95 protein-coding genes, 1 pseudogene and 1 riboswitch (2 of these 97 cut by a window edge) are annotated in these 115,343 nt (G+C 70.3%); of the genes and pseudogenes, 65 read left to right on the forward strand and 31 right to left on the reverse strand.

All coding sequences use genetic code 11. The features are described from left to right. The 4 genes from AQJ67_RS15880 to AQJ67_RS15895 form a co-directional block, all read right to left on the reverse strand. Positions 1–437, reverse strand: the beginning of a protein-coding gene (locus tag AQJ67_RS15880; protein WP_062719416.1) for an amino acid ABC transporter permease. Its footprint begins 496 nt before the window's first position; the window shows 437 of its 933 coding nt (coding positions 1–437); the start codon lies at positions 435–437; its stop codon lies off the left edge, out of view. Beyond that, complete coding sequence (locus AQJ67_RS15885; protein ID WP_062719417.1) at positions 434–1,108, reverse strand: amino acid ABC transporter permease; 675 nt, start codon at positions 1,106–1,108, stop codon at positions 434–436. The genes AQJ67_RS15880 and AQJ67_RS15885 overlap by 4 nt, the downstream gene beginning before the upstream one ends. A 96-nt stretch (positions 1,109–1,204) precedes the next feature. Next, on the reverse strand, positions 1,205–2,044 hold the full coding sequence (locus AQJ67_RS15890; protein WP_208614978.1) for a glutamate ABC transporter substrate-binding protein: 840 nt from the start codon (positions 2,042–2,044) through the stop codon (positions 1,205–1,207). 108 nt (positions 2,045–2,152) lie between these two features. Next, entirely contained in the window at positions 2,153–2,929 is a 777-nt protein-coding gene (locus AQJ67_RS15895) for an amino acid ABC transporter ATP-binding protein (protein WP_062719419.1), read from the reverse strand. 287 nt (positions 2,930–3,216) lie between these two features. Between AQJ67_RS15895 and AQJ67_RS15900 the strand changes: the two genes are divergently transcribed. Then, on the forward strand, positions 3,217–3,903 hold the full coding sequence (locus AQJ67_RS15900) for a response regulator transcription factor (RefSeq protein ID WP_062720038.1): 687 nt from the start codon (positions 3,217–3,219) through the stop codon (positions 3,901–3,903). 9 nt (positions 3,904–3,912) lie between these two features. Next, positions 3,913–5,304, forward strand: a complete 1,392-nt coding sequence (locus AQJ67_RS15905) for a sensor histidine kinase (protein ID WP_062719420.1) — start codon at positions 3,913–3,915, stop codon at positions 5,302–5,304. A 243-nt stretch (positions 5,305–5,547) separates the two neighbouring features. On the opposite strand, the gene AQJ67_RS15910 is transcribed toward AQJ67_RS15905, so the two are convergent. Further along, complete coding sequence (locus AQJ67_RS15910; RefSeq protein ID WP_062719421.1) at positions 5,548–6,543, reverse strand: TAXI family TRAP transporter solute-binding subunit; 996 nt, start codon at positions 6,541–6,543, stop codon at positions 5,548–5,550. A gap of 101 nt (positions 6,544–6,644) precedes the next feature. Here AQJ67_RS15910 and AQJ67_RS15915 point away from each other — a divergent pair, with 101 nt between their 5' ends. From AQJ67_RS15915 to AQJ67_RS15930, 4 genes are all read left to right on the forward strand, one after another. Beyond that, positions 6,645–7,049 carry a pyrophosphohydrolase domain-containing protein gene (locus AQJ67_RS15915; RefSeq protein WP_062719422.1) on the forward strand — a complete coding sequence of 135 codons (405 nt, stop codon included), beginning with the start codon at positions 6,645–6,647 and terminating at the stop codon, positions 7,047–7,049. A gap of 69 nt (positions 7,050–7,118) precedes the next feature. Continuing rightward, entirely contained in the window at positions 7,119–8,633 is a 1,515-nt protein-coding gene (miaB, locus tag AQJ67_RS15920) for a tRNA (N6-isopentenyl adenosine(37)-C2)-methylthiotransferase MiaB (protein ID WP_062719423.1), read from the forward strand. A 36-nt stretch (positions 8,634–8,669) separates the two neighbouring features. Continuing rightward, the gene (locus AQJ67_RS15925) at positions 8,670–8,933 is read left to right on the forward strand and encodes a hypothetical protein (RefSeq protein WP_062719424.1); all 264 of its coding nucleotides are present in this window, start codon (positions 8,670–8,672) and stop codon (positions 8,931–8,933) included. A 78-nt stretch (positions 8,934–9,011) separates the two neighbouring features. Further along, a complete protein-coding gene (locus AQJ67_RS15930) occupies positions 9,012–9,752 on the forward strand; it encodes a class III extradiol dioxygenase subunit B-like domain-containing protein (protein WP_062719425.1) in 741 nt (246 codons plus the stop codon). Positions 9,753–9,845: 93 nt separating this feature from the next. Here AQJ67_RS15930 and AQJ67_RS15935 read toward each other — a convergent pair whose 3' ends face one another. Together AQJ67_RS15935 and AQJ67_RS15940 are read right to left on the reverse strand one after the other, a co-directional pair. Beyond that, positions 9,846–10,115 (reverse strand): antitoxin, encoded by a 270-nt coding sequence (locus AQJ67_RS15935; protein WP_062719426.1) that lies wholly within the window; start codon positions 10,113–10,115, stop codon positions 9,846–9,848. A gap of 24 nt (positions 10,116–10,139) precedes the next feature. Further along, the gene (locus AQJ67_RS15940) at positions 10,140–10,409 is read right to left on the reverse strand and encodes a hypothetical protein (RefSeq protein WP_062719427.1); all 270 of its coding nucleotides are present in this window, start codon (positions 10,407–10,409) and stop codon (positions 10,140–10,142) included. A 182-nt stretch (positions 10,410–10,591) separates the two neighbouring features. On the opposite strand from AQJ67_RS15940, the gene miaA reads away from it, so the two are divergent. The 6 genes from miaA to hflX all read left to right on the forward strand — a co-directional run bounded on the left by miaA (position 10,592) and on the right by hflX (position 19,110). Continuing rightward, a complete protein-coding gene (gene miaA, locus AQJ67_RS15945) occupies positions 10,592–11,530 on the forward strand; it encodes a tRNA (adenosine(37)-N6)-dimethylallyltransferase MiaA (RefSeq protein ID WP_062719428.1) in 939 nt (312 codons plus the stop codon). Positions 11,531–11,638: 108 nt separating this feature from the next. Beyond that, positions 11,639–12,151 carry a hypothetical protein gene (locus tag AQJ67_RS15950; protein ID WP_062719429.1) on the forward strand — a complete coding sequence of 171 codons (513 nt, stop codon included), beginning with the start codon at positions 11,639–11,641 and terminating at the stop codon, positions 12,149–12,151. 46 nt (positions 12,152–12,197) lie between these two features. Then, positions 12,198–13,067: a diaminopimelate epimerase gene (gene dapF / locus AQJ67_RS15955; protein ID WP_062719430.1), complete on the forward strand. Its 870-nt coding sequence runs from the start codon at positions 12,198–12,200 to the stop codon at positions 13,065–13,067. A 297-nt stretch (positions 13,068–13,364) separates the two neighbouring features. After that, positions 13,365–15,554 (forward strand): RelA/SpoT family protein, encoded by a 2,190-nt coding sequence (locus AQJ67_RS15960; protein ID WP_062719431.1) that lies wholly within the window; start codon positions 13,365–13,367, stop codon positions 15,552–15,554. Between the two features lie 158 nt (positions 15,555–15,712). Then, positions 15,713–17,422: a M1 family metallopeptidase gene (locus tag AQJ67_RS15965; RefSeq protein WP_079055984.1), complete on the forward strand. Its 1,710-nt coding sequence runs from the start codon at positions 15,713–15,715 to the stop codon at positions 17,420–17,422. Positions 17,423–17,613: 191 nt separating this feature from the next. After that, positions 17,614–19,110 (forward strand): GTPase HflX, encoded by a 1,497-nt coding sequence (gene hflX / locus AQJ67_RS15970; protein WP_062719432.1) that lies wholly within the window; start codon positions 17,614–17,616, stop codon positions 19,108–19,110. Between the two features lie 93 nt (positions 19,111–19,203). Here the strand turns inward: hflX and AQJ67_RS15975 are convergent, their stop codons facing one another. Together AQJ67_RS15975 and AQJ67_RS15980 are read right to left on the reverse strand one after the other, a co-directional pair. Beyond that, positions 19,204–20,415 carry a trypsin-like serine peptidase gene (locus AQJ67_RS15975; protein WP_062719433.1) on the reverse strand — a complete coding sequence of 404 codons (1,212 nt, stop codon included), beginning with the start codon at positions 20,413–20,415 and terminating at the stop codon, positions 19,204–19,206. Positions 20,416–20,706: 291 nt separating this feature from the next. Continuing rightward, a complete protein-coding gene (locus AQJ67_RS15980; protein ID WP_062719434.1) occupies positions 20,707–21,927 on the reverse strand; it encodes a trypsin-like serine peptidase in 1,221 nt (406 codons plus the stop codon). A gap of 353 nt (positions 21,928–22,280) precedes the next feature. On the opposite strand from AQJ67_RS15980, the gene AQJ67_RS15985 reads away from it, so the two are divergent. The 4 genes from AQJ67_RS15985 (at position 22,281) to AQJ67_RS16000 (ending at position 29,843) form a co-directional block, all read left to right on the forward strand. Next, positions 22,281–24,011, forward strand: coding sequence for a diaminobutyrate--2-oxoglutarate transaminase family protein (locus AQJ67_RS15985; RefSeq protein ID WP_062719435.1), 1,731 nt, complete (start codon positions 22,281–22,283; stop codon positions 24,009–24,011). A gap of 469 nt (positions 24,012–24,480) precedes the next feature. Continuing rightward, positions 24,481–26,481, forward strand: a complete 2,001-nt coding sequence (locus AQJ67_RS15990) for an IucA/IucC family protein (protein ID WP_425264161.1) — start codon at positions 24,481–24,483, stop codon at positions 26,479–26,481. 177 nt (positions 26,482–26,658) lie between these two features. Continuing rightward, a complete protein-coding gene (locus AQJ67_RS15995) occupies positions 26,659–27,579 on the forward strand; it encodes a GNAT family N-acetyltransferase (RefSeq protein ID WP_062719437.1) in 921 nt (306 codons plus the stop codon). A 284-nt stretch (positions 27,580–27,863) separates the two neighbouring features. Next, positions 27,864–29,843, forward strand: a complete 1,980-nt coding sequence (locus AQJ67_RS16000; protein WP_062719438.1) for an ATP-dependent DNA helicase — start codon at positions 27,864–27,866, stop codon at positions 29,841–29,843. A gap of 188 nt (positions 29,844–30,031) precedes the next feature. Here the strand turns inward: AQJ67_RS16000 and lexA are convergent, their stop codons facing one another. Further along, complete coding sequence (lexA, locus tag AQJ67_RS16005) at positions 30,032–30,811, reverse strand: transcriptional repressor LexA (RefSeq protein ID WP_062719439.1); 780 nt, start codon at positions 30,809–30,811, stop codon at positions 30,032–30,034. A 564-nt stretch (positions 30,812–31,375) separates the two neighbouring features. Between lexA and nrdR the strand changes: the two genes are divergently transcribed. Together nrdR and AQJ67_RS16015 are read left to right on the forward strand one after the other, a co-directional pair. After that, on the forward strand, positions 31,376–31,945 hold the full coding sequence (nrdR, locus tag AQJ67_RS16010; protein ID WP_062719440.1) for a transcriptional regulator NrdR: 570 nt from the start codon (positions 31,376–31,378) through the stop codon (positions 31,943–31,945). Between the two features lie 164 nt (positions 31,946–32,109). Further along, on the forward strand, positions 32,110–35,004 hold the full coding sequence (locus AQJ67_RS16015; protein WP_062719441.1) for a vitamin B12-dependent ribonucleotide reductase: 2,895 nt from the start codon (positions 32,110–32,112) through the stop codon (positions 35,002–35,004). 128 nt (positions 35,005–35,132) lie between these two features. Here the strand turns inward: AQJ67_RS16015 and AQJ67_RS16020 are convergent, their stop codons facing one another. Then, on the reverse strand, positions 35,133–35,666 hold the full coding sequence (locus tag AQJ67_RS16020; RefSeq protein WP_062719442.1) for a TerD family protein: 534 nt from the start codon (positions 35,664–35,666) through the stop codon (positions 35,133–35,135). 153 nt (positions 35,667–35,819) lie between these two features. Between AQJ67_RS16020 and AQJ67_RS16025 the strand changes: the two genes are divergently transcribed. The 3 genes from AQJ67_RS16025 (at position 35,820) to AQJ67_RS16035 (ending at position 38,122) form a co-directional block, all read left to right on the forward strand. Beyond that, positions 35,820–36,425 (forward strand): YdbC family protein, encoded by a 606-nt coding sequence (locus tag AQJ67_RS16025; RefSeq protein WP_062719443.1) that lies wholly within the window; start codon positions 35,820–35,822, stop codon positions 36,423–36,425. 119 nt (positions 36,426–36,544) lie between these two features. Beyond that, entirely contained in the window at positions 36,545–37,204 is a 660-nt protein-coding gene (locus AQJ67_RS16030; RefSeq protein ID WP_062719444.1) for a histidine phosphatase family protein, read from the forward strand. Positions 37,205–37,216: 12 nt separating this feature from the next. Then, positions 37,217–38,122 (forward strand): ADP-ribosylglycohydrolase family protein, encoded by a 906-nt coding sequence (locus AQJ67_RS16035; protein ID WP_062719445.1) that lies wholly within the window; start codon positions 37,217–37,219, stop codon positions 38,120–38,122. Positions 38,123–38,472: 350 nt separating this feature from the next. On the opposite strand, the gene AQJ67_RS16040 is transcribed toward AQJ67_RS16035, so the two are convergent. Next, a complete protein-coding gene (locus AQJ67_RS16040) occupies positions 38,473–40,020 on the reverse strand; it encodes an MFS transporter (protein ID WP_062719446.1) in 1,548 nt (515 codons plus the stop codon). Between the two features lie 187 nt (positions 40,021–40,207). On the opposite strand from AQJ67_RS16040, the gene AQJ67_RS16045 reads away from it, so the two are divergent. The 3 genes from AQJ67_RS16045 (at position 40,208) to AQJ67_RS16055 (ending at position 42,325) form a co-directional block, all read left to right on the forward strand. Next, positions 40,208–40,831 (forward strand): TetR/AcrR family transcriptional regulator, encoded by a 624-nt coding sequence (locus tag AQJ67_RS16045; protein ID WP_062719447.1) that lies wholly within the window; start codon positions 40,208–40,210, stop codon positions 40,829–40,831. A gap of 82 nt (positions 40,832–40,913) precedes the next feature. Further along, entirely contained in the window at positions 40,914–41,615 is a 702-nt protein-coding gene (locus AQJ67_RS16050) for a ribonuclease HII (RefSeq protein WP_062719448.1), read from the forward strand. Between the two features lie 68 nt (positions 41,616–41,683). After that, on the forward strand, positions 41,684–42,325 hold the full coding sequence (locus AQJ67_RS16055) for a hypothetical protein (protein ID WP_079055985.1): 642 nt from the start codon (positions 41,684–41,686) through the stop codon (positions 42,323–42,325). Positions 42,326–42,882: 557 nt separating this feature from the next. Here AQJ67_RS16055 and AQJ67_RS16060 read toward each other — a convergent pair. Beyond that, entirely contained in the window at positions 42,883–43,518 is a 636-nt protein-coding gene (locus AQJ67_RS16060) for a hypothetical protein (protein ID WP_062719450.1), read from the reverse strand. A 335-nt stretch (positions 43,519–43,853) separates the two neighbouring features. Here AQJ67_RS16060 and AQJ67_RS16065 point away from each other — a divergent pair, with 335 nt between their 5' ends. After that, positions 43,854–46,013 carry a RecQ family ATP-dependent DNA helicase gene (locus tag AQJ67_RS16065; RefSeq protein WP_062719451.1) on the forward strand — a complete coding sequence of 720 codons (2,160 nt, stop codon included), beginning with the start codon at positions 43,854–43,856 and terminating at the stop codon, positions 46,011–46,013. Positions 46,014–46,227: 214 nt separating this feature from the next. Here AQJ67_RS16065 and AQJ67_RS16070 read toward each other — a convergent pair whose 3' ends face one another. Next, positions 46,228–46,437, reverse strand: a complete 210-nt coding sequence (locus AQJ67_RS16070; RefSeq protein WP_062719452.1) for a hypothetical protein — start codon at positions 46,435–46,437, stop codon at positions 46,228–46,230. 90 nt (positions 46,438–46,527) lie between these two features. Here AQJ67_RS16070 and AQJ67_RS16075 point away from each other — a divergent pair, with 90 nt between their 5' ends. From AQJ67_RS16075 to AQJ67_RS16105, 7 genes are all read left to right on the forward strand, one after another. Continuing rightward, positions 46,528–48,324 carry a DUF4192 family protein gene (locus AQJ67_RS16075; RefSeq protein ID WP_062719453.1) on the forward strand — a complete coding sequence of 599 codons (1,797 nt, stop codon included), beginning with the start codon at positions 46,528–46,530 and terminating at the stop codon, positions 48,322–48,324. 670 nt (positions 48,325–48,994) lie between these two features. Beyond that, positions 48,995–50,911: a glycogen debranching N-terminal domain-containing protein gene (locus tag AQJ67_RS16080; RefSeq protein ID WP_062720042.1), complete on the forward strand. Its 1,917-nt coding sequence runs from the start codon at positions 48,995–48,997 to the stop codon at positions 50,909–50,911. Between the two features lie 130 nt (positions 50,912–51,041). Next, positions 51,042–51,800 carry an NUDIX hydrolase gene (locus AQJ67_RS16085; RefSeq protein ID WP_062719454.1) on the forward strand — a complete coding sequence of 253 codons (759 nt, stop codon included), beginning with the start codon at positions 51,042–51,044 and terminating at the stop codon, positions 51,798–51,800. A gap of 199 nt (positions 51,801–51,999) precedes the next feature. Continuing rightward, complete coding sequence (locus tag AQJ67_RS16090; protein WP_062719455.1) at positions 52,000–54,027, forward strand: ABC transporter ATP-binding protein; 2,028 nt, start codon at positions 52,000–52,002, stop codon at positions 54,025–54,027. 163 nt (positions 54,028–54,190) lie between these two features. Continuing rightward, positions 54,191–55,078: a FadR/GntR family transcriptional regulator gene (locus AQJ67_RS16095; RefSeq protein WP_079056014.1), complete on the forward strand. Its 888-nt coding sequence runs from the start codon at positions 54,191–54,193 to the stop codon at positions 55,076–55,078. A 427-nt stretch (positions 55,079–55,505) separates the two neighbouring features. Continuing rightward, entirely contained in the window at positions 55,506–57,041 is a 1,536-nt protein-coding gene (locus AQJ67_RS16100; RefSeq protein ID WP_062720044.1) for an RNA polymerase sigma factor, read from the forward strand. Between the two features lie 133 nt (positions 57,042–57,174). Next, entirely contained in the window at positions 57,175–58,032 is an 858-nt protein-coding gene (locus AQJ67_RS16105) for a serine protease (RefSeq protein ID WP_062719457.1), read from the forward strand. Between the two features lie 112 nt (positions 58,033–58,144). On the opposite strand, the gene AQJ67_RS16110 is transcribed toward AQJ67_RS16105, so the two are convergent. Beyond that, entirely contained in the window at positions 58,145–58,375 is a 231-nt protein-coding gene (locus AQJ67_RS16110; protein ID WP_062719458.1) for a DUF7455 domain-containing protein, read from the reverse strand. Between the two features lie 445 nt (positions 58,376–58,820). Between AQJ67_RS16110 and AQJ67_RS16115 the strand changes: the two genes are divergently transcribed. From AQJ67_RS16115 to AQJ67_RS16125, 3 genes are all read left to right on the forward strand, one after another. Further along, on the forward strand, positions 58,821–60,941 hold the full coding sequence (locus AQJ67_RS16115) for a DNA gyrase/topoisomerase IV subunit B (protein ID WP_062719459.1): 2,121 nt from the start codon (positions 58,821–58,823) through the stop codon (positions 60,939–60,941). A gap of 225 nt (positions 60,942–61,166) precedes the next feature. Continuing rightward, positions 61,167–61,589: a DUF485 domain-containing protein gene (locus AQJ67_RS16120; RefSeq protein WP_062719460.1), complete on the forward strand. Its 423-nt coding sequence runs from the start codon at positions 61,167–61,169 to the stop codon at positions 61,587–61,589. Next, positions 61,586–63,178, forward strand: coding sequence for a solute symporter family protein (locus AQJ67_RS16125; protein WP_062719461.1), 1,593 nt, complete (start codon positions 61,586–61,588; stop codon positions 63,176–63,178). The genes AQJ67_RS16120 and AQJ67_RS16125 overlap by 4 nt, the downstream gene beginning before the upstream one ends. 149 nt (positions 63,179–63,327) lie before the next feature. Here AQJ67_RS16125 and AQJ67_RS16130 read toward each other — a convergent pair whose 3' ends face one another. From AQJ67_RS16130 to AQJ67_RS16145, 4 genes are all read right to left on the reverse strand, one after another. Continuing rightward, positions 63,328–64,008 carry a response regulator gene (locus AQJ67_RS16130; protein WP_062719462.1) on the reverse strand — a complete coding sequence of 227 codons (681 nt, stop codon included), beginning with the start codon at positions 64,006–64,008 and terminating at the stop codon, positions 63,328–63,330. Beyond that, the gene (locus AQJ67_RS16135) at positions 64,005–65,681 is read right to left on the reverse strand and encodes a sensor histidine kinase (RefSeq protein WP_079055986.1); all 1,677 of its coding nucleotides are present in this window, start codon (positions 65,679–65,681) and stop codon (positions 64,005–64,007) included. Before AQJ67_RS16135 ends, AQJ67_RS16130 begins: the two co-directional genes overlap by 4 nt. Before the next feature lie 214 nt (positions 65,682–65,895). Continuing rightward, positions 65,896–66,837 (reverse strand): sucrase ferredoxin, encoded by a 942-nt coding sequence (locus AQJ67_RS16140; RefSeq protein ID WP_062719464.1) that lies wholly within the window; start codon positions 66,835–66,837, stop codon positions 65,896–65,898. Between the two features lie 165 nt (positions 66,838–67,002). Next, the gene (locus AQJ67_RS16145; RefSeq protein ID WP_062719465.1) at positions 67,003–68,259 is read right to left on the reverse strand and encodes a citrate synthase; all 1,257 of its coding nucleotides are present in this window, start codon (positions 68,257–68,259) and stop codon (positions 67,003–67,005) included. A gap of 142 nt (positions 68,260–68,401) precedes the next feature. Here AQJ67_RS16145 and AQJ67_RS16150 point away from each other — a divergent pair. After that, positions 68,402–69,578 (forward strand): annotated as a pseudogene (locus tag AQJ67_RS16150) (citrate synthase/methylcitrate synthase). Between the two features lie 184 nt (positions 69,579–69,762). Here AQJ67_RS16150 and AQJ67_RS16155 read toward each other — a convergent pair. Then, complete coding sequence (locus tag AQJ67_RS16155) at positions 69,763–69,999, reverse strand: hypothetical protein (protein WP_107119957.1); 237 nt, start codon at positions 69,997–69,999, stop codon at positions 69,763–69,765. Between the two features lie 96 nt (positions 70,000–70,095). Continuing rightward, positions 70,096–70,647, reverse strand: coding sequence for a DUF6082 family protein (locus AQJ67_RS16160; protein ID WP_062719466.1), 552 nt, complete (start codon positions 70,645–70,647; stop codon positions 70,096–70,098). Positions 70,648–70,969: 322 nt separating this feature from the next. On the opposite strand from AQJ67_RS16160, the gene AQJ67_RS16165 reads away from it, so the two are divergent. After that, positions 70,970–72,085: a CobW family GTP-binding protein gene (locus AQJ67_RS16165; RefSeq protein ID WP_062719467.1), complete on the forward strand. Its 1,116-nt coding sequence runs from the start codon at positions 70,970–70,972 to the stop codon at positions 72,083–72,085. Positions 72,086–72,106: 21 nt separating this feature from the next. Here AQJ67_RS16165 and AQJ67_RS16170 read toward each other — a convergent pair whose 3' ends face one another. After that, positions 72,107–74,563, reverse strand: a complete 2,457-nt coding sequence (locus tag AQJ67_RS16170; RefSeq protein WP_062719468.1) for a DNA gyrase/topoisomerase IV subunit A — start codon at positions 74,561–74,563, stop codon at positions 72,107–72,109. Positions 74,564–75,123: 560 nt separating this feature from the next. On the opposite strand from AQJ67_RS16170, the gene AQJ67_RS16175 reads away from it, so the two are divergent. The 4 genes from AQJ67_RS16175 to AQJ67_RS16190 all read left to right on the forward strand — a co-directional run bounded on the left by AQJ67_RS16175 (position 75,124) and on the right by AQJ67_RS16190 (position 79,947). Next, positions 75,124–76,479: a M16 family metallopeptidase gene (locus AQJ67_RS16175; protein WP_062719469.1), complete on the forward strand. Its 1,356-nt coding sequence runs from the start codon at positions 75,124–75,126 to the stop codon at positions 76,477–76,479. After that, the gene (locus tag AQJ67_RS16180) at positions 76,476–77,864 is read left to right on the forward strand and encodes a M16 family metallopeptidase (RefSeq protein WP_062719470.1); all 1,389 of its coding nucleotides are present in this window, start codon (positions 76,476–76,478) and stop codon (positions 77,862–77,864) included. Before AQJ67_RS16175 ends, AQJ67_RS16180 begins: the two co-directional genes overlap by 4 nt. 214 nt (positions 77,865–78,078) lie before the next feature. Further along, positions 78,079–78,240, forward strand: a riboswitch (cyclic di-AMP (ydaO/yuaA leader). Positions 78,241–78,253: 13 nt separating this feature from the next. Next, positions 78,254–79,039 (forward strand): M23 family metallopeptidase, encoded by a 786-nt coding sequence (locus AQJ67_RS16185; RefSeq protein ID WP_062719471.1) that lies wholly within the window; start codon positions 78,254–78,256, stop codon positions 79,037–79,039. 212 nt (positions 79,040–79,251) lie between these two features. Beyond that, positions 79,252–79,947, forward strand: coding sequence for a GntR family transcriptional regulator (locus AQJ67_RS16190; RefSeq protein ID WP_062719472.1), 696 nt, complete (start codon positions 79,252–79,254; stop codon positions 79,945–79,947). Between the two features lie 190 nt (positions 79,948–80,137). On the opposite strand, the gene AQJ67_RS16195 is transcribed toward AQJ67_RS16190, so the two are convergent. After that, on the reverse strand, positions 80,138–80,419 hold the full coding sequence (locus AQJ67_RS16195) for an HPr family phosphocarrier protein (protein WP_016432192.1): 282 nt from the start codon (positions 80,417–80,419) through the stop codon (positions 80,138–80,140). Positions 80,420–80,597: 178 nt separating this feature from the next. Here AQJ67_RS16195 and AQJ67_RS16200 point away from each other — a divergent pair, with 178 nt between their 5' ends. From AQJ67_RS16200 to AQJ67_RS16215, 4 genes are read left to right on the forward strand one after another with little or no spacing between them, the layout of a single operon-like run. Further along, a complete protein-coding gene (locus AQJ67_RS16200) occupies positions 80,598–83,444 on the forward strand; it encodes a bifunctional acetate--CoA ligase family protein/GNAT family N-acetyltransferase (protein WP_062719473.1) in 2,847 nt (948 codons plus the stop codon). Positions 83,445–83,496: 52 nt separating this feature from the next. Next, positions 83,497–84,084: a DUF5998 family protein gene (locus AQJ67_RS16205; RefSeq protein ID WP_062719474.1), complete on the forward strand. Its 588-nt coding sequence runs from the start codon at positions 83,497–83,499 to the stop codon at positions 84,082–84,084. Beyond that, complete coding sequence (locus tag AQJ67_RS16210) at positions 84,084–85,277, forward strand: alkaline phosphatase family protein (protein WP_062719475.1); 1,194 nt, start codon at positions 84,084–84,086, stop codon at positions 85,275–85,277. Before AQJ67_RS16205 ends, AQJ67_RS16210 begins: the two co-directional genes overlap by 1 nt. Positions 85,278–85,322: 45 nt before the next feature. Further along, positions 85,323–85,970: a thymidine kinase gene (locus AQJ67_RS16215; protein WP_062719476.1), complete on the forward strand. Its 648-nt coding sequence runs from the start codon at positions 85,323–85,325 to the stop codon at positions 85,968–85,970. 4 nt (positions 85,971–85,974) lie between these two features. Here the strand turns inward: AQJ67_RS16215 and AQJ67_RS16220 are convergent, their stop codons facing one another. Then, complete coding sequence (locus AQJ67_RS16220; RefSeq protein WP_062719477.1) at positions 85,975–86,778, reverse strand: VOC family protein; 804 nt, start codon at positions 86,776–86,778, stop codon at positions 85,975–85,977. Positions 86,779–87,075: 297 nt separating this feature from the next. Here AQJ67_RS16220 and AQJ67_RS16225 point away from each other — a divergent pair, with 297 nt between their 5' ends. Next, complete coding sequence (locus AQJ67_RS16225) at positions 87,076–87,927, forward strand: sulfurtransferase (protein WP_208614979.1); 852 nt, start codon at positions 87,076–87,078, stop codon at positions 87,925–87,927. 95 nt (positions 87,928–88,022) lie between these two features. Here the strand turns inward: AQJ67_RS16225 and sepH are convergent, their stop codons facing one another. The 3 genes from sepH to AQJ67_RS16240 all read right to left on the reverse strand — a co-directional run bounded on the left by sepH (position 88,023) and on the right by AQJ67_RS16240 (position 92,040). Continuing rightward, entirely contained in the window at positions 88,023–89,060 is a 1,038-nt protein-coding gene (gene sepH, locus AQJ67_RS16230; protein ID WP_062719479.1) for a septation protein SepH, read from the reverse strand. Between the two features lie 462 nt (positions 89,061–89,522). Continuing rightward, a complete protein-coding gene (locus AQJ67_RS16235; protein WP_062719480.1) occupies positions 89,523–90,842 on the reverse strand; it encodes a D-arabinono-1,4-lactone oxidase in 1,320 nt (439 codons plus the stop codon). Continuing rightward, complete coding sequence (locus tag AQJ67_RS16240) at positions 90,802–92,040, reverse strand: MFS transporter (protein WP_062719481.1); 1,239 nt, start codon at positions 92,038–92,040, stop codon at positions 90,802–90,804. Before AQJ67_RS16240 ends, AQJ67_RS16235 begins: the two co-directional genes overlap by 41 nt. A 214-nt stretch (positions 92,041–92,254) precedes the next feature. On the opposite strand from AQJ67_RS16240, the gene AQJ67_RS16245 reads away from it, so the two are divergent. Continuing rightward, positions 92,255–93,382, forward strand: coding sequence for a ferrochelatase (locus AQJ67_RS16245; protein WP_062719482.1), 1,128 nt, complete (start codon positions 92,255–92,257; stop codon positions 93,380–93,382). A gap of 8 nt (positions 93,383–93,390) precedes the next feature. Beyond that, complete coding sequence (locus AQJ67_RS16250) at positions 93,391–94,224, forward strand: inositol monophosphatase family protein (protein ID WP_208614980.1); 834 nt, start codon at positions 93,391–93,393, stop codon at positions 94,222–94,224. An 81-nt stretch (positions 94,225–94,305) separates the two neighbouring features. Here AQJ67_RS16250 and AQJ67_RS48245 read toward each other — a convergent pair whose 3' ends face one another. Then, positions 94,306–94,479, reverse strand: coding sequence for a hypothetical protein (locus AQJ67_RS48245; protein ID WP_167366206.1), 174 nt, complete (start codon positions 94,477–94,479; stop codon positions 94,306–94,308). Between the two features lie 417 nt (positions 94,480–94,896). Between AQJ67_RS48245 and AQJ67_RS16255 the strand changes: the two genes are divergently transcribed. The 4 genes from AQJ67_RS16255 (at position 94,897) to AQJ67_RS16270 (ending at position 98,437) form a co-directional block, all read left to right on the forward strand. Then, a complete protein-coding gene (locus AQJ67_RS16255) occupies positions 94,897–95,550 on the forward strand; it encodes a response regulator transcription factor (protein ID WP_007385219.1) in 654 nt (217 codons plus the stop codon). A gap of 6 nt (positions 95,551–95,556) precedes the next feature. Next, entirely contained in the window at positions 95,557–96,789 is a 1,233-nt protein-coding gene (locus tag AQJ67_RS16260) for a sensor histidine kinase (protein WP_062719483.1), read from the forward strand. A gap of 405 nt (positions 96,790–97,194) precedes the next feature. Continuing rightward, positions 97,195–97,491, forward strand: a complete 297-nt coding sequence (locus AQJ67_RS16265) for a DUF4193 domain-containing protein (protein ID WP_005481602.1) — start codon at positions 97,195–97,197, stop codon at positions 97,489–97,491. Positions 97,492–97,504: 13 nt separating this feature from the next. Next, positions 97,505–98,437 carry a hypothetical protein gene (locus tag AQJ67_RS16270; protein WP_079055987.1) on the forward strand — a complete coding sequence of 311 codons (933 nt, stop codon included), beginning with the start codon at positions 97,505–97,507 and terminating at the stop codon, positions 98,435–98,437. 17 nt (positions 98,438–98,454) lie between these two features. On the opposite strand, the gene AQJ67_RS16275 is transcribed toward AQJ67_RS16270, so the two are convergent. Next, on the reverse strand, positions 98,455–98,916 hold the full coding sequence (locus tag AQJ67_RS16275) for a DUF3093 domain-containing protein (protein WP_062719485.1): 462 nt from the start codon (positions 98,914–98,916) through the stop codon (positions 98,455–98,457). Positions 98,917–99,027: 111 nt separating this feature from the next. On the opposite strand from AQJ67_RS16275, the gene AQJ67_RS16280 reads away from it, so the two are divergent. The 8 genes from AQJ67_RS16280 (at position 99,028) to AQJ67_RS16315 (ending at position 106,845) form a co-directional block, all read left to right on the forward strand. Continuing rightward, entirely contained in the window at positions 99,028–99,609 is a 582-nt protein-coding gene (locus tag AQJ67_RS16280; RefSeq protein WP_062719486.1) for a PaaI family thioesterase, read from the forward strand. Beyond that, on the forward strand, positions 99,606–100,157 hold the full coding sequence (gene dut / locus AQJ67_RS16285) for a dUTP diphosphatase (protein WP_062719487.1): 552 nt from the start codon (positions 99,606–99,608) through the stop codon (positions 100,155–100,157). Before AQJ67_RS16280 ends, dut begins: the two co-directional genes overlap by 4 nt. Position 100,158: 1 nt before the next feature. Continuing rightward, a complete protein-coding gene (locus AQJ67_RS16290; RefSeq protein WP_062719488.1) occupies positions 100,159–100,920 on the forward strand; it encodes a DUF3710 domain-containing protein in 762 nt (253 codons plus the stop codon). Between the two features lie 160 nt (positions 100,921–101,080). Next, complete coding sequence (locus tag AQJ67_RS16295; RefSeq protein ID WP_062719489.1) at positions 101,081–102,253, forward strand: alginate lyase family protein; 1,173 nt, start codon at positions 101,081–101,083, stop codon at positions 102,251–102,253. A 151-nt stretch (positions 102,254–102,404) separates the two neighbouring features. Continuing rightward, positions 102,405–104,981 (forward strand): sensor histidine kinase, encoded by a 2,577-nt coding sequence (locus AQJ67_RS16300; protein WP_062719490.1) that lies wholly within the window; start codon positions 102,405–102,407, stop codon positions 104,979–104,981. Then, positions 104,975–105,691: a response regulator gene (locus tag AQJ67_RS16305; protein WP_062719491.1), complete on the forward strand. Its 717-nt coding sequence runs from the start codon at positions 104,975–104,977 to the stop codon at positions 105,689–105,691. The genes AQJ67_RS16300 and AQJ67_RS16305 overlap by 7 nt, the downstream gene beginning before the upstream one ends. 20 nt (positions 105,692–105,711) lie before the next feature. After that, a complete protein-coding gene (locus AQJ67_RS16310) occupies positions 105,712–106,110 on the forward strand; it encodes an OB-fold nucleic acid binding domain-containing protein (protein ID WP_062720048.1) in 399 nt (132 codons plus the stop codon). 3 nt (positions 106,111–106,113) lie between these two features. After that, positions 106,114–106,845 (forward strand): DUF3159 domain-containing protein, encoded by a 732-nt coding sequence (locus AQJ67_RS16315; protein WP_062719492.1) that lies wholly within the window; start codon positions 106,114–106,116, stop codon positions 106,843–106,845. A gap of 151 nt (positions 106,846–106,996) precedes the next feature. On the opposite strand, the gene AQJ67_RS16320 is transcribed toward AQJ67_RS16315, so the two are convergent. Next, positions 106,997–107,674 carry a potassium channel family protein gene (locus AQJ67_RS16320; protein WP_062719493.1) on the reverse strand — a complete coding sequence of 226 codons (678 nt, stop codon included), beginning with the start codon at positions 107,672–107,674 and terminating at the stop codon, positions 106,997–106,999. After that, complete coding sequence (locus AQJ67_RS16325) at positions 107,674–108,345, reverse strand: potassium channel family protein (RefSeq protein ID WP_062719494.1); 672 nt, start codon at positions 108,343–108,345, stop codon at positions 107,674–107,676. Before AQJ67_RS16325 ends, AQJ67_RS16320 begins: the two co-directional genes overlap by 1 nt. Before the next feature lie 543 nt (positions 108,346–108,888). Between AQJ67_RS16325 and AQJ67_RS16330 the strand changes: the two genes are divergently transcribed. The 5 genes from AQJ67_RS16330 to AQJ67_RS16350 all read left to right on the forward strand — a co-directional run. Continuing rightward, complete coding sequence (locus AQJ67_RS16330) at positions 108,889–110,937, forward strand: APC family permease (protein ID WP_062719495.1); 2,049 nt, start codon at positions 108,889–108,891, stop codon at positions 110,935–110,937. A 132-nt stretch (positions 110,938–111,069) separates the two neighbouring features. Further along, complete coding sequence (locus AQJ67_RS16335; protein WP_062719496.1) at positions 111,070–112,398, forward strand: class I SAM-dependent RNA methyltransferase; 1,329 nt, start codon at positions 111,070–111,072, stop codon at positions 112,396–112,398. A gap of 295 nt (positions 112,399–112,693) precedes the next feature. Continuing rightward, positions 112,694–112,924 carry a hypothetical protein gene (locus AQJ67_RS16340; RefSeq protein WP_062719497.1) on the forward strand — a complete coding sequence of 77 codons (231 nt, stop codon included), beginning with the start codon at positions 112,694–112,696 and terminating at the stop codon, positions 112,922–112,924. A 352-nt stretch (positions 112,925–113,276) separates the two neighbouring features. Continuing rightward, positions 113,277–115,184 carry a glycoside hydrolase family 9 protein gene (locus AQJ67_RS16345; RefSeq protein WP_244190469.1) on the forward strand — a complete coding sequence of 636 codons (1,908 nt, stop codon included), beginning with the start codon at positions 113,277–113,279 and terminating at the stop codon, positions 115,182–115,184. 93 nt (positions 115,185–115,277) lie between these two features. Beyond that, positions 115,278–115,343: the 5' portion of a DUF5009 domain-containing protein gene (locus AQJ67_RS16350; protein ID WP_279616889.1), read on the forward strand. It continues 1,404 nt past the right edge of the window; the window shows 66 of its 1,470 coding nt (coding positions 1–66); it begins with the start codon at positions 115,278–115,280; its stop codon lies beyond the right edge, outside the window.

Raw genomic sequence — 115,343 nt, forward strand, 5'->3', positions numbered from 1 at the left:
AGACCGGTGACGACCGCGTACAGGGGGCGCTGCTCACTGGTGACGTTCGTCCAGCGGTCGTAGAACTCATTGGCGAACAGCATCAGCAGTAGAACCGGGATGGCTCGGAAGAACTCGACCACCCAGGCGGCGGGAAGCCGCACCCACCGGTGGTCGGAGAGGCGCGCGATGCCGAAGAACGCGCCGAGTGGAAGGGCGATCACCATGGCCAGTGCCGCTGCCTTCAGCGTGTCGGCGAGGCCGGGCAGCAGATAGGTGGTCCAGGCCTCCGACTGGGTGAACGGTTTCCACAGGGCCCACTCCAGCTGGCCCTTCTCGTCCATCGTGTCCCAGATGAACCACACGAGCAGCGCGAGCAGGACGACGAAGACCACCGAGATGATCAGATTGCGCCGCTTGGCGCGGGGGCCCGGAGCGTCGTAGAGAACGGAGCTCATCGCTTCACCGCCAGTCGCTTGCTCAGCCAACCGAGGAAGAGGCCGGTGGGCAGGGTCAGTACCACGAAACCGAAGGCGAAGACCGCGCCGATGAGGACCGTCTGAGCCTCGTTCTCGATCATTTCCTTCATCAGGTAGGCGGCCTCGGCCACGCCGATCGCGGCCGCCACGGTGGTGTTCTTCGTCAGGGCGATCAAGACGTTGGCCAACGGTCCGATGACCGAGCGGAAGGCCTGCGGCAGGATGATCAGCCGGAGGGTCTGGCTGAAGGTCAGTCCGATGGCACGGGCCGCTTCGGCCTGGCCGAGCGGCACGGTGTTGATGCCGGAACGAATCGCCTCACAGACGAAGGCCGCTGTGTAGGCGACCAGACCGAGGATCGCAAGGCGGAAGCCCTGGACCTTGAAGTCGGAGGCGCCCATCGTCACGCCGAAGATGTCGGCGAGGCCGAGCGAGGTGAAGATGATGATGACCGTCAGGGGGATGTTCCGGACGATGTTCACATAGGCCGTGCCGAACCCACGCATGAGCGGGACCGGGCTGACCCGCATCGCGGCCAGGAGGGTGCCCCAGACCAGGGAGCCGATGCCGGAGAGGAGGGTGAGTTTCACCGTCATCCAGAAGGCGCCCAACAGGGTCGGGTTGTCATAGTCAGAAAGAAAGTCGAACACGATCTCCCGCGCTTCCGGGTGGGTGGCGTACGTGGATAGCGCGGCGCGCCGCCGCCCTGATCGCGGTGGACGGCGGCGCGCCGGTGGACCCTTGCGCTACTTGACGATGACGCCGATCTTCGGCGCGGGCTCGTTCTTGTAGTTGGCCGGACCGAAGTTGTCGGTGACCGCCTTGTCCCAGGCCTTTTCCTTGACCATCTTCTCGAGGGCGGCGTTGATCTTGTTGACGGTCTCGGTGTCGCCCTTCTTCACACCGATGCCGTAGTTCTCGTTGCTCAGCTTGAGGCCGGCGAGCTTGAACTTGCCCTTGTACTGCTCCTGCGCGGCGTAGCCGGCGAGGATCGAGTCGTCCGTGGTCAGAGCGTCCACAGCACCGCTCTGGAGACCGGCGAGGCACTCCGAGTAGGTGCCGTTCTCCTTCAGGTTGGCCTTCGGGGCGAAGTCGTTCTTGACGTTCTGCGCCGAGGTGGAGCCCTGCACGGAGCAGAGGTTCTTGCCGTTGAGGTCGGTGGCCTCGGTGATGTCCGAGTCGGTCTTGACCAGCAGGTCCTGGTGTGCCAGCAGGTACGGCCCGGCGAAGTCGACCTTCTGCTTACGCTCGTCGGTGATCGAGTACGTCGCCGCGATGAACTTCACGTCGCCGCGGGCGAGCGCGTTCTCACGGTCGGCACTCTTGGTCTCGACCCACTCGATCTGGTTGGGCTCGTAGCCGAGCTCCTTGGCCACGTACGTAGCCACGTCCACGTCGAAGCCGGAGTAGCCGCCCGGCTCCTTGAGGCCGAGACCCGGCTGGTCGTACTTAATGCCGATCTTGATCTTGTCCCCGCCACCGGAGCCCGAGTTGCTGTCGCTGTCGCCGTCACCACCACAAGCAGTGGCGGTGATGGAGAGGACGATTGCAGCGGCGGCCGCGGCGGAGGCCTTGCGGAGCTTCATGGTGAACATCCTTTGTGTGAAGAAGAGATGCGTGCCGTCAGGAACGGCGGTGACGCAGGTCGTCGGGTGCGTGAAGCAGTCCGTCAGTGGTGCGTGGGGTGCACCTCGTCAGTGGTGCAGGATCTTGGACAGGAAGTCCTTGGCGCGGTCGCTGCGCGGGTTGCTGAAGAACTGGTCCGGCACAGCTTCTTCGACGATCTTGCCGTCCGCCATGAACACCACCCGATTGGCGGCCGAACGGGCGAAGCCCATCTCGTGGGTGACGACGATCATGGTCATGCCGTCGCGGGCGAGCTGCTGCATGACCTCCAGGACCTCGTTGATCATCTCCGGGTCGAGCGCCGACGTGGGCTCGTCGAAGAGCATGACCTTGGGGTCCATGGCCAGCGCACGGGCGATGGCCACACGCTGCTGCTGGCCGCCGGAGAGCTGGGCGGGGTACTTCTCCGCCTGGCTGCCCACGCCCACCCGGTCGAGCAGGGTGCGGGCCTTCTCCTCGGCCTTCTTCTTGTCGGTCTTGCGGACCTTGATCTGGCCCAGCATCACGTTCTCGAGCACGGTCTTGTGCGCGAAAAGGTTGAAGGACTGGAAGACCATTCCGACGTCGGCACGCAGCTTGGCCAGCGCCTTGCCCTCGGCGGGCAGGGGCTTGTCGTCGATCGTGATCGTGCCGGAGTCGATCGTCTCCAGGCGGTTGATGGTGCGGCACAGGGTGGACTTCCCGGACCCGGAGGGTCCGATGACCACGACGACCTCGCCGCGGGCGATCGTCAGATCGATGTCCTGGAGCACGTGCAACGCGCCGAAGTGCTTGTTCACGTTCTTCAGGACGACCAGCTCGCCGGTCGCGGCCACGTCTTCCTTGGCCACCGATACTTCGGTCATCGCTCTCAGGCTCCGTCCTCCTCGGTTTCGGAGGACAGTAATAACCGTATCCGACCTGCGTCATCAGTTCTGAGGGGAATCTGAGCATCACGATCCGATAGCAATCGGACACGTGTCGTAGCACTTGAGGTCGAGCACGTACCGGCTGGATAACGGAAGCCGTGAGCAACCGGAACCCACTTGACGGCGTCGTCGTCCATCAGCGTGACTTCCATGGTGCACGCGCGCGTGTGCACGCACTGTGTACCTATCTGAATCGTACGGCCGATGAACCGAAGGAGGCCGGGATGAGACTGCTCCTCGTCGAGGACGACAACCATGTCGCCGCCGCGCTGTCCGCGGTTCTGGCACGGCACGGTTTCGACGTCACGCACGCGCGTAGCGGCGAGGAGGCCCTCCAGGCGCTCGTCCCCGAGGGCAACGGCTTCGGTGTCGTCCTCCTCGACCTCGGCCTGCCCGACCAGGACGGTTACGAGGTCTGCGGCAAGATCCGCAAGCGCACCAGCACCCCGGTGATCATGGTCACCGCGCGCTCCGACGTCCGCTCCCGCATCCACGGCCTCAACCTCGGGGCCGACGACTACGTGGTGAAGCCGTACGACACCGGAGAGCTGCTCGCCCGGATCCACGCCGTCAGCCGGCGCACCGTTCCGGAGGACGCCGGGGCCGGCGGTGACGGAGTGCTGCGCCTGGGCGCCGTCCACATCGAACTGCCGACCCGCCAGGTCAGCGTGGACGGTTCGGTTGTCCAACTGACCCGTAAGGAGTTCGATCTCCTCGCGCTGCTCGCCCAGCGCCCCGGGGTGGTCTTCCGCAGGGAACAGATCATCAGTGAGGTGTGGCGTACGAGCTGGGAGGGGACGGGACGAACCCTTGAGGTGCATGTGGCGTCCCTGCGCGCCAAGCTGCGCATGCCGGCGCTGATCGAGACCGTGCGCGGCGTCGGCTACCGACTCGTCGCCCCGGCCTCGTAGCGGGCAAGGGTGCGCACTCGTCTCCTCCCGCTGCTGATCGTCCTGATGGCGGCGGTGCTGCTCGCCCTCGGCGTACCGCTCGCCGTCAGCCTGGCGTCGGCACACCAGCAGAAGGTGGTCGTCGACCGTATCGACGACACCGCGTACTTCGCGGCCATCGCGCGGCCCGCCGCCGACACCGCGACCGGCTCCCGCGACGACCTGCGCATCCTGAGCCGGGAACTCGAGAGCTACTACGAGGTCTACGGCATCCGGGCCGGTGTCTTCCTGCCCGACGACACGCCCCTGGCCACCGGCCCGACGACCTGGATCCTGCCCGATACCGGCGAAGAGCGCGACGCCTTCGAGGAGTCGCTGCTGAGCCGGCGCAGCCACGACCCCAAGCAGGTATGGCCCTGGCAGCGCAACCGCCTCGTCATCGCCTCGCCCGTCATCCGGGACGGTGACGTCGTCGCGGTCGTGGTCACCGACTCGCCCACCGGGCAGATGCGTTCGCGGATCCTGCACGGCTGGCTGATCATCGGCGCGGGGCTGACGGCCGCGATGCTGTTGGCCGTCGGGGCCGCCCTCAGGCTGACCGGCTGGGTGCTCAGACCGGTGCGCGTGCTGGACGTCACCACGCACGAAATCGCGAGCGGCCGCATTAAGTCACGCGTCGCGGTGGCCAGCGGGCCACCGGAACTCAGACGGCTGGCCCGGTCGTTCAACGAGATGGCGGACAACGTCGAGGACGTGCTGGAGCAGCAGCGCGCCTTCGTCGCCGACGCCTCGCACCAGCTGCGCAACCCGCTCGCGGCGCTTCTCCTGCGTATCGAACTGCTCGCCTTCGAACTCCCCGAGGGCAATGCCGAGATCGCCTCGGTGCAGGCCGAGGGCAAGCGCCTGGCGCAGGTCCTAGACGATCTGCTCGACCTCGCCCTGGCCGAGCACACCGAAGCCGACCTCCGGCTGACCGACGTCGGCGCGCTGACCGCCGAGCGCGTCGCGGCCTGGGCGCCGACGGCCGAGGCCAAGGGCGTACGGCTGGTGGGCACCTGCCCGCCCACCACAGCCTGGGTCGACCCGGTGGCGCTGTCCAGCGCGCTCGACGCCGTGATCGACAACGCGGTCAAGTTCACGCCGCAGGACGAGCGCGTCGAGGTGACCGTCGCGTCCAACGGCAGGACCTCCACGATCGAGGTGGCCGACAACGGCCCAGGCCTCACCGGCGAGGAGCTCGCCCGCATCGGCGACCGCTTCTGGCGCAGCGGCCGGCACCAGAACATCAAGGGCTCGGGCCTGGGCCTGTCGATCTCCCGGGCCCTGCTCGCCCCGGGCGGCGGCTCGATCGCGTACGGCCGTCACGAGCCGCACGGGTTGCGGGTGACGGTGACGGTGCCGAGGTCGGGGCCGAGGCCGTAGCGGGTGCGGCTGCGCGTGCGGGGGTGTGGCTGCGGCTGCGGCTGCGGCTGCGGGTGAGTGCGCGTGCGCGAGCGAGGTCGGCGGGTTCCTGTGGTCGCCTACGGCTGGTCCGGCGCGGCCTGCGCTACGCCTCGTCCGAGGCGGCGGGCTGAGCTACATGTGCTCCAAGGCAGCGGGCTGAGCTACGGCTGCTCCAAGGCGGCCTTCGCTACGACTGATACGACTGATCCAAGGTAGCCGTCGCTAGGGCTTCACCGAGCGGTAGTAACGCTTGGCGCCCTCATGCAGCGTCAGCGGGTCAGTGTAGATCGCCGTACGCAGGTCGACGAGTTGCGCGGAGTGGACGTGGGCGCCGATGCCGTCGCGGCTCTTGATCACTGTCCGGGTCAGCCATTCGGTGAGCCGGGGGTCCATGTCCTTGCGGGTGATCAGCAGGTTGGACACGGCGATCGTGGGCACCGTGGCACCGTCCTGGATGCTGGGGTAGGCCGATTCCGGCATGTTGGTGGCGCGGTAGAAGTGGGCCGCGTCCCCCTGGGCATGCACCTTGGCGACGAGGGCCGAGTCGATCGGCACGAACCGGAACGCGGACGTCTTGGCGATCTCCTCCAGGCCGCCCGTCGGCAGTCCGCCCGACCAGAAGAACGCGTCGAGCTCGTGCCCCAGCCGCTTCGGCCCGGTGTCGATGCCGTCCGACCTGGGTGTGATGTCCTTCTCCGGATCGATGCCGGCGGCCTCCAGCACGCGAGTGGCGATCAGCCGCACGCCGGAGTTGGGCAGCCCTATGGCCACCCGCTTGCCCTTCAGGTCCGCGACGGAGCGGATGTCCGAGTCCGGCGGGACGACGAGCTGCACATAGTCGTCGTACAGGCGGGCGACGCCGCGCAGCCGGTCGGTGACGGGCTTGCCGCCCATCTTGAAGGTGTCCACGGCGTCGGCGGCGGCGATCGTGAAGTCGGCCTCACCGGTCGCCACGCGTTCGACGTTCTCCTGCGACCCGGCGCTTGTCGTCAGCCGCACCTTGAGCTGCGGCATGTCCTTGGCGAGCTCCTCGCGCAGCAGCTCGCCGTACTCCTGGTAGACCCCCGCGCGCGTGCCGGTGCTGAACGTGATCGTCCCGCTCGGCGGGTCCTCACCGAGCGGCAGCACCCACCACAGCAGCAACCCGAGGGTCACGAGTCCGGCGGCCGCGCCCTCGAGGGCCCGGCGCCTGCTGATGCGGGTGAGTGCCTTGAACATGGGCGCGATCCTGCCAGCCGGTACGCGGTGCTGGCCAGGGCAGGGGTCACAGGGGCTGCCGCGCACCGGGGAGTGTCAGACCCGGCCGATACAGTCGCGGCATGAGTTCCTCTCCCGCCGACCTGGTCCGTGAATTCCACCTCGCCTTCGGCCTCGACGCCCGCAGAACGCCGACCGAGGTCTCCCCGGAACTCGCCGCCCACCGTGGAGAGCTGCTCGCCGAGGAGGCCGCGGAGGTCGCCGAGGTCGCCGTGACCGGCCCGCTCGACAAGCTCGCGCACGAGCTGGCGGACGTCGTCTACGTCGCGTACGGCACCGCCCTGGTCCACGGCATCGACCTCGACGCCGTGCTTTCCGAGATCCACCGCTCCAACATGACCAAGTTGGGCCCCGACGGCCGGATCTCCCGCAGAGCCGACGGCAAGGTTCTCAAGGGCGAGCACTACGAGGCGCCGGACGTGTCGGGCGTGCTGCGCCGGCAGGGATGGGCGGCTCCCGCGCGGTAGCTGTCTCCCCGCCGCTACAGCCGCCTTGGGCCGGGGCGACGGGTTCTCGCGACCGCATACCCTTGTCCCATGAGCAGCAGCGACCGGAGCCAGGCAGTGGACGTGAAGACATACGAGGTGCGCACCTACGGGTGCCAGATGAACGTCCACGATTCCGAGCGATTGTCCGGGCTGCTCGAAGACGCCGGTTACGTACGCGCGCCCGAGGGCTCAGACGGAGACGCGGACGTCGTCGTCTTCAACACCTGCGCGGTCCGCGAGAACGCCGACAACAAGCTGTACGGCAACCTCGGCCACCTCGCCCCGATGAAGACCAAGCGGCCCGGGATGCAGATCGCGGTCGGCGGCTGTCTCGCGCAGAAGGACCGCGACACCATCGTGAAGCGGGCGCCCTGGGTGGACGTCGTCTTCGGCACGCACAACATCGGCAAGCTCCCCGTCCTGCTGGAACGCGCGCGCGTGCAGGAGGAGGCGCAGGTCGAGATCGCCGAGTCGCTGGAGGCGTTCCCTTCGACGCTGCCGACCCGGCGCGAGAGTGCCTACGCGGCCTGGGTGTCGATCTCCGTCGGCTGCAACAACACCTGCACCTTCTGTATCGTCCCCGCCCTGCGCGGCAAGGAGAAGGACCGCCGCCCCGGCGACATCCTCGCCGAGGTCGAGGCGCTGGTCGCCGAGGGAGTCAGCGAGATCACGCTGCTCGGCCAGAACGTCAACGCGTACGGCTCCGACATCGGCGACCGCGAGGCGTTCAGCAAGCTGCTGCGGGCCTGCGGGACCATCGAGGGCCTGGAGCGCGTCCGCTTCACCTCGCCGCACCCGCGCGACTTCACGGACGATGTGATCGCGGCGATGGCCGAGACCCCGAACGTGATGCCGCAGCTGCACATGCCGCTCCAGTCCGGCTCGGACACGGTCCTCAAGGCGATGCGCCGCTCCTACCGCCAGGAGCGCTACCTGGGCATCATCGAGAAGGTCCGCGCCGCCATCCCGCAGGCCGCGATCACCACCGACATCATCGTGGGCTTCCCGGGCGAGACCGAGGAGGACTTCGAGCAGACGCTGCATGTCGTCCGCGAGGCGCGTTTCGCCCAGGCCTTCACCTTCCAGTACTCCAAGCGCCCCGGCACCCCCGCGGCCACCATGGAGAACCAGATCCCCAAGGCGGTCGTCCAGGCGCGCTACGAGCGTCTCGTCGCCCTCCAGGAGGAGATCTCCTGGGACGAGAACAAGAAGCAGATCGGCCGCACCGTCGACCTGATGGTCGCCGAGGGCGAGGGCCGCAAGGACGGTGCCACGCACCGCCTGTCCGGCCGCGCCCCCGACAACCGACTGGTCCACTTCACCAAGCCGGATCAGGAGGTCCGGCCCGGCGACGTGGTGACCGTCGAGATCACGTACGCCGCCCCCCACCACCTCCTCGCCGAGGGCGCCGTCCTGAGCGTGCGCCGCACGCGCGCGGGGGATGCCTGGGAGAAGCGCAACGCCGCCGAGGCCACCAAGGCCGCGGGGGTCATGCTGGGGCTGCCCAAGGTGGGCGTGCCCGAGCCGCTGCCGGCCGCCACCGGGGGCTGTGCCATCGACTGACGGAGCCCGGAGAGCGGACCGCGAGGGGGCGTGCACATGGCTCAGTGGGTGGTCGTGGAGGAGTTCGAGGACAGGCTTCGGCCGATCGAGCGGTTCGAAGGAACCGTCGTGGAGGCACGCCGCAGGCTCTACGAGACCGCGTGCACCCACAAGTTCAGCGAAGGGCTGCAACAACGGCGTCGCGAGGTGTTCCGCGTGCACGACGACATGTACTTCGTTGAGGTCAAGGGCGGTCTGGGCACCTACCGCCTGCGGTACTGGCTCGCGGAGCGCGTGTGGGGCACGGAGGCCGCCTCCTAGCCCGGGAGGCCTGACCGAAGCAGCCTCCTGTATGCCGTCGCCGGGGCGCCTCCGGGGCCGCGCAGTAGGCTGCCGATCATGCTTGTCGCTGCCGCCGTCTGCCCCTGCCCGCCTCTCCTCGTGCCCCACGTCGCCGCGGGTGCCGCGCCCGAGCTGGACGCCGCGCGGGCAGCCTGTACGGATGCGCTGGGCCTGCTCGCCGCCGCCCGACCGGACCGGCTGGTGGTCGTGGGGCCCGCAGAGGGCAGCGCGGCGCGGACTTATCCGCAGGGGACACGGGGCACGTTCCGCGGCTTCGGTGTGGACATCGACGTACGGCTGGGCCGCTGCGAAGGTCAGGACGACGGCGACACGGCCGATCCGGCGCTTTCGGAGCTCCGGCTTCCGTCCTCGCTCGCCGTCGCCGCATGGCTGCTGGAGCGGACCGGCTGGTCGGACGCCCCGATCGAGGGACTCGGGGTGGGGGAACCTCTTGAGGCCGAGCGGTGTATTGAAATCGGAAGGGACATCGCCGCCCGGGCCGAGCGGGTGGCAGTGCTGGTGATGGGCGACGCCAGCGCCTGTCGCACGCTCAAGGCGCCTGGGTACCTCGACGAGCGAGCGGCACCGTTCGACGCGTCTGTCGCGCGTGCGCTCGGCGACGCGGACGTGGCCGCCCTCAAGGCTCTGGACACGGGGCTCGCGCACGAGCTGAAGGCGTCGGGCCGGGCTCCTTGGCAGGTCCTCGCGGGCGCCGCGGAGGGGGAGGGGCTCTCGGGCACCTTGCTGTTCGAGGACGCGCCGTACGGGGTGGGCTACCTGGTCGCGACCTGGTCGTAGCGCGCCGACCCAGGAAGCCGACGTCGAAAGGTTTCCGAAAACGGCGGACGGCCGGGAGCCGTCAAGCTCCGCGGCCGTCCGTCGATGTGCCGTTCAGGTGGTCGGCGGGGGTGCGTCCGGCGGCGGTGTGCTGCTGCCGGTCGCCGTGTCGTTCCCCTTGTGCGCGAGTCGGTCCATGGCGCCCTTGGCCTTGCCCGTGCCCGTGTGGATCTTGTTGCTGTACTTGCCCTTGGTCTTCTCGTCGACGACCTTCGCAGCCTTCTCGAGACCGTGGTGGATCTTGCCCTCGTGCCGCTGCGCGAGGCCGGAGACCTTGTCCTTCGCCGGGGCGAGTTTGGCTTTCAAATTGTCCTTCAGACCCATCGTTCACCTTCCCGCGCGGGGCAGTTACGTGCGGGCGCCCTCGCCGGCCTCGCTGTCGGCCGCTTCGTCGGCAGACTGCTGCTTGGGGATTTCGACGCCGTCGTCGGCGCCGCTCTCGACGGACTCCGCCGCCGTCGGTTCCGCCGCGTCCTCGGCCTTGGTCTCAGCCGACCCCTTCGCCTCCGCCGCCTCTTCCGCCGCGGGCTCGGCCGTTGGTGTGTCGGCCTGAGCCTCGACGGTTGACGCCTCCTCCGTGGCCTTCGACCGTCGGAAAAGTCGTGCGAAAACGCCCATATCCACTCCATACGTTACTCGTGCGGGCGAAATCCCGCGTCGTCCGGTGCGTCCGTTTGCGCCCCCGGGCCGCCGCCTCCGTGAAACCGGCGGCGAAAACCTCGCAACAGGCAACGACCCCGCGCGTGTGCCGTCACGTAACTCGTTCGAGTCCACCCCGTGAGGTTTGCGAGACTGGGGCGGTGAGCAGCGCACCCCCCGCCCCCCGCGTCATTGCCGTAGTCGGACCCACCGCGGCCGGAAAGTCCGATCTGGGCGTCTTCCTGGCCCGGCAACTCGGCGGCGAGGTCGTCAACGCCGACTCCATGCAGCTCTACCGAGGGATGGACATCGGCACCGCCAAGCTGACGCCCCAGGAGCGGGACGGCGTTCCGCACCATCTCCTGGACATCTGGGACGTGACGGTCACGGCGTCCGTCGCCGAGTACCAGCGGCTCGCACGGGAACGGATCGACGCGCTGCTCACCGAGGGGCGCTGGCCGATCCTGGTCGGCGGCTCGGGGCTGTACGTCCGTGGCGCCGTCGACAACCTGGAGTTCCCCGGCACCGACCCCGAGGTCAGGGCCCGGCTGGAGGAGGAGCTCGCGCTGCGCGGCTCCGGGGCGCTGCACGCCCGTCTGGCCGCCGCCGACCCCGAGGCGGCGCAGGCCATCCTGCCCAGCAACGGCCGCCGTATCGTCCGCGCTCTCGAAGTGATCGAGATCACCGGCAAGCCCTTCACCGCCAACCTCCCCGGCCATGACTCGGTCTACGACACGGTCCAGATCGGCGTCGACGTGGCCCGCCCGGAGCTGGACGAGCGCATCACGCGCCGGGTCGACCGGATGTGGGACGTCGGGCTCGTGGACGAGGTGCGCGCGTTGGAGGCGCAGGGATTGCGTGAGGGGCGTACGGCTTCACGCGCGCTCGGCTACCAGCAGGTGCTCGCGGCGCTCGCCGGGGAGTGCACCCTGGAAGAGGCGCGGTCCGAGACCGTACGTGCCACCAAGCGGTTCGCGCGCCGCCAGGATTCATGGTTCAGGCGCGACCCGCGGGTGCACTGGCTGAGTGGGGCTGCGGCGGATCTCACAGAACTTCCGCATCTCGCATTGGCGTTGGTCGAACGACCGGTTACAGCCTGATCACGTGATGGCATCGGGACGCTCCGGCCGTCATCCGTGCCTGCGGTGCCATGCCATCATCGAGCTTCGATCGACCAAGTGGAGTCCGAGTTGGGAGGGCGCGTGGCGATGGAGGCCGGCCCTCGCGACACCGCACAAGGCACTGAGAACGTCACCGCTGACCGGGACGAACCGGAGCGCGACGGCGACCGCCTGAGCCCCGACGGGCCGGACGGGATCGACGAGACCGAGGGCGGTGTCACCGACGACGGCCCCGAGCCCGAGGAGATGTACGCGAGCGGCCCGGAGGTCGAGGTCGAGCTGCGCCCGCAGCGCCGACTGCGTATCTGGCAGCTCGCGCCCATCGTGTCCCTGGCCGCGGTCGGCTCCCTGATGTTCGCCTTCCCGCTGGCCTTCGACTTCGGCGACAGCGGGGCCGTGATCGCCATGCTGGGGCTGCTGATCTGCTCCTGCGCGGCCGGCTGGGGCATGATGGCCGCCCGCCGGGTCGGCTACACCTGGCCAGGGCTGCCCCAGCGGGGTTCCGGCCGCAGACCGGACTGGCGGGTCGTGCTGGCGTACGTCCTGCTCGTCGCCGCGATCGTCGTGCTGGCCGTGTGGCGCGTGGCTCGCCTGCGCTGAGGGCCGTCCTTACGGGTCTGTCGTAGCGGCACCGTACGATCGAGGAATGAGCACGCGGATCGCCTTCCTCAAGGGTCACGGCACCGAGAACGACTTCGTGATCGTCCCGGACCCCGAGAACGTCATCGACCTCCCTCCGGCCGCCGTCGCCGCCCTGTGCGACCGCCGCGCGGGCATCGGTGGTGACGGGCTGCTGCACGTCGTGCGGTCCGCGGCGCACCCCGAGGCCAAGGACATGGCGGCCGAGGCCGAGTGGTTCATGGACTACCGCAACGGCGACGGCTCGATCGCGGAGATGTGCGGCAACGGCGTGCGCGTGTTCGCGCGCTACCTCCAGCGTGCCGGTTATGCCGCCGAGGGCGATCTCGCGGTCGCCACGCGCGGAGGCGTGAAGACCGTGCACATCGCCAAGGACGGAGACGTCACCGTCGGCATGGGCAAGGCGCTGCTCCCCGCAGGGGACGTCACGGTCAGTGTCGGTGAGCGCAGCTGGCCCGCGCGGAACGTGAACATGGGCAACCCGCACGCGGTCGCCTTCGTGGACGACCTGGCGCACGCCGGCGACCTGTACTCGGCACCGCCGTTCAGCCCGGCCTCGGCCTACCCCGACGGGGTCAACGTCGAGTTCGTGGCCGACCGGGGCCCCCGGCACGTCGCGCTGCGCGTGCACGAGCGCGGTGCCGGCGAGACCCGGTCGTGCGGCACGGGCGCGTGTGCGGTCGCCGTGGCCACCGCGCGCCGGGACGGGGCCGACCCGGCGGCCACCGGCGCCCCCGTGACGTACACCGTCGATGTGCCCGGCGGCACCCTGGTGATCACCGAGCGACCCGACGGCGAGATCGAGATGACCGGCCCGGCGGTGATCGTGGCCGAGGGAGAGATCGACGCCGAGTGGCTGGAAACGTTCGTTCGCTGAACGGTTTCGTGGCGCGGCATCAGAGTCGCGGGCCGGGCGTGGCTTGAGAGAGGCGCCGTCGGGACCCCAGGTTGTTCGAGATCACGAACGGCAGCTGGCTGTCTGGCGCAAAAACGTATACCCGCACACCCTCGCTCGAATGGGTGATCCGTTTCACGCTCGGCGAGAGGCGGTCAGTCGCACGTGATGGGCTCGGTAGCATCAAGCACCGGCCCGGACGGGGGAGATGTCGCCATCCCCTGAGCCGTGTCCGCCATGGGGCACCCCGTTCGCCGGTCCACGCAGCCGGAGGTGCCCATGAGTGCGGAGGCCACGAATTCCGCGACGCCAGGCCCGGTAGCAGGCTCTGTGACGCCTGCGGTGCCGCGCAGGAAGGCCCGTGCCCGCCTCGACCTGCGCCGCCTCGGCCGGGCGGCGTTGCTCGGCCCCGCCTCGCGCGGCCGGCTGCCCGACGCGATCAGCCATGTCGTCGACGCCCACCGAGCCCACCACCCCGACGCGGACCTCGAACCACTGCGCCGCGCCTATGTGCTGGCCGAGTCCTCGCACCGCGGCCAGATGCGCAAGAGCGGCGAGCCGTACATCACGCACCCGCTCGCGGTGACCCTGATCCTCGCCGAACTCGGCGCCGAGACCACGACCTTGACGGCCTCTCTGCTGCACGACACCGTCGAGGACACCGACGTGACGCTCGATCAGGTCGGCGAGCAGTTCGGCGCGGAGGTCCGCTTCCTCGTCGACGGCGTCACGAAGCTGGAGAAGGTCGACTACGGTGCCGCCGCCGAGCCCGAGACCTTCCGCAAGATGCTCGTCGCCACCGGGAACGACGTCCGCGTGATGTCGATCAAACTCGCCGACCGGCTGCACAACATGCGCACCCTCGGCGTGATGCGCCCCGAGAAACAGGCCCGCATCGCCAAGGTGACCCGTGACGTGCTCATCCCGCTGGCCGAGCGGCTCGGCGTCCAGGCGCTCAAGACGGAACTGGAAGACCTGGTCTTCGCGATCCTGCACCCCGAGGAGTACGAGCACACCCGGGAGCTGATCGTCGGCAACGCCTCACGCGACGACGATCCGCTCGCGGAGATGGCCGACGAGATGCGCAAGGTACTGCGCGAGGCCGACATCCAGGCCGAAGTCCTCATCCGGCCGCGGCACTTCGTCTCCGTGCACCGCGTGTCCCGCAAGCGCGGCCGGCTGCGCGGCGCCGACTTCGGGCGGCTCCTGGTCCTGGTGAACGAGGACGCGGACTGTTACGGCGTGCTGGGCGAACTGCACACCTGTATGACGCCGGTCGTCTCGGAGTTCAAGGACTTCATCGCCGTACCCAAGTTCAACCTGTACCAGTCGCTGCACACGGCGGTCGCCCGCGCGGACGGCCAGGTCACCGAAGTCCTCATCCGCACCCACCAGATGCACAAGGTCGCCGAGGCCGGTGTCGTCGCGCTCGGCAATCCCTACGCCTCTCCTTCCGAGGAGCAGGCCACTGCCGGCGACGGCGAGCGCGTGGACCCCACGCGCCCCGGCTGGCTCTCCCGCCTCCTCGACTGGCAGGAGGCCGCCCCCGACCCGGACACCTTCTGGTCCACCCTGCGCGAGGACCTCGCCCAGGACCGCGAGATCACCGTCTTCCGGCCCGATGGCGGCACCCTGGGGCTGCCCGAGGGCGCGACCTGTGTGGACGCCGCCTACGCGCAGTACGGCGAGGACGCGCACGCGTGCATCGGCGCCCGCGTCAACGGCCGCCTGGCGACCCTCAGCACCGTTCTGCGGGACGGCGACACCGTCCAGCTCCTCATGGGCCAGGACCCGGCTTCGGAGCCCTCCAGGGAGTGGCTGGAGCACGCTCACACGCCGGCTGCGCGGATCGCCATCCAGCGGTGGCTGGCCGCTCATCCCTCACAAGGGGCTGCGGAGGCCAAGGACGCCGGGGTGGCCTTCCGGGGGGCGGCGGACGGGGGCATGAACCAGACGGCTGCCTCGGAGGGGGCCGCCGTGCGGCTGGGGGCGGAGGGCCCGGTCGGCCGGTCCGAGGGCGGTGACGTACTCGTCGACCGTCCTGGCGCGACCGTACGCCTCGCCGGCTGCTGCACCCCCGTACCGCCCGACGAGGTCACCGGATTCGCCGTGCGCGGGGGAGTGGTGACGGTCCATCGAGTCGAGTGCTCCGCGGTCACGCGTATGAAGGGCACCGGGCGCGCGGAGGTCGGCGTGCGCTGGGGGGAGATCACCGAGTGCCGGGTCACCCTGGTCGCCGAATCGTTCGTTCGCCCCCACCTCCTGGCGGACCTCACGGAGGCCATGGCCCTGGAGGGCGCGGAGATCGTCTCGGCGACGGTCGAACCCCCGACGCAACAGCGCGTGCGCCACACCTACACCGTCCAACTGCCGGACGCGGCGCTGCTGCCGGGGCTCATGCGGGCGATGCGGAACGTGGGGGGCGTGTACGACGTGAGCCGGGCGCAGCCGCAGACCCAGGGGGCGTGAGTAGGGAGCGTACGCGGGGGCGTGGGGATGTGAGGGTGCGACGCGGGGGCGTGAAGCCACGGGGTGCTCCAGCGGCTGCACCCACCTGACATACCCGTTCGAGTGGGCCGGTCGCGCGTCGTCGACGCCTCGCACGCGCGCGCTGATAGCCGTGGTGCATGCTGCTCACCCCCCGCACCGAGGCTCAGCGACCAGTCCCTGGCGCTCCTCGCACCCGTCCCGGAACCCGTCGACGGGCCCAGGCGTCCGCCCTGGTCGCCCTCGCCGCGTCCTTCGGCCTCCTCGCCGCGAGCGCCCCGGCCGAACCCCTGGGCGTCGGCGACCGCCTCTTCCCGCACCTGGGCAACCCCGGCTACGACGTGGCCTCGTACGACCTCGCCTTCACCTACTCCGGCACGAACAGCAAACCCCTCCAGGCCGTCACCACGATCGACGCCTGGACGACGAAGGACCTGGACCGCGTCAACCTGGACTTCGCCCACGGCAAGGTCGAGTCCGTCGAGGTCGACGGGACGCCCGCGACGTTCCGCAGCGCCGGTGAGGACCTGGTCGTCACGCCCGAGGAGCCGTTGGCCGACGGCAGCTGGACGCAGATCACCGTGCGGCACACCAGCGACCCCGTGTACGGCAAGACCCGGGAGGGCGGCTGGGTGCGGACCACGGACGGCCTCGCCATGGCCAACCAGGCTGACGCCGCCCATGTCGTGTTCCCGTGCAACGACCACCCCTCCGACAAGGCGATGTTCACCATCCGGGTCACCGCCCCCAACGGCTACACAGCCGTCGCCAACGGCCTGCCGACCGGCGTGGACCGCGCGGGCGGCTCGACGACCTGGACGTACCGCACCCGGCACCCCATGGCCACCGAACTCGCCCAGGTGTCCATCGGCCGCTCCGAGATCGTGCACCGCACCGGGCCGCACGGACTGCCCCTCCGGGACGTCGTGCCCGCCAAGGACCGCAAGCAGCTCGAACCGTGGCTGAAGAAGACCCCGGGCCAGATCTCCTGGATGGAGAGCAAGGTCGGGCGCTACCCCTTCGAGACGTACGGCCTGCTCATGGCCGATGCCGCCACCGGTTTCGAACTCGAGACGCAGACGCTCTCCCTCTTCGAGCGAGACCTCTTCACCGAGTCCGCCTTCCCGAAGTGGTACATCGAGTCGATCATGGTGCATGAGCTGGCGCACCAGTGGTTCGGCGACAGCGTCAGCCCGCGCGCCTGGTCCGACCTGTGGCTCAGCGAGGGGCACGCCACCTGGTACGAGACCCTGTACGCGGCAGAGAAGGCGGGCCGGCCGATGGAGGCGCGGATGAAGGCCGCGTACGCCGCCTCCGACCGCTGGCGTGCGGCCGGCGGGCCTCCGGCGGCGCCCAAGGTGGCGGCCGCCGGCCAGAAGAACGGGATCTTCCGGCCGAACGTCTACGACGGCGCGTCCCTGGTCCTGTACGCCCTCCGCCAGGAGATCGGCGCCCCGGCGTTCGAGCGCCTGGAACGCGCCTGGGTGCAGCGCTACAAGGACCGTTCCGCCACCACCGCGGACTTCGTCGCGCTGGCGGAGGACATCTCCGGACGCCACCTCGACGGCTTCATGCACGCCTGGCTGTACGGCGAGAAGACCCCGCCGATGCCCGGCAAGCCGGAGTGGAAGCCGGCGGACCCGACGAAGCCGGCCGGGCAGACGGCAAGCGGGAAGACGGCTGGAAAGAAGGCCGGTAAGAAGGTCAGTAAGACGGCCGCCGGCAAGACGGCCGCCGGCAAGACGGCCGCCGGCAAGACGGCCGCCGGCAAGACGGCCGCCGGCAAGACGGCCGCCGGCAAGACGGCCGCCGGCAAGACGGCCGCCGGGAAGAAGGCGACCGGCGAATAAGGCGGTGACGAGACGGGCCGTGCCGTGCGACCATCTTCAGGTCGGCACGGCACGGTGCGCGGGAATCTCCCGGGGTCCTCGTGCGTTGTGGGTAGTGACGGAAAGTTTCCGGCCGCTACGGACCTGCTCCGAAGGGCCAGAACCACTGCCGCCGTCGCCGCACACGGATTCCCCATCGACGTAAGGACCCAATGACCTCCTCTTCTTCTTCCCCTTCCCAGGACACGCAGCGCTTCGCGCACACCTATCCCGAAGGTCTTCGGGCCGATGCCCTGATGGAAGAGGACGTCGCCTGGAGCCACGAGATCGACGGAGACCGGGACGGCGACCAGTTCGACCGCTCCGAGCGCGCGGCTCTGCGCCGCGTCGCAGGCCTCTCCACCGAGCTCGAGGACGTCACCGAGGTCGAGTACCGCCAGCTCCGCCTGGAGCGGGTCGTGCTCGTCGGTGTCTGGACCTCCGGGACCGTGCAGGACGCGGACAACTCCCTCGCGGAGCTCGCCGCCCTCGCGGAGACCGCGGGCGCACTCGTGCTCGACGGCGTGATCCAGCGCCGAGACAAGCCCGACGCGGCCACCTTCATCGGTTCCGGCAAGGCCCTGGAGCTGCGCGACATCGTCGTCGAGTCCGGCGCCGACACCGTCATCTGTGACGGTGAGCTCAGCCCGGGCCAGCTCATCGCCCTCGAAGACGTCGTCAAGGTCAAGGTCATCGACCGTACGGCCCTGATCCTCGACATCTTCGCCCAGCACGCCAAGTCCCGAGAGGGCAAGGCGCAGGTCGCGCTCGCGCAGATGCAGTACATGCTGCCGAGGCTGCGAGGCTGGGGTCAGTCGCTGTCCCGGCAGATGGGCGGCGGCAAGGGCGGCGGCCTCGCCACCCGTGGTCCCGGTGAGACCAAGATCGAGACTGACCGGCGTCGTATCCGCGAGAAGATGGCGAAGATGCGCCGGGAGATCGCGGACATGAAGACCGGCCGCGAGATCAAGCGCCAGGAGCGCAAGCGCCACAAGGTGCCCTCGGTCGCCATCGCGGGCTACACCAACGCCGGCAAGTCCTCCCTGCTCAACCGCCTCACGGGCGCGGGCGTGCTGGTCGAGAACGCCCTGTTCGCGACCCTCGACCCGACCGTGCGCCGGGCCGAGACCCCGGGCGGACGGCTGTACACGCTGGCCGACACGGTCGGCTTCGTACGCCACCTGCCGCACCACCTGGTCGAGGCGTTCCGCTCCACCATGGAGGAGGTCGGCGAGTCCGACCTGATCCTGCACGTGGTGGACGGCTCGCACCCGAACCCGGAGGAGCAGCTGGCCGCCGTACGCGAGGTGATCAGGGACGTCGGCGCGACCGACGTACCGGAGATCGTCGTGATCAACAAGGCGGACGCGGCCGATCCGCTGACGCTCCAGCGGCTGATGCGGATCGAGAAGCGCTCCATCGCGGTCTCGGCCCGCACCGGCCAGGGCATCGACGAGCTGCTCGCGCTCATCGACGACGAGCTGCCCCGCCCGTCCGTTGAGATCGAGGCGCTCGTGCCGTACACGCACGGCAAGCTGGTCGCCCGCGCCCACACCGAGGGCGAGGTGATCTCCGAGGAACACACCCCGGAGGGCACGCTGCTCAAGGTGCGGGTGCACGAGGAACTGGCGGCGGATCTCGCGCCGTACGTTCCGGCTCCGACCGCCTGAGCTGTGCCGTAGATACGCCAGCCACTGCGCCGTAGATACGCCGAAGGCCCGCCCTCTGCGTGAGGGGGCGGGCCTTCGGCGTATGCGCGGGTGTCAGCGACCGCCGTACGTCTTGCTCATGTACTGGTACACCGACTCGGCACCCGCTCCCAGCTGCGGGCCCGCGAGCCAGGTGTTGTCCTCAGGGCCGATCGACGTGTTCGACACCAGCTTGGTCTCGCCGTCCACCACCCGGAACCAGCCGCCACCGGACGAACCGCCGGTCATGGTGCAGCCGATGCGGTACATCGTCGGCAGGGTCGTGCTCAGCGAGAACCGGCCCGGCTGGTCGAGGCACTTGAACATCCGCAGACCGTTGTACGGCGGCGCCGCCGGGTAGCCCCAGGCGCCCATCGTGCCGGCCTCGGTCGCCGACGGCGCGGAGAAGTCCACGTCGAGGGCGGCGCCGACCGTCTCCTCGAGCGACTTGGAACCCTGCTCCGGCTTCACATGCAGCACGGAGTAGTCGTACGCGGCACCCGCGCCACCGGTCTCCGAACCGCCCTGGATCCACTCGTTGGACGTCGAGACCCAGTCCGCCCACCAGTTGCCGTACGGGGCGATCTCGGTGGTGTTCGCGTTGCTCAACTGCGCCGCGGACTTGCCGAGGTCGTTGTACGCCGGGACGAAGACGATGTTGCGGTACCAGCCGCCGTTGCCACCGGCGTGCACACAGTGGCCGGCTGTCCACACGAGGTTGGACTTGCCGGGGTGGTTGACGTCCTTGATGACCGTGCCGGAGCAGACGGCAGGGCCGTCGGGGGAGTCGAAGAAGACCTTGCCGACCGGGGCCGCGTTGTCGTGGTACGGCGTCTTCTCGGCCGTGGCCTGCACGGGGGCGGGCTCCGGATCGCTCAGGCCCTGGTCGGCGGAGGCGTCCTGCGTGGTGACCGTCTTGTTGGCCTCCTTGGCGGACTGCATCCGATCGGGCTTCCAGAGGCCCTCGATCACCGGGTTGACGAAGTCCTTGGCCTCACTCAGCCACTTGTCCTTGTCCCAGTCCTTCCAGCCGCCGCTGGTCCACTTGTCGACATCGATGCCGTGCTCCTTGAGCTTGTCCGCGATGTCGGTCGGGATCTGGATCTTGCCGTCGCCGATTCCGTCGGCGGCCTGGGACGCGGCGGCATCGGCCTTGTCGCTCGCCGCCTGCTCCACCGAGCCGCCACAGGCGGTCGCGGTGAGCGTGAGGGCGGCGACGAGGCCTGTGGCAGCGAGGGCGGAGCGCCGCCTGCGGCGTGGAGCTGTGGGCATGTGTGTGGAACGCATGGTGCGGTAACCCCCGTTGAAGCGTGCTGAGCTGAGCTGTGGTGCCTGATGTCAGGCACCGATCACGAACGTCGGTACGGGTCGCTAGGCCAGGTACTGGTCATGGAGGGGCCGTGCACGCTCTCGTGTCGACCCCTCGGACGCGACACCCCACTATGCCCGGGGAGTTGAGGGTGAACGGCGGTGAGGCGGTGAAGGTTTCTCCCCCGCCCCACCGCCGCCGATGCCCAAGGTGCCGCGGTCAGTTTCAGCCGCCGGCTTCCGGTTCAGCCACGGGGCTTCCGGCCGACGTCACTGACCGGCGAACTTGTCGCTCACCTTGTCGAAGATGCCGTTGGCCTCCTTGCCCAGCCGCGGGCCCGCCAGCCAGCCCGACTCCACCGGGCCGATGGAGGTGTTGGAGACCAGCGCAGGCTTGCCGTCCGAGCCCTTCGCGACCCAGCCGCCGCCAGAAGAACCGCCGGTCATGGTGCAGCCGATGCGGTACATCGTCGGGTCCGATGCCTTGAGCGACAGCCTGCCCGGCTTGTCCTGGCACTGGTACAGCTTCTGGCCGTCGAACGGCGCGGCCGCCGGATAGCCGATCGCCTTGATGCTGTCCACGTCGGGGACAGCGGGCGCGTTGAAGTCCACCGGCAGGGCCGAACCGACCATCTCCTCCAGGGACTTGCCGTTGCTGCCCTCCTCCGGCTTCACATGCAGCACGGCGAAGTCGTACGACGCACCGTCCCCGCCCGTCGCACCGCCCTGCGCGATCCACTGGTCCGAGGTCTGCGCCCAGTCGGCCCACCAGACGCCGTACGGAGCGACCTGCTCCCGCTTGGCGTTCTTGATCTCCGCGGCCGACATGCCCGCGTCGTTGTAGGACGGCACGAACGCGATGTTGCGGTACCAGCCGCCGCTCTTGCCGGCGTGCACGCAGTGACCGGCCGTCCAGACCATGTTGGACTTCCCGGGGTTGGCCGGGTCCTGAACGACCGTCGCCGAGCAGACCATCGTGCCTTCGGGGGAGTCGAAGAACACCTTGCCCGCCTCGGGCGCGTTGGCGTGGTACGACGTCGGCACGGCCTGGGCGTCCACGGGCTCCGGCGTCGGGTCGGTCACACCCTGGTCACCGGAGAGGTCGCTGTCGTCGACGCCCCGGTCCGGATCCTCGGCGTCCCGCATACGGTCCGGGTCCCACAGCCCCTCGATGATCGGGTTGACGTAGTCCTGCGCCTCGCGGAGCCAGTCGTCCTTGTCCCACTGCTTCCAGGCGCCGTCCTTCCACTTGTCGATGTCGATCCCGTGCTCTTTGAGCTTGTCCTTGATGTCGTCCGGGATCGTGATCTTGCCCTCGCCCCCGGCCGCCGCGGACGGGGTGGCCGCGCCGCCGGCCTCGGCGTCCCCCGACTCGCAGGCCGTGACGGTGAAGGCCAGCGCCGCGGCCAGCGCGACCACGGGGAGCGGGGAGGTTGTGCGGCGCGTGTTCCTCCCTCGACGAGCGGTGAACGACGGCCGTATCGAACGCATGATCTGACTCCCCCTGGGGTGACGGTACTTGGCGCCGCGGCTGTGCGCTCCCGTGGATCCATCGCTGGTCCGGCGGGGTCACGGCGCGTTGGGACGGCACCACACACTATGCGCTCGCTGTGGGGGAGTTCCGACGGAACGGCAACGGTTCCGTCACGGCAAGGATCTTGAAGCAACCCGTAACCCGCGTAACGGTCCGGGGTTGGTAGCGGTGGGGGGCCTGCTGTCTGTGTGCGGTCCCCAGTGCCCAGTTCCCCGGAGTTTCGAGTGGACGCTCGCGGGGCTTCGTATGTCGGGTCGGGCGAGGATGCGAGAGGCCTGCTCGCCCCTGGACAGCGGGAGGACAGGGAGCCATGGCAGTGACCGAATCCGTGCGCGGGGAAACTTCCGAATCGACGGGGCCACACCCGGTGCACGAGGGGATCCTGCGGCGGCAGTCGGCGCGCGAATCGGCGGCACGCACCTACGCGCGTGCCCTGCCCATCGTGCCGGTGCGGGCGCGCGGACTGACCATCGAGGGAGCCGACGGCCGCCGCTACCTGGACTGCCTGTCCGGCGCCGGGACGCTGGCGCTCGGACACAACCACCCCGTGGTCCTCGAGGCCATCCGCAAAGTCCTGGACTCGGGCGCACCGCTGCACGTCCTGGACCTGGCGACCCCCGTCAAGGACGCCTTCATCACCGAGCTGTTCCACACCTTGCCGCCCGGCCTCGCCGGCCACGCGCGGGTGCAGTTCTGCGGCCCGGCCGGCACCGACGCGGTGGAGGCCGCGTTCAAGCTCGTCCGGGCCGCCACCGGACGCAACGGAATCCTCGCCTTCAGCGGCGCCTATCACGGGATGACCGCCGGAGCGCTCGAAGCGTCCGGGGGCGCCTTCGACGTACGGGTCGCGCGCCTGCCCTACCCACAGGACTACCGCTGCCCCTTCGGCGTCGGCGGCGAACGCGGCGCCGAACTCGCCGCCCGCTGGACCGAGTCCGTCCTCGAAGACCCCAAGTCGGGAGTGCCCCATCCCGCCGGGATGATCCTCGAACCCGTCCAAGGCGAGGGTGGCGTGATCCCCGCGCCGGACGGCTGGCTGCGGCGCATGCGGCAGATCACCGCCGACCGCTCCATCCCACTGATCGCCGACGAGGTCCAGACAGGGGTCGGGCGCACCGGTGCCTTCTGGGCCGTGGAGCACAGCGGCGTCACCCCCGACGTCATGGTCCTCTCCAAGGCCATCGGCGGCAGTCTGCCCCTGGCGGTCATCGTCTACCGCGACGAACTCGACGCCTGGCAACCCGGCGCGCATGCCGGAACGTTCCGCGGAAACCAGCTCGCCATGGCCGCCGGCACAGCGACCCTCGCCTACGTCCGCGAGAACCGGCTCGCCGAGCGGGCGGCCGAACTGGGCTCGCAGATGCTGAGTCAACTCCGGGAACTCGCAGGAGAGTTCACCTGCATCGGCGATGTGCGGGGGAGAGGGCTGATGATCGGGGTCGAGGTGGTGGAGCCGGTTGAATCGGCGCGGAGTGAGGGGTCGCGGACGGCGAACAGGGCGGCGCTTGAGGGGGCGGGCAGCGGGCCGGGGCTCTCGGCTCCTCCGGGCAGGCACGGGCGTACTCCCGACCAGGCTGAGTTCGGTGGTCCCGATGACCTGGGTTGGCCCCGAGGGGGTCTCGCGAGCGGTCTCGTGGGCGCCGACCCCGCCCGGACTACGGGCCGCGCCTCGGAGGACCTGGCACCCGTCGGCGGAGGAGCGCGGGCGGTGGCGGCAATGCCGGACCAGGACCGCCACCCACGCCCAGCCGCCCCTGAACTCGCTGCCGCCATCCAGCGGGAGTGCCTTCGACGCGGCTTGATCGTCGAACTCGGCGGCCGCCACTCCAGTGTCGTACGGCTGCTTCCACCCCTGACCATCAGCGACGAGCAGGCCACCGCAGTGCTGGACCGGCTGGCCGACGCCGTGGACGCGGTGTCCCGCAACCAGGCCGGCCACGACGGGACCCATCAGCCGCCCCCGGGCAATCGACGGCGCGGTGACCGAACAGCCCGGACGGATCGGACGGGCCGGGCCGACTGGGCCGATCGTGCCGTGTAACCCGGCAGCCGATGAGGGCGCGTCACTGCCTCCCTCTTGCCGTGCCGTCGCATCGGCGTGGGCCGCCATCGCCTCGGCGGCATTCGACCGACCCACGTCCGAGCGCCGGCTCACGTCCCTCCGAGACACCACCGCCAACTGACACACCCCTCCGGGCCCACCTCTGGAACGCGGGCCCTCACGGCACCGCGCACCTCACCACCAGCACGGCGACCGTCGCCGCGCAGCCGGAACCACTTCAAGAGGACCAGCCTTGACCACCACCCCCTCGACCGACGGCCGTACCTATGCCCGCGCGCAGAGCTCGTCCACTAGACGGCTCTCCCAGCAGGAGCCCGAGCCGCCCGTGCCGGCACAGGGCCTCGCCGTTCCCCAGACGCCGGTACCAGCGCCGATGCAGCGAGGCGCGCCAGACGCGGAGTCGCTGTACGGGGGCACCGCCGACTTCCTGGAGCACTCCGACCCGCACATGGCAGCCCAGGCCGCCGCAGTGGAGAACCTGCTCCGCTGCTGGGTGCGCGAGACGAACGTCCCGGCACCCGGCAACGGGGTCCTCCGAATCTCCTTGCCGGCCACCGGCACCGCCCTGCTGGTCCCGGTCCACTACTGGTCTCCGACGGGTTGGCACCGCTTCGGTCTCCCGCACTTGGCCGACGCCCCGCCTACCGACGCGGTCACCCTCGCCGCACTACTCATCAGGGAGACGCTCGGCGCCGGCGCCCCTGCTGTTGGCGGGCCTGGCCCTTCGCCGAACCCCGATACTGCAACGCCGTCGACTGCCTCCACACCGTGTGCCGGGCCCTCCCTCGCTTCCTCGCCCGTTCCGTCTCCCGCCGCTGTATCCGTGAAGTCCACCGAGTCTGCGACCGCTGCCGCGTCTGTGACGCCTGCCGCGTCTGCGACGCCTGCCCTATCTCCGCTGCCTGCCGTGCCTCCGACCTCCGAGTCCCCCGCCACTCCAGCGCCCACAATCCCGTCCCTCCCCGCGTCTTCTTCCGCCGCCACTGACCTCGTCGCACGTGTCGCCGACTCTGTGCGGCGAACCGTCACGTTCATCAGCGAGCGCCGTGAAGACCCCGCCGACTGCCCCGACCGCTTCCTCGCGGCCGAGCAGGCACTCCTGCTCGGACACCCGCTGCACCCGACGCCGAAGAGCCGCGAGGGTCTCTCCGAGAGCGAAGCGCGGCGGTACTCACCCGAGTTGCGTGGCTCCTTTCCCTTGCACTGGCTGGCTGTCGCTCCCTCCTTGGTCGCCACTGACTCTGCTTGGACCGAACGGGGCCGGGGTGTCCCCGCCGCGCACCTCACGGCCCGACTCGCCGGTCCTGACCTGCCACTGCCCGACGGGTACGCGGCCCTCCCCCTGCACCCTTGGCAGCACCGCGAGCTCCTGTACCGCTCAGACTCGGCGGCCCTGGTCGAGGCCGGCCTGCTCCGGGACCTCGGCGCTCACGGCGCCCTGTGGCACCCCACCTCCTCCGTCCGAACCGTCCACCTGGCAGGCGCCCCCGCCATGCTCAAGCTGTCGCTGGGCCTGCGGATCACCAACTCCCGCCGTGAGAACCTCCGCAAGGAGTTGAACCGCGGTGTCGAGGTACACCGCCTCCTGCGCAGCGGGCTCTCGACCCAGTGGCGGGCCGCGTACCCGGGGTTCGACATCGTTCGCGACCCGGCGTGGCTCGCCGTCGACGGGCCGGACGGCGCTCCTGTGCCCGGCTTCGACGTGGTGATCCGGCACAACCCGTTCAAGCCTTCCGACGACGTGTCCTGCGTAGCCGGACTCGTCTCGCCGCGCCCCCGCACCCAACCCGGCACCGCCTCCGGCCGGCCTTGGTCGGGCAAGGAACCCCTCAGGTCCCGTCTGGCCGAGGTGGTCACGCATCTCGCCGCCCGGACAAGGCGCCCTCGCGGGGCCGTTGCTGCCGAGTGGTTCCTGCGCTACCTCGAGCAGGTCGTCCGTCCGGTGCTGTGGTTGGACTCCGAGGCCGGGATCGCCCTGGAGGCACACCAGCAGAACACCCTGCTCCTGCTGGATGGCGAAGGCTGGCCCTCAGGCGGCCGGTACCGCGACAACCAGGGCTACTACTTCCGTGAGTCCCGGCGCACGGAACTAGACACCCGGCTTCCCGGCATCGGCGAGTGCAGCGACACCTTCGTCTCGGACGAGGTCACCGACGAGCGCTTCGCGTACTACCTCGCGATCAACAACGTGTTCGGTCTCATCGGTGCGTTCGGTTCCCAGCGTCTCGCCGACGAGGAATTGCTGCTCGCAGCCTTCCGTCGTTTCCTCGGCGATGTCGCCTCTGGTCCCGCCCGGTTGCGCACGACACTGCCTGCACACCTGCTCGAGTCACCGGTCCTGCGGTGCAAGGCGAATCTGCTGACCCGCGTGCACGGCCTCGACGAGCTCGTCGGCCCGGTGGACACCCAGTCCGTCTACGTCACCATCGCCAATCCCCTCCACGCCTGACCTGACCCTCACGGTCGACCCGTGCCATCCCTACATGTCTCCTGGCCGCCGCCAACCCTCGCCCCCGTCGCTCTTCCTCGCTCCGTTTCTGTGCTCCCGACACCGACTCCGGCTTTCACCAACCTCCTTCATTCCTGGGGAACATGACCCACCCCATCTCTTGAGAGGAGCGTCGCCGTGCCTCCCACCGACTCGACTGCCGACGCCGATACCGCCCCCTTCACCGACATCGGTACCGCCACGAGCCCGGGGGCTCGTGAGAGCCGTGGCGCCCCCGCTGCCGGCGGGAGCGCGGACAGTGAGGACACGCTGGACGTGCCCCTGCCCGACGAGATCATCGCGCTCTTCGCGGAGGACGTCGGTGGTGTGGGGGCAGAGAACGTGAGCGCAGGCTCAGCAGCCGGGGCGGAGTCCACACCTGCGCCTGAGCCGGCAGCCAAGCCCGGTCCCCATCCCGTACTCGACCCGTCAGGCGCACCCGTACCCGAGTCCGCAGCCGCACCCGCCTCCGCCCTGTCCATCGCCGAAGATCTGCTCGACCACATTGCCGACTGGGGGCCGATCAGCACACCCGCAGGGGTGCTTCACCTGGTCCCCGCGCGGGTTGACCGAGACCTTCCGATCATCGGCCGTTGGATGAACGATCCCGCCGTGGCGGCGTTCTGGGGACTCGCCGGGCCCCAGAACGCGACCGAGGAGCACCTGCGGGCCCATCTCTCCGGTGACGGACGCACCGTCCCGTGCCTGGGATTGTTGGAAGGCACGCCGATGAGCTACTGGGAGATCTACCGAGCAGACCTCGACCCGCTGGCCCGGCACTATCCGGCTCGGCCCCATGACACCGGTGTCCATCTCCTCATCGGAGCTGTCGGCGACCGTGGCCGAGGACTTGGTGGAACCCTTTTGCGAGCAGTCGCCGACCTCGCATTCGACAAGCGCCCCGCCTGTGCTCGTATCGTCGCCGAACCCGACATTCGCAACACCCCTTCCGTCGCCGCTTTCCTCAGTGCCGGCTTCCGGTTCTCCGCCGAGGTCGACCTGCCCGCCAAGCGGGCCGCCCTCATGGTCAGAGACCGAAGTCTGCGCCATCTGCTGTGACGCCACGTCGCAGCGTCATCACTTTTGGTACACCGCTCGCGGCGATCCGGTTCCCTCTCCCGGCGATCCGGATTCAGGCACAGTCGATCTTTTGTCCGGGCCGCCGGTCTCACAGACGTAAGGCCTCCGACCTCAACCGAACGAGGCTGAGTCCCACCCGACTCGATCCCGTACCCACCCGAACCGAACCGGTCCCCACCCGAGGAATCCCAGGTCTTGATCCCGCCGCTCGTCCCCACCGTGGGCGCCCCTTTGTCAGTGCCGGGCCGTAGGGTGGTCGCGCTATGACAAAGCCCTCACTCCCTGAACTCCTGCATGCTGCTGTCACTGCCGTCGGCGGTACGGAGCGCCCCGGCCAGGTGACCATGGCCGAATCAGTCGCGGAGGCGATCGACGGCGGGTCGCATCTGCTGGTCCAGGCCGGCACCGGCACCGGAAAGTCGCTGGGGTACCTGGTGCCCGCGCTCGCTCAGGGGGAGCGCGTCGTCGTGGCGACGGCCACCCTGGCGCTCCAGCGCCAACTCGTGGAGCGCGACCTGCCGCGCACCGTCGAGGCACTGCACCCGCTCCTGCGCCGTCGCCCCGAATTCGCGATGCTCAAGGGCAGGTCGAACTACCTGTGTCTGCACCGCCTGCACGAAGGCGTGCCGCAGGACGAGGAGGAGGGCCTCTTCGACCAGTTCGAGGCCGCCGCACCCACCAGCAAGCTGGGGCAGGACCTGCTGCGGCTGCGCGAGTGGTCGGACGAGACGGAGACGGGTGACCGGGACGACCTGACACCCGGTGTTTCCGACCGGGCCTGGGCCCAGGTGTCGGTGTCGTCGCGTGAGTGCCTGGGTGCTTCGAAGTGCGCGTACGGCGCCGAGTGCTTCGCCGAGATGGCCCGCGAGCGCGCCAAGCTGTCGGAGGTCGTCGTCACCAACCACGCCCTGCTCGCGATCGACGCCATCGAAGGCGCCCCCGTCCTCCCGCAGCACGAGGTCCTGATCGTCGACGAGGCGCACGAGCTGGTCTCCCGGGCCACCGGAGTCGCCACCGGCGAACTCACGCCGGGCCAGGTCAACCGCGCGGTGCGCCGCGCCGCGAAGCTGGTCAACGAGAAGGCCGCCGATCAGCTCCAGACCGCCGCAGAGGGCTTCGAACGGCTGATGGAGCTTGCGCTGCCGGGCCGCCTGGAGGAGATCCCGGAAGACCTCGGTTACGCGCTCATGGCGCTGCGCGACGCCTGCCGTACCGTCATCTCGGCCATCGGGGCGACTCGCGACAAGTCGGTGCAGGACGAGGACGCCGTCCGCAAGCAGGCGCTCGCCTCGGTGGAATCCGTGCACGACGTGGCGGAGCGCATCACGAACGGCTCCGAGTGGGATGTCGTCTGGTACGAGCGGCATGACCGTTTTGGGGCTTCCCTGCGCGTGGCCCCCATGTCCGTGTCGGGCCTGTTGCGGGAGAAGCTCTTCGCGGATCGGTCCGTCGTCCTGACTTCCGCGACCTTGAAGCTCGGCGGCGACTTCAACGGCGTGGGCGCGTCCCTGGGACTCGCCCCCGAGGGCACCGAGGGCGATGACCTTCCGCAGTGGAAGGGAGTGGATGTCGGCTCGCCCTTCGAGTACCGCAAGCAGGGCATTCTGTACGTGGCCAAGCACCTGTCGCGCCCCGCGCGGGACGGCGATCGGGTGGACATGCTCGATGAGCTGACCGAGCTCATCCAGGCGGCGGGCGGCCGCACGCTCGGCCTGTTCTCCTCGATGCGTGCCGCCCAGCTGGCCGCCGAGGAGCTTCGCTCTCGTATCCCCGAGTTCCCGATCCTCCTTCAGGGCGAGGAGACGCTCGGCGAACTGATCAAGAACTTCGCGGCCGATCCGAAGACCTGCCTCTTCGGCACGCTGTCCCTCTGGCAGGGCGTCGATGTCCCCGGCCCGAGCTGTCAGCTGGTCGTCATGGACAAGATTCCGTTCCCGCGCCCCGACGACCCTCTGATGAGCGCTCGCCAGAAGGCGGTGGAGGACGCCGGTGGCAACGGCTTCATGGCGGTCGCGGCCACGCATGCCGCGCTGCTCATGGCGCAGGGCGCCGGCCGCCTCGTACGGGCAACGGGCGACCGCGGAGTGGTCGCCGTACTGGACCAGAGGCTGGCCACGGCACGGTACGGGAGCTATCTGAAGGCGTCACTGCCCGACTTCTGGTACACGACGGACCGTAATCAGGTCCGGAAGTCGCTGGCCGCCATCGACGCGGCGGCGCAGAAGTCGGAAGCGGAACAGTGATCGGGGGTTAGCCTGTCGCGGCGCCGCGACAGGCTAACCCCCGATCTTTCGGCCACTGACGTCGGGGTCGGTACCGCGGACGATCTGCAGCCGCGAAAGCCCCGGCACAGCACAGGGCCCCGGAACCGGCGCAGGGGTTCCGGGGCCCGGTCAGAGGGCGACGCCGTGCGCTTCGCCCGCCGCGGCGGTCAGACGCGCCGCAGCACTGCCACCACCTTGCCCAGGATGGTCGCGTCGTCACCGGGAATCGGCTCGTACGCAGCGTTGTGCGGGAGAAGCCAGACGTGGCCGTCCTCGCGCTTGAAACGCTTGACGGTGGCCTCGCCGTCGAGCATGGCGGCCACGATGTCGCCGTTCTCGGCGACCGGCTGGCGCCGGACCGTGACCCAGTCGCCGTCACAGATCGCGGCCTCGATCATCGAGTCACCGACGACCTTCAGGACGAACAGCTCGCCGTCACCGACCAGCTGCCGGGGGAGGGGGAAGACGTCCTCGACGGACTCCTCGGCGAGGATGGGTCCACCGGCGGCGATGCGGCCGACCAGCGGAACGTACGACGCGGCGGGCTTGCCGGTGGTGTCCGTGGGCTGCACGGAGGCGGCCTGGTCGGAGCCGCGCACTTCGTACGCGCGCGGACGGTGCGGGTCGCGGCGCAGGAAGCCCTTGCGCTCCAGTGCCATCAGCTGGTGTGCCACCGAGGACGTGCTGGACAGGCCGACCGCCTGGCCGATCTCCCGCATCGACGGCGGGTAGCCGCGCCGCTGCACGGAATCCCTGATGACCTCGATCACACGGCGCTGGCGATCGGTGAGCCCTGAGCTGTCCGCCCGGATGCCGGGAGGTCGGCCCGGCAGGGAGCGCTTGTGCGCTTCGGGATTCATGGCTTCGTTCATCGCATGCACCGGCTCGAGTCGGCCCTGGGAGCGGTCCTGGGCAGTGATGGTGGCACTGTCTGCGGTGGTGGTCACGTCGGCCCCTCTCGATGGTCTCCCTGCTGCACAACGGTAGTTGCTTTCGAAAGGTTGCGCCAAACACACGTTCGAGTGAAAAAACGCGAATCACCTGACGCGATCGTGTGTCCGGGTGTATGGCTGGCGCGCGGTCCGACGGGCAAAAGGGTTCATTGTTGTACCCTTCACCGCCGGGGTGACGACCTCGTGGGTTGTTGCCCCAGTCTGCCATCCGAGATCGGATCAGCCGGGGACCGACCCCCATCTGTGCGGGAGTCCCACGTCGCCTTCGTGCGGCGCTCACGGTATCTCCGTATGTGCCGGGGCGATACGCCCGTGCACCAAAGCGCACGGCGCGCCGGTGTGGACGTACGCGGCCTGCCATGGTCTGTGCGACACGCGAGAGCCGTGTCGATGTATGAGCCAATCCCCACATGTAGTGGTTGGATTGCGGCAGCAGCCCAGAAGTTGTGGTCCCCCCGGTCTTCGGCCGCTCGGAGATCGCCTATGCTTGGGGCTGCTTCGAGGGGCCCATGAGGCCCAGCGAGGCTATTGAGTCTGCTGTGAGGAGGGTTGGGAGTTATGCACTGCCCCTTCTGCAGGCACCCCGACAGCCGCGTCGTCGACAGTCGTACGACCGACGACGGCACGTCGATCCGCCGACGTCGCCAGTGTCCTGACTGCTCCCGCCGTTTCACGACGGTGGAGACATGCTCACTGATGGTGATCAAGCGGTCCGGAGTCACGGAGCCGTTCAGCCGCACCAAGGTCATCAACGGCGTGCGCAAGGCGTGCCAGGGACGACCGGTCACCGAGGACGCGCTCGCCCAGCTCGGCCAACGGGTCGAGGAGGCGGTGCGAGCCACTGGAAGCGCCGAGCTGACCACCCACGACGTGGGGCTGGCCATACTCGGCCCGTTGCAGGAGCTCGACCTCGTGGCCTTTCTGCGATTCGCCTCCGTCTACCGGGCGTTCGACTCGCTCGAGGACTTCGAGGCCGCGATTGCGGAACTCAGGGAGGCGATGGGACGCCCCGCCGCGGACGACGACGACCGCGAAGACGACGCCGACGCAGTCACGGGGGGCCAGGAAGACGAGCGCGGGCCCGGAGGGACTGCACAGGTCCCCGTGCCCGCCAACGCCGCCGACTGAGGGCGGGCCGGATCCGGTCTTCGGAGCATCGGATCCGGCCGAGGGCGGCGACAGAAGACCTGCTGCGGGCGGCCATCGGACGGTGCCCGCAGCACTAGACAGAACACGTGCCACGGGGAACATCGGGGCACTTCAGGGCGTTCTAGCCCGTACAGGGAGGCGGCATGACAGAGACGGCGAGCGGTCCGGCACGGAGTTCCCGCGCCAAGGGCACCAAGGCGACCAAGGGACTGCGTATCGAGCGCATCCACACCACCCCCGGCGTACACCCGTACGACGAGGTGGCCTGGGAGCGCCGTGACGTCGTCATGACCAACTGGCGCGACGGCTCTGTGAACTTCGAGCAGCGTGGCGTCGAGTTCCCCGACTTCTGGTCGGTGAACGCGGTCAACATCGTCACCAGCAAGTACTTCCGCGGTGCCGTCGGCACCCCGCAGCGCGAGGTGAGCCTCAAGCAGCTCATCGACCGCATCGTGAAGACGTATCGGAAGGCCGGCGAGGACTACAAGTACTTCGCCTCGCCCGCCGACGCAGAGATCTTCGAGCACGAGCTGGCGTACGCCCTCCTGCACCAGATCTTCAGCTTCAACAGCCCCGTCTGGTTCAACGTCGGTACGCCCCAGCCGCAGCAGGTCTCCGCCTGCTTCATCCTGTCCGTCGACGACTCCATGGAGTCGATCCTCGACTGGTACAAGGAAGAGGGCATGATCTTCAAGGGCGGCTCCGGCGCCGGCCTGAACCTCTCCCGGATCCGTTCCTCCAAGGAACTGCTCTCCTCCGGTGGCAACGCCTCCGGTCCGGTCTCCTTCATGCGCGGTGCCGACGCCTCTGCAGGAACGATCAAGTCGGGTGGCGCCACGCGCCGCGCCGCCAAGATGGTCATCCTCGACGTCGACCACCCCGACATCGAGGACTTCATCGAGACCAAGGTCAAGGAAGAGGAGAAGATCCGCGCCCTGCGCGACGCGGGCTTCGACATGGACCTGGGCGGCGACGACATCACGTCCGTCCAGTACCAGAACGCCAACAACTCGGTCCGCGTGAACGACACGTTCATGAAGGCGGTCGAGACCGGCGGCAAGTTCGGTCTGACCTCCCGTATGACCGGTGAGGTCATCGAAGAGGTCGACGCCAAGGCCCTGTTCCGCAAGATGGCCGAGGCCGCCTGGGCCTGCGCCGACCCCGGCATCCAGTACGACGACACCATCAACCACTGGCACACCTGCCCGGAGTCCGGCCGGATCAACGGCTCGAACCCCTGCAGCGAGTACATGCACCTGGACAACACGTCCTGCAACCTCGCCTCGCTGAACCTGATGAAGTTCCTGAAGGACGACGGCAAGGGCAACCAGTCCTTCGACGTCGAGCGCTTCGCGAAGGTCGTCGAGCTCGTCATCACCGCGATGGACATCTCCATCTGCTTCGCGGACTTCCCCACGCAGAAGATCGGTGAGAACACGCGCGCGTTCCGCCAGCTCGGCATCGGTTACGCCAACCTCGGCGCCCTGCTGATGGCGACCGGCCACGCGTACGACTCCGACGGTGGCCGCGCCCTCGCCGGCGCCATCACCTCCCTGATGACGGGCACGTCGTACAAGCGTTCCGCCGAACTCGCCGCGGTCGTCGGCGCGTACGACGGCTACGCCCGCAACGCCCAGCCGCACCTGCGCGTCATGAAGCAGCACGCCGACGCCAACGGCGTGGCCGTCCGCATGGACGACCTGGACACGCCGATCTGGGCCGCCGCCACGGAGGCCTGGCAGGACGTGCTGCGCCTCGGCGAGAAGAACGGTTTCCGTAACGCCCAGGCGTCGGTCATCGCCCCGACCGGCACCATCGGTCTCGCGATGTCCTGCGACACCACCGGTCTTGAGCCCGACCTCGCGCTGGTCAAGTTCAAGAAGCTGGTCGGCGGCGGCTCGATGCAGATCGTCAACGGCACCGTCCCGCAGGCCCTGCGTCGCCTGGGCTACCAGGAGGAGCAGATCGAGGCGATCGTCGCCCACATCGCCGACCACGGCAATGTCGTCGACGCCCCCGGCCTCAAGCACGAGCACTACGAGGTGTTCGACTGCGCCATGGGCGAGCGCTCCATCTCCGCGATGGGCCACGTCCGCATGATGGCCGCGATCCAGCCGTGGATCTCCGGCGCGCTCTCCAAGACGGTCAACCTGCCGGAGACGGCGACCGTCGAGGACGTCGAAGAGGTTTACTTCGAGGCCTGGAAGATGGGCGTCAAGGCGCTCGCCATCTACCGCGACAACTGCAAGGTCGGCCAGCCCCTCTCCGCCAAGACCAAGGAGAAGGAGAAGGCCGAGGTCACGGAGAAGGCTGAGGCCACCATCCGTGAGACGGTCGAGAAGATCGTCGAGTACCGCCCGGTCCGCAAGCGCCTCCCCAAGGGCCGTCCCGGCATCACGACGTCCTTCACGGTCGGCGGGGCCGAGGGCTACATGACCGCCAACTCCTACCCGGATGACGGTCTCGGCGAGGTCTTCCTGAAGATGTCCAAGCAGGGCTCGACTCTCGCGGGCATGATGGACGCCTTCTCCATCGCGGTCTCCGTCGGCCTCCAGTACGGCGTGCCGCTGGAGACGTACGTCTCGAAGTTCACCAACATGCGCTTCGAGCCGGCCGGTATGACGGACGACCCGGACGTGCGGATGGCGCAGTCGATCGTCGATTACATCTTCCGCCGCCTGGCGCTGGACTTCCTGCCGTTCGAGACGCGTTCCGCGCTCGGTATCCACTCCGCCGAGGAGCGTCAGCGTCACCTGGAGACCGGTTCGTACGAGCCGTCCGACGACGAGGTCGACGTCGAGGGCCTGGCCCAGTCGGCGCCGCGCGCCCAGGAGCTGAAGGCCGTCACCACCCCGAAGGCGGACGCCGTTGCGGCCAAGCCTGTCCCGCAGCAGGCCCACACCAGCGCCGAGCTGGTGGAGATGCAGCTGGGCATCCAGGCCGACGCCCCGCTGTGCTTCTCCTGCGGCACGAAGATGCAGCGGGCCGGCTCCTGCTACATCTGCGAGGGCTGCGGCTCGACCAGCGGCTGCAGCTGACCCCGGGCAGGGGTTGGCCCCGGAGGCCGGGGAGCCGTTGAGGTGACCCGACGAAGGCCCTGAAGAGGGGCGCCGACCAAATGGTCGGCGCCCCTCTTCGCCGTATGCCCGGCGAACCTACGCGTGGCTCAGGTCTGGCGAGCGCTTCCCATCGTCGCTGTGAACGTCTCAGGGTCGTCCTCGAAACCGTGGATGCCCGGGTGGAAGTCCCACGTGCTCGATCCGTCGCGTACGAACTCCGCGACCGTCGTCGCCGTCGCCCCGAGGACGGCGCCGAAGTCGTCCTCGGCCATGACGGTGTAGCCCTCGCGGATGCGCAGGGCCGGATTGATGACGCTGACGAAGGTGCGCTGAGCGGGGTTCTGCTGGATCACCACTCCGACCATCACGCGCGCGTACCGGCTGTCGAGCCGGTCGAGCTCCACGGTGAGGACCTCGTCCCAGCCGAAGCCCTTGCCGTCCTTGCTGTCCCGGTTGAGATAGATGGTGCCGTCGGGAGAACGGCTGTCGAAATGCACCACGTACGCGGGATCGCCGTACGGATCACTCGCCAGGTAGGTCGCGGCGACGAGGTCCAGGTCGGTGGGCGGCTGCCCCGACGGACTCGGATCCCACTTGAGTGAGATCTCGACCTTCCGGATCCCCTTGTTGATGGCGTTCACCAGGTCCCCTTCCCCGTTTCGCGTTTGTCTCAGCCCGAACTGCCCAGCAGACAAGGCCGGTTGTCCATCCTGCCACGCGCGCGGGAGCGTACGCCGAAGAGCACTCCTGCCGAGAGTGACCGGCGCCACGCTCCGTGGCCTTACGATGGCGCGGTGCTGGTCAAGTGGATTCGCTGCACCGTGGTGGACCGCCGCGGCTTCGAGCGGGGGCAGCGAAAGTGGGCGGGGCTTCTGGGGGAGCCGGGATTTCGGGGGCAGGGTGGTGGCTGGAGTCGGGGGCGGCAGGGGGTGGCGCACATCTTCTCGTTCTGGGAGAGCCGTTCCTTCTACGACTCCTTCATGGCCCGCTCCCACGACAGACTGGCGACGGCGCAGTCGGGCACCTACAAGGACATGCAGGTAAGACTCTTCGACTACCGCTTCGACGTGAAGACCGGTTTCGAGCCGCGCTTCACCGACGCGGATCTCGTCCGGGTGGCCCACTGCCGTGTCCATGAAGAACGGGCCGAACACTTCACACTTATGCAGGAGAAGGTCTGGAACCCCGCCATGGCCGGCTCCCCGGGCATGATCCGCGGGCTGTTCGGCGAGGCCCCGGGGCATGAGTTCCTGGTGCTGTCGATGTGGCGGTCGGCCGCGGAGCACGGTAAGTACCGGACGGAGCGCGTGGAGCGACTGGCGCTGCGAGCCCAGACCGAGGCGGACATCGCGGCTCTTACGGGTGACATCGTGGAGCTCGAAACGACCTGGACGGTTTGAATTCCGGACCCGCCAGTGGTGCGCCTGGAAGTGGCTGGTGGTACAGGAAATGTGTGACTTACGCCGTATGGAGCCCGTAGGAGTCTTCGATGGGCCGTGACCCGATCTAGGGTTTTGGCATGGCACGACCACGGCGCATCGTCCTTGTCCGGCACGGCGAGTCGACGGGCAATGTTGATGACACCGTCTACGAGCGTGAGCCCGACCATGCCCTCGCCCTGACCGCGCAGGGCTGGCTCCAGGCGGAGGAGACCGGGAAACGGCTGCGGGACGTGTTCGGCCGGGAGCGGGTCAGCGTGTACGTCTCGCCTTATCGCCGTACGCACGAAACGCTGCGGGCCTTCCACCTGGACCACGAGCTCATACGCGTGCGCGAAGAGCCCCGGCTGCGCGAGCAGGACTGGGGAAACTGGCAGGACCGCGACGACGTACGCCTCCAGAAGTCCTACCGGGACGCATACGGTCACTTCTTCTACCGCTTCGCCCAGGGCGAGTCCGGCGCCGACGTGTACGACCGGGTCGGCAACTTCCTGGAGAGCCTGTTCCGCAGCTTCGAGGCCCCCGACCATCCGCCGAACGTGCTGCTCGTGACCCATGGACTCGCGATGCGACTGTTCTGCATGCGCTGGTTCCACTGGACGGTCGCGGAATTCGAGTCGCTGTCGAACCCGGGGAACGCCGAGATGCGGATGCTCGTTCTCGGGGACGACGGCAAGTACACGCTTGACCGGCCGTTCGAACGCTGGCGAGATCCGGAACCGTACGGGATCACCGGATAGAGTGGCAGAGCGATGACCGCTGACTCCTCTCCCGAAGGGCGCCTGGACCGCGCCCTGGCCAGCCTGCGCGGACTCGCGGTGGGGGACGCGCTGGGCTCGCAGTTCTTCGTCCCGGTGAACTACCCCCTGCTGAAGCGCCGCGAGCTGCCCGCCGGGCCCTGGCAGTGGACGGACGACACGGAGATGGCCTGCTCCGTGGTCGCCGTTCTGGCCGCCCACCACCGCATCGACCAGGACGCCCTGGCCCGCTCCTTCGCCGAGCACCACGACTTCGACCGGGGCTACGGCCCCGCCGTCAACCGGCTGCTGCGCCTGGTCCGGGAGGGCGGCGACTGGCGCGAGCTGTCGGCTGCACTCTTCAACGGACAGGGCTCCTGGGGCAACGGCGCCGCGATGCGGATCGCGCCCCTCGGCGCCTGGTACGCGGACGACCCGGAGCAGGCGACCCACCAGGCCGAGATCTCCGCCTACCCCACGCATCAGCACCGCGAGGCCGTGGTCGGCGCCATGGCTGTTGCCGCGGCTGCCGCGCTGGCTGCCGCTCCTGGCGGCCCGCCCAGTCCTGAGTCGCTTCTCGACGATGTCATCGCCCTCGTGCCGAAGAGTGCGGTCGGAGCGGGTCTACGACGTGCCCGGGACATGCTTGACTACGGCGACGCGGGCACCGTCGCAGCTGTCCTGGGCTGCGGACGCCGTACGACGGCCCATGACACCGTGCCCTTCGCGCTCTGGTCGGCGGCGCGGGCCCTCGGCGACTATGAGCGGGCCTTCTGGACGACCGCGCAGGTCGGCGGTGACGTGGACACCACGTGTGCCATCGTGGGCGGTGTGATCGGCTCCGGGAAGGCCGGGTCGGTGCCGGCCGAGTGGGTGGAGCGGACCGAGGCGTTCCCCGAGTGGCTGGCGACTTCGGTGTAGCCGCCCGAACCGCTGGCGCCCGTGGCGCTCTCGTTAACTTTCTGTGCATGCCGGGAACTCTGTGTGACCATCCGTCCGTTGTCATGGCAGCCTGCGTGTGGCCCGCTCGGGCCGTACGCACATGACATACGAGAGGCGCTGGGGGTGGAGTCATGGAGTTCGTGTGGGTGCTGGCTGCGCTGTTCGTCCCGGGAGCCGTCGCGTGGACCAGGGTTCGCCTAGCCGGCGCCGGAGAGGCTCTTCTGTCCCCGGCCGCCAGGAGGGTGGAGCGGATGGCCGGCTCGTCGTCCGCGCAGGAGGTCCCCCGGACGCGATCCGGCCATCCGCGGCCCTTGGCGGACCGGGCTGAGTCAGCCGGCCATCGGACCTGCCGTCCCGGCGAGGGCGTCAAGATCACTCTTGCGAACCCGGATCACGAACCACGCGGTGGCCAGGGCGAGTACCGCCATCGCTGCGGCCGCCACGAAACCCATCGATATGCCCTGGGTGAGCACTTCGTGCCCCCAGGGACCGGGCAGCTGCTGCGTCTTGGCGAACTCCACCTTCTGTTCGACCGATCCCTCCGCCATGAACTTCGGCACCTGCTTCTCCGCCTCGTCCTTGCTGGCCGAGCCGAACACGGTCGTCAGGATGGACAGACCGAGCGAACCACCCACCTGCTGCGTGGCGTTGAGCAGACCGGAAGCCGCGCCGGCCTCGTGCTGGGCGACACCGGAGACGGCGGTGATCGTCAGGGTCACGAAGTTCAGACCCATGCCGAAGCCGAACGCCAGCATCGGCCCGAGGACCCCGCCGACGTACGAGCTGTCGGGGCTGAGGAGGGTCTGCCAGGCCAGCCCGATCGCCGTGAGCGCCGATCCCACGAGCATGAAGGGCTTGGGGCCGAGCACCGGCAGGAAGCGCTGCGACAAGCCCGCGCCGAGCGCGATCACGACCGTCACCGGAAGGAACGCGAGACCTGCCTCGATCGGGCTGTACTCCAGCACGTTCTGCACGAACAGCACGATGTAGAAGAACATGCCGAACATCGCCGCGGCCAGGCTGAGCATGATCACGTACGTGCCCGAGCGGTTGCGGTCGGCGAACATCCTGAGCGGCGTGATGGGCTCCTTGGCCCGCGACTCGATGAACGCGAAGGCCAGCAGCAGGACCACCGCGGCGCCGAAGGACCCGATGGTCAGGCTGTCCCGCCATCCTTCGTCCGCGGCACGGATGAAGCCGTACACCAGGGAGGCCATGCCCGTCGTCGAGGTCAGTGCGCCCGCTATGTCGAAGCGACCGGTGTGCCGCTCGGACTCGCTGATGTACAGCGGCGTGAGGACGGCGATCACGATGCCTATCGGCACGTTGACGAAGAGCACCCACCGCCAGTCGAGCCACTCGGTGAGCATGCCGCCCGCGAGCAGACCGATGGCGCCACCGCCCGCGGAGACGGCGGCGAAGACGCCGAACGCCCGGTTGCGCTCCGGCCCTTCGGGGAACGTCGTGGTGATGAGCGCCAGCGAGGTGGGCGAAGCAATGGCGCCTCCCACGCCCTGGAGCACGCGCGCGGCCAGCAACTGCCAGGGTTCCTGGGCGAGTCCGCCGAGCAGGGAGGCGAGCGTGAACAGCAGAATGCCGGACATGAAGACCCGGCGGCGGCCCAGGATGTCACCCGCACGGCCGCCGAGAAGCAGCAGACCGCCGAAGGTGAGTGTGTAGGCGCTGACGACCCAGGTGAGGTCGGTGGTGCTGAACTTGAGAGCGTCTTGAATGTGCGGGAGTGCGATGTTCACAATCGTCGCGTCGAGTACCACCATGAGTTGGCAGGCCGCGATGACGGTGAGCGCGATGCCGGGGTGCCCCTCCCGGCGGGCCGCACCTGGTTTCTGATCTTTGATCAACTGAGAGGTTGTCACTATGGGTCCCCCACAAATGCCTTAGTGAACGCCCGCGTTCACTGCCGCGTCAACCGTAGTGAGTCCCCAGTAGTGAACGCAAGCGTTCACTTAGGTTGGCGTTGCGCGGCCCGTCCCCCCGTAGTGGCCGCGCGGTGCTCCCCCTGCTCCGGAATCCCCGCATCCCTTGTTCGTTGGAGACGCTCAGATGGTTACTTCGCCCTGGACGGCCGCCCCCGCTCAGACGGCCTCTCTCCGCCGGCGTGGCGCTGTGCTCGAACGCGCGATCCTCGACGCCGCGCTGGAACAGCTCAGTACGGTCGGATGGAACGGCCTGACGATGGAAGGCGTCGCCGCCGGCGCGCAGACCGGGAAGGCCGCCGTCTATCGGCGCTGGCCGTCCAAGGAGGATCTCGTCGCCGACGCGCTGCGTGCCGGGCTGCCGCGGTTCGAGTCGGCTCCCGATCTGGGGAGTGTGCGCGAAGATCTGCTCGAGCTGTGTCGGCAGGCGCGTGAGGCGATGTTCTCCCGCCCCGGTTTCGCGCTGCGATCGGTGATTCACGAATGCGACAACCTTCAGGCGGAGCGGTTTCATGGCGTGATCTTCGAGGGGGTCGTGGAGCCGACGCTCGGGCTGCTCCGGGAGGTCATCACCCGTGGCATTGCACGAGGCGAGGTGCGGTCCGACGCGGCGAACGGCTATGTGTTCGACGCCATTCCGGCGATGATGATGTACCGATCGAAGATGTGCTCAAGCGAATGGAACGACCAGGACCTCGAGGAGATGATCGACCAGTTGATGCTTCCGCTGCTCCGCCCGACGCGCGACTGAAGCACCGCTCCGGCAGCCTGGAGGTCGCGTCGGTGAACCGGGGTGTCGAAGCCCGTCGCGGTCGGCGTACGCTAAGGGCGCCATGCCGTACGAACCGCCTACTCATACCGTCGAGCGCTCCCTTCGAGCCACGACCGGAGCGAAGATCATTGCCGGTGTCGACGAGGTGGGGCGCGGCGCGTGGGCCGGTCCCGTCACCGTCTGCGCCGCGATCACCGGACTGCGTCGGCCCCCCGCAGGGCTCACCGACTCCAAGCTGCTCACCATCAAGCGGCGAACCGAGCTCGCCGGTCTGCTGCGGACGTGGGTGACGTCGTATGCCCTCGGTCACGCCTCTCCGGAGGAGATCGACGACCTGGGGATGACGGCCTCGCTGCGGCTCGCCGCGGGTCGTGCCCTGGAAGCCCTGCCGGTCCGTCCCGACGCGGTGATCCTGGACGGGAAGCACGACTACCTCGGGAACCCTTGGAAGGTCCGGACGGTGATCAAGGGCGACCGGTCGTGTGTGGCGGTCGCGGCAGCCTCGGTGATCGCCAAGGTGCAGCGCGACAAAATGATGGCCGAACTGGGTATCGACCATGCAGACTTCGGTTTTGCGGACAACGCCGGGTATCCGTCACCCGTGCACAAGGCCGCACTGGCGGAGCGGGGGCCCACCCCGTACCACCGGTTGTCGTGGGCGTATCTTGATGCGCTGCCCCAGTGGCGGCATCTCAAGAAGGCCCGCACCTGGGTGGAAGGAAGCGTTCCGGAGATCGAGGGTCAGCTCGGCTTCGATTTCTGACGGTTCCGCTCGCACTTGTGTGCCACCCGCTGGCGCGAGCCGCACCAGCGTTTGATAAACATCAGCTCATGCCTCTCATTCCCGAGGAGCCTCAGATTCACGAGAGTGCCCAGGGTCCCCGCGCCACGCCGGCCAGCGGCCGTACCGCGCCGACCCCTCGCCCCGTACCCGGCCCCCGCCCCGCGGCTCCGTCGCGTCCCGGCCGAACCGGGCCCCCGCGGCCCGCGCCGCCGGCGCAACGTACGCCGCGCGACGTGGCCGTGACCAAGCCCGGACCGGCCGGTCCGGCTGCCCCCGCCGTCTCCGCTCCGGCTGCGGCGACCCCGCAGATCCAGCTGATCCCGGCTTCCCCCGAGGGCGCGCTCGACGCCGCCGAGGAAGCCGTCGACCTGCTCCTGGATTCGGGCCGTGCCCCCAGCGACGTGCTGGTGATCACCACGGGTGAACAGCACCCGTGGGCCGCCCACGAGCTGTCCTTCGGCGAAGCCTCCTACTGGGCGCAGCACGACGCGGGAGACGACGTCTTCTACGCCGATGCCGCGGTCGCGGGTCGTGCCGCGGTGCGTCCCGTGGTCGTGGTGGCTGTCAACGGCGGCCCCGACACCGTTGCTGCCACCGCCCTGCCTCTGGCCATCGGCCGGGCCGGTGCCCTGCTGATCGTCTGCGGCGACCCGCAGCGGATCAACTCGGTGCTGGGCGCGGGCGTCTGAGCCGGATCCGGCTCGTCCTGGGGGAAACTCCGCGGGACACCGGGGGACAGGATAGGGCGCCGTCGCTGAGGCGGCGTCTGCACGGTGGCACCCTTGGCGTACGCGGACGAGCGTAGAGCTCGCTGTGCGCAGGTTCGGCGAACCCTCATGAGCGTCCATGCCGACGGACAGTCGTCGTGGGTCGACAGTCGTGAGGGCGCGGCCGATCGCCGGACGCGGGATGCCGCGATGGCGCCTGGGCGGAAGCGCCGGGCCTGTCGCCGTCTGGTTCGTGGTACGAGCTGGACGGGCCTTGGCCTGCCGTTGCTCGGCCGAGTTCGAAAAGCTCCGGGCGCTCGTGTCGTGGTGTCCGCGGTTGCCGATGTCGGGTGTCGCAGCGTGCTCAGCAGCCGCCGCGACTTGTCCGACAGCGCCGTATCTCGTACGGCAGGCGTCGTATCTCGTAGGGCAGAGTCGTGCCCGGTGCAGCAGCGTCGAATCTCGTGCGTCGGGAGCCGTGGCGGTTGTGTCGTACGGTGCGTGGCCGTGCTGTCAGCTGTGAAGCACGGTCCGTTCCCTCAGCGGGCTGCCGCGCGCCGGAGGACCTCCGAGGCCGCGCCGCCGGTGCGGGGTATCGGGAGCGGTGACTCGGACGTGGCGAAGGGCTCGGGTGCGGAGTCGGTGTTGGGGCGGCGTCCGCCGCGGCCCTCGCCGAGCACCTGCCAGCCGTCACGGGTCAGCGTGATGTACGCCCCGCACCGCAGCCCATGCAAGGTGCAGGCGTCACGCAGCCCCCACATCCACGCGCCGTCCTCCTCCGTCCAACGGGCGTCGCCCTCACGGCAGTAGAGCAGCACCGCGGTGCGCACCGGGGTGCGACGCCGCAGGTCGTGCGGGATGACGCGGCGCAGCTGGGCGAGCAGCGCGTTGCGGAACATCCAGCCGTCGGCCGGGGACGGGCGGCGAATGAACGAGGCGCTCGCCCGAAGACGCTCGTCCGGGTCGAGGACGGCCACGATCGCCGTCGCAGGTTTCGGGCGATGCCGGGAGTGCAGACCGCTGACGACCTCGCGGGGGTTGCGCAGCAGTGGGATGCCCGCGGCGGCCCACTCCGCGGGTTCGAGCATGCGGGCCAGAGGGTTGGCGGATGCGGCGGGCAGGTCGGCTGACGTCGACATGGATGCCGCGGAGGACGGAGCGAATCCGAAGGTCACGGTCCTCCCTTCGGCTACGCGCCCACTCTGCGGGCGAGGTCGGAATCGGGGGAGCGCACACCGCAGCAGAGCCCTACCGGTCCACGGACGAGCCGTGCGGGGAGCGGACTTCAATTCTTCCTGCCGAACCTGAATGCGGCAACGAGCAATTGGGGCCACCGACCGTTATCTGGTGGTGCGAGGGTTATATCCCTACCCAGTGCGTCACTGTGCGATGCATGGGGCGGCCGGCATCACCAGGTCGTGGCTGCTCACCAGCTCTGTCGACGGCACAGGAGCGCCGGTCGCGCCGGGTGAGGTGGCTGGTTGTCAGTGCCATCAGGTTGCATGGAGGCATGAACAATCTGGAGCTCCGCGCTGAAGCCGATGCCATCCTCGCCGAGCTCGTCGGTGCCCAGGAGGGGGCGGCGCGGCTGCGTGAGGACCAGTGGCAGGCCGTGGCGGCTCTGGTGGAGGACCGCCGACGTGCACTGGTGGTGCAGCGCACCGGTTGGGGCAAGTCAGCGGTGTACTTCGTCGCCACCGCCCTGCTGCGCCGTCGGGGCGCCGGTCCGACCGTGATCGTCTCCCCGCTGCTGGCATTGATGCGCAACCAGGTCGAATCGGCGGCCCGGGCCGGCATCCAGGCGCGGACCATCAACTCGGCCAACCCCGAGGAGTGGGACACCATCTACGAGGAGGTCGAGCGCGGTGAGACCGACGTTCTGTTGGTGAGCCCGGAGCGCCTCAATTCCGTGGATTTCCGCGAGCAGTTGCTGCCCAAGCTCGCGGCCACGACCGGCCTACTGGTGGTCGACGAGGCGCACTGCATCTCCGACTGGGGCCATGACTTCCGGCCTGACTACCGCCGCCTGCGGGCGATGCTCGCCGCACTGGCCCCCGGCGTTCCGGTGCTGGCGACCACGGCGACCGCCAACGCGCGCGTGACGGCGGACGTGGCCGAGCAACTGGGTACCGGCGCCGGTGAGGCTCTGGTGCTGCGCGGCTCGCTGGAGCGGGAGAGCCTGCGGTTGGGGGTGGTCCAGCTGCCGGATGCCGCACACCGTCTGGCCTGGCTGGCCGAGCATCTGGACGAGATGCAGGGCTCCGGGATCATCTACACGCTCACCGTGGCCGCGGCCGAGGAGGCGACCGCCTTCCTGCGGCAGCGCGGCTTCCATGTGGCCTCCTACACAGGGCGCACGGAGAACGCCGACCGGCTGCAGGCCGAGGCCGACCTGCTGGCGAACCGGGTCAAGGCGCTGGTCGCCACGTCGGCGCTGGGCATGGGGTTCGACAAGCCGGACCTGGGCTTCGTGGTGCACCTCGGCTCGCCGTCCTCGCCGATCGCGTACTACCAGCAGGTCGGTCGCGCCGGCCGCGGTGTCGAGCACGCGGATGTGCTGCTGCTGCCCGGCAAGGAGGACGAGGCCATCTGGCGCTACTTCGCCGATACGGCTTTCCCGCCCGAGGCACAGGTCCGGCAGACGCTCTCGGCTCTGGCCGACGCTGGACGACCGCTGTCTGTGCCGGCCCTGGAGGCGGCGGTGGATCTTCGGCGGACCCGGCTGGAGACCATGCTCAAGGTCCTCGACGTGGACGGGGCGGTCAAGCGGGTCAAGGGTGGCTGGATCTCCACCGGCGAACAGTGGATCTACGACTCTGAGCGGTACGCGTGGGTGGCGCGGCAGCGGACGGCCGAGCAGCAGGCCATGCGGGATTACGTGAGCGCGTCCGGGTGCCGGATGGAGTTCCTGCGTCGGCAGCTGGACGACGAGGGTGCCGCTCCGTGCGGCCGCTGCGACAACTGCGCGGGCACCTGGATCGCGTCGTCCGTCTCGGCCGAGGCGCTGACAGGGGCGGCGAAGGAGCTCGATCGCCCCGGCGTGGAGGTCGAACCGCGCAGGATGTGGCCGACGGGGATGCCTGCCTTGGGTATCGACCTCAAGGGACGTATCCCGGCGAAGGAACAGTGCTCCACCGGGCGGGCCCTGGGGCGGCTGTCGGACATCGGCTGGGGCAACCGCCTGCGCCCCCTGCTGGCCGAGAGCGCCCCCGACGGCCCGGTCCCCGATGACGTCCTTCAGGCCGCGGTCGCGGTGCTCGCCGACTGGGCGCGTTCACCGGGCGGCTGGGCGCCGAACGTCCCGGACGCCTCCGCCCGGCCGGTGGGCATCGTCGCCGTACCGTCACTGGCCCGCCCACAACTGGTTGCCTCCCTCGCCCAGGGCATCGCCGGCATCGGCCGCCTGCCCTTCCTGGGAACCCTGACCTATACCGGGCCGAGCGGCGCCCACGCGGTACGGCGAAGCAACTCCGCCCAACGCCTGCGGTCGCTGTCCGGCACGTTCACCGTCTCCGAGGAACTGGCCGGTGCCCTGGCGAGCTCCCAGGGACCCGTCCTGCTCGTCGACGACTACACCGACTCCGGCTGGACCCTCGCCGTCGCGGCCCGGTTGCTTCGCCGGGCAGGCAGTGGAGAGGTGCTTCCTTTGGTTCTCGCTGCGGCGGGGTGACCTCGCAGAGAGGCGTGATCGAGGGGTGTGCGCTGGGGCGAACTCGCTTGCCAAGTCTGCGGCGAGACCGTCCTGCAGGGAGCGGAGGACGCATTCGGTGGACGTGATGTCGACGTCATAGCGGAAGGCGTCGCCGCGTCTCCGCGGGTAGCCCCGGCGCCGGGCGTGTCCCTGACGTGCGGGACTTCGATGCGGTCAGTGGCCCTCAAATACATCAGCCAGCCATCAGCGGATCCCGCAGCGACGCGATGCCGAGTGAGGACACGAACCGCATGTCGTCGTAGACGAGTTCGGTGTGTTGCTCGTTGACCAGGACCCGCGCTAGCGCGCTGCCGGGGTCCGGGAGGAGCCTGCCGCTGCTTGCGCTGAGGAGGGCGAGTTCACGGACCAGTGGGTTACGCGGGGTGCCGGTCGTTCCTGACACAACTGGCCGTAGTGGCCCGGTTGTCGTGGCCCTGATCGGACTTATCCACAGGGTCAAGCGGAACATCGCGATCCGGGAGATCGTCGTCGCATGACGAATCACAGCGACACCACCGGATCTCCTGAGCGCGACGACAACCCGGGCGGCGAGCACCACGTCGCCCCTGGAGCAACCGACTCGAACGACACGTCAGAGATGTACGACGCGCCCGCCGGGCCGGACGAAGACCATGCACGCCCGCGTCACGTGGCCCAACTCGACTGCACCCCGCACGAAGCGCACCTGCCCGAGCACCAGGTCACCCTGCGCACCCCGGCCGAACTGGCCGACGCCCTGCCCTATCTCCTCGGATACCGCCCCGAGGACAGCATCGTGCTCGTCGCACTGCACGACAGGGCAGGCCGCGGCCGGTTCGGCGGCCGGGCACGGCTCGGCATCCCCGCGGGTGCGGACGACTGGGACTCCGCCGCCACGCAGCTGGCGCACGGGCTGGTGACGGGCAGCGAGCGCAGGGGAGCGCGGCCGGAGCAGATGGTCGCCTTCCTCTGCCAGGAGCCGGCAAAGGGCGAGACGGGCCGACAGGTCATGGAACAGCTGCGACCGCTGGCCCAGAAGATGCGTGTCGCATGCGGCAGCCTGGACGTGCCGGTGATCGAGGCGCTCTGCATCTCGGACGGTCGCTTCTGGTCGTACTGCTGCGATCGAGCCGAGTGCTGCCCGCCCGAGGGCCGCCCCATGGGCTTGCCCGGTACGTCCGTGCTGGCCGCAGCGGCCACGTACGCCGGAGTTCAGGTACGCGGCACACTGCGCGAGTTGCGGGCCAGGCTGCTGCCCCTTGAGACCGCTGCCGCCCTGGAGCAGGAGGCCGCTCTGGACGCGGCCGGGCTGGCGCTGGTCTCCAGGATCCTCGACGACGCGACCCGAGGAGGTGTGGCCCAGGAGACGCTCGAACTCGCTGACCGACTCATGGGCCGGTTCGCCGCGGCGCCGCCACTTTCCGGTGCGCTCACATCGGACCTCAGGGACGACGAACTGCTCGGGCACGACGAAGCCGCGAGGCTGATTCTGGGTCTGCAGGACCGTGCGACCCGTGACCGCGCGGCCGAATGGATGGAGGGCGACGAGGCCGGTCCCGCCCTCCGGCTGTGGCGAGCGCTGGCCCGCCGCTGTGTCGGTTCGTACAGCGAGCACGCGGCGGCGCCCCTCACCCTCGCCGGATGGGTCGCCTGGTCCACCGGCGATGATCTGGAGGCCCGAGAAGCCCTTGCCATGGCACTCGGCGCGGACCGCGACTACCTCTTCGCCCGTCTGCTGCACCAAGCCTGCAACGAGGGTCTGGACCCTGAATCGATCCGGCGCTGCTTGCGTTCGGAACGTGAGGGGCGTGAGGGGCGTGAGGGACATCAGGGACCTCGGGGATCTCAGGGGCGTGAGGCACAGGAGGGCCATGCGGGACGCCACCAGGTATCTCAACGATGCCAGGGGACCAAGGGGCGCCAGGGGCCCGAGGGGATTGCCGCCGGGCCTCATGGCAAGCCCGAGGACGTGGAAGAGCCGCTGCGGGACGAAACGGCGAAGTCCGCGCTGAATTCCGAGTCCGCCCTGCATTCCGACGCCAGTGATCGTCGCCCCTCCCGGCACCCCGCGAGTTCGACCGGAAGGCTGCCTCGTTCCGCCGGGCCCACCGGGCGAGCGCAGAAGTCGAGCGTCTCCCTCCCCCGCGCCTCAGCGGGCACCCACCCCGCGGCCCCACGGCCGGGCGCCACGCTTCCGCGCGGTTCCAAGGGCACGGCTCCGCGTACGCCGAAGAAGGGCGCCGTTCGCCCGGGCGAGTCCCGCCCGGACAGCGTGCGTCCTGCAAGCCCAGGGGGCGAGGGGGATGCGTGAACGCTCGCGGCAGAGCGGCCCCCGTGACACGTCCGCTGGGCGGCATGGTGGCCCTGGCCATGGCGGACACGGCAGCCAGGCATGCCCCACCGCCACGAATCGTCTCCGCTCACCCGGCGCACTTGCTGACAGGGGCGGTCCTCCACCGCGGTCACCCCGCCCCGTGCGTGACCTGGAGGGATCCCTCCCCGTTCACCTGAGTGGCGGAACGCGCGAACCGGCCGTGCCGCCGCACCGCCCCTGTCACTCCGGGTCCCCCAGCCGGCGCCGCACCCGCCCGAGGCGCACAGAGCGCAGAGGAAGTCGCCCCATGCCACAGCCGACTCCGGTGCCACCGCAGACTCAGCCCTCGCCGCCTACCGACGAGCGCTCTACAGCCGGTGGGTCGGTCCCGTCCCAGAGGTTGGACACCGGGCTAACTCCGTCAAGGGGCGGTGCGGGGCAGCGCGAGCCCACGCCGCCGCACGATGCTCCTCATCGGTTCGACCAGCCGAATCGGCCGACGGACCAGAGCCGGGCGTCGCCCTCGTCACCCACGAGCACGCACACGGCAACGCCGACATCAGCCGGGCCTGCACGGCGCTTTGCCCAGCCCCAGGACACCCCCGCGTCGGCTCAGCCATCGACCGCCCGGCGGTTCTCCGACCTGCCCCCCACCCACAATGCGCTGATCTGTGTCGCCCTACCCGGCCTCGCCATCTCCACGGACCAGGGACAGTTGACCGGCCGGGGACTCGACGGGTTCTACCGCGCGGGCCGACGCGTACTCTCGCGCTGCCAGATCCGTGTGGCCGGACGCGAGCCGGTCCCGGTCCAAGCCAGGATGACCGCGGCCGACCGCGCCCGCTTCGTGGGCACGCTGCGCAGCTCCCCCCAGGCTGGCCCGGACCCGGACGTCGTCATCGAGCGAACCCGCCATGCGGACGGCACCGAGCGGATCACCCTGCACAGCGCGGCGGTCCGGCCCCTCCGCCTGCCGGTCGAGGTCGCCCTGGGCACGGACCTCGCCGATCTCGGTGCCATCGCGAGTGGCAACCCCGGTCGGGAACTCCCCGCCACCGTCCACGACTCCGGCCTGCGCTGGTCGTCCGCCAGGGGCGGCTCGGCTGTGACGGCCGACCCGCCGCCCGTCGACGCACTGGCCTCCGCGGGGCTGCTGCGGTGGGAGTTCGCGCTGCCTCCGGGCGGCAGCGCCAGCATCGAGCTGCGGGTGCGGCCGGACGGAGCCGGACCGGTGCGCGCCGCAGGCCGAGCGGCGACCAGCCCGCTGGCGACCGCGCGGGCCGCCGGAGACGATCCCGGGGTGGAAGCCTTACTGGGGACGAGCATCGAGGACCTCCAGGCCCTTCTGTTACGAGACCCCGCACACCCCTCCGACGTCCACTTGGCCGCCGGGGCACCCTGGCGCTGCGGCCTGGCCCCGGCCGAAGCTCTCGCCGCGGCCCGCATGGCCCTGCCCCTGGGTACCCGGCTCGCTGCCGGCACGCTGCGCACCCTCGCCCGTACCCAACTCCCGTGCCAGTCACCGCAATCCGGCATGATCCCCGCGCCGATACGGGACGCGGGCACACATCTGCCACCGGGCTGCACGGGCACGGAGGCCACACTGCTCTTCCCCACGCTGCTCGCGGAGGCCCGACGCTGGGGACTGCCCGATCCGGAGATCGAAGAACTCCTCCCGGCTGCCGAGCGCTGTCTGACCTGGCTGCGGACCACGGTGGGCGACGGCACCTACCTGCCCGACCCGCACCCCGGAGGCCCTGTCCGCTGTGAGACCCAGGCCCACGCCCATCGCGCCGCGTTGCTCGGGGCCGATCTGCTCGACGCCTGCGGCAGACCGGGCGGTGCGGAGCTGCGGCAGTGGGCCGGGGCACTGCGGACGGCGTTCCGTGCCGACTTCTGGCTCGACGACCTGGGTGGCGGCCGACCCGCGGCTGCCCGGGTCCCGGACGGGCGCCTGGTGCCGCACCTGGGCGCCGCCGCCGTCCACCTTCTCGACACCGGCCTGCTGGGCGGGGGCGAACAGGCGCTGGGCCTGCTCGACAAGGTGCAGACCGAACAGCTCGCCCGGCTGCTCGGTGGCCCGGCCATGGACTCGGGCTGGGGCCTTCGCGGACTGGGCGTGAAGGAGACTGGGCACAGCCCGTTCGGACACCGCAGTGGCGCCGTCCGGGTCCACGAGACCGCGCTCGCCGTCGCGGGGCTGGCCGCCGCCGGCTACGAGAAGGAGGCGAGCGGACTGCTGCGGGGCGTACTCGCGGCCGCGGCCGCGTTCGGCCACCGGCTGCCCGACATGTACGCGGGAGAGCGACGCACGGACGGCGGCGCCCCTCTCCCGCACCCGGCGGCCTGCCGCCCAGCGGCCACGGCGGCGGCAGCCGGAGTGCTGCTGTTGACCACGCTCACGGGTATCCGCCCGGACGCTCCGGCGGGGACGGTCACACTCCGTCCCGTGCGCAGCGCACCGCTCGGCGAGATCGTCCTGACGGGCCTCCGGGTCGCCGGCGCACCCTTCTCCGTGCGGGTCAGCCGGCTGGGCCTCGCCATGGTCGAGGAGGCTGCCGACGGGCTGCAACTGCGGGCGTGACCTCGTACGACGCCCTAGGGCGTGACTGCGTGCGGGGTGGGTGAAACCCATACCGGGCCGAATTGGATCAGCCATCGATGCGGCCGACGAAGGGAGTGTTTATCGTCAAGCAGACGACTATGATCGCCGCATGCCCTACGACCCGTCAGCCTTTCCGCCCTTTGCCGTCACCGTGGACCTGGTCGTGCTGACCGTGCGCCGCCATGCCCTGTGCGCGCTGGCGGTGCGCAGGGGCGAACCGCCGTTCCAGGGGCGCTGGGCACTGCCCGGTGGGTTCGTACGGGCCGACGAGGATCTGTCGCAGGCCGCAGCGCGCGAGTTGGCCGAGGAGACCGGGCTGCGTGCCCACGACCCGGCCGTACCGGCGCAGGACAACGGCGCTCACCTGGAGCAGCTCGCGACCTACGGTGACCCCAAGCGGGATCCGCGGATGCGGGTGGTCAGCGTGGCTCACCTGGCGCTGGCTCCCGACCTGCCGGCACCCCGCGCCGGAGGCGACGCCAGCAACGCCCGCTGGGCCCCGGTCGACGAGCTCCTGAAGCAGGGCGGCTACGGCCGCGACGGCGAACCGGTCGCGCCGCTCGCCTTCGACCACGCGCAGATCCTGGCCGACGGGGTGGAGCGCGCCCGCTCCAAGATCGAGTACTCGTCGCTGGCCACGGCGTTCTGCCCCACCGAGTTCACCGTCGGAGAACTGCGCCGGGTCTACGAGGCGGTGTGGGGCGTGGCGCTCGACCCGCGTAATTTCCATCGCAAGGTGACGGGCACGCCGGGCTTCCTCGTCCCCACCGGCGGCACCACCACACGCCAGGGCGGCCGCCCAGCCCAGCTCTTCCGGGCCGGCGGCGCCACGCTGCTCAACCCGCCGATGCTGCGCCCCGAGGTCTGACACGACGGGCGGGTCCGCGGCGCCCATCCGGACGCGAACCGATGCCGATCCGGGCTCGGTCCGGCTCCAGTTCACGCTCGGTCGGTGCTCAGTCCGCGCTCGGGACGAAGGCCACCGGATCAGGCCGGACCGACTTCGGCCGTTGCAGCGGGCCTTGCCCTACCCGAAAAAACGGACATAGCGCGCTATCTTGCTGCGAGTGATCCAGGCCATCGGACTGACCAGCGACCCTCGCAAGGAGCTTCCCCCCGCCGTCGACGACGTCTCCTTCGAAGCGCGCGCCGGGCGCGTCACCGCGCTGCTCGGGGCGTCGGGAGCGGGTAAGACGACGGCGCTCAGACTCATGCTCGAACTCCAACGCGGCCGTGGCATCACCTACTTCAGAGGCCGCCCCCTGCACCGCATCGCCCACCCCTCGCGCGAGGTGGGCGTGCTTCTCGGCGACCTTCCCGGCCACCCCTCACGCACCGTCCGCGGCCACCTGCGCATGCTCTGCGCCGCCGCGGGCGTACCGGCCCGGCGCGCCGACGAAGTCCTGGAGGTCGTCGGACTCGTCAGCCTGCGCGAGGAACGCCTCGGCACCCTCTCGCGCGGCATGGACCGTCGTCTCGGTCTGGCCTGCGCACTGCTGTCCGACCCGCACACCCTCGTGCTCGACGACCCCGCGGGCGGGCTCTCGGCCCGCGAGAGCCGTTGGCTGTACGGCATGCTGCGCGCACACGCCGCCCAGGGCGGCACGGTCCTGCTGACCACGGCAGACCCGAAGCAGGCCGCGCGCACCGCCGACCGGGTCGTCACGCTTCAGAGAGGCAGGCTCATCGCCGACCAGGAGGCCGCCGACTTCGCCCGCACCCGGCTGCGCCCGCGCGTCGCCGTCCGCACGCCGCACGCCTCCCGCCTCGCCGCTCTCCTCACCAAGGAGGCGCGCACCGCCCACCGCTCCGTAGAGGTCGTACGCGAGAGCGGCAACCGCCTCTCCGTGTACGGCAGTACCTGTGCCGACGTCGGTGAGACCGCGTTTCGCCACGGCATCCTCGTGCATCAACTCGCGGACGAGATCGGGGACATGGGGCCGGACGCCGAGGCGGGCACCCGCACGGCCCAGCCGCGGGCCCACGAGGTGCCACAGTCGCCGGACGCCGCGCTGGCGACCGCCGGTGGCCGCGGACGCAAGGCCACGCCGCCGGTGCCGGAAAGAGGGTTCACCGCGACCGACGACCCCGCCGCCACGGGCAAGGCACCGCAGACGCCGGGCCGAGAGCCGGCCACGGCCGATGGGCGGGATGCCGGCGGGGGGCAGCAGGCGTCGGCGGAGGTTCCGCAGGCACGGGCGGGCGGTCCGCGCCCAGCCGACGCGCCCACAGAAGGCTCTCGCGCGTCGAGGGCCGGTTCGCGCTCGTCCAGCTCTTCCGCCGTCCCGCTTCCCGATCTTCCGCCCCCCATCTCCGTCCGCCCCGCCCCCAGCCCCCTCCGCCCCCTCCGCTACGAGCTCCGTCGTGCCGTCGGTGTCGGCACGAGCTTCGCCACGGGTGCCGCCGTGCTCGTGGTGTCCGCCCTCACCGCCGTACTGCTGGCACGCGTCGGTCACACGCCGCAGCACCGCCTGATGGCGGCCTGGCCGCAGCAGCTGCCGCTGCCTCCGGCGGCGCTCGGTGCCGGGCTGCTCGGTGCGGTCGCGTTCGGCGACGAGTTCCGCCACCCCGCCCTGGCCGCGGATCGCGGCACCGTCCCCCGCCGACTGGGGCTGCTGGCCGCGAAACTCCTCGTCGCCTCCGCCACCGCGCTGGTGCTGGCCGTCCTCACCGTGGGCTGCGACACCGAAGTGCTCTACCTCGTCTACGGACCGGAGCTCGCGGAAGTTCCCGCCGACTGGCTTGCGCTGGGCGCGAGTTGGATCGGGCTCCTGGTCGGCTGTGCCTGGGCAGGCGTGCTCGCCGCGGGTCTGTTCCGGTCCGCCACGGCCGGGCTCGCAGCGGTGGTCGCCGTACCCGTCGTCGTCGTACCACTCGTACAGAAGGCCTTCGAAGGGCCGTCTGTGCGGACGGCGGCGGGCTTTCCGCTGCGGCTGCGGGAGCTGCTGCTGTCGCAGTGGCCGTTCGGGGGCGAGCGCTATCTGGAAGCCGCCGCGCGCGTGGTCACCCAACCCGTCGGCGGTGCCCTGACGTTGTCGCTCACCGCCCTGCTCTGCGCTTATGTCCTCACGACCCTGCGGAGCAGGGTCAGATGACGGCCGCCCCTGCCGCTCCCGAGCCTGTCGTGCGCACAACTCCCCGGGGAAAGCCCATTTCTTTCCGATAAGGCGTCAATTGCGACGGGGTGAGCGATCACCCTTTCGTGTGCTTTTCACCAAAGACCTCAAGGGAGTTGAGGACGGCGCCGACAAAGGATCCGTGAGTACCCTTGCGCACACCATGATGACCGCCGCCCGCTCCGCCGACTCCGGTCTTGCCGGCCCGGGCGATCTCGACCGCTACCCCTACGCCGAGGCCCACGTCGCCGACCGCGTCGGAGCCCCTGCCTGGGACAGCGCGGAGCCGGAACTGGGCCGTGTGGGCCGCCGCGCCGCGGGCAGCCGCGGACGCGGGCTGCACGGCCAACTCGTCCAGCAGCTGGGCCAGATGATCGTCTCGGGCGACCTGGGCGCCGACCGCCCGCTCGTGCCTGAGGAGATCGGCCAGCGCTTCGAGGTCTCCCGCACCGTCGTCCGCGAGTCGCTCCGTGTCCTGGAGGCCAAGGGCCTGGTCAGCGCCCGTCCGAACGTCGGCACGCGTGTGCGTCCCGTCAGCGACTGGAACCTCCTCGACCCGGACATCATCGAGTGGCGGGCCTTCGGGCCGCAGCGCGACGACCAGCGCCGGGAGCTGAGCGAGCTGCGTTGGACGATCGAGCCGCTGGCCGCCCGCCTCGCCGCCGGGCACGGGCGCGACGACGTCCAGCAGCGGCTGGGCGACATGGTCGAGATCATGAGTCACGCGATGGGGCAGGGCGACGTCCTCACCTTCTCCCGTGCCGACGCCGAGTTCCACTCGCTGCTCATCCAGGTCGCGGGCAACCGCATGCTGGAGCACCTGTCGGGGATCGTCTCGGCCGCCCTCCAGGTCTCCGGCGGCCCTGTGACCGGCTGTGACCGACCGAACGAGACGTCGCTGGCGCAGCACAGCAGGATCGTCGACGCCCTCGCGGCCGGCGACGGCGCGGCCGCCGAGGCCGCCATGCGTCAGCTGCTCACCGTCCATCCCGAGGTCGAGCGCGTGGTGCCCGCCCCCCGCGAGCACTGACCGCGCCTCCGGGGGCGCGGCCGGGACTGCCTCCCCCTCCTGTGGCATCTCCCGGTCTGAGCGCCCTCTCCCGTCGGACCCGCAGGATCCATCACGGATCCTGCGGGTCCGACGGTGCGACGAGGCCGTGGAAAAGGCCGTACAGTGCTTGGTCCAAGCTGCGGGCGACCTGTTCTGTCCGCGTATGGCTGCTTTTGATCGGTTACGGGATGTGACTCGGGCCACGCAGATTGGGCGTAACGCTCGGGGAAACAGCGCGATGACCTAAGAGGTGACAGCCGAGGAGGGAATACGGACGCCGCTCAAGGCGCTGTGAATCCTCCCGGCCCTCGCCCGCACCGTCGGCCCGATCCCCCGGCCGGTGGTCGGCTCCTGTCCGCCGTGGACGGGGCCGGAAGCCGTTTTTCAACGTTCCGAGAGGTTGTTCGTGTCGGCCAGCACATCCCGTACGCTCCCGCCGGAGATCGCCGAGTCCGTCTCTGTCATGGCTCTGATTGAGCGGGGAAAGGCTGAGGGGCAGATCGCCGGCGACGATGTGCGTCGGGCCTTCGAAGCTGACCAGATTCCGGCCACTCAGTGGAAGAACGTACTGCGCAGCCTCAACCAGATCCTCGAGGAAGAGGGTGTGACGCTGATGGTCAGTGCCGCGGAGCCCAAGCGCACACGAAAGAGCGTCGCAGCGAAGAGTCCGGCCAAGCGCACCGCCACCAAGACGGTCGCGGCGAAGACGGTGACCACCAAGAAGGCCACCGCCACCGCCACGCCCGCGGCGCCCGTCGCCGACTCCGCCGTCGAGGACGACGCCCCCGCCAAGAAGGCCGCTGCCAAGAAGGCGACGACCGCCAAGAAGGCGGCTGCCAAGAAGACCGTCGCGAAGAAGACGGCGGCCAAGAAGACCACCGCCAAGAAGGACGACGCCGAGATCCTCGAGGACGAGGTGCTCGAGGACGCTCCCAAGGGCGGTGAGGAGCCCGAGGGCACCGAGAACGCCGGTTTCGTGCTCTCCGACGAGGACGAGGACGACGCCCCCGCGCAGCAGGTCGCGGCCGCCGGCGCCACCGCCGACCCGGTCAAGGACTACCTCAAGCAGATCGGCAAGGTCCCGCTGCTCAACGCCGAGCAGGAGGTCGAGCTCGCCAAGCGCATCGAGGCCGGTCTGTTCGCCGAGGACAAGCTGGCCAACGCCGACAAGCTCGCCCCCAAGCTCAAGCGTGAGCTGGAGATCATCGCCGAGGATGGCCGCCGCGCCAAGAACCACCTGCTGGAGGCCAACCTCCGTCTGGTGGTCTCCCTGGCCAAGCGCTACACCGGCCGCGGCATGCTCTTCCTGGACCTCATCCAGGAGGGCAACCTCGGTCTGATCCGCGCGGTCGAGAAGTTCGACTACACCAAGGGCTACAAGTTCTCCACGTACGCCACCTGGTGGATCCGTCAGGCCATCACCCGCGCCATGGCCGACCAGGCCCGCACCATCCGTATCCCGGTGCACATGGTCGAGGTCATCAACAAGCTCGCGCGTGTGCAGCGCCAGATGCTGCAGGACCTGGGCCGTGAGCCCACCCCGGAGGAGCTGGCCAAGGAACTCGACATGACCCCCGAGAAGGTCATCGAGGTCCAGAAGTACGGCCGTGAGCCCATCTCCCTGCACACCCCGCTGGGCGAGGACGGCGACAGCGAGTTCGGTGACCTCATCGAGGACTCCGAGGCCGTCGTCCCGGCCGACGCGGTCAGCTTCACGCTTCTGCAGGAGCAGCTGCACTCGGTCCTCGACACCCTGTCCGAGCGCGAGGCGGGCGTCGTCTCGATGCGCTTCGGTCTCACCGACGGTCAGCCGAAGACCCTCGACGAGATCGGCAAGGTGTACGGCGTGACGCGTGAGCGCATCCGCCAGATCGAGTCCAAGACCATGTCGAAGCTGCGCCACCCGTCGCGCTCCCAGGTACTGCGCGACTACCTCGACTAGGTCGCACGCGTACGACAGACAGGGCCCGGTCTCCCGAGTGGGGACCGGGCCCTCGTGCTGTCGCGCGGGTGCGGGGTGCGGTGGGCTGAATCACTCTGGGTGTCCCATGACCACTCCAGAGTGAGGAGCGTGCATGCGTCGTCCTTTTGTCCGGGCCCTGGCCCGGCCGCTGGTCCTGGCGGCAGCGGCAGCTGCCATACCGTTGGCGTCGGCCGCCCCGGTGGCTGCCGACAGCGTCGTCGTCGGCGGGTTCCCGGTCGATGTGTCTGACAGTCCCTGGACCGTGGCACTGGCCAGCCGTGACCGGTTCGGGGGTACGCGGGCCGGTCAGTTCTGTGTCGGTGTGGCGGTCAGCCGGTCCACGGTGCTGACCGCGGCCCACTGTCTGAGCAAGGAGGTTCTCGGGGAAGCGCCGGAACAGGTGCGCGACCTCAGCGTCATCACAGGCCGTACGGACCTGCTGTCCGGCCGGGGTCAGGAGATCCGGGTCCGCGGCAGCTGGGTGAACCCGGCCTACGACGGTGTCACCAACGCGGGGGACTTCGCCGTGCTCTCCCTCGCCCAGCCGCTTCCCGCGAGCGCGGTCATCGCGATGGCGCGGGCCGGCGATCCCGCCTATCTGCCCGGGACTCCCGCCCTGGTCTACGGCTGGGGGGACGTCACGGGGGCCGGCGACTACCCGCGAAGCCTGCGGGCGGCACGCGTGCACGTACTGCCCGACGCCATGTGCAGACAGGCGTATCCGGGCAGTGGTGAAGGCAGGTACATGCCGGCCAGCATGATCTGCGCCGGGGAACGGGAGGGAGGCCGGGACGCCTGTCAGGGAGACAGCGGAGGCCCCCTGGTCGCTCAGGGGAGACTGATCGGCCTCGTGTCCTGGGGCACCGGCTGCGGGCGCGCGGGTAATCCCGGCGTCTACACCCGGGTGTCCGAGATCCTCAGGACCATGGGGTGGCGGGCCGCGGTGCGCGGGCACCGTACCGACCGCTGACGGAGGCTAGGAGGCCCGCGGGGTATGAGCGCGGGCGGCCGCCCCTGCTCTCAGGGGCGGCCGCCCGTCGACCGGCCTGTGCCGGAAGCTGGCTCGTCGTTAATGCGAGATGTCAGCGCTCATCTTCGGACGCCGATGCGGGAACGGACGTCAGCCGCTCCGTCTCGTCCTGTATCTCAGCGGCGATCTTCTTGAGTTCCGGCTCGAACTTGCGACCGTGGTGGGCGCAGAAGAGCAGTTCTCCGCCGCTCAGCAGGACGACGCGCACGTACGCCTGGGCGCCACAACGGTCGCAGCGGTCAGCGGCCGTCAGTGGGCTCGCGGGGGTCAGAACAGTAGTCACGTCGCCTCTTCTCTAGCTCGACGAGCTGTCGTACCAGGGTCAACATCCAACCAGCCCCAAAACGTTCCCGCTCGTGGCTTCACCCAGAGAGAAATTTTTTCGGGGGCGGCCGGCTGCTGCCGGTTTGGCGGCGAATGTGCCGTATTGCGTCGGTGTCTTGCTTACGGTTTCGCGCTGTCGGTCAAGGTCGGTCCTCCCGGCTGGCTTGCCGGTTTGTTCATGAGGACGTGCCCGGAGCCTAAATGGTTCATGCCTGGAAGGGAACGTGATATGTACTTCACCCCATCGAGGGATCGAACATGCATACGACTCTGGACTAGTCTGTGTTCCGCACGAGGGTGGCGTTACAACGGCTCTACCAGGCCTCGGTACCCTCTTGACGGCGACCGAAGCCGAGCCCTTACCCAACAGGGCGCCACCTGAAATTCAGCGAGGAGCGAACCGCGTGACCGCCGAGACGTCCGTGCCGTCCACAGCGCTGCTGGCAGGAGCAGACCGGGACGGTTCCAACTACACCGCGCGGCACCTGCTCGTCCTCGAGGGGCTCGAGGCCGTACGCAAGCGCCCGGGCATGTACATCGGGTCGACCGACAGCCGCGGTCTGATGCACTGCCTGTGGGAGATCATCGACAACTCCGTCGACGAGGCCCTCGGCGGGTACTGCGACCACATCGAGGTGATCCTCCACGACGACGGGTCCGTGGAGGTCCGGGACAACGGCCGGGGCATCCCGGTCGACGTCGAGCCCAAGACCGGATTGTCCGGCGTCGAGGTCGTGATGACCAAGCTGCACGCCGGCGGCAAGTTCGGCGGCGGCTCGTACGCCGCCTCCGGCGGTCTGCACGGCGTGGGTGCCTCCGTGGTGAACGCCCTGTCCGCGCGACTGGACGTCGAGGTGGACCGGAGCGGTCACACCCACGCCATCAGCTTCCGGCGTGGTGTCCCCGGAGCCTTCGCCGCAGACGGCCCGAACGCGAAGTTCGAGACCGGCGGCCTGCGCAAGACCAAGAAGATCCCCAAGACCCGCAACGGCACGCGCGTGCGGTACTGGGCCGACCGCCAGATCTTCCTCAAGGACGCCAAGCTCTCCCTGGAGAACCTCCACCAGCGCGCCCGCCAGACCGCGTTCCTGGTACCCGGCCTGACCATCGTCGTCCGCGACGAGTTCGGTCTCGGCGAGGGTGGAAGCAAGGGCGAGGAGTCCTTCCGCTTCGACGGCGGTATCAGCGAGTTCTGCGAGTACCTGGCCTCCGACAAGCCGGTCTGCGACGTCCTCCGCTTCGGCGGTCAGGGCACCTTCAAGGAGACCGTCCCGGTCCTGGACGAGCACGGCCAGATGACCCCCACCCAGGTCACCCGCGAGCTCGACGTCGACGTCGCCATGCGGTGGGGCACCGGGTACGACACGACGCTGAAGTCGTTCGTGAACATCATCGCCACCCCCAAGGGCGGCACCCACGTCGCGGGCTTCGAGACGGCCGTCACCGGCACGATGAACGAGGTGCTGCGCACCAAGAAGCTGCTACGTGTGGCCGAGGACGACATCGTCAAGGACGACGCCCTCGAGGGCCTCACGGCGGTCGTCACCGTCCGTCTCGCCGAGCCGCAGTTCGAGGGCCAGACCAAGGAGGTCCTGGGCACCTCGGCGGCCCGCCGCATCGTGAACACCGTGATCTCCCGGGAGCTCAAGGCGTTCCTGACGTCCACGAAGCGGGACGCCGCGGCCCAGGCCCGAGTCGTCATGGAGAAGGCCGTCGCGGCCGCCCGTACGCGCATCGCGGCCCGCCAGCACAAGGACGCCCAGCGCCGGAAGACCGCCCTGGAGTCCTCGTCGCTGCCCGCCAAGCTCGCCGACTGCCGCAGCGACGACGTCGACCGCAGCGAGCTGTTCATCGTCGAGGGAGACTCCGCGCTCGGCACCGCCAAGCTCGCCCGGAACTCCGAGTTCCAGGCGCTGCTGCCGATCCGCGGCAAGATTCTCAACGTCCAGAAGTCGTCCGTGACCGACATGCTCAAGAACGCCGAGTGCGGCGCGATCATCCAGGTCATAGGGGCGGGTTCCGGCCGGACCTTCGACATCGACGCGGCTCGCTACGGCAAGATCATCATGATGACCGACGCCGACGTCGACGGCTCCCACATCCGGACGCTGCTGCTGACGCTGTTCCAGCGCTACATGCGGCCGATGATCGAGGCCGGCCGGGTGTTCGCCGCGGTGCCGCCGCTGCACCGCATCGAGCTGATCCAGCCCAAGAAGGGGCAGGACAAGTACGTCTACACGTACTCGGACCGTGAACTGCGCGACAAGCTCATGGAGTTCCAGAGCAAGGGCGTCCGCTACAAGGACTCCATCCAGCGCTACAAGGGTCTCGGTGAGATGGACGCCGACCAGCTGGCCGAGACGACGATGGATCCGCGGCACCGGACCCTGCGCCGGATCAGCCTCACCGACCTGGAGGCCGCCGAGCGGGTCTTCGACCTGCTGATGGGGAACGACGTGGCGCCGCGCAAGGAGTTCATCTCCAGCTCGGCGGCGACGTTGGACCGTTCGCGAATCGACGCGTAGCCGCTGCGCTGGGCCTGGGCCGTGTATTCGGCCTCGGCTTCGCCTTCGGCACCTGATATGGGTACCCACTCGCACCGCCCGTGCGGCTCTCGTCGTCGGGCGGGTGCGGGTGGCCCTTGTGGGGCGTAGTCGTCGTTGGCGGCTTTGCCGTGGGTCGTCACCTGATGGGGTGAAGACCCGAGAGAAGTCGGGTCGGGGATCTTTCCGTTCTGTCCATGCTTGGGCATGTACTCAGACGATCCCTGGTACGACGCTCTCGCCTCCGGATGGGGGGAGGCGGACGTCGCCGACGCGCCCGACGCCGCGCCGCCCCGCGCGGGTGACGTGTACCTCGAGGTGCAGCGCAGTGCGGCCTTCCAGGAGGTGCGCAGCCGGTACCGGAGGTTCGTGGTGCCGGCGGTCGTGGGGTTCCTTTCGTGGTACGTGGCGTACGTGGTGGCCGCCACGACCGCGCCGGGGCTGATGGCCCGGCCCGTGGCGGGTGCCGTGAACGTGGCGATGGTCGCGGGGCTCGGACAGTTCCTCACCACCTTCCTGCTCACCTGGGCCTACGCACGTCACGCGCGACTGCGCCGGGACCGGGCCGCGCTCGAACTCCGGTGGGACACCCAGGAGTTGACGCGGGCCACCGGAGGAGGTGCCTCGTGACGGACGATCACCAGACCCTGGCGCTGCTTCTGTTCAGCGTGTTCGTCGCGATCACGCTGGCGATCACGACCTGGGTGAGCCGCGACCGGCAGGGTTCGGCGGAGGAGTTCTACGCGGGCGGTCGGCTCTTCACACCCATGGAGAATGGTTTTGCCATCGCGGGCGACTACATGTCGGCCGCCTCCTTCCTCGGCATCTCCGGCCTCATCGCCCTCTTCGGCTACGACGGGATGCTGTATTCGGTGGGCTTCCTCGTGGCCTGGCTTGTGGTGCTGTTCCTCGTCGCCGAACTGGTACGCAACTGCGGGCGGTTCACACTCGCCGACGTCGTCGCCGCACGGATGCGGGAACGCCCTGTGCGGATCGCGCTGGGAACTTCCTCGGTCACCGTGTCCGTTCTGTATCTGGTGGCGCAGATGGTGGGCGCGGGCACCCTGGTCGCGCTGCTGCTCGGGGGCGAGGGCGAAGCGGCTCGGGACTGGACCGTCATCGGCGTCGGCGCGCTCATGGTGATCTATGTGTCGTGGGGAGGGATGCGGGCCACCACCTGGATCCAGATCGTCAAGTCGGTTCTGCTGCTCGGCGGCACCGTCACATTGACCGTGCTCGTCCTGGTGCGCTTCCACGGCGACTTCGACCGGCTGCTGCTCACGGCTGCCGAGCGCAGTGGTCACGGTGAGGCGTTCCTCGCGCCCGGGCTGAAGTACGGCGGTGACTGGACGTCCCGGTTCGACTTCATCAGCCTGGGCCTCGCGCTGGTCCTGGGCACCGCAGGGCTGCCGCACATCCTGTCCCGCTTCTACACCGTGCCCACCGCTCGCGCGGCCCGGCGCTCGGTGGTGTGGGCGATCGGGCTCATCGGCGGGTTCTACCTGATGACGATCGTGCTGGGCTTCGGCGCCGCCGCGATCGTCGGACCGGAGGCCGTACGCGGGTCGAACGCGGCCGGGAACACGGCCGTTCCGCTGCTCGCCCTCGACCTGGGCGGCGGCGCGGACTCCACCGGAGGAACGGTTCTCTTCGCCGTCGTGGCCGCCGTCGCCTTCGCCACGATCCTCGCCGTGGTCGCCGGAATCACGCTCTCCTCCTCGGCCTCCGTGGCCCACGACCTGTATGCCTCGCTCCGGCGCCGGCGCGCCGGGCCCCGCCGGGAGGTGGCCGTGGCGCGCGTCGCCGCGGTCGGCATCGGTGTCATCGCGATCGTCCTCGGACTGCTCGCCCGCGATCTCAACGTCGCCTTCCTCGTGGGCCTCGCCTTCGCCGTCGCCGCGTCCGCCAATCTGCCGGTGCTGCTCTACTCGCTGTTCTGGCGGGACTTCACCACGCGGGGCGCCGTATGGGCCGTGTACGGAGGCCTCATCCCGGCCGTGGTGCTGGTGCTGCTGTCGCCGGTGGTGTCGGGCAGCCCCGAATCACTGGTCCCCGGCGTCGACTTCCAGTACTTCCCCCTCCAGAACCCGGGCCTCGTCTCCATCCCGCTGGGCTTCGTCGCGGGCTGGCTCGGCACCGTCACCTCGGCCGAAATCCCGGACGAGGCCAAGCACGCGGAGACCGAGGTGCGGTCGCTGACGGGGGCGGGGGCGGTCTAGGGCGGCGCCTTCGTCGTCGTACGACCGCCCACGGCGCCGTATGGCCAGGGCCACTGTGCGCTGTCGAGCGGTCGGCTGACATTTCGGCGCCCGGCGTCCGTATCAAAGGGAGGGCACGGTTCCCTTCCCCCGCCCCCACGGGCCGTGCCTCAGGCGCGGGTCGCCCACACATAACGGTGTTCCGGGCGGCCCGCGTCCCCGTACTTGAGGGTGAGCCGGGCCCTCCCCGTGCGTTCCAGGAGCTTGAGATAGCGCTGGGCGGTCTGCCGGCTCACCCCGGTCCGCTCGGCGATCTCCTGGGCCGACAGCGGGCCTTCGGCGTTCATCAGGGAGCGGCGTACGAGTTCCGCGGTGGTGGGGGAGTGGCCTTTGGGGAGGTCGGGCTCCGAGGACGCGGAAAGGGCGCCGAAGATACGGTCCACCTCGGCCTGCTCGGCCTCGCCGCCGCCGTCCAGGGTGCGGCGCAGCTCCGCGTACGCCTCCAGCTTGGCGCGCAGCCCCGCGAAAGCGAACGGCTTGACCAGGTACTGGAGCGCGCCGTGCCGCATCGCCGCCTGCACCGTCGACACGTCCCGCGCGGCCGTCACCATGATCACGTCGGTCTGGTGGCCGCGCCGGCGCATCTCCTGGACGACCGACAGACCCGTCTCGTCCGGCAGGTAGTGGTCCATCAGGACCAGATCCACACGGGGCAGCTCCTCCACCTGGCGCAGCGCCTCGGCCGCGCTGTGGGCCTCGCCGGCCACGTGGAAGCCCGGCACCTTCTCGACGTAGGCGCAGTTGACGCGCGCCACGCGCGTGTCGTCGTCCACGACCAGGACCTCGATCATCGCGACTCCTCCTCGACGACGGACTGCGCATCTGACGGCACGGCAAGGGCCGGTTCCAGGTCCGGTTCGGCCAATGCCTCGGGCAGGACGACGGTGAACTCCGCGCCTCCGCCGGCCGCCTCGTCCACCGCCGCGCTGCCACCCTGCCGTTCGGCGAGCCTGCGCACCAGGGAGAGTCCTATGCCGCGCTCACGATGCGCCGGCGGCTTCTTGGTGGACCACCCCTCCGTGAAGATCAACTCGCGCTGTTCCTCGGGGATTCCCGGGCCTGTGTCGCGCACCCTGAGGACCGCGGTACGCCCCTCCGCACACAGTTCGACCTCCACGCGCGCGTGCGTGGTGCCCGCGACGGCGTCGAGAGCGTTGTCCACCAGGTTGCCGACGATCGTGACGAGGCCCCTGGGGTCGATCAGCCGGTCCGGGAGCCCGGTGCGGTCCGCGAGCCGCAGCGCGACGCCACGTTCCGCGGCCACGGTCGCCTTGCCGACCAGCAGGGCGGCGAGCAGCGGGTCCCGGATCTTCTCGGCGACCTGTTCCGCCGTGTCCCGGTGATCGCCGACCACCTCGCCGACGAACTCCACGGCGTCCTCGTACATCTCCAGCTCCAGCAGCCCGAGCAGCGTGTGCATACGGTTGGCGTGCTCGTGGTCCTGGGCGCGCAGGGCGTCGATCAGGCCGCGCGTCGAGTCGAGCTCACGGCCCAGCTGCTCCAGCTCGGTGCGGTCGCGCAGGGTGGCGACGGCGCCGCCGTCGTCGGTGGGCATGCGGTTGGTGACCAGGACGCGCTGACCGCGGACCGTGAGCAGATCGGTGCCGGTGATCCGGCCGGCCAGGACGTCGGTGGTACGGCCCTCGCCGAGCGCCTCGTCGAGGGACCGGCCGACGGCCTCGTCGCCGAGGCCGAGGAGCCGAGCCGCCTCGTCGTTGAGCAGGCGGATACGGCCCGTGCGGTCCAGGGCGACAACGCCCTCCCGGATGCCGTGCAGCATCGCCTCGCGCTCCGCGAGCAGCGCCGAGATGTCGGAGAAGGCCAGGTCACGGGTCTGCCGCTGGACCCGGCGCGAGATCAGCCAGGCCGCCAGCGCGCCGACCGCCAGGGCGCCGCCGGCGTACGCGAACAACTCGGGGATCGTGTGCAGCAGCCGGGCCCGCACGCTGTCGTAGGCGATGCCGACCGAGACCGCGCCCACGATGTCGCCGTCGCCGTCGCGCAGGGGCACCTTGCCGCGGGCGGTGCGGCCCAGGGTGCCGTTGTCGATCTGCATGACCTCGTGGCCGGCGAGGGCCTGGCCCGGGTCGGTGGAGACGGTCCGGCCGACCTCGCCCGGCGTGGGATGGGACCAGCGGACCCCGCGCCGGTCCATCACCACGATGTACTCGGCCCTGGTGGCCTTACGGATACGTTCCGCCTCCCGCTGGACCGGACCGCCGACCGTCGCGGGAGTGTGCGCGAGATCCTCGGCGATCTGCGGCTGGGCCGCGGTGGTCTGCGCGATCGACAGTGCGCGGCGCATCGCCTGGTCGTCCAGCTGGTCGCTGAGCGGAGCGAGGAACAGTCCGGTCGCGAGCACCGCGACTCCCGCCGCGATGGCCACCTGCATCAGCAGCACCTGCGCGAACATCCGCCGGGGCAGACCGAGGCGCAGGCGACGGGCGGGGGGAGTGGGGCTCATACCCATGACGGTACGTGGACGTGCGGGAGGTCCCGTAGAGGGATGTGGCGTGGATCTCTTGATCAATGGCAACAGTCATGATCGACCCCCTGATCAACATCCGGATCGAGGTCGGGAGGTCGGATCAAGGTCCGGAGGGTCCGGATCAATTCCGGATCAATATCGGTCAGCCGGTCCATGCGACCGGTTCATGCGAGGCATCCGGTGCACCTGATCAACTTGCCAGTGCCGTCGTCATCGTGAGCTCCCGCACCATCAACACGTCCATCCGCGCGGGCGAGCCGAGCACCGACCCACAGCTCTCGGGGCGCGGCGGCAGGGAGGCGCCCTGGGCCACGCCGACCCGCCAGTGGCGCCCGTCCCTGTGGGCGACCGTCACTTCCCAGCGCGGGGCCGCGCCGTCCGTCCGTACGACGCCCAGCGCCTCCGCGGTGTCCTCGCCGATGGCCCTGCGCACGGCCAGCTCGGCCGCCTGGGCGGGCCGCTCCCAGGCCGAGTTACCGCGGCACCCCTCCACGACGATCCGGCCCTCCTGGACCCCGTGCAGGACCTCCTTGACGGCGTGGGCCTGCGCCCTGCCGTACGCGTAGCCGTACGGCAGCACGAGCAGCGTCGGTGAGAACCGGTGTCCACCCAGATGAGTGACCTCCCAGACGCCCTCCACGCCGGAGGCGGCGAGCTCGGCCGCGAGGGGGCGCCCGAGGAGCGCGCAGCAGCGGTCCCGCTTGCCATTGGTGCAGACGAGGGCGAGGGGGTCGCCTGTGTGGGGGCGCCCCTGGAGTGCCGAGTCGAAGGTGTGGTGGTCACCCATGCCGAGGGCGGCGAAATCCAGCTTCAGCAGTTGCTCGGGGTCGGTGATCGTGGCGGCCTGCAGCCATACGTTCCCGGGCACGGTGTGGGCCGCGTAGATCTGCCGCTCGGCGGCGGTGCCGCAGTCGGCGTGGCGGCCGGGGCGGCGGATCAGCGCGACGCGTACGCCCGTGCCCTTCGCGGCCGCCTCCAGGGCTCGGCCCAGCACCGGGTCCAGGTGACTCTGCGTGAGCGCCTTGGCACCCCACGGGCCGGGCTGCTCCACCAGCAGCCAGGTCGTCGCGGTCGCCGCGGTCCCCGCGATGGGCTCGTCGAGGTCCTGCGAGACGGTTGAGCACGTACTCACAGAGGTGAGCCTAACCTGACTTGAGTGGCGGCGGCGGGTCGAGGGGTCCGTGGAGGGGCCTGGGCCGGGGCAGGCCGGGCGCCTGTCCTGGACCTGCGCTGCGCCCGTTGTGGGCCCCCTTGCCGCTCCGGGGTGCGCCCCCTCGGAGCCGGAAGGCGCGCTCGTCTACTCCGGCAGCGGCTGGGGCGGCTTCGGACCCGTGTAGTGCCCGCTCGGTCGCATGCGCAGCGGTCGCTCGCCGTACTCCTCCAGGGCGTGGGCGATCCAGCCCGCCGTACGGGCCACGGCGAAGATCGTCTCGCCCGCCGTGTAGGACATGCCGGAGGACGCCGTGAACACGCCCAGGGCCAGGTCGACGTTGGCGTGCAACGGGGTGTGGCGGGCCGCCGTGGCGGCGATGTCGCGGGCCGCGGCGAGGGCGGGTGCGGAGTCGGGGATCTCCTCCAGGAGATCGAACAGGACACGCGCGCGTGGGTCCTCGCCGGGGTAGAGCCGGTGACCGAGCCCCGGAATGCTCCGGCCGGCCCGCAGTTCCTCGGCGATGACGGGCCCCGCGTCGCCTCGGTCGAGCACCTCCATGATCAGTTTGTGGGCGAGGCCGCTCGCCGCCCCGTGCAGGGGGCCCTCGATCACGCCCAGTCCGGCGGAGACGGCGGCGTAGGCGTGGGCGCGGGCCGACGCGGCGACCCGTACGGCGAGGGTCGAGGCGGCCAGGTCGTGATCGGCGAGCAGGGCGAGGGCGGTGTCCAGAACCCGCAGTGCGGCCCCGTCGGCGGACCGTCCGCTCAGCTGTCGCCACAGGCGCTGAGCGACGGAGCCCTGGTCGCGGTGGGTGTACCGCGCGGGCCCGAGGGAGGCTACGAGGGTCGGGATGAGGACACGCGCGGTGCCGAGCACGGCCTCCTCGGACAGGTCGAAGCGCAGTGGGTCAGCCGTCGCGGCGGCGATGGTCGCCACCCGCAACCGGTCCGTGGGCCCGACGTGTTCGGACAGGGCGTCGACGGCGCGACGGGCGGCGGTGACGGAGACCTCGGGGGCGGTGAAGGTGACGCCGGGGCGCAACTCACCCGTCCACAGCCACTCGGCCACCTCTTCGTAGGAGTGCCGGGCGGCCAGCTCGGTCGCGTCCACGCCCCGGAAGTAGTAGCGGTCCGTGTCGATCAACGTGAGCCGGGTCCGGACGGAGAGCTCGCCGGCCGCCCCGGAAGTGGCCGCGCTCTCCCGCCTGTTGCGCCGGGCGAGCGCCTCCACCTCCTCGGCGTCGAAGGTGCTGCCCCGGCCGCCGGGCGCGCGGCGGCTGCTCAGGTGTCCGCGGCTCACGTACGCGTACACGGTCTCGGGCTTCACACCGAGCAGTTCGGCGGCTTCCTGGGTGGTCAGCCGCCGTCCTGCTGGGCCGGGGCCGGGCTCTTGATCGCGCATGGGGTCACCGTATCCAGGAAGTCGGACATTGATTTCGGATGTTGATGCGAATGAGGATCCGAGTGGTCTGAGCATTGATGCAATCAATATTGACAGAAAATAAGTCAATCATGGACAGTCGAATCAAGTCCAGGGAGGAATCATGTCCGTCAACAGGTCAACAACCGCGCTCGTCGAGGTGCCCCGCGGGCTGGCGGGTGTCGTCGTCACCGACACCGAGGTGGGCGACGTCCGGGGGCTCGAGGGCTTCTACCACTACCGTCAGTACTCGGCCGTGGAACTCGCGCAGAGCCGCCCCTTCGAGGACGTCTGGCATCTCCTGGTCCACGGTGAGCTGCCGGACGCCGAGCGCTCCGCCGCCTTCGCCGCCGAGACCGCTGCGCTGCGGCGGCTGCCCAACCAGGTGTGGGCCGCGCTCCCCGCCATCGCGGCGGCGAGCGGAGGATCCGGACCGTTGGCCGGCCTGCGCACGGCGCTCTCCCTGCTCGGCGCGGCACAGGGCTTCCGGCCGGTGTACGACATCGGCACCGAGGCGCGCCGGCGGGACACCCTCGTCGCGGCCGCGGCCGTACCGACGCTGCTCACCGCGCTGCACCGGCTGGGTGCGGGACTTGATCCTGTGGAGCCGCGCGAGGACCTGTCGTATGCGGCGAACTATCTGTACATGTTGACGGGAGCGGAGCCGGACCCGCGGCGGACCCGGGCCGTCGAGCAATACTTGATCTCAACCATTGACCACGGATTCAATGCGTCAACCTTCACGGCTCGGGTCATCACTTCCCACGGGAGCGGATGTCGCGGCATGCCTCGTCGGGGCCGTGGGCGCTCTGTCGGGACCATTGCACGGTGGTGCGCCCAGCCGGGCGCTGGACACCCTGGACGCGATCGGCACGCCCGACCGCATCGACTCCTGGATCCGCGAACGCGTCCTCGCCGGCGACCGCATCATGGGCTTCGGCCACCCGGTCTACCGCACCGAGGACCCCCGGTCCCGCATGCTCCGCGAGATCGCCCAGGGCTTCGGCGGGCCGCGTGCCGAGTTCGCGGTGGAGGTCGAACGCCGCGTCGAGGCGATCCTCGCCGAGCTGAAACCCGGCCGCGAGCTGCACACGAACGTCGAGTTCTACGCGGGGGTGGTCATGGAGCTCTGCGGTCTGCCGCGCGAGATGTTCACACCGACGTTCGCCGCAGCGCGGGTCGTGGGCTGGAGCGCCAACATCCTGGAGCAGGCACAGGACTCGAAGATCATCAGGCCGGTGGCGCGGTATGTGGGGCCCGGGGCGCCGGTGACGGTGCCGACGGCCGTGACGGCTGCCTGACATCGACCCCGGCATACGTGTGGCCTGGTGCCGTTCTGGCGCCAGGCCTCATCGGGTGGGGATCGAGCAGTGACGGGGTGCCGGCTGCTCGCCGGGTCGGTCACCCGGCTCGCTCAACGGTTGCGCGCGGCCGGGGAGCGTCGACGGTACGGGTCTGGGGTGGACGCGTGCTCGTGCGGTGGGCTCAGGCGTCGGGGATGTCTGCCTTGGCGCGGATGAGGGTCTCCCGGCTGACGATGACGATGCGCTCGTAGTCGGCGCGGGCGGCGTCGGCGGGCAGTTCCGGGTCAAGCGCCTCGGTGGCCTCGGTGCCGATGACGGCGAAGTTGCCGTCGCTGAGTTCGAACACGTCCGGGCAGGTAGCTCCTGAGTTACTGCCACGGGCGCTTGGAGGCACACCGATGCGGCGCACGATCTTCAAAGGTACTGGTCCTTACGAGGGCTGGGCATTGTAGTCGGGAGCACGTTACTGGTGTTTCTGTTTCTCTCGTGGCTGGATGGAGAAAATGTCACCCAGTCAGTCGGTGGGCGGATCTCCGACGACCCACCACTCGTCCGTGTCGGCTTCGTCGAGGTCCCTGACGAGACCGTCAACCATGTGCCCCAGCTGGGCTTCTTCGGATGTCTCGTTCAGGGAGGCGCGCATGTGCTGCGACGCCTCCCAGTACTCACGGAAGATCGGGCTCTGGAAGAACTCCCGCAGATGCCGGTACAGCTCCTCCCGGTCCAGGATTCCCGCCCGGTAGAGGTGGAACAGATGGACGTACCAGGCGTTGGCGTAGAAGAACTGGCGGCGCCTCTCCGCCGGGATGCTCTTGTCGTAGGTGTCGATCACCGCGGCGAGGGAGGGATCGTCGATCGCCCTGGCCAGCAGCTCCCACTGCATGCGCTGCTGATGCGCCAAGGCCTTGCGGCGGATCGCCAACTCCTCGAGCTCCAGTTGCCTCTCCTGCAGTCGGGCCTCCTCCGCCCGCCGTTGACGCGCTGCCGTCGCAGCGCCGGCGGCTGCTGCGAGGAGGGCCAGTGCGGCGGTGGCCAGCCTCCCCGCAGAACATTTCCGTGTGGCCATGTCAATTACCCCCGATCAGGCGGCCGTCCGCCGGTCGTCGGGGTGCGGGTCGACTGGAGGGGACCGGCGAGCGGTGGGCGGCGCTTGCCGTCTCCCAAAGTGCCGAGCGGCTCTGATCGGCGGGGAGGCGGAGAGGAGGCGCACGGAGGGAAGCGAGGGTCGCACACTCCGGCGCCATGCCCAACGTCTGCCCGGCAAGTGCAGCTAACAATCGTTCACTTCGCGGTGATTATTCCGGCTCGTATCCTGGGTCGGCATTCAACCTTCGTATGTGCGCCGACCCACGAGCCGGTGCACCCGTCGGCGTGAGAGAGGTCGCACGTTGAGCCAGCCGAGCCCCGGTCCGCAGCAGATCCCGGTCGTCGTACTCGCCGGATTCCTCGGTTCCGGCAAGACGACGCTGCTCAACCACCTCCTCCACCGCAGTCAGGGCACCCGCATCGGCGCCATCGTCAACGACTTCGGCGCCATCGAGATCGACGCCATGGCGGTCGCCGGCGCGCTCGGCGACTCCACGCTCTCCCTGGGGAACGGCTGCCTGTGCTGTGCCGTCGACGCCAGTGAGCTGGACGTGTACCTGGAGCGGCTCGCACGCCCGGCCACCGGCATCGACGTCATCGTCATCGAGGCCAGCGGGCTCGCCGAGCCGCAGGAACTCGTACGCATGGTGCTCGCCAGTGAGCATCCGGGCATCGTGTACGGCGGCCTGGTCGAGGTGGTCGACGCCGCCGAGTTCGACGGCACCCGCGCGAAGCACCCCGAGATCGACCGGCACCTCGCCCTCGCCGACCTCGTCGTGGTCAACAAGCTCGACCGTGCGCCGGACGGTGACCGCGTGCTTGACCTGGTCCGCGGGCTCACCGACCGCGCCGCCGTCGTCCCGGCCAGCTACGGCCGTATCGATCCCGAGTTCCTCTTCGACTGCCGGCCCAGCGATGAGCGCATCGGGCAGCTGTCCTTCGACGACCTGCACGACCCGCACGACCCGCGTGACCACGCCGCTGGCACCGGCGGTGACATGGGCAGCGGCGGCCACCACGCGCACCTGCACACCGGCTACGACAGCCTCGCCTTCGTCTCCGAAGTCCCTCTCGACCCACGCCGCTTGATGGGCTTCCTGGACAGCAGGCCGGAGGGGCTGTACCGGATCAAGGGGTACGTCGACTTCGGCCCGTACGACCCCGCCAACCGCTACGTCGTCCACGCCGTCGGCCGCTTCCTGCGCTTCTACCCGGAGCGGTGGAGCGCAGCCGACGCGCGCCTCACGCAGCTGGTCCTCATCGGCTCCGGCATCGACGCGTCCGCGCTCGGCAAGGAGCTGGAAGCCTGCAAGAGCGACGCCCCACACGCCGACGAACATGGCATGTGGGGCGTGCTGCGGTACGTACCGGAGGCGGAGGGAGAGGCCTCCGCCTCCCAGGAGGACTTGGCGGACTAGGGCCTGATCCGACCGACAGGCCTAGAACGGACCGGCCACAACCGAGACGGTCTTCCCCAGTGACACTCCCGAGCCGTCGCGGCGCGGGTCGATGTCCGGGAGGTCGGCCGGGGTGCCGTTCTTCTGCGCGGCCCGTGCCGGGACGGCGCCCGCCCAGGCCAGGGACAGACAGTCCTCGCCCTTCAGGAACCGCTGGCAGCGCACACCACCGGTCGCGCGCCCCTTGCGGGGGTACTGGTCGAACGGGGTCATCTTGGCCGTCGTCTGGACCGAGTCGTCCAGCGTCCCGCGCGATCCCGCCACCGTGAACACCACCGCGTCGACCGCCGGGTCCACCGCCGTGAAGGAGATCACCTTCGCGCCCTCCGTCAGCTTGATGCCCGCCATACCGCCGGCCGCCCGGCCCTGCGGGCGGACCTGCGAGGCCTGGTAGCGCAGCAGCTGCGCGTCGTCCGTGATGAAGACCAGGTCCTCCTCACCGGTGCGCAGCTCGACCGCGCCGACGATACGGTCGCCCTCTTTCAGAGTGATGACCTCCAACTCGTCCTTGTTGGACGGATAGTCGGGCACCACACGCTTGACGACACCCTGCTCGGTGCCGATCGCCAGGCCCGGCGACGACTCGTCGAGCGTGATCAGACAGACCAGGGTCTCGTCACCCTCCAAGGACACGAACTCCGCCAGCGGCGCACCGCCCGAGAGGTTCGGTCTCGACGCCGTCTCCGGCAGCTGCGGCAGATCGACGACGTTGATCCGCAGCAGACGGCCCGTGGACGTCACCGCGCCCACCTCACCGCGGGCCGTGGCCGGCACCGCCGAGACGATCACGTCGTGCTTGGAGCGCTTGGCCTCGCCGTCCTCCGCGAACGGGTCGCCGTTCGCCGTACGCGCCAGCAGCCCCGTCGAGGACAGCAGCACGCGGCACGGGTCGTCCGCCACCTGAAGCGACGCCGTGGGCAGCGGCGCACCCGCCGACTCCAGCAGGACCGTACGGCGCTCGGTGCCGAACTTCTTGGCCACCGAGGCCAGTTCGGCGGAGACAAGCTTGCGCAGCTCCGCGTCCGAGTCCAGGATCCGGGTCAGCTCGGCGATCTCCTCGTTGAGCCGGTCCTTCTCCGCCTCCAGCTCGATGCGGTCGAACTTGGTGAGCCGGCGCAGCGGAGTGTCGAGGATGTACTGGGTCTGGACCTCGCTCAGCGAGAAGCGCTCCATCAGGCGCTCCTTCGCCTGCGCGGAGTTCTCGCTGGACCGGATCAGGCGGATGACCTCGTCGATGTCCACCAGCGCCGTGAGCAGGCCCTCGACCAGGTGCAGCCGGTCACGACGCTTGGTGCGGCGGAACTCGCTGCGCCGCCGTACGACCTCGAAGCGGTGGTCGAGGTAGACCTCCAGGAGCTCCTTGAGGCCGAGGGTGAGGGGCTGGCCGTCGACCAGCGCCACGTTGTTGATGCCGAAGGACTCCTCCATCGGCGTCAGCTTGTACAGCTGCTCCAGGACGGCCTCCGGCACGAAGCCGTTCTTGATCTCGATGACCAGACGCAGGCCGTGCTCGCGGTCGGTGAGGTCCTTGACGTCGGCGATGCCCTGGAGCTTCTTCGACCCGACGAGGTCCTTGATCTTGGCGATCACCTTCTCCGGGCCGACCGTGAAGGGCAGTTCGGTGATGACGATGCCCTTGCGGCGGGCGGTCACCGTCTCCACGGACACGGTCGCGCGGATCTTGAAGGTGCCGCGGCCCGTCTCGTACGCGTCCCGGATGCCGGAGAGGCCGACGATCCGGCCGCCGGTGGGCAGGTCGGGGCCCGGGACGTACTTCATGAGCGCGTCCAGATCCGCGGCCGGGTAGCGGATCAGATGGCGGGCGGCCGCGATGACCTCGGAGAGGTTGTGCGGCGGCATGTTCGTGGCCATGCCGACCGCGATACCGGAGGCGCCGTTGACGAGGAGGTTCGGGAAGGCGGCGGGCAGGGCCACCGGCTCCTGCTCCTGGCCGTCGTAGTTGGGCGTGAAGTCGACTGTGTCCTCGTCGATCGACTCGGTCATCAGGCTCGTCGCCTGGGCCTGCCGGCACTCGGTGTACCGCATGGCGGCCGGCGGGTCGTCGTTGCCCAGCGAGCCGAAGTTGCCGTGGCCGTCGACCAGCGGGACGCGCATCGAGAAGGGCTGGGCCATGCGCACCAGCGCGTCGTAGATCGACGCGTCGCCGTGCGGGTGCAACTTACCCATGACCTCGCCGACGACGCGGGCGCACTTCACATAGCCGCGGTCGGGGCGCAGGCCCATCTCGTTCATCTGGTAGACGATGCGGCGGTGCACCGGCTTGAGGCCGTCGCGGGCGTCCGGCAGGGCCCGGGAGTAGATGACCGAGTACGCGTACTCGAGGAAGGAGCCCTGCATCTCGTCGACGACGTCGATGTCGAGGATCTTCTCCTCGTACGAGTCGTCGGGCGGCGGGTTCTTCGTGCTGCGGCGGGCCATCGCTGCCGGCTCCTCTGGTTCTGGTCGCTCGAGCGTTTGCGGTATCTGACGCGGACCATTGTGGACCGCGGCACTGACAACCACCGACCAGGACCCGATGTTGGGCTCCGGCCCGGCGTCGGAGAAGTGTCGCCGACGCCCGGCCTCCCCCGCGACACAGGGGGCGGACGGAATCCGAACCGCCCTGGCCGTGGCCGCGCTTGCGAGCGGCGGCACCGAAGGCAAGCGCGCGCCGCGAGACCGTTCACTCGGCGGAGTGATCGCCGGGCACAGTCCCAGGTCGTGGGAGGGACGAGCCCGGATCGCAGGCCGCCGTGCCAGGTGGCGGCTGAGGAGAACAGACCCAGCCAGGGGCGCTCGCGACGACCACGCCCGCGCCGCCGGGCCGCCGCACCGCCACTGCGACACCTGGCGTCCCCGGCTCGCCTTCGCCGCCGTACGGGCACGGCGTTCTGACCGGGAACTTCGCCGACCCCTCGGACGCTGCATACAGTGGCAGGAACTGAAGCCGAACTGCTCGGCACAACGCAGTGCACGCGACCGGAAGGACACCTTTGCCCATGGGTCACACGGCCACACCGGAGGCACAATCCGGCGGCCTCACCGCGACGGAGCACCGCCTGGCCAACGGCCTGCGCGTGGTGCTCTCCGAGGACCACCTCACGCCGGTCGCCGCGGTCTGTCTCTGGTACGACGTCGGCTCCCGCCACGAGGTCAAGGGCCGTACCGGACTCGCCCACCTCTTCGAGCACCTGATGTTCCAGGGATCGAACAGCGTGAAGGGCACGGGCCACTTCGAGCTCGTCCAGGGCGCGGGCGGCTCGCCGAACGGCACCACCAGCTTCGAGCGCACCAACTACTTCGAGACCATGCCCGCCCACCAGCTGGAGCTCGCGCTGTGGCTGGAGGCCGACCGGATGGGCAGCCTCCTGGTGGCGCTCGACGAGGAGGGCCTGGAGAACCAGCGCGACGTCGTCAAGAACGAGCGCCGCCAGCGTTACGACAACGTCCCCTACGGCACGGCGTTCGAGAAGCTGACCGCCCTGTCGTACCCGGACGGTCACCCGTACCACCACACGCCGATCGGCTCGATGGCCGACCTGGACGCGGCCAGCCTGGAGGACGCCCGCGCGTTCTTCCGCACCTACTACGCGCCCAACAACGCCGTGCTGTCGATCGTCGGCGACATCGACCCGGAGCAGACCCTCGCCTGGGTCGAGAAGTACTTCGGCTCCATCCCGGGACACGACGGCAAGCCCGAGCCGCGCGACGGCTCGCTGCCCGAGATCATCGGCGAGCAGCTGCGCGAGGTCGTCGAGGAGAACGTCCCCGCCCGCGCGATGATGGCCGCCTACCGGCTCCCGCAGGACGGCACGCGCGAGTGCGACGCGGTCGACCTGGCGCTGACCGTCCTCGGCGGCGGCGAGTCCTCCCGCCTCTACAACCGGCTCGTCCGGCGCGACCGCACGGCCGTAGCGGCCGGCTTCGGCCTTCTGCGGCTGGCCGGGGCGCCCTCCCTGGGCTGGCTGGACGTGAAGACCTCCGGCGATGTCGAGGTGCCCGTCATCGAGGCGGCCGTCGACGAGGAGCTCGCCCGGTTCGCGGCGGACGGCCCCACCGCCGAGGAGATGGAGCGCGCGCAGGCCCAGCTGGAGCGCGAGTGGCTGGACCGGCTCGGCACCGTCGCGGGCCGCGCCGACGAACTGTGCCGCTACGCCGTCCTGTTCGGCGACCCGCAGCTCGCCTTCACCGCCGTACAGCGCGTCCTCGCCGTCACCGCCGAGGAGGTCCAGGCGGTCGCCAAGGCCCGTCTGCGTCCCGACAACCGCGCGGTGCTCGTGTACGAGCCGGTCGCCGACGAGGCCGAGGACGCGGAAGCCCCCGCCACCGACGAGAACGAGGAGTCGGCGCAGTGACCGAGCTCGCCAGCATGGAGTTCCACCCGCAGCCCCAGGCCGGCGCGGCCCGGCCCTGGGCGTTCCCGGCGCCCGAGCGCGGCGAGCTGGACAACGGCCTGACGGTCCTGCGCTGCCACCGCCCCGGCCAGCAGGTCGTCGCCGTCGAGGTGCTCCTGGACACGCCCCTGGACGCCGAGCCGAAGGGCCTGGACGGCATCGCCACGATCATGGCGCGCGCGTTCTCCGAGGGCACCGACAAGCACACCGCCGAGGAGTTCGCCGCCGAGCTGGAGCGCTGCGGCGCCACGCTCGACGCGTACGCCGACCACCCCGGCATCCGCGTCAGCCTCGAAGTGCCGGTGTCCCGTCTGCCGAAGGCGCTGGCGCTGCTCGCCGACGCGCTCAGGGCCCCCGCCTTCGACGACGCCGAGGTCGAGCGCCTGGTGCGCAACCGGCTCGACGAGATCCCGCACGAGCTGGCCAACCCCTCGCGCCGCGCCGCGAAGGAGCTCTCCAGGCAGCTGTTCCCGGCGAGCTCGCGCATGTCGCGCCCGCGCCAGGGCACCGAGGACACCGTCGCCGGCATCGACTCCGCGGCCGTACGCGCCTTCTACGAGCGGCACGTACGCCCCGCCACCTCGACCGTCGTGGTCGTCGGCGACCTCACCGGCGTCGACCTCGACGACCTGCTGGGCGACACCCTGGGCGCCTGGACCGGCTCTCCGGCCCAGCCCCGCCCGGTCCCGCCGGTGACCGCGGACGACACCGGCCGCGTCGTCATCGTGGACCGCCCCGGCGCCGTGCAGACGCAGCTGCTGATCGGCCGTATCGGCCCGGACCGGCACGACCGCGTGTGGCCCGCGCAGGTGCTCGGCACGTACTGCCTCGGCGGCACCCTCACCTCCCGCCTGGACAAGGTCCTGCGCGAGGAGAAGGGCTACACCTACGGTGTGCGCGCGTTCGGGCAGGTCATGCGCTCCGCCCCGGACGGGACGGGCGCGGCGATGCTCGCCATCAGCGGCTCCGTCGACACCCCGAACACCGGTCCGGCGCTGGACGACCTCTGGAAGGTCCTGCGCGGGGTCGCCGGCGAGGGGCTCACCGACGCCGAGCGGGACTTCGCCGTGCAGAACCTCGTCGGGGTGGCCCCGCTGAAGTACGAGACGGCCGCCTCCGTGGCGAACACACTGGCCGACCAGGTCGAGCAGCACCTGCCCGACGACTACCAGGCGAAGCTGTACCAGCAGCTCGCCGCGACCGGCACCGTCGAGGCCACCGCCGCGGCCGTGAGCGCCTTCCCGGTGGACCGGCTGGTGACGATCCTGGTCGGCGACGCGGCCGCGATCCGCGAGCCCGTCGAGGCCCTCGGCATCGGCGAAGTCACCGTCGTGACAGCCGAGTAGAAGGCGGCACCGCGCCGGACGACGGCACGTGCGCGTGAGGGGCCCTGGTGACTTCCAAGCCACCAGGGCCCCTTTATGCCCGAATTGAGAGAAAGGTTGCCTGTCTGGCCTGTGGGATGCGCTACAAAAGCCGCGATCCGTTTGGGGATTGAAAGTGGCGCCGCTTAGCGTCTTCCGGGCTGTCCGTCAGGCAGTGCGCCGCGCCCGCGGCACCGGACAGCCATCGCCGAGTCCCCATACGGCGCGAGCCAGGGGAGCCGGGGACCCACGTAGTCCCTGGGGTGAATCGGACGCCCGCGCAGCCGCGAGGGGGTCCGTAGGAGACCTTCCTGCTCCGAACCCGTCAGCTAACCCGGTAGGCGAGAAGGAAGGAAAGGATCAGCCACTACATGGCGTTCACCTGCGCCACCGGGAAGAACCGCGCCTCCGGGAAGCACCGTCGCCCCGGCCGGTTCGAACGCACCACCGCCCGCGCGGCGGGCGTCGCCGCGCTCACCGCCACCGGCGTCATAGGCACCCTGGCCGCCCCTGCGCTCGCCGCCGAACCCGTCGTCGAGCAGACCGGCCTCATCCCCGTCATCAGCGTCGACGACACGCTCGCCGACCAGATCGATGCCCAGGCCGCCGCCCAGAAGCAGGCCGCCCAGGAGGCCGCGGCCCGCAAGCAGGCCGCCGAGGAGGCCGCGCGCAAGAAGGCGGCCGAGAAGGCCAAGCAGGAGCGCGAGGCCAAGGAGCGCGCCGCCCGTGAGGCCGAGCGCAAGCGCCTGCTGTCCTATGTCGCCCCGATCTTCGGCTCCTACGTCTCCACGGGCTACAAGGCCGGCGGCGCCGTCTGGTCCTCCGGCAGCCACACCGGCGTCGACTTCCACGCCGCCAGCGGCACCTCCGTCCACGCGGTCGGCTCCGGCACCGTCGTGGAGGCCGGCTGGGGCGGGTCGTACGGCAACAACATCGTGATCAAGATGAACGACGGTACGTACACCCAGTACGGCCACCTGTCGTCCATAGGCGTCTCGGTCGGCCAGACCGTCACGCCGGGCCAGCAGATCGGCCTGTCCGGCGCCACCGGCAACGTCACCGGACCGCACCTGCACTTCGAGGCCCGTACGACCGCCGAGTACGGCTCGGACATCGACCCCGTCGCCTACCTCCGCTCGCACGGCGTGAACGTCTGACGCCTCCCGCGCCCCACCCGAAGCTCCGCTTCCCGTAGCTTCCCGAAGCCCCGGCTCCCGAGCCGGGGCTTTCGGCGTTTCCCGGACGATCGGCTGACCAAAAAATATCCATGGATTCCGGCCCGCCGTCGGAAATTCCGGCCGGTTGCAATAGAGTCACTGAACACACGTCATTCGTCGACGTTTCACGGGGATTAAGGCGGAGGTCGGTCATGCGTATTCCGGCGCACTCGGTATGCACCGCGATCCGGGACGACATCGTCGCCGGCGTCTACGAGCGCGGCGGCCGGCTCACCGAGGAACTGCTCGCACGCCGCTACGGCGTCTCCCGCGTCCCCGTGCGGGAGGCCCTGCGCACCCTGGAGGCGGAGGGGTTCGTGGTGACCCGGCGGCACGCGGGCGCGTGCGTCGCCGAACCGACCGAGCAGGAGGCCGCCGACCTGCTGGAGATGCGCACGCTGCTGGAGCCGCTCGGCGCCGCCCGGGCCGCCCAGCGCCGCACCGAGGCCCATCTGAAGGTCCTGCGCGGCCTAGTCAGGCTGGGCCAGGAGCGGGCCAGGCGGGGCAACAGCGAGGATCTGCGCTCACTGGGCGGCTGGTTCCACGAGACGCTGGCCCAGGCCTCCGGCAGCCCCGCGCTGGCCTCGATGCTGACCCAGCTGCGCCACAAGATCGCCTGGATGTACTCGGTGGAGGCGCCGGTCAACCCGGTGGAGTCCTGGACCGAGCACGGCGCGATCGTGGACGCGGTGGCGCGCGGCGACGGTGAGCGCGCCCGGGGCGTCACGGCCCTGCACGCCGAGCGCGCGATGAGCGCGCACCGGCTGCGGTTCGGCTCCGGCGGTGATCGCGCCGAGCGTGTGAGGAATTCGCAACATCCCGTAAACATGCCGAGCCTGCGGCATTAACACGGGCGCCGTATACAAAGAGGAGATATTCGGCGGCGGTGTATTTCCGCTGCCCTTTTCAGGTGTGCCGTCAATTCTTCCGGTCGCCCGTACCCGGAAATGCCGCCCCCTGCCCGAAACAGCGAAGCCGCGCCCGCCGAAAAGGCGGACGCGGCTTCACCGTTTCGCTATGGAGTCCCGCTCAGGTCCTTCAGACCGTCTCGGGCAGCTCCTCGAGACCCTCGGAGACCAGCTTCGCCAGACGGTCGAGGGCGGCGTCCGCACCCTCGGCGTCGGAGGCGAGGACGATCTCCTCGCCGCCCTGGGCGCCCAGGCCCAGCACGGCCAGCATGGAGGCCGCGTTGACGGGGTTGCCGTCGGCCTTGGCGATCGTCACCGGGATACCTGCGGCCGTGGCGGCCCGGACGAAGATGGAAGCGGGGCGGGCGTGAAGGCCCTCGGCCCAGCCGACGTTGACGCGGCGCTCAGCCATGTGATGCTGCCCTTCGGTGTTCAGGGTTGTCTAGACCAGTTTCCCACACCCGTGAAGCATGCCGGGAGGGACAGAACGTCCCTCCCGAGGTGACCGTCGGGTCGCGGCCTCGACCCGACATACGTCCTCCACAGACTGCCTCGCGCCGTTGTCGTACGCGAGCCGTACTCTGGGCCCCATGCAGAGCGCCTCGGACCGGCACGAGTACCCCGCCCACTGGGAAGCCGACGTGGTGCTGCGCGACGGCGGCACCGCACGCATCCGCCCCATCACCGTTGATGACGCCGAGCGTCTGGTCAGCTTCTACGAGCAGGTGTCGGACGAGTCGAAGTACTACCGCTTCTTCGCGCCCTACCCGCGACTGTCCGCGAAGGACGTCCACCGCTTCACGCACCACGACTTTGTGGACCGGGTGGGACTCGCGGCCACGGTGGGCGGCGAGTTCATCGCCACCGTACGCTACGACCGGATCGGCGCCGACGGAATGCCCGCGTCCGCACCCGCCGACGAGGCCGAGGTCGCCTTCCTCGTCCAGGACGCCCACCAGGGCCGTGGCGTCGCCTCCGCGCTGCTCGAACACATCGGCGCCGTCGCCCGCGAGCGCGACATCCGCCGCTTCGCCGCCGAGGTGCTGCCCGCCAACAGCAAGATGATCAAGGTGTTCACGGACGCCGGGTACACCCAGAAGCGCAGCTTCGAGGACGGTGTCGTACGCCTGGAGTTCGACCTGGAGCCGACGGACCGCTCGCTCGCCGTGCAGTACGCGCGCGAGCAGCGCGCCGAGGCCCGGTCCGTACGCCGTCTGCTGGTGCCCGGCTCGGTAGCCGTCATCGGCGTAGGCCGCGCCGCCGGCGGGGTGGGCCGCAGCGTCCTCGGCAACATCAGGGACGCGGGATTCACGGGACGGCTGTACGCGGTGAACAGGGCGTTCCCGGAGGACCTCAAGGAGGTCGACGGCGTCCCCGCGCACCGCTCGATGCGGGACATCGACGAGCAGGTCGACCTCGCGGTGGTCGCCGTACCCGCCGAGTACGTCCCCGACGTGGTCACCGAGTGCGGTGAGCACGGCGTGCAGGGGCTGGTCGTGCTCTCCGCCGGGTACGCCGAGAGCGGGCCGGACGGCCGGGAGAGGCAGCGCGAACTCGTCCGGCACGCACGCGCGTACGGCATGCGCATCATCGGTCCGAACGCCTTCGGGATCATCAACACCTCCGCCGACGTACGACTGAACGCCTCCCTGGCGCCCGAGATGCCCCGCCCGGGCCGGATCGGCCTGTTCGCCCAGTCCGGCGCGATCGGCATCGCCCTGCTGTCCCGCCTGCACCGGCGGGGCGGTGGCGTGACCGGAGTCACAGGCGTGTCGACCCTGGTCTCGTCCGGCAACCGCGCCGACGTGTCCGGCAACGACGTCCTGCAGTACTGGTACGACGACCCGCACACCGACGTCGTGCTGATGTACCTGGAGTCCATCGGCAACCCCCGCAAGTTCACCCGCCTCGCCCGGCGCACGGCCGCTGCCAAGCCGCTGGTCGTGGTCCAGGGCGCACGGCACGGCGGCGCGGCGCCCCAGGGTCACGCCGTACGGGCCACCCGGCTGCCGCACGCCACGGTGTCCGCGCTGCTGCGGCAGGCCGGCGTGATCCGGGTGGACACGATCACCGAACTCGTGGACGCGGGGCTGCTGCTCGCCCGCCAGCCGCTGCCGGCCGGCCCGCGCGTGGCGATCCTCGGGAACTCCGAGTCGCTGGGCCTGCTGACCTACGACGCCTGCCTCTCCGAAGGGCTGCGGCCGTTGCCGCCGCTGGATCTGACGACCGGCGCGTCAGCTGCCGACTTCCACGAGGCGCTGTCGCACGCGTTGGCCGCCGAGACCTGCGACGCGGTCGTCGTCACCGCCATCCCGGCGATCGGGGGCGCCTCGACCGGCGACGCGGAGCTGGCGGAGGCGCTGCGCTCGGCGGCCGAGCGGGTACCGGGGAAGCCGGTGCTGGTGGTGCACGTGGAGCTCGGCGGGCTCGCGGAGGCACTGTCGGCCGCGGCGAGCACCGCACCGCAGGCGGCCACCACGACGTCCGGCATCGCGAACCGCGCCCACCCGTTCCGCCCCCTGGACTTCCCGGCCGACCCCCCGCCCGCCCCGTCCGGCACAGCGGACGACGCCCCCCGCCTCATCCCCGCCTATCCCGCCGCCGAGCGAGCCGTCCGCGCCCTCGCCGAAGCCGTCAAGTACTCCCAGTGGCGGCGCGACGCGGCCGACCCCGGCCGGGTGCCCGAGTACGACGACATCGACGAGAAGGGCGCCGCCCGGCTGATCGGCGGGCTCCTCGCGCGCGGGCAGGGGCTCACGCTCGGCATGGACGAGACCGCCGACCTGCTCGGCAAGTACGGCATCCAGGTCCACTGCGCCCTGCACGCCCCCACCCCCGACACCGCCGCCGACGCCGCCCACACCCTCGGCTACCCCGTCGCCCTCAAGGCCACCGCCCCCCATCTGCGGCACCGCGCCGACCTCGGTGGCGTACGGCTCGATCTCGCGGACGAGGAGCAACTGCGGCGGGCGTACGCCGAGTTGACCGACCTGTTCGGCAAGCCGGAGGAGCTGAGGCCGGTCGTGCAGAGCATGGCGCCGCGCGGCGTCGACACCGTCGTACGGGCCGTGATCGACCCGGCCGCCGGTGCCGTGCTGTCCTTCGGGCTCGCCGGGGCCGCCTCACAGCTGCTCGGCGACATGGCGCACCGGCTCATCCCGGTCACCGACCGCGAGGCCACCTCGATCATCCGCTCGATCCGGACGGCACCGCTCCTGTTCGGCTGGCGCGGCTCAAAGCCCGTGGACACCCCTGCCCTGGAGGATCTGCTGCTGAGGATGTCGCGGCTGGTCGACGACCACCCCGAGGTCGTCGCGGTCACCCTGGAGCCGGTCGTCGTCGCCACTCACGGTCTGAGCGTGCTCGGCGCCTCCGTACGCCTGGCCCCGCCGCCCGCCCGCGACGACCTCGGACCGAGGACCCTGCCCACGTACTGAGACCGCCCTGAGCGGTGCCTCGCAGTCAGTGCGCCCCCGTAGGATGGGCGTCATGGCCAAGACCAGTACTTCGACCCAGGGGCTGCGTGCGGCGATCGAGCGCAGCGGCTACTACCCGGCCCTCGTGGCCGAGGCGGTGGAGGCCGCCGTGGGCGGCGAGCCCATCCGGTCGTACCTGGTCCACCAGGAGACGACGTTCGACCAGAACGAGGTGCGGCGGCATGTGACCGTCCTCGTCCTCACCGGCAACCGTTTCATCGTCAGCCACACCGACGAGCAGGCCGCGGACAGCACCTCCCCGACGCCGTACGCCACCACCTCCACCGAGTCGGTCAAGATCGGCCGGATCTCGTCGGTCGTCGTCAGCCGTGTCGTCGCCAACCCGGAGCAGTACAAGCCGGGCACGCTGCCCCGCGAGGTCGTGCTGACCATCGGCTGGGGCGCCGTCTCCCGTATCGACCTGGAGCCCGCCGCCTGCGGCGACCCCAACTGCGAGGCGGACCACGGCTACACCGGCAGTTCGACGGCCGACGACCTCAGCCTCCGGGTCAGCGAGGCCGGCGACGGCCCCGAGACCGTCCGCCAGGCCCTCGTCTTCGCCCAGTCGCTCTCCGAGGCGACCGCGGACCTCACTCGCTGATGGCGCAGTTCACCGCCTGGGACTCCCACCCGGAACCCCTCGCCGTCCAGTCCGCACCCGTCCCCGAGTACGGCAGCGGCTCGCTCGCCGACCTGCTGCCCACGCTGGCCGCCGGCATGGCCGTACCGGGGACGACCGCCGCGATCCCGGAGCTGACCGCCGCCGACCGCAACTGCGTGTTCCTGATCGACGGACTCGGCTGGGAGCAGCTCAAGGCGCACCCCGAGGACGCGCCGTTCATGACCTCGCTCCTGAGCAGCTCGCGCGGCGGCACCGGACGCCCGATCACCGCCGGCTACCCGGCGACCACCGCGACCTCCCTCGCCTCCGTCGGCACCGGCCTGCCGCCCGGCGCGCACGGCCTGCCCGGCTACACCGTGCGCAACCCCGAGACCGGCGAGCTGATGAACCAGCTGCGCTGGAAACCGTGGACGTCACCGCGCGTCTGGCAGCCGTACCCCACCGTCTTCCAGTTGGCACAGCAGGCGGGTGTGCACGCCGCCCAGGTGTCCTCGCCCACCTTCCAGAACACCCCGCTCACCAAGGTCGCGCTCAGTGGCGGAACGTTCCTCGGGCGACTGACCGGCGAGGACCGCATGGACCTCGCCGCCGAGCAACTGGCCGCCGGCGACCGCTCCCTGGTCTACACGTACTACGCGGAACTCGACGGAGCCGGCCACCGCTACGGCGTCGACTCCGACACCTGGCGCGGGCAGCTCATGTACGTCGACCGGCTCGTCCAGCGCCTCGCCGAACAGCTGCCGCCGCGCAGCGCGCTCTACGTCACCGCCGACCACGGCATGATCGACGTGGCCTTCGACGAGGAGCACCGCATCGACTTCGACGAGGACTGGGAGCTGCGCGCGGGTGTCGCCCTGCTGGGCGGCGAGGGCCGGGCTCGGCACGTCTACGCGGTGCCGGGTGCCGCAGGCGACGTGCTGACCTGCTGGCGTGAGGTACTCGGCGAGCAGTTCTGGGTGGCCTCCCGGGACGAGGCCATCGAGGCGGGCTGGTTCGGCCCGCGGATCGACGAGCGGGTGTACGACCGCATCGGCGACGTGGTCGCGGCCGCGCGGGACGACGTCCTGATCATCGCGTCCGAACGGGAGCCGAAGGAGTCGGCGATGGTCGGCAACCACGGTTCGATGACCCCCGCCGAGCAGCTGGTCCCCCTGCTCGAAGTACGCTCCTGACGACTCCCACCGTTCTCCTCGCTGCCGAAAGGTGCTCAACTCAACATGCCCGAGCTGGTGTTCTTCTGCGGAACCATGGACTGCGGGAAGTCGACGCTGGCTCTCCAGATCGAGCACAACCGTTCGGCGCGTGGCCTCCAAGGCATGATCTTCACCCGTGACGACCGGGCCGGCGAGGGCAAGCTGTCCTCGCGGCTGGGCCTGGTCACGGACGCGGTGGAGGTCGAGGACGGCCAGGACCTGTACGCGTATCTCGTCGACCACCTCTCGCAGGGCGGCCGCGCGGACTACGTCATCGCCGACGAGGCCCAGTTCCTGGCGCCGGAGCAGATCGACCAACTCGCCCGCGTGGTCGACGACCTGAGCATCGACGTCTACGCCTTCGGCATCACGACCGACTTCCGCTCCAAGCTGTTCCCCGGCTCCCAGCGCCTGGTGGAACTGGCCGACCGGGTCGAGGTGCTCCAGGTCGAGGCGCTGTGCTGGTGCGGCGCCCGCGCCACCCACAACGCCCGCACGACAGGCGGCGAGATGGTCGTCGAGGGCGCCCAGGTGGTCGTCGGCGACGTCAATCAGGCGGACGCCGTCGGCTACGAGGTCCTGTGCCGCCGCCACCACCGGCGCCGGATGACGGCGGCCAGCGCCCGGGCGGCGGCACTGTCCCCGGACGTCCTCCCGGTGCAGCCGGTCTGAGCGGTCAGCGCGGAATCTGGATCAGCGAGAACCGCGCACCCTCCGGGTCCGCCACCGTCGCCACGCGGCCGTGCTCGCTGTCGTGGGCCGGTTCGAGGACATGACCACCGAGGTCGACGACCCGCTCCACCGTCTCGTCCGTGTCGGCGACTTCGAAGTACGTCATCCAGTGCGGCCCTCGGTCGCGCGGCAGGGCGGTGCCGACGCCGTGGATGCCGGCGACCGGGCGGCCGTCGATGCGCAGGGTGACGTAGTCGAAGCCGGCGGAGACCACCGGCTCCTCCTCGTAGGCGAAGACGGTCTCGTAGAACTTGGCGACGTTGACCGACTCGAAGGTCAGCAGCTCGTTCCAGGCCGGGGTGCCGGGCACGCCCGTGATGGCCGTGCCGCGGTGCTCCGCCCCCTGCCAGATGCCGAAGACGGCGCCGGAGGGGTCGGAGCAGATCGCCATCCGGCCGGCCTCCCCGGCGTCCAACGGGCCCACGCCGACCGTCCCGCCGCACAGCCGTACGGTGTCGGCGGTCAGGTCCGCGTCGTTCGAGGCGAGGTACGGCGTCCAGGCGATGGGGAGGTGGCGGTCTGGCGGCAGCTGGCCGATGCCGGCCACCTCGTGGCCGTTCAGCAGGGCCCGCACATAGGGGCCGAGCTGCTGGGGACCGGGCTGGAACTCCCAGCCGAACAGCGCCCCGTAGAACTCCTGGGTCGCGGCCGGCCCGTGCACCATCAGACTCACCCAGCAGGGCGTGCCGGGCGTGTGCCGAGCGTGCGTCTCGCCGTGCGGGCCGGCCGACCCCCGTGCCTCGGTCATCGTCACTCTCTCCTCGGCCCCTCGCGGTGGCCGCGTCGCTTCCGCTGTCCGGACCCCCGTGCCGATGCTCGCACCACCCGTGGCCACGCGCGCTGCGGGCACGCCGCCGTGCGACGGCAGCTGCCCGGAGGATGCCGGGTGTGCGATTTACGGCCCGTTTCCGTGCGATTGCCGATGGATGTCCATCGGCTGCACAGCATGTGCCTGATCCCGTACGCCTCGTGATCGGACCTGTCCGGCCGAGCAGAGTAGCCGGACGTCGACGATGCGGCCACCCCGTGCGCAAGGATGGTGACCATGAACGCCATCATCTCCGCATCCGAACTCGCGAGCGAACTGACGGGCGAGAACCCGCCGGTGCTCCTCGACGTCCGCTGGCAGCTCAGCCTGGCCAAGTCGGCAGGTGAGCCGCCGTTCGACGGCCGGGCCGCGTACGAGGCCGGGCACATCCCCGGCGCGGTCTATGTCGACCTGGACCGGGAGCTGGCCTCCGCACCCGGCACGCACGGGCGCCACCCGCTGCCGGACTTGGCCGAATTCGGTGCGGCGATGCGCCGGTCGGGCGTGTCGTCCGGGACGCCGGTGGTCGTGTACGACGGCGGACAGTGCTGGGCCGCGGCCCGGGCGTGGTGGCTGCTGCGCTGGACGGGTCACCCCGACGTGCGGGTCCTCGACGGCGGGTTGCCCACCTGGGAGGGACCGCTGGAGACGGCCGTACGGACTCCGGCGGAGGGCGATTTCGAGCCCACCCCGGCGGCGACGGGCCTCCTCGACGCCGACGGCGCCGCCGCGCTCGCGCGCTCCGGGCTGCTGCTGGACGCGCGGGCGGGGGAGCGGTACCGCGGCGAGGTCGAGCCGATCGACCGGGTCGGCGGCCACATCCCGGGCGCCGTCTCCGCGCCCACGAACGAGAACGTCGGCTCCGACGGCCGCTTCCTGCCCGCCGAGGAACTCGCGGACCGCTTCAAGTCCCTCGGCGTATCCGAGGGCACGGAGATCGGCGTGTACTGCGGCTCGGGCGTGTCCGCCGCCCACCAGGTGCTGGCCCTGGCCGCCGCGGGCATCCCCGCGGCGCTGTACGTCGGTTCGTGGTCGGAATGGTCCTCGGACCCGTCCCGGGCGGTGGCCGTGGGGCCGGATCCGCAGTAGGACCGCACAGCACGAGGGCCGCGTCGCGATCGACGCGGCCCTCGTGCTCGTACGGCCGCATCCACAACCGCACGACCGACTCCTGCTCCCGCTGCCTACTCCTGCTTCTTCCTGCGCGTCCCGAACACGATCTCGTCCCAGCTGGGGACGGCGGCTCGGCGGCCGGGGCGGACGCCGTCGGCCTCGGCCTGGCGGTCCGTGGCACCGATCAGGCGGTCGCGGTGGCTGCCGACGGAGCGGGGCATCAGGACGTCCGCGTAGGCGGAACCGGCGGAGGCGGCCGGGGCGGGAGGTTCCTCCGCGACCGGTTCGGCCGGGGGCTCCTCCGCTTCGGGCTCCGACGGGCGTTCCGGCACCACCAGGTCACCGCGGAAGCTGGGCACCGCTTCCAGCAGGCTGGTCAGCGAGTCCCGTTCCTCCGTGGACTCCTCGGCGGGTTCGGAGGCCTGGGCCGGCAGGCTGGGCCGCGCCGTGTCGAGGGCACGGTCCATCGAACGCTCGCGCGGCAGCCGGGCGATACGCGGCACGAACGGGAAGCTGGGCTCGGGCGCGGCGAGGTCCTCGGACTCACCGATCAGCGAGCGCGCCTCCTCGTCGACGGCCTGCACGAGCCGCCGCGGCGGGTCGTACGTCCAGCTCGCCGAGTGCGGTTCGCCCGCCACCATGTAGACCAGCAGCACTTCCCAGGTGCCGTCGTCGCGGCGCCACGAGTCCCACTGCACGGTGTCCTTGTCGGCGCCGCGCAGCAGCAACCGCTCCTGGACGGCCTCGCCGAGCTGTGGACCGGCCGCGTTCTCGCCGGGCCGGCGGACGGGAGTCTTACGGGCCCTTTCGGCCATGAACGCGCGCTCGGCGAGCACGGGGCCCTCGAAGCGCCGGACGCGGTCGACGGGGATGCCCGCGAGTTGGGCGACCTCTTCCGCGCTCGCACCGGCTCGTATACGCGCCTGGATGTCACGGGGGCGGAGATGGCTCTCCACCTCGATCTCGATCTGGCCGAGGCGGGGACGGTCGCCGCGCACGGCGGCGCGCAGGCGTTCGTCGATCGGAAGGGTGTACTCCGTTGCGTCGGCAGCCTTCAGCACCAGCCGTGTGCCGTCATTGGAGACGGCCACGACACGCAGTTCGGGCATGGGGACCTCCCGGGTGGTGCCTGCCGACGTCACGTGCGTCGCTGCTTCCGCTAGTCGAGTGTGGCCTGCCCGGGTGCAGCCTGCCACAACCTTGCCGAGTTGCCCGGCGTGTCGGGCGCGGGCCCTGGGTCGCCGTTATGGCACGGTTACCTATTCGCAACGCTAAGTGACCAACTCCGTCACCCTGTGCAACTAGCCCCCTCCCGGCGGTCCTTGAAGGCCACGGACACCCAGGCGGGAGACCGGACCCAGGGCTCGCAACAGTACTCCATTTGGGCCACGTGCGTGGATTGGCACGCCGCCCAAATTCTGGCAAGAAGCGTGACTCGGCCGTCGGTTGAGCGGTTATCGGATCTTGGACGTGGCGTACTTCACCCAATCCGCAGAAACGGAACCAATGGATTCCGCCAATCCTCGCGTGGGCCACGGATCGGCCGGAACCGGTCGGCCGCGTCCGGCCGGCTACGCCCCCAACACCCGCCGCAGGTAGTCGTTCTGGAACCGGCGGTCGGGGTCCAGCCGGTCCCGCAGCTTGGTGAACTCGCCGAAGCGCGGGTACACCTGAGCGAAGTACTCGGCGTCCCGCGTGTGCACCTTGCCCCAGTGCGGCCGCCCCTCGTGCGCGGTGAAGATCCGCTCGGCGGCGGTGAAGTACCGCTGGAACGGTGTGCCCTTGGCCATGTGGACGGCGATGTACGCGCTGTCACGGCCCGAGGCGGTGGAGAGCGTGATGTCGTCGGCCGGGGCGGTGCGCACCTCCACCGGGAAGCTGACCCTGAGGCCGGAGCGGTCGACCATGGCCTTCAGTTCGCGCAGCGTCTCGACGACGGCCTCGCGCGCAACGGCGTACTCCATCTCCACGAAACGCACCCGGCGCGGCGATGTGAAGACCTTGTAGGGGATGTCGGTGTACGTCCGCGCGGACAGGGCCTTGCTGGAGACCTGGGCGATGGCGGGGATCGTGGCGGGCACCGCGCGGCCGACCCACTGGGCGACCTGGAAGACGCCGTTGGAGAGGAACTCGTCCTCGAACCAGCCCTGGAGCTGCGACACCGGCTTCTCCGGGCCCGCGCTGCGGTTGTTGCGCTTGGTGTTGGTGCTGCCGGTGTGGGGGAACCAGTAGAACTCGAAGTGCTCGTTCTCCGCCCAGAGTTCGTCGAAGTCGGCGAGCACCCGGTCGAACGGCATCGGCTCCTCGCGCGCGGAGAGGAGGAACAGGGGCTCCACGGCGAACGTGATCGCGGTGACGACGCCCAGGGCGCCGAGGCCGATCCGGGCGGACGCGAAGACCTCCGGATTCTCCTTCTCGGAGCAGGTCAGCACCGAGCCGTCGGCGGTGACCAGCTCCAGCGCCTTGATCTGGGCGGCGATCGACGCCGAGTCGCGGCCCGTGCCGTGCGTCCCGGTGCTGGTGGCGCCGGAGACCGTCTGCTCCATGATGTCGCCCATGTTCGTGAGCGACAGACCCTCGCGGGCCAGGGCCATGTTGAGCCGCTTGAGCGGGGTGCCGGCCTCGACCGTGACCGTCATGGCGTCCCGGTCGACGTTGCATATGCCGGTCAAGAGTTGAGGGCGGATCAACACACCGTCGGTCGCGGCAATGGACGTGAACGAGTGCCCGCTGCCGACCGCCTTCACCGGGAGGCCGTCCTCGGCGGCCCTGCGTATCGCCGCGGCCAGCTCCTCGACGGAGGCCGGAGTGACCTCGCGCGCGGGGCGGGCGGCGATATTGCCACCCCAGTTACGCCACGTGCCGTTCCTGCCGCTCGCTGTGCTGCTCAACGGTGCCTCCCCGACGCGGAGCCGGCCTGCTGAGCCGGCGGTACCCCAGGAAACCGACCACGACCGCGACGGCCCCGGACACCGCCGGAACCCCGTACCCGGCGTCCGCACCGGCGGCGTCGATCACCCAGCCGGCCGCGGAGGAGCCGAGCGCGACCCCGACCGCGAGCCCGGTGCTCACCCAGGTCATGCCCTCGGTCAGTTGCGCGCGTGGTACGTGCTCTTCTATCAGGGACATGGTGGTGATCATCGTGGGAGCGACGGCCATGCCCGAGACGAACAGCGCCACGGCCAGAAACGGCAAGTTTCCGACCAGTAGGAGGGGGATCATACTCACGGCCATCGCGCATATGCCCAGCAGCCAGCGAGGTTCGGGCGCCCCCTTGAAGCGCATCAGCCCGAAGACCAGGCCCGCCCCGCAGGAGCCCGCCGCGTACAGCGCGAGGACCACGCTCGCGGCGCCCTTGTGTCCCTGCTCGTCCGCGAAGGCCACCGTGACCACGTCGACGGACCCGAAGATCGCCCCGGTCGCCACGAAGGTCGCCACCAGGACCTGGAGCGCCGGGGCCTTCAGGGCCGAGCCGCCGCCCTGCTTCTCACGCGGGTGCGGCGCCGGCTCGGTGGCCCGCTGGGCGGTCAGCCAGAAGACACCGACCGCCAGGAAGCACCCGGCGAGCAACGGCCCCGCCTCCGGGAACCACGCCGTGGACAGGCCGATGGAGATGATCGGCCCGAAGATGAAGCACACCTCGTCGATCACGGACTCGAAGGAGTACGCGGTGTGCAGCTGCGGAGTCCCCCGGTACAGCGCGGCCCAGCGGGCGCGGACCATCGCCCCGACGCTCGGCACACAGCCGATGCCGACGCAGGCCACGAACAGCACCCAGTCCGGCCACCCGTAGCGCGCGGCGAACAGCAGCAGGGCCCCCGCCACGAGCGAGATCAGGGTCGCCGGCCGCAGCACCCGCCGTTGCCCGTGCCGGTCCACCAGCCGTGAGACCTGCGGACCCGCCACCGCGGCGGCCAGCGCGATGGTGGCCGACAGGGCGCCGGCGAGGCCGTACCGCCCGGTCAGCTGGGAGATCATCGTGACCACGCCGATGCCCATCATCGACAGCGGCATCCGGCCGAGGAGGCCCGCGGCGGTGAAGCCCTTGGTGCCGGGGGCGGCGAACAGGGCGCGGTAAGGGCTCGGCACAGGGGTCTCCGGTCAGGCGGAAGCAGCGGGGCTGCGGGGGCTCGGTGAGGCGTGAGGTGGCGCAGCAGGGCGTGAGGGTGGCTCGTAAGGCGCGTGATGGGTCCGTACAGCTTACGAGTTAGGGGACCCTAACGCACCAGGCCGGACGTATCGGGAACCCGGGTGGTCACCCCACCGTTTCCCGGCTGTCAGTACCGGATGACAGGATCGATCCATGCCAGACGTGCGCGATGCCACCCCCTACGACGCCCTGCTCCTGCTCTCCTTCGGCGGCCCCGAGGGCCCGGACGACGTGATCCCCTTCCTGGAGAACGTCACCCGGGGGCGGGGCATCCCCAAGGAACGCCTGAAGGAAGTCGGCGAGCACTACTTCCTGTTCGGCGGCGTCAGCCCCATCAACGACCAGAACCGCGCCCTGCTGGACGCCCTCCGAAAGGACTTCGCCGAGCACGGCCTGGATCTGCCGATCTACTGGGGCAACCGCAACTGGGCGCCCTACCTGACGGACACCCTGCGCGAGATGGTCGCGGACGGCCGCCGTCGCATCCTCGTCCTCGCCACCAGCGCCTACGCCTCCTACTCGGGCTGCCGCCAGTACCGCGAGAACCTCGCCGACTCGCTCGCCGCCCTTCAAGCCGAGGGCCTGGAGCCGCCGAAGGTCGACAAGCTGCGGCACTACTTCAACCACCCCGGCTTCCTGGAGCCGATGATCGACGGCGTCCTCGCCTCCCTCGCCGACCTCCCCGAGGACGTCCGGGACGGCGCCCACATCGCGTTCTCGACCCACTCGATCCCGAACGCCTCGGCGGACACCTCCGGCCCCGTCGAGGACCACGGCGAGGGCGGCGCGTACGTCGAGCAGCACCTGGACGTCGCCCAGCTGATCGCCGACGCGGTCCGCGAGCGCACCGGCGTCGACCACCCCTGGCGGCTCGTCTACCAGTCCCGCTCCGGCGCCCCGCACATCCCGTGGCTCGAGCCCGACATCTGCGACCACCTCGAGGAGCGCCACGCGGCCGGCGTTCCGGCGGTGGTGATCTCGCCCATCGGCTTCGTCTCGGACCACATGGAGGTCCTCTACGACCTCGACACCGAGGCCAAGGCCAAGGCCGGGGAACTGGGTCTGCCGATGCGCCGCTCGGCCACGGTCGGCGACGACCCGCGCTTCGCCGCCGCGATCCGCGACCTCGTCCTGGAGCGCGCCGCCGTGGAGCGTGCGGAAGAGGTCACGCCCTGCGTCCTCGGCGGGCTCGGCGCCAGCCACAACCTCTGCCCGGTGGGCTGCTGCCCGGCCCGCGCGCCCAGGCCCGCCGCGGCGGGCGCCGACAGCCCCTACGCGTGAGGAGCCCCGTGACCGACGTGAGCGACGTACCCGACCCCCTGCACTCGCGGCTGCTCGAACTGGCCCAGCAGGCTGCCCTGCGCGCGGGCGAGCTGCTGCGCGACGGCCGTCCGGCCGACCTCGCCGTCGCGGCGACCAAGTCGAGCCCGATCGACGTGGTCACCGAGATGGACATCGCGGCGGAGAAGCTGATCACGACCCTGATCTCCGAGCACCGCCCGGACGACGGCTTCCTCGGCGAGGAGGGCGCCGCCACCGAGGGCACGAGCGGCGTCCGCTGGGTCATCGACCCCCTGGACGGCACGGTCAACTACCTCTATGGACTGCCCACCTGGTCCGTCTCCATCGCCGCCGAGCAGGACGGCGAGACGGTCGTCGGCGTCGTGGCCGCCCCGATGCGCGGCGAGACGTACCACGCGGTGCGCGGCGGCGGCGCCTGGGCCAGGGGAGCGTGGGAGGGCGAGCGCAGGCTCAGCTGCCGCCCCACGGCCCCCCTGGAGCAGGCCCTGGTCTCGACCGGCTTCAACTACGTCACCGAGGTCCGCACCCACCAGGCCGACGTCGCCCAGCGGCTGATCCCCCTCCTACGCGACATCCGACGCGGCGGCTCGGCCGCGATCGACCTCTGCGACCTGGCGGCGGGCCGCCTGGACGGCTACTACGAGCGAGGGCTCAACGCCTGGGACGTGGCCGCCGGGGACCTGATCGCGCGGGAGGCCGGTGCGCTGACGGGCGGGCGGCCCGGGGAGCGGCCCTCGCGCGCTCTGGCGGTGGCGGCAACGCCGGGGGTTTTCGAGCCGCTGCAGCGGCTGTTGGAGGAGTTCGGGGCCTGGCACGACTGACGCGTGCCCCTAGCGCCCTCTCGCGGCAGCAGGCCCCCGGCGCTGGATTCGCCGGGGGCCTGCTGTTGGTCCGCGAGCTGGTCAGACGCCAGACGCGCTGACTTCCACACCGTGTTCGGCGGCGAGGCGGCGCAGGTCGTCGAGCTCGCCCTGCTCCACCTCGACGAGGAAGTCGTCGCCCTCGTCACGAGCCCGCGTCAGGTCGGTCTCGGTCGCCCTTATGCGCTGCAGAAGTCCTGCGGTGAATGCGTCCATGCTGCGCCCCCTCGTCCTGGGTCGTGGGTCGATGGCACGGGGGTGTGCCGTTCGGAAGGGACGATCACGTCTCCAGTGGATGCCCAGCGCTGCCCAGGCCGGGCGGCGACGGTGCCGGACACCCACACCCGCTCTGCGGAAAGCGGATCGCCTTGTGCCGCTTGGTGTTGCGGCACAAGCAGAGCGTGATCGCGGGGTGTACATGCCGTCCTCCCCCCGCTCTCTTCCGCGGAAACCTCAACCGGAAGAGAAAATCTCGCATTCCCGGGCCTCATACCTGTCCCTCATGGGCCGCTCACCCGTCTTACCGCCGACTTATGACCGAAAAGGGCAGGATGGAGGCCGAGACACCCGACAAACCCCTGCCCGCGAGCGAGGACCAGCGCTACGCGGGTGGACACAGGAAGGACAAGCGACGTGCGCGTACTCGTCGTCGAGGACGAGCAACTGCTCGCCGATGCGGTGGCCACCGGACTGCGCCGGGAGGCCATGGCCGTCGACGTCGTGTACGACGGTGCGGCCGCCCTGGAGCGCATCGGCGTCAACGACTACGACGTGGTCGTCCTCGACCGTGACCTCCCGCTGGTGCACGGCGACGACGTGTGCCGCAAGATCGTCGAGCTGGGCATGCCCACGCGCGTGCTGATGCTCACGGCCTCCGGCGACGTCAGCGACCGGGTCGAAGGGCTGGAGATCGGCGCCGACGACTATCTCCCCAAGCCCTTCGCCTTCAGCGAGCTGACGGCACGCGTGCGTGCCCTCGGTCGCCGTACGAGCGTGCCGCTGCCGCCCGTTCTGGAGCGCGCCGGCATCAAGCTCGACCCCAACCGCCGCGAGGTCTTCCGCGACGGCAAGGAGGTGCAGCTGGCGCCGAAGGAGTTCGCCGTCCTGGAGGTGCTGATGCGCAGCGAGGGCGCGGTCGTCTCCGCGGAGCAGCTGCTGGAGAAGGCCTGGGACGAGAACACCGACCCGTTCACGAACGTGGTGCGGGTGACCGTCATGACGTTGCGCCGCAAACTGGGAGAGCCGCCGGTGATCGTCACCGTGCCCGGTTCCGGCTACCGGATCTGATGCCTCATGGCTGCTGCACCCGCGCCTCCCCAGGCGCCCCCGAAACCCACCTGGGATCCCCGGAAGGCCGAGCCCGTCTTCCCGTGGCTGCGCCCCACCATCCGGATACGGCTCACGCTGCTGTACGGCGGCATGTTCCTGATCGCCGGGATCCTGCTGCTGTCGATCATCTATTTGCTGGCCGCCCAGGCGCTGAACGTGGGCAGCGACCTGCCCTTCAAGATCGCGGAGGGCAAGGTCACCAGCAATGTCTGCGACCTGCCGTCCAGTGCCACCCCCGAGGTGTTCAACGACGCGATGAACGCCTGTGTCAACGAGCAGCGCCGGCACGCGCTGGACGACCTCCTCAGCCGCTCGCTCCTGGCCCTCCTCGGCCTCGCCATCATCGCCTTCGCCTTCGGGTACGCCATGGCCGGCCGGGTGCTGTCGCCGCTGGGCCGGATCACCCGGACCGCGCGTGCGGTGGCGGGCTCGGATCTGTCCCGGCGTATCGAACTGGACGGCCCGGACGACGAGCTGAAGGAGCTCGCCGACACGTTCGACGAGATGTTGGAGCGATTGCAGCGGGCCTTCACGGCGCAGCAGCGTTTCGTGGGCAACGCCTCGCACGAGCTGCGCACCCCGCTCGCTATCAACCGCACGCTCCTCGAGGTGCATCTGTCGGACCCGGGCGCGCCGGTGGAGCTCCAGCAGCTCGGCAAGACGCTGCTGGCCACCAACGAGCGCAGCGAGCAGCTCGTGGAGGGACTGCTGCTGCTCGCCCGCAGCGACAACCAGATCGTCGAGCGCAAACCGGTGGACCTCGCGGAGGTGGCCGAGCAGGCCGTCGACCAGGTGCACGCGGAGGCGCAGGCCAAGGGTGTGCTGATCCGCGGCGAGCAGAAGCCCGCGGTCGTCCAGGGCAACGGCGTGCTGCTGGAGCGGATCGCGCTGAACCTGGTGCAGAACGCCGTCCGGTACAACATCCCGGAGGGCGGCTGGGTCGAGGTCACCACCGACGTCCAGCACGGGCAGGCGGTCCTGGTCGTCGCCAACACCGGGCCGGTGGTGCCGGCGTATGAGATCGACAACTTGTTTGAGCCGTTCCGACGGTTGCGCACGGAGCGGACGGGCAGTGACAAGGGCGTGGGCCTGGGACTGTCCATCGTGCGGTCGGTGGCGCGGGCGCACGGCGGGCACATCTCGGCACAACCACGGGAGGGCGGCGGTCTCGTGATGCGGTTCGCGCTTCCGATCTGAGATCATGTGCGCCGACACTCGACAGGTACTCGGGGATGTTCGCTTTGCGCGGAATTTTCTGGGCACTCGGCGAACACCCTCGTGTGTGATCGATCACAAGGGCGGTTTTCCGGCCATCTACTCTCCGTGATCATGGGACCTGTCGGAAAGCCGGGAAAATCCGGGTTTTCGAGGGTCCTGATCACGGGAAGTACACGGTGAGACGCCTTTGAACTGCGGCATTAGGACCGTGTACGGTCCCGTTCGCCATCCAAGCCGATCACTCTTGAGGAGTCCGGTTGGGTGTCGATTGAGTAACAGACCTTGATGTGAGGCAAAATCTCCGCCTCGGGTCGGGCACAAGTCCGGCCTCTCACGCGTTACGTGCGCTGGAGACACCGCAGACACCCAGAGGGGGAGAGCGACATGGCAACGGATTACGACACCCCACGCAAGACCGACGACGACGTCGACTCGGACAGCCTTGAAGAGCTGAAGGCCAGGCGGAACGACAAGTCGACGTCCGCCGTGGACGTCGACGAGTTCGAGGCCGCCGAAGGCCTGGAGCTGCCCGGCGCGGACCTCTCCAATGAGGAGTTGGCCGTCCGGGTGCTGCCCAAGCAGCAGGACGAGTTCACTTGCATGAGCTGCTTCCTGGTGCACCACCGCAGCCAGCTGGCCAGGGAGAAGAACGGTCAGCCGATCTGCCGCGACTGCGACTGAGGTCGGGTCGGGCATGACTGGCTCGACCCCTCCTTGGAAGCGCCGCTCCCGGCGGTCGGGAGCGGACGAAGGGCCGTCCGACGGCGGCCCGTACGGCGCGCGTGACGACGAGCGGGGCTCATCCGGTACGGGAGCCTCGCTCGAACCGATGTCCGGGGCAGACCTCCCGGCGCCCGCGGCGGTTCCCGCGCCCGTCGCCAGGCGGAGGGCCGCGGTGATCCGGGAGAAGGCCCGGGAAGGCGTCCGTAAGGGCGGCAGCCGCGCCAGAGCGGGCCTCGGGTACCTGGCGGACCGGATCATCGAGAACGCCCCGCGGATCCCCGTACGCGACCTCGCGACCCTTCGCCGGCAGTTCCCCGGCCTCGGGCCCGAGCAACTCGCCGACAAGCTCGTGGCGGGCGCGGCGAACGCGAGCTCGACGGTCGGTGCGGGAGTCGGTGCGGCGGCGATGCTGCCCGTGCCACCCGCGATGCCGACGGAGCTGGCCGCCGAGATCACCGGCGTCGCGGCGATCGAGCTGAAGCTGATCGCCGAACTGCACGAGGTGTACGGCGTACGCCCGCCCGGAAACCTCAAGCAGCGCAGCACCGCGTATCTGACCTCGTGGTCCGAGGAGCGCGGCATCGACCCGATGAAGCCGGCGACGATAAACGCCGCTCTCGGTGGGCAGATGAAGCGCGAGCTGCGTCAGCAGATCATGAAGCGCACCGTCCGCAACCTGCCGAACCTGATGCCCTTCATGGTGGGGGCCGCCGTGGGCGCGGTCATGAACCGCCGGGACACCAAGAAACTCGCGGCACGCGTGCGTGCGGACCTGCGCAAGGTCCGGGTGCCCTGGGACGAACTGCCCCAACTGCCGCCCCTGGAACGCCCGGAGCGGCCGCTGGAGATGGGCGAGATCGTGCGGGACCTCGGGCGCGGGACGCTCGGCGATCCGGAACGGTGAAGGACCGCTCTGGTGTGCTAGGCCGAGGCCTTCGCCGCCTCGATCGCCTCCGCCAGCCGCTCCGGCTCACGGGTGGACAGGTAGAGGTACGGGGTCGGGTCCTCCGGATCGGTGACCTCGACGCGCAGGGCCGTGGGGATGTAGGCGCGCAGGAGGAGGAAGGCGCGGGTGTCGGCCTTGTGGGTGCGCCAGGCGCGGGCCTCCTCGGCGTCCATGACATGCGCCTCGCCCAGGGCCCGCACCGGGATCTTCGCCTCGCCGGCGATCAGTGAACCGCCCACCACACGGATGCGCAGCGAGCCGTACGAGCTGGCCACGACGGCCGCCGCCGCGGTGCCGCCGACCAGGCCGCCGAGCAGGGGCAGCGTGCCGAACGGCAGAAGGATCAGGGCCAGGGAGACCCCGACCAGGAACGAGATCAGCCACCAGGAGCGGGGGGCGGTGAGTCGTTCTTCGTACGGGGCGGCGGAGAGCTGCATGGAGCCAAGCTTGGCACGGTGTCCGACGGGGACCGGAGTCAGGGGGCCGGTGCGAAGCGCCGTCAGGCAGGGCGGCGGTGGGAGACGGGCGGGCGGGTAAGGTCTGCGGCTGTGAGTGGTACTTCAGCGGCTCTCCAGCCTCCGGCCGACGCCGTGAAACCGGCCCGTCACCCCGATGCTCCCGCACCCGGTGAGCTCCTCGGCGCGCACTACGGCGAGTGTTTCGGCTGCGGCGGCGAGCAGGCCCACGGACTGCACCTGGAGGCGCGGGCCGGGGACGGCGTCAGCATCACGGCCGAGTTCACCGTGCGGCCCGCCCAGGGCGCACCCGGTCTGGCACACGGCGGGGTGCTCGCGACCGCCCTCGACGAGACCCTCGGCTCGCTGAACTGGCTCCTGCGCACGATCGCCGTGACCGGGCGGCTGGAGACCGACTTCGTGCGACCGGTTCCGGTGGGCACGGTCCTGTGTCTGGAGGCCGAGGTGACGGCGGTGGCGGGCCGCAAGATCTACTCCACCGCCACCGGACGGATCGGCGGCCCCGACGGGCCCGTCGCCGTCCGCGCCGACGCCCTCTTCATCGAGGTGAAGGTCGACCACTTCATCGACAACGGCCGCCCGGAGGAGATCCGGGCCGCCATGAACGACCCGGACCAGGCCCGGCGTGCCCGTGCCTTCGAGGTGAACCCGTGAGCCGTGACCCCCTGAACGTGCTGATCCGGCGCGTCGACCCGGACGTACCGCTGCCGGCGTACGCGCACCCCGGTGACGCGGGAGCCGATCTGCGCACCACCGAGGGATGCGAACTGAAGCCGGGGGAGCGGGCCGTTCTGCCCACCGGGGTGTCTGTGGCCCTTCCCGACGGGTACGCGGCGTTCGTGCACCCCCGGTCCGGTCTGGCCGCCCGCCTAGGTGTCGCCCTCGTGAATGCCCCGGGGACGGTTGATGCCGGGTACCGTGGGGAGATCAAGGTGATCGTGGTGAATCTCGACCCGCATGAGACCGTGCGGTTCGAGCGCTTCGACCGGATTGCCCAACTGGTCGTCCAGCAGGTCGAGAGGGTCCGCTTCCAGGAGGTCGCGGAGCTTCCCGATTCGGCACGGGCCGCAGGGGGCTTCGGGTCCACCGGCGGGCATGCCGCGGTGGGCGGCACAAGCGATACAAGCGGTGAGGCCGCCGATGGCGGCGCAACGGGTGGGAATCGATACGCTTCGGTCGTATCCGACCGGGAAGGACAGTGACGTGTTCGGACGTCGCAAGAAGAAGGGTGCCGCCGAGGACGCGGCCGGCGAGCCCGAGCAGGTCGTCGACAGTGTCGACACTGAGGCGGACGACGACGGTGAGCGCGAGCGCGTGAGGCTGGAGCCGGAGCCGCGGCCCGACGGGCCCTGGGACAGCTCCGAGGTCCGTGAGCCCGGCGAGGGCCGGGTCGACCTGGGCGGCCTGTTGGTACCGGGCGTCGACGGCATGGAACTGCGCGTGGAGGTCGCGGGCGACGCGATCGTCGCGGCGACCGTCGTGCTGCGCGACAGCGCCATCCAGCTGCAGGCCTTCGCCGCACCCAAGCGCGAGGGCATCTGGGGAGAGGTGCGCGAGGAGATCGGCTCCGGCATCACCCAGCAGGGTGGCATCATCGACGAGGTCGAAGGCCCCCTGGGCTGGGAGCTGCGGGCCCAGGTACCGGTTCAGCTGCCGGACGGCACGGGCGGTTTCCAGGTCGTGCGGTTCGTCGGTGTGGACGGTCCCCGCTGGTTCCTGCGCGGCGTGATCTCGGGTCAGGGCGCCGTGCAGCCGCAGGCGGCCGGTCTGCTGGAGCAGATCTTCCGGGACACGGTCGTGGTCCGCGGCGAAGGCCCGATGGCCCCCCGTGACCCGATCGTCCTGCAGCTGCCGAACGACGCCCAGATGGTCCCCGAGGGCGTCCAGCAGGAGGAAGCCGGTTCGCGCTTCTCCGGCGGTATGGGCCAGCTCCAGCGCGGACCGGAGATCACCGAGGTTCGCTAGGCAAGGTAGAAACGGCAGGGCCGCATCCCGTACGGGGTGCGGCCCTTTCTCGTGCGTGAACCCTTGACGGCGGATTGGTCTGTACCTACCGTCTCCCGCCAACGCGTCTGTTCATAAAGGCGCTTCGCGTTCACATACGAGAACGGAAGGCCCCCCACGCATGCGCAGAACCGCACTTCTCGCGGCCGCGGCCGCCCTCGTCGCCGGTGTCCTCGCCTGGCCCACCGGTGCCGACGCCGCCCCCACCGCCTTCGTCCACCCCGGAGTTGGCGTCTCCAAGGGGCAGTTGGACTTCACCCGCTCCAAGGTCAACGCCGGCGCCCAGCCCTGGAAGGGCGCCTTCGACCGGATGACGGCGAGCAAGTACGCCGATCTGAACCGCACCCCCAAGCCCCGCGCGGTCGTCGAGTGCGGCTCGTACTCGAACCCCAACCACGGCTGCACCGACGAGCGCGAGGACGCGATAGCCGCCTACACCCACGCCCTGGCCTGGTACGTCACCCGCGACGAGCGGCACGCGCGGAAGGCCATCGAGCTGATGGACGCCTGGTCCGCGGTGATCAGGGACCACACCAACAGCAACGCGCCCCTCCAGACGGGCTGGGCCGGCTCCTCCTGGCCCAAGGCCGCCGAGATCATCAAGTACACGTACAGCGGGAACTGGGCGAACTCCGGACGGTTCGCCACCATGCTCCGCACCGTCTACCTGCCCGAGATCATCAACGGGTCGAACTCCAACGGGAACTGGGAGCTGTCGATGATGGAGGCCGCCGTCGGCATCTCCGTCTTCCTGGAGGACAAGGCGTCGTACGACAAGGCCATGGCGAAGTTCCGCACCCGTACCGCCGCCTACGTCTACCTGGCCTCCGACGGCGACCTGCCGAAGACCGTGCCCAGCCAGAATCTCAACACCCGCGAGAAGATCGTCAACTACTGGCAGGGGCAGGGCACCTTCGTCACCGGCCTCACCCAGGAGACCTGTCGCGACCTCACGCACACCGGGTACGGCATCTCGGCCGTCTCGCACGTCGCGGAGACCAGCCGGATCCAGGGGCAGGACCTCTACGGCACGGACGTCGGCGAGCGGCTGCGGCACGCGCTCGGGTTCCAGGCCAAGTACGAACTCGGTGCGGCCGTACCCGGCTGGCTGTGCGGCGGCTCGCTGAAGCGCGGGCTCGGGCCGGTCACCGAGGTCGGGCACAACGCCCTGGCCAACCGTCTCGGACATGCCATGACCAACACCGAGACGCTGAACGAGCGCAACCGCCCGGCCGGCAGCAACAACCTCTTCGTGGCCTGGGAGACCCTCACCCACGGCGACAACCCCGGCTGAGCCCTCCCGCGGTCGAGCCCATGACGTCCTGGTGGGAGCGTCAGAGTTGTGTCAAAGACGCTCCCACCACCGTACCCGGCCCCATTTGTCGCGATTATTGGCCGTAAGGTCGACGCTGCGTAGGCAGCAGTGGCCGAACACAATGAGGAACATGGGACGCGGCAAGCTTCGGATCTACCTCGGTGCGGCACCGGGCGTCGGCAAGACGTACGCGATGCTGTCCGAGGCGCACCGGCGTGTCGAGCGGGGCACCGACTGCGTGGTCGCCTTCGTGGAGCACCACGAGCGACCACGTACCGAGGTGATGCTGCACGGGCTCGAACAGGTCCGGCGCGGGCGGCTGGAGTACCGGGGCGGCACCTTCACCGAGATGGACGTGGACGCCGTGCTCGCCCGGCGTCCCCAGGTGGCCCTCGTCGACGAGCTCGCCCACACCAACGTCCCCGGCTCGCGCAACGCCAAGCGCTGGCAGGACGTCGAGGAGCTGCTGGCGGCGGGGATCGACGTCATATCGACCGTCAACATCCAGCACCTGGAGTCCCTCGGCGACGTCGTCGAGTCGATCACCGGCGTACGGCAGCAGGAGACCGTGCCGGACGAGGTGGTGCGCCGGGCCGACCAGATAGAGCTCGTCGACATGTCGCCCCAGGCGCTGCGGCGGCGCATGGCGCACGGCAACATCTACCAGCCCGACAAGGTCGACGCAGCCCTGTCGAACTACTTCCGGCCCGGCAACCTGACCGCGCTGCGCGAGCTGGCGCTGCTGTGGGTGGCGGACCGGGTCGACGAGTACCTGAAGCAGTACCGCAGTGATCACCGGGTGTCGAGGATCTGGGGTTCGCGGGAGCGGATCGTCGTCGGGCTGACCGGCGGCCCGGAGGGCAGGACCCTCATCCGTCGCGCCGCCCGGCTCGCGGAGAAGGGTGCCGGCGGTGAGGTGCTGGCCGTCTACATCGCCCGCAGCGACGGACTGACCTCCGCCTCGCCGAAGGAGCTCGCCGTCCAGCGCACCCTCGTCGAGGACCTCGGCGGAACGTTCCACCATGTCGTCGGCGACGACATCCCGGCCGCCCTGCTCGACTTCGCGCGCGGTGTGAACGCCACCCAGATCGTCCTCGGCTCCTCGCGCCGCCGAAGCTGGCAGTACGTCTTCGGACCGGGCGTGGGCGTGACCGTCGCCCGGGACTCCGGCCCCGACCTCGACGTGCACATCGTCACGCACGAGGAGGCCGCCAAGGGACGCGGCCTGCCCGTGGCCCGGGGAGCCCGGCTCGGCCGGTCCAGGATCCTGTGGGGCTGGTTCACCGGCGTGGGCGGCCCGGTGCTGCTCACCCTGCTGCTGACCCACATCGACGCCGACCTCGGTCTCGCGAACGACATGCTGCTGTTCCTGACCCTGACGGTGGCCGCGGCCCTGCTCGGCGGGCTCTACCCCGCCCTCGCCTCCGCGGCGGTCGGCTCGCTGCTGCTCAACTGGTTCTTCACCCCGCCCCTGCACCGCATCTCCATCGCCGACCCGAAGAACCTGCTCGCCCTCGTGATCTTCGTGCTAGTGGCGCTCGCGGTCGCCTCCGTGGTCGACCTCGCCGCCCGCCGCACCCACCAGGCGGCCCGGCTGCGCGCCGAGTCGGAGATCCTCTCGTTCCTCGCGGGCAACGTGCTGCGCGGCGAGACCGGCCTGGAGGAGCTGCTGGAGCGGGTCCGCGAGACCTTCGGCATGGACTCGGCGGCGCTGCTGGAGCGCGACAGCGACGTCGACCCGTGGACACGGGCGGGCGAGGTGGGCCAGGGACCAGCGCCGCAGCGGCCGGAGGACGCGGACGTCGACGTACCGGTCGGCGACCACATGGCGCTCGCGCTGACCGGCCGCGTACTGCCCGCCGAGGACCGCCGGGTGCTCGCCGCCTTCGCCGCACAGGCGGCCGTGGTCCTGGACCGGCGCCGGCTCCAGGAGGAGGCCGACCAGGCCAAGGAGCTGGCCGAGGGCAACCGCATCCGCACCGCGCTGCTGGCCGCCGTCAGCCATGACCTCCGCACGCCCCTCGCGGGCATCAAGGCGGCGGTCTCCTCCCTGCGCTCCGACGACGTGGCGTGGTCGGAGGAGGACGAGGCCGAGCTGCTGGCGGGCATCGAGGAGGGTGCCGACCGGCTGGACCACCTGGTCGGGAACCTGCTGGACATGTCCCGCCTCCAGACCGGTACGGTCACGCCGCTGATCAGGGAAATCGACCTCGACGAGGTGGTGCCGATGGCGCTGGGCGGGGTGCCGGACGGAAGCGCCGAGCTGGACATCCCGGAGACGCTCCCCATGGTCGCCGTGGACCCCGGGCTGCTGGAGCGGTCGGTGGCCAACCTGGTCGAGAACGCCGTCAAGTACAGCCCGGACGACCGCAGGGTCCTGGTGGCCGCCAGCGCCATCGCGGACCGGGTCGAGGTCCGGGTGGTCGACCGGGGGCCGGGCGTCCCGGACGACGCCAAGGAACGCATCTTCGCGCCGTTCCAGCGCTACGGCGACGCCCCGCGCGGCGCGGGAGTCGGTCTCGGACTCGCGGTCGCCCGCGGGTTCGCCGAGGCGATGGGCGGCACGCTGAACGCCGAGGACACGCCCGGCGGCGGCCTCACCATGGTGCTCACTCTGCGGGCGGCGGGATCGCGCGCGGAGCTTGTCGAAGAGGGGGGCGTGCCAGTGGAGCACCCCGTGGAACCAGAAAGGCAGACCACATGCTGAGCCCGACCGCGGGGACCCCCCAGACCCCCACGAGGGTTCTGGTGATCGACGACGAGCCGCAGATCGTGCGCGCCCTCGTGATCAACCTCAAGGCCCGCAAGTACGAGGTCGACGCGGCCCACGACGGGGCCACCGCCCTCGAACTCGCCGCCACCCGCCACCCCGACGTGGTCGTCCTCGACCTCGGACTGCCGGACATGGACGGCGTTGAGGTCATCCGGGGCCTGCGCGGCTGGACCCGGGTGCCGATCCTGGTGCTGTCCGCCCGGCACTCCTCCGACGAGAAGGTCGAGGCGCTGGACGCGGGCGCCGACGACTACGTCACCAAGCCCTTCGGCATGGACGAACTGCTCGCCCGGCTGCGGGCCGCCGTACGCCGCGCCGAGCCCACGGGGGCCGGCGAGGACGAGGTGATGGTGGAGACCGAGGAGTTCACCGTCGACCTGGCCGCCAAGAAGGTCAACCGGGGCGGGAAGGACGTACGGCTGACCCCCACCGAATGGCATCTGCTGGAGGTGCTCGTCCGCAATACGGGACGTCTCGTCAGCCAGCGTCAGCTGCTGCAGGAGGTGTGGGGGCCGTCGTACGGGACGGAGACCAACTATCTGCGGGTCTACATGGCCCAGCTGCGCAGGAAACTGGAGGCCGACCCGTCGCACCCCAGGCACTTCGTCACCGAGCCTGGGATGGGCTATCGGTTCGAGAAGTGATGCCCGGTAGGCTTCAGGACATGAGTGCTGTTCCTCGTTCCGAAAAGTCGGTGGGCCGGTTCCGGCGCATGCTCGACCGGCTCTCCTCGTCGCAGGAGGACCTGGAGTCCGAGGAGCTGCGCGAGGACGCCGAGACCGCCGGCTGTATCAGGATCGGTGACTGCCGTGACCGACAGATAGTGACGGTTACTGGTACCTTGCGCACGGTCACCCTGCGGCCACGCGCGGGCGTTCCGGCCCTGGAGGCCGAGCTCTTCGACGGCTCCGCCGCGCTGGACGTGGTGTGGCTGGGAAGGCGCTCCATAGTCGGGATAGAGCCGGGGCGCCGGCTCATCGCATCGGGCCGGATCTCCATGAGCCGGGGCCGCCGCGTGCTGTTCAACCCGAAATACGAACTGAGACCCCTCGGACGGGAGTAGCCGGTGACGTCGCTCGACAAGCCGACTGAAGACACCACCGACACCACCGCGAACCCCGAGCACGACGCCCGGGCGGTGACCGAGGCCGCCCTGTTCGAGGCCTTCGGCGGCATGCGCGGCATGATCGAGACGGTGCTGCCGGGTCTGCTCTTCGTCACCATCTACACGATCAACAAGGACCTGCACCTCTCGGCCATCGCGGCGCTCGCGGTGTCCCTGGTGCTCGTGGTCGTCCGCCTGGTGATGCGGGACACCGTCAAGCACGCGTTCAGCGGTGTCTTCGGCGTCGCCTTCGGTGTCGTGTTCGCGATGATGACCGGCAACGCCAAGGACTTCTACCTGCCCGGCATGCTCTACACTCTGGGGCTGGGCCTCGCGTACATCATCACGACCCTGTGCGGCGTGCCACTGATCGGGCTGATCCTCGGGCCGGTGTTCAAGGAGAACCTCTCCTGGCGCACGCGCAATCCCGGCCGCAAGAAGGCCTACGCGAAGGCCAGTTACGCCTGGGGCGCGATCCTGCTGGCCAAGTGCGCGATCCTCTTCCCGCTGTACTGGTGGGCGGACACCACGCAGTTCGGGTGGGTCCTGATCGCGCTGAAGATCCCGCCGTTCCTGCTGGCCGTCTGGCTGACCTGGGTCTTCCTGGCGAAGGCGCCCGCGCCGATTGACGTGTTCGCCGAGATGGAGGCGGAGGAGAAGGCGCGGGAGGCTGCTGCTCGGTCAGCCGAGTAGGTGGTCGGCGTTTGTCTGAGCGTCACTGGGGGCTACCGCCCCCAGACCCCCGCTTCGGCCTGAACGGCCTCGTCCTCAAACGCCGGACCGGCTGGTAGGAAGGGCGCCCCGAGATTTCGGGGCGCCCTTCCTGCCGTATCGCGCGAAGCGGCTAGCTCGCCGTGTCCTCCCGGCGGACCGACAGCAGGTCCTCCAGCTGCTCCTCGCGGGCCTGGGCGGCCACGAAGAGGAGTTCGTCGCCGGCCTCCAGGGAGTCCTCCCGGGACGGGGTGAGGACGCGGGTGCCGCGGATGATGGTGACCAGGGACGTGTCCTGCGGCCACTCGACGTCGCCGACCTGGGTGCCGGCCAGGGCCGACTCCTCCGGCAGGGTCAGCTCCACGAGGTTGGCGTCGCCGTGGCTGAAGCGGAGCAGACGGACCAGGTCGCCGACGCTCACCGCCTCCTCGACCAGGGCCGACATCAGACGCGGGGTGGAGACGGCCACGTCGACGCCCCAGGACTCGTTGAACAGCCACTCGTTCTTGGGGTTGTTCACGCGGGCGACGACGCGCGGGACGCCGTACTCCGTCTTCGCCAGGAGCGAGACGACCAGGTTGACCTTGTCGTCGCCGGTCGCGGCGATCACCACGTTGCAGCGCTGAAGGGCCGCCTCGTCCAGGGACGTGATCTCGCAGGCGTCGGCCAGCAGCCACTCCGCCTGCGGGACGCGCTCGACCGAGATGGCGGTCGGCGCCTTGTCGATGAGCAGGACCTCGTGGCCGTTCTCCAGCAGTTCGCCCGCGATGGAGCGACCCACCGCGCCGGCACCGGCAATGGCGACCCTCATCAGTGACCGCCCTCCTCTTCGGGACCCTTGGCGAACGCCGCCTCGACCTTGTCGACCTCGTCGGCACGCATCATCACGTGCACCAGGTCGCCCTCCTGCAACACCGTCTGCGAGGTGGGCAGGATCGCCTCGCCGAGCCGGGTCAGGAACGCCACGCGGACGCCCGTCTCCTCCTGGAGCCTGCTGATCTTGTGGCCCACCCAGGCCGTGGACGTGTGCACCTCGGCGAGCTGGACGCCGCCGGTGGGATCCCGCCACAACGGCTCGGCGCCCGAGGGGAGCAGCCGGCGCAGCATCTGGTCGGCCGTCCAGCGGACCGTGGCCACGGTGGGGATGCCGAGACGCTGGTAGACCTCGGCGCGGCGGGGGTCGTAGATCCGTGCCGCGACGTTCTCCACGCCGAACATCTCGCGGGCCACGCGCGCGGAGATGATGTTCGAGTTGTCCCCGCTGGAGACGGCGGCGAAGGCGCCGGCCTCCTCGATGCCCGCCTCGCGCAGGGTGTCCTGGTCGAAGCCGACGCCGGTGACCCGGCGGCCTCCGAACCCGGGGCCCAGCCGGCGGAACGCGGTGGGGTCCTGGTCGATCACGGCGACCGTGTGCCCCTGTTGCTCCAGGGTCTGGGCAAGAGCGGAACCCACCCTTCCGCAACCCATGATGACGATGTGCACGGTCTTACCCCGCACTCCTCGTTAGGCGTCTGACTTGCGTGAACGTGGTGCTCATATCCTTCTCTCGGTTCGCCGGGCAACAGGCGCGGGCCGGTCGCGGACCGCTGGGCAACATCATGCCGGGGAATGCCGGGGATGATCCCTCGCGGTACGGATCGTGGACTGCCGTACAGGCCGGCCCGCGTGTGCCTCGGTCCACCGTAACGTCCGCCTCCGACACACCGACCGGCGCGTCGGCTGTCCCGTACGACCCCCTCAGCGGCGGTTGAAGCTGCGGAGGCTGGCGAGTGCCAGGAGGCCGAGTCCGGCGAGCGAGACGAGGGCCCCGACGAGCTGAGCGGCCGTCTGCGACATGAGGTCTCCCGGATGTGATGAGCGTACTGACGCAGGTGGGCGGATCCGCAGGTACGCAGGTCATGGAGGCACGGGGGCGCCGCGGGGGCCCGTGCCCGGCGCGTTCGGGGCACGGAATTCACCCCGGCGCCGCGCGCGATTTCACCCGGATGTGCTCCGTCCCATGAGGGGGGCCTACGATTCTCTGTTGTGTCCAAACTGACCGACGTGCCCAAACGGATTCTGATCGGGCGCGCGCTGCGCAGCGACCGGCTGGCGGAAACGCTCCTGCCGAAGCGCATCGCACTGCCCGTCTTTGCCTCCGACCCGCTGTCCTCCGTGGCATACGCGCCCGGAGAAGTACTGCTGGTCCTCTCCATCGCGGGCGTGTCGGCGTACCACTTCAGCCCCTGGATCGCGGTCGCGGTCGTCGTGCTGATGTTCACCGTGGTCGCCTCCTACCGGCAGAACGTGCACGCCTACCCGAGCGGCGGCGGCGACTACGAGGTGGCGACCACCAACCTCGGCCCCAAGGCGGGCCTGACGGTGGCCAGCGCGCTCCTGGTCGACTACGTGCTGACCGTCGCCGTCTCCATCTCCTCCGGCATCGAGAACCTCGGCTCCGCGATCCCGTTCGTGGTCGAGCACAAGGTCGAGTGCGCGGCCGCGGTGATCCTGCTGCTGACGGTGATGAACCTGCGCGGCGTCCGGGAGTCCGGCAGCCTCTTCGCGATCCCGACGTACGTCTTCGTCGCGGGCGTCTTCATCATGATCGCGTGGGGTGCGTTCCGGGGGCTGGTCCTGGACGACACCATGCGGGCGCCCACGGCGTCGTACGAGATCAAACCGGAGCACGAGGGGCTCGCGGGCTTCGCGCTCGTCTTCCTCCTCCTGCGCGCCTTCTCCTCCGGCTGTGCCGCGCTCACGGGTGTCGAGGCGATCTCCAACGGCGTCCCGGCCTTCCGCAAGCCCAAGTCGAAGAACGCGGCGACCACGCTCGCGGCGATGGGCCTGCTCGCCGTCACCATGTTCTGCGGCATCATCGTGCTCGCGCTGGTGACCAAGGTCCGCATGGCCGAGAACCCGGCCGTCGACCTGATCAAGGACGGCGCCGCGGTCGGCTCCGGCTATGTGCAGAACCCGGTGATCACGCAGGTCGCCGAGGCCGTCTTCGGCAAGGGCAGCTTCTTCTTCATCGTGCTCGCCGCGGCCACCGCACTGGTGCTGTTCCTCGCGGCCAACACCGCCTACAACGGCTTCCCGGTGCTCGGCTCGATCCTCGCCCAGGACCGCTACCTGCCGCGCCAGCTGCACACCCGCGGTGACCGGCTCGCCTTCTCCAACGGCATCGTGCTGCTGGCCGGAGCCGCCATGCTCCTGGTCTGGATCTACGGCGCCGACTCCACCCGCCTGATCCAGCTCTACATCGTCGGCGTGTTCGTGTCCTTCACGCTCAGCCAGACCGGCATGGTCCGCCACTGGAACCGCCTCCTGGCCACCGAGAAGGACCAGGCCAAGCGCCGCCACATGATCCGCTCCCGCGCGATCAACACCTTCGGCGCCTTCTTCACCGGCCTCGTCCTGATCGTCGTACTCGTCACCAAGTTCACGCACGGCGCCTGGGTGGCCCTGCTCGGCATGGTGATCTTCTACGGCACGATGACGGCGATCCGCCGCCACTACGACCACGTCTCCGAGGAACTCGCCGCCCCCGAGGGCCCGAGCGACGACAGCGTACGGCCGTCCCGCGTGCACTCGGTCGTCCTGGTCTCCAAGATCCACCGCCCCGCCCTGCGCGCCCTGGCCTACGCCAAGCTGCTGCGCTCGGACACGCTGGAGGCGCTCAGCGTCAACGTCGACCCGGCGGAGACCAAGGCGCTGCGCGAGGAGTGGGAGCGGCGCGGGATCGACGTACCGCTGAAGGTGCTCGACTCGCCCTACCGCGAGATCACGCGGCCGATCATCGAGTACGTGAAGGGGCTGCGCAAGGAGTCCCCGCGCGACGCGGTGTCGGTGATCATCCCCGAGTACGTGGTCGGCCACTGGTACGAGCATCTGCTGCACAACCAGAGCGCGCTCAGGCTGAAGGGCCGGCTGCTGTTCACCCCGGGCATCATGGTGACGTCCGTGCCCTACCAGCTCCAGTCGTCCGAGGTCGCCAAGGCCAGGGCCCGCAAGCGGCAGGACTGGAACGCGCCGGGATCGGTGCGGCGGGGGCCGGCCCAGGAGCGGGCGAAGGAGCCGGACGCCCAGCGCTGACCGGGGCGCTGGCCGGGGCGCTGACCGGGGCGGGGCACGGGTTCGAGCACGTAGACTGGTGGGCTGTTGTCAGGCCCTCCGCAGCCCTTGGGGAGAGGGCCGCATCCCCTCTCGATCTGGAGTCACCCCACCATGCAGGCAGAACCGAAGAAGTCGCTGGTGGGGGAGGAGTACGAGGTCGAGATCGGCCCCGTCGCCCACGGCGGGCACTGCATCGCCCGCACCGACGCCGGACAGGTGCTGTTCGTCCGGCACGCGCTGCCCGGCGAGCGGGTCGTGGCCCGGGTGACCGAGGGCGAGGAGGGCGACCGCTTCCTGCGCGCCGACGCGGTGGAGGTCCTGGACGCCTCCAAGGACCGCATCGAGGCGCCCTGCCCCTTCGCCGGGCCCGGCCGCTGCGGCGGCTGCGACTGGCAGCACGCCAAGCCCGGGGCGCAGCGTCGGCTGAAGGGCGAGGTCATCGCCGAGCAGTTGCAGCGGCTCGCGGGACTGACGCCGGAGGACGTCGGCTGGGACGGCACGGTGATGCCGGCCGAGGGCGACAAGCTGCCCGCCGGACAGGTGCCGCAGTGGCGCACGCGCGTGCAGTACGCCGTCGACGCCGACGGGCACGCCGGACTGCGCCGGCACCGCTCGCACGAGGTCGAGCCGATCGACCACTGCATGATCGCCGCGGAGGGTGTCAGCGAGCTGGGCATCGAGAAGCGGGACTGGACGGGCATGGCGTCGGTCGAGGCCATCGCGGCGACGGGTTCGCAGGACCGCCAGGTGATCCTCACGCCGCGGCCGGGGGCACGCCTGCCGATCGTGGAGCTCGACCGCCCGGTGTCGGTGATGCGGGTCGGCGAGAAGGACGGCGGCACGCACCGCGTCCACGGCCGCCCGTTCGTCCGCGAACGCGCCGACGGCCGTACGCACCGCGTCGGCAGCGGCGGCTTCTGGCAGGTCCACCCGAAGGCCGCGGACACCCTTGTGACCGCCGTCATGCAGGGCCTGCTGCCCCGCAAGGGCGAGATGGCCCTCGACCTCTACTGCGGAGTGGGCCTCTTCGCAGGCGCCCTCGCCGACCGCCTCGGCGACAAGGGCGCGGTCCTCGGCATCGAGTCCGGCAAGCGCGCGGTGGAGGACGCCCGGCACAACCTCGCCGAGTTCGACCGCGTGCGGATCGAACAGGGCAAGGTCGAGGCGGTGCTGCCGCGCACGGGGATCACCGAGGTGGACCTGATCGTGCTGGATCCGCCGCGGGCTGGGGCCGGGCGGGGTACGGTCGCGCATCTCGCGTCGCTGGGGGCTCGGCGGATCGCTTATGTGGCTTGCGATCCGGCGGCTTTGGCGCGGGATTTGGGGTATTTCGGGGAGGGGGGGTATCGGGTGCGGATGTTGCGGGCGTTTGATTTGTTTCCGATGACTCATCATGTGGAGTGCGTTGCGATCCTTGAACCGGCCGCGAAGGGCTCCTGAGCTTGGGTTTTGTGCGTGCGCATTGTGTGCGGTGTGGGCGTTACGGGCGATGTCTTGGCGCTCGTTCTGATGGGGTGGCAGGCGGCTTCTGGGCACGTCAGACCCTGGCTATGTGGCGACTGCCGGTGGGGTGTTGAGGGCTGGTGACGCTCTCGGCGATGCAGCCGGAAGTCCCAGAGCTGTCCGAAGGGAACCCCCACGGCAGGGAGCCGAGGAGCACCCCTGGTCCTGATGCGCACTCGTGTACGCGGTCCGGAACCTCGTCCGCCGAGCCTGTTCGGCGTTGGAGGCCGGAATGCGCGGAGTGCTGCTGCGGCCGGAGCAGGCCGCCTACAAGCAGGCCCGCCTGCTGGTCAACCAGCGGTTCGACGGCATCCGTCCGCAGGCGATCGCCCACCCGGCCGACGTCCACGACGTGGTCAAATGCGTGAACTTCACCCGCACAAGCCGCATCCCGCTGGCCTTGCGCTCTCGAGCGGCGGCACCGCTTCACCGCCGTGGGTGGGGCCGGCGGCCTGCTCATTGACGTTCTCGGCGGCGCTGTCACCGACCGGTGCCGGGGCGTGACCGCCTTCCCCCACCGGGCCGCCGTCGACGTCGTGCAGGACCACTCCTGCTGGCACCAGTCCACCGACCCCACACACGTCGACCGCGGACTCAAGCGGCTGCGCGACACCCACGCCCCCGTGCAGACCCACCCACCTCGGAACCGGCGGCTACGTCAGCGGCATGGGCCCGGAACTCACCGACTGACGCAGTCACATGCCGCCCGGCCGACTGATGACGCCGCCGTCCGCCTACCTCGTCGCTGGGATCCGAAGTAAGCGAACGGGTGACGTTCGGCGTTTTCTCGCATGGCAGCTGCCAGAGTGGGGCGCGTGCTCAGTAGTCGTGTTCGTCTGGTGGCCCTCTCGGCTGCCGCCGTGCTTGCCGTGGCCGCCGTTGTGGGCTGGGATCCGACGGGTCTCACTGAAGGGCCCGGGGCGAGCGAGGCGGTTGTCCGCGTGGACCAGGTCGGCTATGCCGCGGGCGCGGCCAAGATCGCCGTGGTGACGGGACCTGACGACGCTCTCGCCGACGCGGGCTTTGCGGTGATCGACGGTCAGGGCCACTCCGTTCTGACGGGTCGGGTCGGTCCCCGCACGGGTAGTTGGAACCGGCGCTTCACTTCCGTGCACACGGTGGACCTGTCCGCACTCACGGCGCCCGGCACCTACCGTCTGACCCTCACCGGAACCGCGGCCGGCACCTCGCCCCGCTTCCGGGTGGCCCCGGCCCGGGAGTTGATGGCTTCCCTCGTCGAGCAGAACGTCCGGTTCTTCCAGGCCCAGCGCGACGGTGCGGAGGTTGTCGCGGAGGTCCTGCGCCGAAAGCCCTCCCATCTGAGCGACCGCCGGGCGACCGTGTACGTCACGCCCCGCTTCAGCGCCGACGGCAGCCGGCTGCAGGACCGCCGGCTGATCCCGGCCGGCGGCCCCGTGGACGCCTCGGGTGGGTGGTTCGATGCCGGGGACTTCCTGAAGTTCACGCACACGGCTTCCTACGCGGTGGTCCAACTGTTCCTGGCCGAGCGGGAGATGCCCGCCGCATCGGGGCTGTCGGCGGAGGCGGAGTACGGAGTGCGCTGGCTGGACCGGATGTGGGACGGAACGTCGGGCACGCTGTACGGGCAGGTCGGCCTCGGCGCGGGCAACGACGACATCGGCAACGACCACGATCTGTGGCGGCTGCCGGAGGCCGACGACGCACTGCGCACCGCACCCGGCGACACCGACTATCTGATCAGGCACCGTCCGGTCTTCCGCGCCAATGAGCCTGGCGCGCCGATCAGTCCGAATCTGGCGGGGCGGGTCGTGGCGGCCTTCGCGCTCGCAGCCCAGGCGGACTCCGACCCCGCGTCCGCCCGTCGCTGGCTCGACAAGGCCGCCGCGGTCTACGCCCGCGCTGACACGACGCCCACGGGGCAGCTTGTCACCGCCTACCCGGCGGCGTTCTACTCCGAGGAGTCGTGGCAGGACGACTTGGAACTCGGTGCTGCTGAACTCGCGCGTGCGGCGCGGGCACTGGGTGATGCGGCGCGAGCCGCCGAGTGGCAGCGCCAGGCCGGGGCCTGGGCGCGCGCCTACCTGGCCTCCGATGCGAAGGACTCCCTGGGTGTCGGGGATGTCAGCGCGCTCGCCCACGCGGAGCTCCTGGACTCACCTGACCACGGCGGCCGGCTGGCGGACGGGCTGAAGGCCGATCTCCGCCGCCAGCTGGCCGACGCCACCGACCGCGCCCGGGACGACCCGTTCGGGGCAGGCGCCGTCTACACGGACTTCGACGCCGTCCCGCGCACCTTCGGGCTGGTCACCACGGCCCTGCTTTACGCCCGGCTGACCGGTGAGCACCAGTACGACGTCTTCGCCGTCCGTCAGCGTGGTTGGGCCTTGGGCGCGAACCCTTGGGGCAGCAGCTTCGTGATCGGTGTCGGCGAGGTCTTCCCGCACTGCCCGGAGCACCCGGTGGCCAATCTGGCCGGCAGCCTGGACGGCACCGGTGAGATCCTGCGCGGTGCCGTCGTCAACGGCCCCAACGGGGCTGACAAGTTCAAGGAGGACGGGTTCATGCGGGGCATGCGGCCCTGTGAGGCCGACCCCGGTCGGCCGTGGAGCGACTTCGACGGCCACGGCGCCCGCTACGTCGACCGTGTCGGCGCCTGGCAGACCGTCGAACCCGCCCTCGACTTCACGTCGACCGCGCTGCTCGCCTTCGCCCTCTCCGGCAGCGGACCGGGGCAGCGGTGAGGCATGCCGCGCGTCCGGGTGACGGCCCCGGTGCCCGGTGCTTGGCGCTGGTGTCCGGAACGCCGCCCGGTCGTTGGGCGCCGTATGGGATGGATGAGCGGGCCCGTCATCAGTCGTGCTGCTTCGCGGATCCACGCAGTCGCTGATACCCCGGCGGAG

Source organism: Streptomyces caeruleatus (assembly GCF_001514235.1).
Taxonomy (GTDB): Bacteria; Actinomycetota; Actinomycetes; order Streptomycetales; family Streptomycetaceae; genus Streptomyces; species Streptomyces caeruleatus.

Excerpts from the sequence above, each read along its gene's own strand:
- AQJ67_RS15890 (WP_208614978.1), bottom strand. The coding sequence starts at position 2,044 with ATGAAGCTCCGCAAGGCCTCCGCCGCGGCCGCCGCTGCAATCGTCCTC.
- AQJ67_RS15895 (WP_062719419.1), bottom strand. The coding sequence starts at position 2,929 with ATGACCGAAGTATCGGTGGCCAAGGAAGACGTGGCCGCGACCGGCGAG.
- AQJ67_RS15900 (WP_062720038.1), top strand. The coding sequence starts at position 3,217 with ATGAGACTGCTCCTCGTCGAGGACGACAACCATGTCGCCGCCGCGCTG.
- AQJ67_RS15910 (WP_062719421.1), bottom strand. The coding sequence starts at position 6,543 with ATGTTCAAGGCACTCACCCGCATCAGCAGGCGCCGGGCCCTCGAGGGC.
- AQJ67_RS15915 (WP_062719422.1), top strand. The coding sequence starts at position 6,645 with ATGAGTTCCTCTCCCGCCGACCTGGTCCGTGAATTCCACCTCGCCTTC.
- miaB (WP_062719423.1), top strand. The coding sequence starts at position 7,119 with ATGAGCAGCAGCGACCGGAGCCAGGCAGTGGACGTGAAGACATACGAG.
- AQJ67_RS15925 (WP_062719424.1), top strand. The coding sequence starts at position 8,670 with ATGGCTCAGTGGGTGGTCGTGGAGGAGTTCGAGGACAGGCTTCGGCCG.
- AQJ67_RS15930 (WP_062719425.1), top strand. The coding sequence starts at position 9,012 with ATGCTTGTCGCTGCCGCCGTCTGCCCCTGCCCGCCTCTCCTCGTGCCC.
- AQJ67_RS15935 (WP_062719426.1), bottom strand. The coding sequence starts at position 10,115 with ATGGGTCTGAAGGACAATTTGAAAGCCAAACTCGCCCCGGCGAAGGAC.
- AQJ67_RS15940 (WP_062719427.1), bottom strand. The coding sequence starts at position 10,409 with ATGGGCGTTTTCGCACGACTTTTCCGACGGTCGAAGGCCACGGAGGAG.
- AQJ67_RS15950 (WP_062719429.1), top strand. The coding sequence starts at position 11,639 with ATGGAGGCCGGCCCTCGCGACACCGCACAAGGCACTGAGAACGTCACC.
- dapF (WP_062719430.1), top strand. The coding sequence starts at position 12,198 with ATGAGCACGCGGATCGCCTTCCTCAAGGGTCACGGCACCGAGAACGAC.
- AQJ67_RS15960 (WP_062719431.1), top strand. The coding sequence starts at position 13,365 with ATGAGTGCGGAGGCCACGAATTCCGCGACGCCAGGCCCGGTAGCAGGC.
- AQJ67_RS15965 (WP_079055984.1), top strand. The coding sequence starts at position 15,713 with ATGCTGCTCACCCCCCGCACCGAGGCTCAGCGACCAGTCCCTGGCGCT.
- hflX (WP_062719432.1), top strand. The coding sequence starts at position 17,614 with ATGACCTCCTCTTCTTCTTCCCCTTCCCAGGACACGCAGCGCTTCGCG.
- AQJ67_RS15975 (WP_062719433.1), bottom strand. The coding sequence starts at position 20,415 with ATGCGTTCCACACACATGCCCACAGCTCCACGCCGCAGGCGGCGCTCC.
- AQJ67_RS15980 (WP_062719434.1), bottom strand. The coding sequence starts at position 21,927 with ATGCGTTCGATACGGCCGTCGTTCACCGCTCGTCGAGGGAGGAACACG.
- AQJ67_RS15985 (WP_062719435.1), top strand. The coding sequence starts at position 22,281 with ATGGCAGTGACCGAATCCGTGCGCGGGGAAACTTCCGAATCGACGGGG.
- AQJ67_RS15990 (WP_425264161.1), top strand. The coding sequence starts at position 24,481 with ATGGCAGCCCAGGCCGCCGCAGTGGAGAACCTGCTCCGCTGCTGGGTG.
- AQJ67_RS16000 (WP_062719438.1), top strand. The coding sequence starts at position 27,864 with ATGACAAAGCCCTCACTCCCTGAACTCCTGCATGCTGCTGTCACTGCC.
- nrdR (WP_062719440.1), top strand. The coding sequence starts at position 31,376 with ATGCACTGCCCCTTCTGCAGGCACCCCGACAGCCGCGTCGTCGACAGT.
- AQJ67_RS16015 (WP_062719441.1), top strand. The coding sequence starts at position 32,110 with ATGACAGAGACGGCGAGCGGTCCGGCACGGAGTTCCCGCGCCAAGGGC.
- AQJ67_RS16030 (WP_062719444.1), top strand. The coding sequence starts at position 36,545 with ATGGCACGACCACGGCGCATCGTCCTTGTCCGGCACGGCGAGTCGACG.
- AQJ67_RS16035 (WP_062719445.1), top strand. The coding sequence starts at position 37,217 with ATGACCGCTGACTCCTCTCCCGAAGGGCGCCTGGACCGCGCCCTGGCC.
- AQJ67_RS16045 (WP_062719447.1), top strand. The coding sequence starts at position 40,208 with ATGGTTACTTCGCCCTGGACGGCCGCCCCCGCTCAGACGGCCTCTCTC.
- AQJ67_RS16050 (WP_062719448.1), top strand. The coding sequence starts at position 40,914 with ATGCCGTACGAACCGCCTACTCATACCGTCGAGCGCTCCCTTCGAGCC.
- AQJ67_RS16055 (WP_079055985.1), top strand. The coding sequence starts at position 41,684 with ATGCCTCTCATTCCCGAGGAGCCTCAGATTCACGAGAGTGCCCAGGGT.
- AQJ67_RS16065 (WP_062719451.1), top strand. The coding sequence starts at position 43,854 with ATGAACAATCTGGAGCTCCGCGCTGAAGCCGATGCCATCCTCGCCGAG.
- AQJ67_RS16075 (WP_062719453.1), top strand. The coding sequence starts at position 46,528 with ATGACGAATCACAGCGACACCACCGGATCTCCTGAGCGCGACGACAAC.
- AQJ67_RS16085 (WP_062719454.1), top strand. The coding sequence starts at position 51,042 with ATGCCCTACGACCCGTCAGCCTTTCCGCCCTTTGCCGTCACCGTGGAC.
- AQJ67_RS16105 (WP_062719457.1), top strand. The coding sequence starts at position 57,175 with ATGCGTCGTCCTTTTGTCCGGGCCCTGGCCCGGCCGCTGGTCCTGGCG.
- AQJ67_RS16120 (WP_062719460.1), top strand. The coding sequence starts at position 61,167 with ATGTACTCAGACGATCCCTGGTACGACGCTCTCGCCTCCGGATGGGGG.
- AQJ67_RS16130 (WP_062719462.1), bottom strand. The coding sequence starts at position 64,008 with ATGATCGAGGTCCTGGTCGTGGACGACGACACGCGCGTGGCGCGCGTC.
- AQJ67_RS16135 (WP_079055986.1), bottom strand. The coding sequence starts at position 65,681 with ATGAGCCCCACTCCCCCCGCCCGTCGCCTGCGCCTCGGTCTGCCCCGG.
- AQJ67_RS16145 (WP_062719465.1), bottom strand. The coding sequence starts at position 68,259 with ATGCGCGATCAAGAGCCCGGCCCCGGCCCAGCAGGACGGCGGCTGACC.
- AQJ67_RS16160 (WP_062719466.1), bottom strand. The coding sequence starts at position 70,647 with ATGGCCACACGGAAATGTTCTGCGGGGAGGCTGGCCACCGCCGCACTG.
- AQJ67_RS16170 (WP_062719468.1), bottom strand. The coding sequence starts at position 74,563 with ATGGCCCGCCGCAGCACGAAGAACCCGCCGCCCGACGACTCGTACGAG.
- AQJ67_RS16175 (WP_062719469.1), top strand. The coding sequence starts at position 75,124 with ATGGGTCACACGGCCACACCGGAGGCACAATCCGGCGGCCTCACCGCG.
- AQJ67_RS16185 (WP_062719471.1), top strand. The coding sequence starts at position 78,254 with ATGGCGTTCACCTGCGCCACCGGGAAGAACCGCGCCTCCGGGAAGCAC.
- AQJ67_RS16190 (WP_062719472.1), top strand. The coding sequence starts at position 79,252 with ATGCGTATTCCGGCGCACTCGGTATGCACCGCGATCCGGGACGACATC.
- AQJ67_RS16195 (WP_016432192.1), bottom strand. The coding sequence starts at position 80,419 with ATGGCTGAGCGCCGCGTCAACGTCGGCTGGGCCGAGGGCCTTCACGCC.
- AQJ67_RS16200 (WP_062719473.1), top strand. The coding sequence starts at position 80,598 with ATGCAGAGCGCCTCGGACCGGCACGAGTACCCCGCCCACTGGGAAGCC.
- AQJ67_RS16205 (WP_062719474.1), top strand. The coding sequence starts at position 83,497 with ATGGCCAAGACCAGTACTTCGACCCAGGGGCTGCGTGCGGCGATCGAG.
- AQJ67_RS16210 (WP_062719475.1), top strand. The coding sequence starts at position 84,084 with ATGGCGCAGTTCACCGCCTGGGACTCCCACCCGGAACCCCTCGCCGTC.
- AQJ67_RS16215 (WP_062719476.1), top strand. The coding sequence starts at position 85,323 with ATGCCCGAGCTGGTGTTCTTCTGCGGAACCATGGACTGCGGGAAGTCG.
- AQJ67_RS16220 (WP_062719477.1), bottom strand. The coding sequence starts at position 86,778 with ATGACCGAGGCACGGGGGTCGGCCGGCCCGCACGGCGAGACGCACGCT.
- AQJ67_RS16225 (WP_208614979.1), top strand. The coding sequence starts at position 87,076 with ATGAACGCCATCATCTCCGCATCCGAACTCGCGAGCGAACTGACGGGC.
- sepH (WP_062719479.1), bottom strand. The coding sequence starts at position 89,060 with ATGCCCGAACTGCGTGTCGTGGCCGTCTCCAATGACGGCACACGGCTG.
- AQJ67_RS16245 (WP_062719482.1), top strand. The coding sequence starts at position 92,255 with ATGCCAGACGTGCGCGATGCCACCCCCTACGACGCCCTGCTCCTGCTC.
- AQJ67_RS48245 (WP_167366206.1), bottom strand. The coding sequence starts at position 94,479 with ATGGACGCATTCACCGCAGGACTTCTGCAGCGCATAAGGGCGACCGAG.
- AQJ67_RS16260 (WP_062719483.1), top strand. The coding sequence starts at position 95,557 with ATGGCTGCTGCACCCGCGCCTCCCCAGGCGCCCCCGAAACCCACCTGG.
- AQJ67_RS16265 (WP_005481602.1), top strand. The coding sequence starts at position 97,195 with ATGGCAACGGATTACGACACCCCACGCAAGACCGACGACGACGTCGAC.
- AQJ67_RS16270 (WP_079055987.1), top strand. The coding sequence starts at position 97,505 with ATGACTGGCTCGACCCCTCCTTGGAAGCGCCGCTCCCGGCGGTCGGGA.
- AQJ67_RS16275 (WP_062719485.1), bottom strand. The coding sequence starts at position 98,916 with ATGCAGCTCTCCGCCGCCCCGTACGAAGAACGACTCACCGCCCCCCGC.
- AQJ67_RS16295 (WP_062719489.1), top strand. The coding sequence starts at position 101,081 with ATGCGCAGAACCGCACTTCTCGCGGCCGCGGCCGCCCTCGTCGCCGGT.
- AQJ67_RS16300 (WP_062719490.1), top strand. The coding sequence starts at position 102,405 with ATGGGACGCGGCAAGCTTCGGATCTACCTCGGTGCGGCACCGGGCGTC.
- AQJ67_RS16305 (WP_062719491.1), top strand. The coding sequence starts at position 104,975 with ATGCTGAGCCCGACCGCGGGGACCCCCCAGACCCCCACGAGGGTTCTG.
- AQJ67_RS16310 (WP_062720048.1), top strand. The coding sequence starts at position 105,712 with ATGAGTGCTGTTCCTCGTTCCGAAAAGTCGGTGGGCCGGTTCCGGCGC.
- AQJ67_RS16320 (WP_062719493.1), bottom strand. The coding sequence starts at position 107,674 with ATGAGGGTCGCCATTGCCGGTGCCGGCGCGGTGGGTCGCTCCATCGCG.
- AQJ67_RS16335 (WP_062719496.1), top strand. The coding sequence starts at position 111,070 with ATGCAGGCAGAACCGAAGAAGTCGCTGGTGGGGGAGGAGTACGAGGTC.
- AQJ67_RS16340 (WP_062719497.1), top strand. The coding sequence starts at position 112,694 with ATGCGCGGAGTGCTGCTGCGGCCGGAGCAGGCCGCCTACAAGCAGGCC.